121 protein-coding genes, 7 tRNA genes, 3 rRNA genes and 2 pseudogenes (1 of these 133 only partly in view) are annotated in these 114135 nt (G+C 46.2%); 18 read left to right on the top strand and 115 right to left on the bottom strand.

Going from position 1 to position 114135, the window contains the following annotated elements; genetic code table 11:
* A protein-coding gene (gene petA, locus AOC21_RS00660) for a ubiquinol-cytochrome c reductase iron-sulfur subunit (protein WP_215391907.1) crosses the window boundary here: on the bottom strand, positions 1-348 show its 5' portion. It extends 255 nt beyond the left edge of the window; only the first 348 of its 603 coding nucleotides appear in the window; the start codon lies at positions 346-348; the stop codon falls past the left edge of the window.
* Positions 349-485: 137 nt separating this feature from the next.
* Between petA and mscL the strand changes: the two genes are divergently transcribed.
* Positions 486-908: a large conductance mechanosensitive channel protein MscL gene (gene mscL / locus AOC21_RS00655; RefSeq protein WP_215391906.1), complete on the top strand. Its 423-nt coding sequence runs from the start codon at positions 486-488 to the stop codon at positions 906-908.
* A gap of 55 nt (positions 909-963) precedes the next feature.
* Positions 964-2151, top strand: a complete 1188-nt coding sequence (locus AOC21_RS00650; protein ID WP_215391905.1) for a Do family serine endopeptidase — start codon at positions 964-966, stop codon at positions 2149-2151.
* A 27-nt stretch (positions 2152-2178) separates the two neighbouring features.
* Here AOC21_RS00650 and AOC21_RS00645 read toward each other — a convergent pair whose 3' ends face one another.
* Positions 2179-3783, bottom strand: a complete 1605-nt coding sequence (locus AOC21_RS00645) for a tetratricopeptide repeat protein (protein ID WP_215391904.1) — start codon at positions 3781-3783, stop codon at positions 2179-2181.
* A 106-nt stretch (positions 3784-3889) separates the two neighbouring features.
* On the bottom strand, positions 3890-5143 hold the full coding sequence (locus tag AOC21_RS00640) for a porin (protein ID WP_215391903.1): 1254 nt from the start codon (positions 5141-5143) through the stop codon (positions 3890-3892).
* A gap of 208 nt (positions 5144-5351) precedes the next feature.
* Between AOC21_RS00640 and AOC21_RS00635 the strand changes: the two genes are divergently transcribed.
* Positions 5352-6812, top strand: coding sequence for a sel1 repeat family protein (locus tag AOC21_RS00635; RefSeq protein ID WP_215391902.1), 1461 nt, complete (start codon positions 5352-5354; stop codon positions 6810-6812).
* On the opposite strand, the gene tatC is transcribed toward AOC21_RS00635, so the two are convergent.
* From tatC to hisB, 10 genes are read right to left on the bottom strand one after another with little or no spacing between them, the layout of a single operon-like run.
* On the bottom strand, positions 6809-7591 hold the full coding sequence (tatC, locus tag AOC21_RS00630; RefSeq protein ID WP_215391901.1) for a twin-arginine translocase subunit TatC: 783 nt from the start codon (positions 7589-7591) through the stop codon (positions 6809-6811). The two genes, AOC21_RS00635 and tatC, sit on opposite strands and share 4 nt — an antisense overlap.
* 32 nt (positions 7592-7623) lie before the next feature.
* Complete coding sequence (gene tatB, locus AOC21_RS00625) at positions 7624-8100, bottom strand: Sec-independent protein translocase protein TatB (protein ID WP_215391900.1); 477 nt, start codon at positions 8098-8100, stop codon at positions 7624-7626.
* Between the two features lie 46 nt (positions 8101-8146).
* Positions 8147-8368, bottom strand: coding sequence for a Sec-independent protein translocase subunit TatA (tatA, locus tag AOC21_RS00620; RefSeq protein ID WP_215391899.1), 222 nt, complete (start codon positions 8366-8368; stop codon positions 8147-8149).
* Positions 8369-8384: 16 nt separating this feature from the next.
* Entirely contained in the window at positions 8385-8741 is a 357-nt protein-coding gene (locus tag AOC21_RS00615) for a histidine triad nucleotide-binding protein (RefSeq protein ID WP_215391898.1), read from the bottom strand.
* Between the two features lie 35 nt (positions 8742-8776).
* Positions 8777-9178 (bottom strand): phosphoribosyl-ATP diphosphatase, encoded by a 402-nt coding sequence (locus AOC21_RS00610; RefSeq protein ID WP_215391897.1) that lies wholly within the window; start codon positions 9176-9178, stop codon positions 8777-8779.
* Between the two features lie 39 nt (positions 9179-9217).
* Positions 9218-9631 (bottom strand): phosphoribosyl-AMP cyclohydrolase, encoded by a 414-nt coding sequence (hisI, locus tag AOC21_RS00605; protein ID WP_215391896.1) that lies wholly within the window; start codon positions 9629-9631, stop codon positions 9218-9220.
* 52 nt (positions 9632-9683) lie between these two features.
* Positions 9684-10442, bottom strand: coding sequence for an imidazole glycerol phosphate synthase subunit HisF (gene hisF / locus AOC21_RS00600; protein ID WP_215348215.1), 759 nt, complete (start codon positions 10440-10442; stop codon positions 9684-9686).
* Positions 10442-11203 (bottom strand): 1-(5-phosphoribosyl)-5-[(5-phosphoribosylamino)methylideneamino]imidazole-4-carboxamide isomerase, encoded by a 762-nt coding sequence (gene hisA / locus AOC21_RS00595; RefSeq protein WP_215391895.1) that lies wholly within the window; start codon positions 11201-11203, stop codon positions 10442-10444. The genes hisF and hisA overlap by 1 nt, the downstream gene beginning before the upstream one ends.
* Positions 11204-11221: 18 nt before the next feature.
* On the bottom strand, positions 11222-11878 hold the full coding sequence (gene hisH, locus AOC21_RS00590) for an imidazole glycerol phosphate synthase subunit HisH (RefSeq protein ID WP_215391894.1): 657 nt from the start codon (positions 11876-11878) through the stop codon (positions 11222-11224).
* 49 nt (positions 11879-11927) lie between these two features.
* Positions 11928-12515 (bottom strand): imidazoleglycerol-phosphate dehydratase HisB, encoded by a 588-nt coding sequence (gene hisB / locus AOC21_RS00585; protein WP_215323729.1) that lies wholly within the window; start codon positions 12513-12515, stop codon positions 11928-11930.
* Positions 12516-12631: 116 nt separating this feature from the next.
* Between hisB and hisC the strand changes: the two genes are divergently transcribed.
* Positions 12632-13699, top strand: a complete 1068-nt coding sequence (hisC, locus tag AOC21_RS00580) for a histidinol-phosphate transaminase (protein WP_215391893.1) — start codon at positions 12632-12634, stop codon at positions 13697-13699.
* An 11-nt stretch (positions 13700-13710) separates the two neighbouring features.
* Here hisC and hisD read toward each other — a convergent pair whose 3' ends face one another.
* From hisD to AOC21_RS00500, 16 genes and pseudogenes are all read right to left on the bottom strand, one after another.
* Entirely contained in the window at positions 13711-15033 is a 1323-nt protein-coding gene (gene hisD, locus AOC21_RS00575; RefSeq protein WP_215391892.1) for a histidinol dehydrogenase, read from the bottom strand.
* A 26-nt stretch (positions 15034-15059) separates the two neighbouring features.
* Complete coding sequence (gene hisG / locus AOC21_RS00570; RefSeq protein ID WP_215391891.1) at positions 15060-15686, bottom strand: ATP phosphoribosyltransferase; 627 nt, start codon at positions 15684-15686, stop codon at positions 15060-15062.
* Between the two features lie 20 nt (positions 15687-15706).
* Positions 15707-16981 (bottom strand): UDP-N-acetylglucosamine 1-carboxyvinyltransferase, encoded by a 1275-nt coding sequence (gene murA, locus AOC21_RS00565; RefSeq protein WP_215391890.1) that lies wholly within the window; start codon positions 16979-16981, stop codon positions 15707-15709.
* Positions 16982-17037: 56 nt separating this feature from the next.
* Complete coding sequence (locus AOC21_RS00560) at positions 17038-17286, bottom strand: BolA family protein (protein ID WP_068320176.1); 249 nt, start codon at positions 17284-17286, stop codon at positions 17038-17040.
* Between the two features lie 32 nt (positions 17287-17318).
* Positions 17319-18107: an ABC transporter permease gene (locus AOC21_RS00555; protein WP_215391889.1), complete on the bottom strand. Its 789-nt coding sequence runs from the start codon at positions 18105-18107 to the stop codon at positions 17319-17321.
* Between the two features lie 65 nt (positions 18108-18172).
* Positions 18173-18856 (bottom strand): annotated as a pseudogene (locus AOC21_RS00550) (ABC transporter ATP-binding protein); the annotation flags it as partial.
* A gap of 5 nt (positions 18857-18861) precedes the next feature.
* Positions 18862-19119: a lipid asymmetry maintenance protein MlaB gene (locus AOC21_RS00545; protein ID WP_215391888.1), complete on the bottom strand. Its 258-nt coding sequence runs from the start codon at positions 19117-19119 to the stop codon at positions 18862-18864.
* Between the two features lie 18 nt (positions 19120-19137).
* Positions 19138-19779: a phospholipid-binding protein MlaC gene (locus AOC21_RS00540; RefSeq protein WP_215391887.1), complete on the bottom strand. Its 642-nt coding sequence runs from the start codon at positions 19777-19779 to the stop codon at positions 19138-19140.
* A gap of 81 nt (positions 19780-19860) precedes the next feature.
* Positions 19861-20613, bottom strand: a complete 753-nt coding sequence (locus tag AOC21_RS00535) for a VacJ family lipoprotein (RefSeq protein ID WP_251371522.1) — start codon at positions 20611-20613, stop codon at positions 19861-19863.
* Positions 20610-21092 carry an outer membrane lipid asymmetry maintenance protein MlaD gene (gene mlaD / locus AOC21_RS00530; protein ID WP_215391886.1) on the bottom strand — a complete coding sequence of 161 codons (483 nt, stop codon included), beginning with the start codon at positions 21090-21092 and terminating at the stop codon, positions 20610-20612. Before mlaD ends, AOC21_RS00535 begins: the two co-directional genes overlap by 4 nt.
* A 21-nt stretch (positions 21093-21113) precedes the next feature.
* Positions 21114-21902 carry a lipid asymmetry maintenance ABC transporter permease subunit MlaE gene (gene mlaE / locus AOC21_RS00525; RefSeq protein WP_215391885.1) on the bottom strand — a complete coding sequence of 263 codons (789 nt, stop codon included), beginning with the start codon at positions 21900-21902 and terminating at the stop codon, positions 21114-21116.
* Positions 21899-22753 carry an ABC transporter ATP-binding protein gene (locus AOC21_RS00520; protein WP_215391884.1) on the bottom strand — a complete coding sequence of 285 codons (855 nt, stop codon included), beginning with the start codon at positions 22751-22753 and terminating at the stop codon, positions 21899-21901. Before AOC21_RS00520 ends, mlaE begins: the two co-directional genes overlap by 4 nt.
* 10 nt (positions 22754-22763) lie before the next feature.
* A complete protein-coding gene (locus AOC21_RS00515) occupies positions 22764-24227 on the bottom strand; it encodes a glutamate synthase subunit beta (RefSeq protein ID WP_215391883.1) in 1464 nt (487 codons plus the stop codon).
* 47 nt (positions 24228-24274) lie between these two features.
* Positions 24275-29020, bottom strand: a complete 4746-nt coding sequence (locus AOC21_RS00510; RefSeq protein ID WP_215391882.1) for a glutamate synthase-related protein — start codon at positions 29018-29020, stop codon at positions 24275-24277.
* A gap of 194 nt (positions 29021-29214) precedes the next feature.
* Positions 29215-29919: a transposase gene (locus tag AOC21_RS00505; protein ID WP_215391881.1), complete on the bottom strand. Its 705-nt coding sequence runs from the start codon at positions 29917-29919 to the stop codon at positions 29215-29217.
* Between the two features lie 12 nt (positions 29920-29931).
* A complete protein-coding gene (locus tag AOC21_RS00500; RefSeq protein ID WP_215391880.1) occupies positions 29932-32268 on the bottom strand; it encodes a penicillin-binding protein 1A in 2337 nt (778 codons plus the stop codon).
* A gap of 141 nt (positions 32269-32409) precedes the next feature.
* On the opposite strand from AOC21_RS00500, the gene AOC21_RS00495 reads away from it, so the two are divergent.
* From AOC21_RS00495 to aroB, 4 genes are all read left to right on the top strand, one after another.
* The gene (locus AOC21_RS00495; RefSeq protein WP_215391879.1) at positions 32410-33102 is read left to right on the top strand and encodes a hypothetical protein; all 693 of its coding nucleotides are present in this window, start codon (positions 32410-32412) and stop codon (positions 33100-33102) included.
* 173 nt (positions 33103-33275) lie between these two features.
* Positions 33276-34220 (top strand): secretin and TonB N-terminal domain-containing protein, encoded by a 945-nt coding sequence (locus tag AOC21_RS00490; RefSeq protein ID WP_251371520.1) that lies wholly within the window; start codon positions 33276-33278, stop codon positions 34218-34220.
* 12 nt (positions 34221-34232) lie between these two features.
* A complete protein-coding gene (locus AOC21_RS00485) occupies positions 34233-34757 on the top strand; it encodes a shikimate kinase (protein WP_215391878.1) in 525 nt (174 codons plus the stop codon).
* Between the two features lie 16 nt (positions 34758-34773).
* Positions 34774-35856 (top strand): 3-dehydroquinate synthase, encoded by a 1083-nt coding sequence (gene aroB / locus AOC21_RS00480; RefSeq protein ID WP_215392690.1) that lies wholly within the window; start codon positions 34774-34776, stop codon positions 35854-35856.
* Here aroB and cyaY read toward each other — a convergent pair.
* Positions 35853-36275 (bottom strand): iron donor protein CyaY, encoded by a 423-nt coding sequence (cyaY, locus tag AOC21_RS00475; protein ID WP_251371519.1) that lies wholly within the window; start codon positions 36273-36275, stop codon positions 35853-35855. The two genes, aroB and cyaY, sit on opposite strands and share 4 nt — an antisense overlap.
* Before the next feature lie 2 nt (positions 36276-36277).
* Between cyaY and AOC21_RS10185 the strand changes: the two genes are divergently transcribed.
* Both AOC21_RS10185 and lysA read left to right on the top strand, forming a co-directional pair.
* A complete protein-coding gene (locus AOC21_RS10185; protein ID WP_371817790.1) occupies positions 36278-36469 on the top strand; it encodes a lipoprotein in 192 nt (63 codons plus the stop codon).
* Positions 36469-37767 carry a diaminopimelate decarboxylase gene (gene lysA, locus AOC21_RS00470; protein ID WP_215391877.1) on the top strand — a complete coding sequence of 433 codons (1299 nt, stop codon included), beginning with the start codon at positions 36469-36471 and terminating at the stop codon, positions 37765-37767. The genes AOC21_RS10185 and lysA overlap by 1 nt, the downstream gene beginning before the upstream one ends.
* Positions 37768-37841: 74 nt before the next feature.
* Here the strand turns inward: lysA and AOC21_RS00465 are convergent, their stop codons facing one another.
* Positions 37842-38567, bottom strand: coding sequence for a cytochrome c (locus tag AOC21_RS00465; RefSeq protein WP_251371518.1), 726 nt, complete (start codon positions 38565-38567; stop codon positions 37842-37844).
* 114 nt (positions 38568-38681) lie between these two features.
* Between AOC21_RS00465 and yihA the strand changes: the two genes are divergently transcribed.
* The gene (gene yihA, locus AOC21_RS00460) at positions 38682-39347 is read left to right on the top strand and encodes a ribosome biogenesis GTP-binding protein YihA/YsxC (RefSeq protein WP_215391876.1); all 666 of its coding nucleotides are present in this window, start codon (positions 38682-38684) and stop codon (positions 39345-39347) included.
* Positions 39331-40359 carry a porphobilinogen synthase gene (hemB, locus tag AOC21_RS00455; RefSeq protein WP_215391875.1) on the top strand — a complete coding sequence of 343 codons (1029 nt, stop codon included), beginning with the start codon at positions 39331-39333 and terminating at the stop codon, positions 40357-40359. Before yihA ends, hemB begins: the two co-directional genes overlap by 17 nt.
* A 7-nt stretch (positions 40360-40366) precedes the next feature.
* Here hemB and dsbD read toward each other — a convergent pair whose 3' ends face one another.
* The 53 genes and pseudogenes from dsbD to AOC21_RS00190 all read right to left on the bottom strand — a co-directional run bounded on the left by dsbD (position 40367) and on the right by AOC21_RS00190 (position 80474).
* Entirely contained in the window at positions 40367-42055 is a 1689-nt protein-coding gene (dsbD, locus tag AOC21_RS00450; RefSeq protein WP_215391874.1) for a protein-disulfide reductase DsbD, read from the bottom strand.
* The gene (gene cutA / locus AOC21_RS00445; protein WP_215391873.1) at positions 42052-42402 is read right to left on the bottom strand and encodes a divalent-cation tolerance protein CutA; all 351 of its coding nucleotides are present in this window, start codon (positions 42400-42402) and stop codon (positions 42052-42054) included. The genes dsbD and cutA overlap by 4 nt, the downstream gene beginning before the upstream one ends.
* A gap of 69 nt (positions 42403-42471) precedes the next feature.
* Entirely contained in the window at positions 42472-42867 is a 396-nt protein-coding gene (rplQ, locus tag AOC21_RS00440; RefSeq protein WP_087908811.1) for a 50S ribosomal protein L17, read from the bottom strand.
* Positions 42868-42883: 16 nt separating this feature from the next.
* Positions 42884-43864: a DNA-directed RNA polymerase subunit alpha gene (gene rpoA / locus AOC21_RS00435; protein ID WP_215321281.1), complete on the bottom strand. Its 981-nt coding sequence runs from the start codon at positions 43862-43864 to the stop codon at positions 42884-42886.
* Positions 43865-43887: 23 nt separating this feature from the next.
* On the bottom strand, positions 43888-44511 hold the full coding sequence (gene rpsD / locus AOC21_RS00430) for a 30S ribosomal protein S4 (protein WP_011901924.1): 624 nt from the start codon (positions 44509-44511) through the stop codon (positions 43888-43890).
* A 118-nt stretch (positions 44512-44629) separates the two neighbouring features.
* Positions 44630-45037: a 30S ribosomal protein S11 gene (gene rpsK / locus AOC21_RS00425; RefSeq protein ID WP_011901923.1), complete on the bottom strand. Its 408-nt coding sequence runs from the start codon at positions 45035-45037 to the stop codon at positions 44630-44632.
* A gap of 18 nt (positions 45038-45055) precedes the next feature.
* Positions 45056-45421: a 30S ribosomal protein S13 gene (gene rpsM, locus AOC21_RS00420; RefSeq protein ID WP_015420253.1), complete on the bottom strand. Its 366-nt coding sequence runs from the start codon at positions 45419-45421 to the stop codon at positions 45056-45058.
* 24 nt (positions 45422-45445) lie between these two features.
* Positions 45446-45562, bottom strand: a complete 117-nt coding sequence (gene rpmJ / locus AOC21_RS00415; protein ID WP_012357167.1) for a 50S ribosomal protein L36 — start codon at positions 45560-45562, stop codon at positions 45446-45448.
* 35 nt (positions 45563-45597) lie between these two features.
* Complete coding sequence (gene infA / locus AOC21_RS00410) at positions 45598-45816, bottom strand: translation initiation factor IF-1 (RefSeq protein WP_068320132.1); 219 nt, start codon at positions 45814-45816, stop codon at positions 45598-45600.
* Positions 45817-45820: 4 nt separating this feature from the next.
* Positions 45821-47158: a preprotein translocase subunit SecY gene (gene secY, locus AOC21_RS00405; RefSeq protein ID WP_215391872.1), complete on the bottom strand. Its 1338-nt coding sequence runs from the start codon at positions 47156-47158 to the stop codon at positions 45821-45823.
* Between the two features lie 17 nt (positions 47159-47175).
* Positions 47176-47616, bottom strand: coding sequence for a 50S ribosomal protein L15 (gene rplO, locus AOC21_RS00400; RefSeq protein WP_071464448.1), 441 nt, complete (start codon positions 47614-47616; stop codon positions 47176-47178).
* 27 nt (positions 47617-47643) lie between these two features.
* Complete coding sequence (gene rpmD, locus AOC21_RS00395) at positions 47644-47832, bottom strand: 50S ribosomal protein L30 (protein WP_215391871.1); 189 nt, start codon at positions 47830-47832, stop codon at positions 47644-47646.
* A gap of 24 nt (positions 47833-47856) precedes the next feature.
* Complete coding sequence (rpsE, locus tag AOC21_RS00390; protein WP_011901917.1) at positions 47857-48375, bottom strand: 30S ribosomal protein S5; 519 nt, start codon at positions 48373-48375, stop codon at positions 47857-47859.
* 18 nt (positions 48376-48393) lie between these two features.
* Positions 48394-48747 carry a 50S ribosomal protein L18 gene (gene rplR / locus AOC21_RS00385; protein ID WP_215391870.1) on the bottom strand — a complete coding sequence of 118 codons (354 nt, stop codon included), beginning with the start codon at positions 48745-48747 and terminating at the stop codon, positions 48394-48396.
* 13 nt (positions 48748-48760) lie between these two features.
* Entirely contained in the window at positions 48761-49294 is a 534-nt protein-coding gene (rplF, locus tag AOC21_RS00380; RefSeq protein ID WP_215360614.1) for a 50S ribosomal protein L6, read from the bottom strand.
* A gap of 10 nt (positions 49295-49304) precedes the next feature.
* Positions 49305-49700, bottom strand: coding sequence for a 30S ribosomal protein S8 (rpsH, locus tag AOC21_RS00375; protein ID WP_011901914.1), 396 nt, complete (start codon positions 49698-49700; stop codon positions 49305-49307).
* Positions 49701-49724: 24 nt separating this feature from the next.
* Positions 49725-50030 carry a 30S ribosomal protein S14 gene (gene rpsN, locus AOC21_RS00370; RefSeq protein WP_011901913.1) on the bottom strand — a complete coding sequence of 102 codons (306 nt, stop codon included), beginning with the start codon at positions 50028-50030 and terminating at the stop codon, positions 49725-49727.
* Positions 50031-50039: 9 nt separating this feature from the next.
* Positions 50040-50582, bottom strand: a complete 543-nt coding sequence (gene rplE / locus AOC21_RS00365; RefSeq protein WP_046329383.1) for a 50S ribosomal protein L5 — start codon at positions 50580-50582, stop codon at positions 50040-50042.
* A 16-nt stretch (positions 50583-50598) separates the two neighbouring features.
* On the bottom strand, positions 50599-50907 hold the full coding sequence (rplX, locus tag AOC21_RS00360; RefSeq protein WP_011901911.1) for a 50S ribosomal protein L24: 309 nt from the start codon (positions 50905-50907) through the stop codon (positions 50599-50601).
* Positions 50908-50916: 9 nt separating this feature from the next.
* A complete protein-coding gene (gene rplN, locus AOC21_RS00355; RefSeq protein WP_015420241.1) occupies positions 50917-51285 on the bottom strand; it encodes a 50S ribosomal protein L14 in 369 nt (122 codons plus the stop codon).
* Positions 51286-51468: 183 nt separating this feature from the next.
* A complete protein-coding gene (gene rpsQ, locus AOC21_RS00350; protein ID WP_215391869.1) occupies positions 51469-51738 on the bottom strand; it encodes a 30S ribosomal protein S17 in 270 nt (89 codons plus the stop codon).
* 12 nt (positions 51739-51750) lie between these two features.
* Positions 51751-51945 carry a 50S ribosomal protein L29 gene (gene rpmC, locus AOC21_RS00345; protein ID WP_215362451.1) on the bottom strand — a complete coding sequence of 65 codons (195 nt, stop codon included), beginning with the start codon at positions 51943-51945 and terminating at the stop codon, positions 51751-51753.
* Between the two features lie 14 nt (positions 51946-51959).
* The gene (gene rplP, locus AOC21_RS00340) at positions 51960-52373 is read right to left on the bottom strand and encodes a 50S ribosomal protein L16 (protein WP_011901907.1); all 414 of its coding nucleotides are present in this window, start codon (positions 52371-52373) and stop codon (positions 51960-51962) included.
* Positions 52374-52375: 2 nt separating this feature from the next.
* The gene (gene rpsC / locus AOC21_RS00335; RefSeq protein WP_215391868.1) at positions 52376-53203 is read right to left on the bottom strand and encodes a 30S ribosomal protein S3; all 828 of its coding nucleotides are present in this window, start codon (positions 53201-53203) and stop codon (positions 52376-52378) included.
* Positions 53204-53211: 8 nt separating this feature from the next.
* Positions 53212-53544, bottom strand: coding sequence for a 50S ribosomal protein L22 (gene rplV / locus AOC21_RS00330; RefSeq protein WP_215392687.1), 333 nt, complete (start codon positions 53542-53544; stop codon positions 53212-53214).
* A 7-nt stretch (positions 53545-53551) separates the two neighbouring features.
* Positions 53552-53830 carry a 30S ribosomal protein S19 gene (rpsS, locus tag AOC21_RS00325; RefSeq protein ID WP_011901904.1) on the bottom strand — a complete coding sequence of 93 codons (279 nt, stop codon included), beginning with the start codon at positions 53828-53830 and terminating at the stop codon, positions 53552-53554.
* Positions 53831-53849: 19 nt separating this feature from the next.
* Entirely contained in the window at positions 53850-54680 is an 831-nt protein-coding gene (gene rplB / locus AOC21_RS00320) for a 50S ribosomal protein L2 (protein WP_215391867.1), read from the bottom strand.
* 2 nt (positions 54681-54682) lie between these two features.
* Positions 54683-54997, bottom strand: coding sequence for a 50S ribosomal protein L23 (rplW, locus tag AOC21_RS00315; RefSeq protein ID WP_072582065.1), 315 nt, complete (start codon positions 54995-54997; stop codon positions 54683-54685).
* Positions 54994-55614: a 50S ribosomal protein L4 gene (gene rplD / locus AOC21_RS00310; protein WP_011901901.1), complete on the bottom strand. Its 621-nt coding sequence runs from the start codon at positions 55612-55614 to the stop codon at positions 54994-54996. Before rplD ends, rplW begins: the two co-directional genes overlap by 4 nt.
* An 11-nt stretch (positions 55615-55625) precedes the next feature.
* Complete coding sequence (rplC, locus tag AOC21_RS00305; RefSeq protein ID WP_011901900.1) at positions 55626-56282, bottom strand: 50S ribosomal protein L3; 657 nt, start codon at positions 56280-56282, stop codon at positions 55626-55628.
* A 197-nt stretch (positions 56283-56479) separates the two neighbouring features.
* Positions 56480-56791 (bottom strand): 30S ribosomal protein S10, encoded by a 312-nt coding sequence (gene rpsJ / locus AOC21_RS00300; protein ID WP_011901899.1) that lies wholly within the window; start codon positions 56789-56791, stop codon positions 56480-56482.
* A gap of 123 nt (positions 56792-56914) precedes the next feature.
* On the bottom strand, positions 56915-58105 hold the full coding sequence (gene tuf / locus AOC21_RS00295) for an elongation factor Tu (protein WP_071464430.1): 1191 nt from the start codon (positions 58103-58105) through the stop codon (positions 56915-56917).
* A 50-nt stretch (positions 58106-58155) separates the two neighbouring features.
* The gene (gene fusA, locus AOC21_RS00290) at positions 58156-60258 is read right to left on the bottom strand and encodes an elongation factor G (protein ID WP_215391866.1); all 2103 of its coding nucleotides are present in this window, start codon (positions 60256-60258) and stop codon (positions 58156-58158) included.
* A gap of 27 nt (positions 60259-60285) precedes the next feature.
* Complete coding sequence (gene rpsG / locus AOC21_RS00285) at positions 60286-60756, bottom strand: 30S ribosomal protein S7 (RefSeq protein WP_011901897.1); 471 nt, start codon at positions 60754-60756, stop codon at positions 60286-60288.
* 161 nt (positions 60757-60917) lie between these two features.
* On the bottom strand, positions 60918-61298 hold the full coding sequence (rpsL, locus tag AOC21_RS00280) for a 30S ribosomal protein S12 (protein ID WP_072582063.1): 381 nt from the start codon (positions 61296-61298) through the stop codon (positions 60918-60920).
* Between the two features lie 177 nt (positions 61299-61475).
* Positions 61476-65738, bottom strand: coding sequence for a DNA-directed RNA polymerase subunit beta' (gene rpoC / locus AOC21_RS00275; RefSeq protein ID WP_215391865.1), 4263 nt, complete (start codon positions 65736-65738; stop codon positions 61476-61478).
* A 1-nt stretch (position 65739) separates the two neighbouring features.
* Complete coding sequence (rpoB, locus tag AOC21_RS00270) at positions 65740-69840, bottom strand: DNA-directed RNA polymerase subunit beta (protein ID WP_215391864.1); 4101 nt, start codon at positions 69838-69840, stop codon at positions 65740-65742.
* 226 nt (positions 69841-70066) lie between these two features.
* A complete protein-coding gene (gene rplL, locus AOC21_RS00265) occupies positions 70067-70444 on the bottom strand; it encodes a 50S ribosomal protein L7/L12 (protein WP_112202584.1) in 378 nt (125 codons plus the stop codon).
* A gap of 159 nt (positions 70445-70603) precedes the next feature.
* Positions 70604-71122: pseudogene (gene rplJ, locus AOC21_RS00260) on the bottom strand (50S ribosomal protein L10); the annotation flags it as partial.
* A 236-nt stretch (positions 71123-71358) separates the two neighbouring features.
* Entirely contained in the window at positions 71359-72060 is a 702-nt protein-coding gene (gene rplA, locus AOC21_RS00255) for a 50S ribosomal protein L1 (RefSeq protein WP_215348179.1), read from the bottom strand.
* Positions 72061-72062: 2 nt separating this feature from the next.
* Positions 72063-72494: a 50S ribosomal protein L11 gene (gene rplK / locus AOC21_RS00250; protein WP_068320088.1), complete on the bottom strand. Its 432-nt coding sequence runs from the start codon at positions 72492-72494 to the stop codon at positions 72063-72065.
* 147 nt (positions 72495-72641) lie between these two features.
* Positions 72642-73214 (bottom strand): transcription termination/antitermination protein NusG, encoded by a 573-nt coding sequence (nusG, locus tag AOC21_RS00245; protein WP_215391862.1) that lies wholly within the window; start codon positions 73212-73214, stop codon positions 72642-72644.
* Positions 73215-73221: 7 nt separating this feature from the next.
* Positions 73222-73599 (bottom strand): preprotein translocase subunit SecE, encoded by a 378-nt coding sequence (secE, locus tag AOC21_RS00240; RefSeq protein ID WP_215391861.1) that lies wholly within the window; start codon positions 73597-73599, stop codon positions 73222-73224.
* Between the two features lie 20 nt (positions 73600-73619).
* Positions 73620-73695 (bottom strand) — tRNA-Trp (locus AOC21_RS00235).
* A gap of 24 nt (positions 73696-73719) precedes the next feature.
* The gene (gene tuf / locus AOC21_RS00230) at positions 73720-74910 is read right to left on the bottom strand and encodes an elongation factor Tu (protein ID WP_071464430.1); all 1191 of its coding nucleotides are present in this window, start codon (positions 74908-74910) and stop codon (positions 73720-73722) included.
* Between the two features lie 64 nt (positions 74911-74974).
* A tRNA-Thr gene (locus AOC21_RS00225) sits at positions 74975-75049 on the bottom strand.
* A gap of 21 nt (positions 75050-75070) precedes the next feature.
* Positions 75071-75144 (bottom strand) — tRNA-Gly (locus tag AOC21_RS00220).
* 5 nt (positions 75145-75149) lie between these two features.
* Positions 75150-75234: transfer RNA gene (locus AOC21_RS00215), tRNA-Tyr, on the bottom strand.
* A gap of 104 nt (positions 75235-75338) precedes the next feature.
* Positions 75339-75452, bottom strand: a 5S ribosomal RNA gene (gene rrf, locus AOC21_RS00210).
* Between the two features lie 106 nt (positions 75453-75558).
* Positions 75559-78432: ribosomal RNA gene (locus tag AOC21_RS00205) — 23S ribosomal RNA — on the bottom strand.
* A gap of 268 nt (positions 78433-78700) precedes the next feature.
* Positions 78701-78776 (bottom strand) — tRNA-Ala (locus AOC21_RS00200).
* 30 nt (positions 78777-78806) lie between these two features.
* Positions 78807-78883, bottom strand: a tRNA-Ile gene (locus AOC21_RS00195).
* 58 nt (positions 78884-78941) lie between these two features.
* Positions 78942-80474: ribosomal RNA gene (locus AOC21_RS00190) — 16S ribosomal RNA — on the bottom strand.
* Together the 16S, 23S and 5S rRNA genes with 5 tRNA genes alongside form the textbook arrangement of a ribosomal RNA operon.
* A 482-nt stretch (positions 80475-80956) precedes the next feature.
* On the opposite strand from AOC21_RS00190, the gene AOC21_RS00185 reads away from it, so the two are divergent.
* Positions 80957-81613, top strand: a complete 657-nt coding sequence (locus AOC21_RS00185) for a GNAT family N-acetyltransferase (RefSeq protein ID WP_215391860.1) — start codon at positions 80957-80959, stop codon at positions 81611-81613.
* 21 nt (positions 81614-81634) lie between these two features.
* Here AOC21_RS00185 and AOC21_RS00180 read toward each other — a convergent pair whose 3' ends face one another.
* From AOC21_RS00180 to AOC21_RS00170, 3 genes are read right to left on the bottom strand one after another with little or no spacing between them, the layout of a single operon-like run.
* Positions 81635-81988, bottom strand: coding sequence for a c-type cytochrome (locus AOC21_RS00180; protein ID WP_215392686.1), 354 nt, complete (start codon positions 81986-81988; stop codon positions 81635-81637).
* An 18-nt stretch (positions 81989-82006) separates the two neighbouring features.
* Positions 82007-82657 (bottom strand): BON domain-containing protein, encoded by a 651-nt coding sequence (locus AOC21_RS00175; protein WP_215391859.1) that lies wholly within the window; start codon positions 82655-82657, stop codon positions 82007-82009.
* Between the two features lie 33 nt (positions 82658-82690).
* A complete protein-coding gene (locus tag AOC21_RS00170) occupies positions 82691-83293 on the bottom strand; it encodes a phosphoheptose isomerase (protein ID WP_215391858.1) in 603 nt (200 codons plus the stop codon).
* Between the two features lie 104 nt (positions 83294-83397).
* On the opposite strand from AOC21_RS00170, the gene rsmI reads away from it, so the two are divergent.
* Complete coding sequence (rsmI, locus tag AOC21_RS00165; protein ID WP_215391857.1) at positions 83398-84291, top strand: 16S rRNA (cytidine(1402)-2'-O)-methyltransferase; 894 nt, start codon at positions 83398-83400, stop codon at positions 84289-84291.
* Between the two features lie 64 nt (positions 84292-84355).
* On the opposite strand, the gene AOC21_RS00160 is transcribed toward rsmI, so the two are convergent.
* Complete coding sequence (locus AOC21_RS00160) at positions 84356-84589, bottom strand: hypothetical protein (RefSeq protein WP_251371517.1); 234 nt, start codon at positions 84587-84589, stop codon at positions 84356-84358.
* A 103-nt stretch (positions 84590-84692) separates the two neighbouring features.
* Here AOC21_RS00160 and AOC21_RS00155 point away from each other — a divergent pair.
* From AOC21_RS00155 to AOC21_RS00145, 3 genes are all read left to right on the top strand, one after another.
* Positions 84693-84768 (top strand) — tRNA-Arg (locus AOC21_RS00155).
* A gap of 73 nt (positions 84769-84841) precedes the next feature.
* The gene (locus AOC21_RS00150) at positions 84842-85993 is read left to right on the top strand and encodes a fatty acid desaturase (RefSeq protein ID WP_371817822.1); all 1152 of its coding nucleotides are present in this window, start codon (positions 84842-84844) and stop codon (positions 85991-85993) included.
* Positions 85994-86033: 40 nt separating this feature from the next.
* The gene (locus tag AOC21_RS00145; RefSeq protein WP_215391856.1) at positions 86034-86219 is read left to right on the top strand and encodes a hypothetical protein; all 186 of its coding nucleotides are present in this window, start codon (positions 86034-86036) and stop codon (positions 86217-86219) included.
* Positions 86220-86239: 20 nt separating this feature from the next.
* Here AOC21_RS00145 and AOC21_RS00140 read toward each other — a convergent pair whose 3' ends face one another.
* On the bottom strand, positions 86240-86884 hold the full coding sequence (locus AOC21_RS00140; RefSeq protein ID WP_371817789.1) for an MBL fold metallo-hydrolase: 645 nt from the start codon (positions 86882-86884) through the stop codon (positions 86240-86242).
* 79 nt (positions 86885-86963) lie between these two features.
* Between AOC21_RS00140 and gcvH the strand changes: the two genes are divergently transcribed.
* Complete coding sequence (gcvH, locus tag AOC21_RS00135; protein WP_251371515.1) at positions 86964-87356, top strand: glycine cleavage system protein GcvH; 393 nt, start codon at positions 86964-86966, stop codon at positions 87354-87356.
* Between the two features lie 12 nt (positions 87357-87368).
* Here gcvH and priA read toward each other — a convergent pair whose 3' ends face one another.
* From priA to dnaA, 26 genes are all read right to left on the bottom strand, one after another.
* On the bottom strand, positions 87369-89495 hold the full coding sequence (priA, locus tag AOC21_RS00130; RefSeq protein WP_215391854.1) for a primosomal protein N': 2127 nt from the start codon (positions 89493-89495) through the stop codon (positions 87369-87371).
* Between the two features lie 266 nt (positions 89496-89761).
* The gene (hemE, locus tag AOC21_RS00125; RefSeq protein WP_215392683.1) at positions 89762-90880 is read right to left on the bottom strand and encodes a uroporphyrinogen decarboxylase; all 1119 of its coding nucleotides are present in this window, start codon (positions 90878-90880) and stop codon (positions 89762-89764) included.
* 9 nt (positions 90881-90889) lie between these two features.
* The gene (locus tag AOC21_RS00120; RefSeq protein ID WP_215321259.1) at positions 90890-91306 is read right to left on the bottom strand and encodes a F0F1 ATP synthase subunit epsilon; all 417 of its coding nucleotides are present in this window, start codon (positions 91304-91306) and stop codon (positions 90890-90892) included.
* Positions 91307-91318: 12 nt separating this feature from the next.
* Complete coding sequence (gene atpD / locus AOC21_RS00115) at positions 91319-92734, bottom strand: F0F1 ATP synthase subunit beta (RefSeq protein WP_215391853.1); 1416 nt, start codon at positions 92732-92734, stop codon at positions 91319-91321.
* 55 nt (positions 92735-92789) lie between these two features.
* Complete coding sequence (gene atpG, locus AOC21_RS00110) at positions 92790-93659, bottom strand: F0F1 ATP synthase subunit gamma (protein WP_215391852.1); 870 nt, start codon at positions 93657-93659, stop codon at positions 92790-92792.
* 17 nt (positions 93660-93676) lie between these two features.
* A complete protein-coding gene (atpA, locus tag AOC21_RS00105) occupies positions 93677-95218 on the bottom strand; it encodes a F0F1 ATP synthase subunit alpha (RefSeq protein ID WP_072582050.1) in 1542 nt (513 codons plus the stop codon).
* Between the two features lie 45 nt (positions 95219-95263).
* Complete coding sequence (locus tag AOC21_RS00100; protein WP_215391851.1) at positions 95264-95800, bottom strand: F0F1 ATP synthase subunit delta; 537 nt, start codon at positions 95798-95800, stop codon at positions 95264-95266.
* Position 95801: 1 nt separating this feature from the next.
* Complete coding sequence (locus AOC21_RS00095; protein ID WP_215364694.1) at positions 95802-96272, bottom strand: F0F1 ATP synthase subunit B; 471 nt, start codon at positions 96270-96272, stop codon at positions 95802-95804.
* Between the two features lie 63 nt (positions 96273-96335).
* The gene (gene atpE / locus AOC21_RS00090) at positions 96336-96602 is read right to left on the bottom strand and encodes a F0F1 ATP synthase subunit C (protein ID WP_011901869.1); all 267 of its coding nucleotides are present in this window, start codon (positions 96600-96602) and stop codon (positions 96336-96338) included.
* Positions 96603-96647: 45 nt separating this feature from the next.
* Positions 96648-97523 carry a F0F1 ATP synthase subunit A gene (gene atpB / locus AOC21_RS00085; RefSeq protein WP_215391850.1) on the bottom strand — a complete coding sequence of 292 codons (876 nt, stop codon included), beginning with the start codon at positions 97521-97523 and terminating at the stop codon, positions 96648-96650.
* 40 nt (positions 97524-97563) lie between these two features.
* Positions 97564-98055 carry an ATP synthase subunit I gene (locus AOC21_RS00080; RefSeq protein ID WP_215391849.1) on the bottom strand — a complete coding sequence of 164 codons (492 nt, stop codon included), beginning with the start codon at positions 98053-98055 and terminating at the stop codon, positions 97564-97566.
* A gap of 69 nt (positions 98056-98124) precedes the next feature.
* On the bottom strand, positions 98125-99015 hold the full coding sequence (locus AOC21_RS00075) for a ParB/RepB/Spo0J family partition protein (RefSeq protein ID WP_215391848.1): 891 nt from the start codon (positions 99013-99015) through the stop codon (positions 98125-98127).
* Between the two features lie 21 nt (positions 99016-99036).
* Positions 99037-99807, bottom strand: a complete 771-nt coding sequence (locus tag AOC21_RS00070) for a ParA family protein (RefSeq protein ID WP_215391847.1) — start codon at positions 99805-99807, stop codon at positions 99037-99039.
* Between the two features lie 18 nt (positions 99808-99825).
* A complete protein-coding gene (gene rsmG, locus AOC21_RS00065; protein ID WP_215391846.1) occupies positions 99826-100494 on the bottom strand; it encodes a 16S rRNA (guanine(527)-N(7))-methyltransferase RsmG in 669 nt (222 codons plus the stop codon).
* On the bottom strand, positions 100487-102409 hold the full coding sequence (gene mnmG, locus AOC21_RS00060) for a tRNA uridine-5-carboxymethylaminomethyl(34) synthesis enzyme MnmG (protein ID WP_215391845.1): 1923 nt from the start codon (positions 102407-102409) through the stop codon (positions 100487-100489). The genes rsmG and mnmG overlap by 8 nt, the downstream gene beginning before the upstream one ends.
* Positions 102410-102514: 105 nt before the next feature.
* A complete protein-coding gene (locus AOC21_RS00055; protein WP_215391844.1) occupies positions 102515-103252 on the bottom strand; it encodes a TSUP family transporter in 738 nt (245 codons plus the stop codon).
* Positions 103253-103370: 118 nt separating this feature from the next.
* Positions 103371-104300: a branched-chain amino acid ABC transporter permease gene (locus AOC21_RS00050; protein ID WP_215391843.1), complete on the bottom strand. Its 930-nt coding sequence runs from the start codon at positions 104298-104300 to the stop codon at positions 103371-103373.
* Between the two features lie 2 nt (positions 104301-104302).
* Positions 104303-105223, bottom strand: coding sequence for a branched-chain amino acid ABC transporter permease (locus AOC21_RS00045; RefSeq protein WP_215391842.1), 921 nt, complete (start codon positions 105221-105223; stop codon positions 104303-104305).
* A gap of 16 nt (positions 105224-105239) precedes the next feature.
* Entirely contained in the window at positions 105240-106466 is a 1227-nt protein-coding gene (locus AOC21_RS00040; protein ID WP_215391841.1) for an ABC transporter substrate-binding protein, read from the bottom strand.
* A 22-nt stretch (positions 106467-106488) separates the two neighbouring features.
* The gene (locus tag AOC21_RS00035; RefSeq protein WP_215391840.1) at positions 106489-107193 is read right to left on the bottom strand and encodes an ABC transporter ATP-binding protein; all 705 of its coding nucleotides are present in this window, start codon (positions 107191-107193) and stop codon (positions 106489-106491) included.
* The gene (locus tag AOC21_RS00030; protein ID WP_215391839.1) at positions 107190-107957 is read right to left on the bottom strand and encodes an ABC transporter ATP-binding protein; all 768 of its coding nucleotides are present in this window, start codon (positions 107955-107957) and stop codon (positions 107190-107192) included. The genes AOC21_RS00035 and AOC21_RS00030 overlap by 4 nt, the downstream gene beginning before the upstream one ends.
* A gap of 101 nt (positions 107958-108058) precedes the next feature.
* A complete protein-coding gene (locus tag AOC21_RS00025; protein WP_215391838.1) occupies positions 108059-108277 on the bottom strand; it encodes a DUF3717 domain-containing protein in 219 nt (72 codons plus the stop codon).
* 12 nt (positions 108278-108289) lie between these two features.
* The gene (locus AOC21_RS00020; RefSeq protein WP_215391837.1) at positions 108290-108784 is read right to left on the bottom strand and encodes an SET domain-containing protein; all 495 of its coding nucleotides are present in this window, start codon (positions 108782-108784) and stop codon (positions 108290-108292) included.
* Positions 108785-108786: 2 nt separating this feature from the next.
* Positions 108787-111285, bottom strand: a complete 2499-nt coding sequence (gene gyrB, locus AOC21_RS00015) for a DNA topoisomerase (ATP-hydrolyzing) subunit B (protein WP_215391836.1) — start codon at positions 111283-111285, stop codon at positions 108787-108789.
* A gap of 11 nt (positions 111286-111296) precedes the next feature.
* A complete protein-coding gene (gene dnaN, locus AOC21_RS00010) occupies positions 111297-112412 on the bottom strand; it encodes a DNA polymerase III subunit beta (RefSeq protein WP_215391835.1) in 1116 nt (371 codons plus the stop codon).
* A 263-nt stretch (positions 112413-112675) separates the two neighbouring features.
* Positions 112676-114103, bottom strand: coding sequence for a chromosomal replication initiator protein DnaA (gene dnaA, locus AOC21_RS00005; RefSeq protein WP_251371514.1), 1428 nt, complete (start codon positions 114101-114103; stop codon positions 112676-112678).
* Positions 114104-114135 lie beyond the last annotated feature (32 nt).

Here is a 114135-nt window from a genome sequence, read left to right as displayed (position 1 = left end):
AATAGAGCGCCATTGATTCTGCGCATAAGGAGGCGTAAATTGAGCCGGGTCACGCAATGAATTTGGATCTGCTAACTCACTATCAATCTTTGATAGCTCAGCAACTTGCTCAGGAGTACGACGCACCACCCAAACTGGCTTGCCGCGCCACTCGACCATTCTCATCTCATCTGGCTGCATACCAGTGATATCGATTTCAACAGCGGCTCCGGCAGCTTTTGCACGCTCAGAAGGCTCAAAACTGTCCACAAAAGGGTATAGGGCTGCAGCGGCACCTACGCCACCAACTGCCGATGTGGCGATCAGCCAATTACGGCGATCCTTGTCCATACAGGGCTTGTCACTCATTTACAAAATTCCTAGAAAGGGTATTTATGGGTGGAAATTGCTTAAAGGTAGGATTTTAAAGTAAAAAGTGGGGTAAGCAAGAAAGTTATGGGGTTAATCTCCAGTTAAACGGAATCTACATTCAAAGGAAGGCATTTATGAGCGTTTTAAAGGAGTTTCGGGACTTTGCCGTAAAGGGCAATGTGATCGATTTAGCGGTTGGTGTCATTATTGGCGGGGCTTTCGGGAAAATCGTGGATTCCCTGGTAAATGACATCGTTATGCCCGTTATTTCGACCCTATTAGGGGGTCATATCGACTTTACAAACCTTTTTGTCGTTCTTGGCCATGTTCCAGAGGGTGTCCCCAGAACCTTTGATGCCCTCAAAAAGGCAGGTGTTCCCATTTTTGCCTATGGCAATTTCATCACCATCTCTATCAATTTCATCCTGTTGGCATTTGTGATTTTTCAAATGGTTAAAGTGGTCAATAAAGTTCGCTTGATGGATGCGCCCCCTCCTCCTCCAGCTCCAGAAGACGTAGTATTGCTTCGAGAGATTCGTGACAGCTTGAAAAAATAATTGGCGACCAAGAATTTCTGATCGCAATTAGACATATAAGTAAAACACCCCCTCGATGAATTCATCCATTCAAAAATATTGGCTCATCTTTGCGCAGGCTGTCACTGTGATGTTAGCGGCTGTGTTTATTGTGGCAACACTGAAGCCAGAATGGCTTTCGGAGTCGAGGGTTGGTTCTTTAGCAAGCACTACTTCATTCATGGAAAGTGCCTACGACGGTCAACTCAGTCCAGGCTCGTATCATGAAGCAGTAAAGCGCTCAATGCCTGCAGTAGTCAATATTTTTACTAGTAAGGCGAACTCCAAGCCCAAAGCCCGTAAGGGTTCTAGCCCGAACTCTATAGATCCTTTATTTAATTTTTTCTTTGGAGATCAAGCGCCAGAAAAAGAGCCTAGCTCAAGCTTAGGCTCTGGTGTTTTAGTCAGTCCTGAGGGTTACATACTTACCAATCACCATGTGATTAGTGATGCCGATGAAATTGATGTGGCTTTATCGGATGCTCGTAAAGTAAAAGCAAAAGTAATTGGTAGCGATCCTGAAACAGATATAGCAGTTTTAAAAATTGAAGCCAAACAACTACCAACTCCCATTACGCTAGGCAAAGTGGAGTCTGTACATGTAGGTGATGTTGTTCTTGCAATCGGCAATCCCTTTGGAGTTGGCCAAACTGTAACTTCTGGAATTGTTTCTGCATTGGGTCGCGATCATGTGGGCATCAATACATTCGAAAACTTTATACAAACGGATGCTGCAATTAACCCCGGAAATTCCGGAGGTGCCCTGATAGACACCCGCGGCAATCTCATCGGAATTAATACGGCCATTTACTCCAATAATGGCGGATCTATGGGCATTGGATTTGCAATCCCGGTCAACCTTGCTAAACAAGTAATGGAGTCGATTCTTGCCAATGGCAGTGTCACAAGAGGGTGGATTGGCGTAGAGCCCCAAAACCTCTCAAAAGAGCTCTCAGAGTCTCTTGGATTGCCTGGCAATACAGTGGGGGTCCTACTTTCTGGCGTCCTGGAGGGTGGGCCTGCGTCACGTGGGGGTGCATTGCCGGGGGATGTCCTGACCGCCCTTGATAACAAGCCCATCAAAGATGTGCGTGACCTACTAAACCAAGTCGCCCAGATCAACCCGGGCAATCAAGCTAAATTGACGATTTTGCGCAAAGGTAAACAGGTGGAGTTAACGGCGCAAATTGGGAAACGCCCCAAACCTAAACAACAGACAAATTAGAAAATGGAAATGGGATGGCTTTAAGCGCTACATCCCATTCTTTGCAATCTGAGTTAAATCGTTTTGAACTTGATGTATTGCCTTGTCCCAATTTTGATACTCGTGTTGCGTGTAAATTTTGGCTGTTGGGTACCAAGGACTGAGGCTGGTATTTTTTAACCATCTCCAGCAACTATCAAATCTATTCAGAATCCATACAGGCTTACCTAAGGCGCCCGTGAGGTGAGCCATAGAAGTATCCACCGTAATCACTAAATCCAAATTTTGAATTAGTGCGGCAGTATCGGAAAAAGTATTTAATAAATCGGTGTAATCATAAAAATTATCTTTTGCCCAATATCGATCTTTTTCTAGATATTCTGGGGAACGAAGACCGTCGCCTTTTTGCAGACAAAAGTAACTCACATTTTCGATTTCAGAGAAAGGGTAGTAATTTGAGAAGGGGATATTTCTTCTCTCATTCATAGCCCAAAGATTGGGATCTTTCTTGTATCCCCCGCTCCATACCAAGCCGACCTTTAGTCCAGAATGATGAGCAACCTTGTGCTTCCACCAGCCCACTTTCTGCTCATCGACTTGAATATAAGGGACATCAGCAGGAATGGTGTCTATATCCGTATGAAATAAATATGGCAATCTCATTAGTGCAGCTTGGTAGTCAAAGCCATCCGCTACCACTTCACCAATCTCAAGAACTGTGATGTTCAGCGGTTGAGCAACGAGTAATTCTTTAAGCTCGACCTGGACTGCCAGCGTGATGTGGCTATTAAATTTACTGAATTTTTCTAAGTACCTATAGAACTGAATAGTATCTCCAAGACCCTGCTCAGCCCATATCAATATTTTTTTATTATCAATATTTGCAAGCGACTCTAGTTTTGGAATATCTTTAAATGGATTGCCGATCCTTGAGCTGCAATAAAAACGGGATTCGTAATCTTTCCAACCTTCTGAAAAGTTGGCTTCTGCTAATTTCAAAACAGAGTAGTTCGATAAAGTATCGGCATCTCCAGGGAAGATGCTGAGCGCCTTTTGAAAAGAATCATGGGCCCGTGTTAAGAGCCCTAAACCAAGCTCAGCATTCCCTTTATTTGAATAGGCCTCTAAGTAGTCAGGATTAAGCGCTATCGCTTTTTCGTAACAAGGAATGGCATCCTTAAGGTTGCCCATTGAATCCAAGGTAACGCCTTTGTTTAACCAAACGGCTGGGTCATTTTTATCTAGCGCAATTGCTTTCTCTAGACGCTGTAAGGATTCTGTAAATTTTCCGGTATTGCGCAAAATTGCGCCCATATTGATTAGGGCCGGAACTAAATTGGGGTTTAACTCCAAAGACCTTTCAAAATACATTTCTGCATTTTCATATCTTTGAATATGCGAAAAAATCAGGCCTAACTGAAAGTTGGCCTCGTATGTCTGGTTAACCTGTAAAGCAGCCTCAAAAGACTGGGCTGCGTGTAATAAGTCATTTGCTGCTAAATATAGCTCGCCCAGCAAGTAAGCGGACTCATATTGAAGTTCTTTTGCTGGGGCCAACTGCAACACTTCTATGGCGGAATTGATCTGCCCTTGATTGAATAAATTCAGGGCTAAAGAGTACCTCACCTTTTCATCATGGAGATCGGTCTTCATGAATACATCCACATTCAATGCTTTCTAATGAAAAAACCCGCTGTGTTGCCACAGCGGGTTAATTTAATGCCTAACTAATGATTTACTAGCGTTAGCTAGCAATCAATTAGAAAGTGTGACGTAAGCCAAGTGCATAGCCGCTGATTGCAGAACCAGCTTGTGCACCAACTACAGAGCTACCGTTAACTGAGGAAGTTTGGCTGTGACCAAAAATACCGTACAAGTTTGTACGCTTGCTCAAGTAGTAGTTAGCGCCTAACTGGTATGCAGTAATGTTAGCTGTTGGCTCGCCTGTACCGAATGAGTTGTAACGGCCGATACCAGCAGAAGCCCAAGCTTCGATAGTTGGAGTAACGTAGCTACGAACACCGATCTGCTCAGCAGTACGCTTGAGGTACAAGTTTGATGCTGTAGAGCTAACAATCTTACGGTTTACATAGTTAGCGTATGCCTTCAAGATACCGAAGTCATAAGTTGCACCAGCATAGTACTGTGTATCACCAGTGTTAATTGTAGAACCAACTGTTACAGGACCTGATGGGAATGCATCAGTACCTTTGAATGTAGCAGCTGCACCCTGAACGCCTTGTTGCTTGAAGTTAGAGTAAGCAGCAGTTACCAACAATTTTTGCCATGTGTAGTCAGCAGAAAGACTTACGCCGCTGAATGTAGCAGGGCCACCAGTTGTAGTAGCAGCTGTTACAAGTGTTGTTCCGTCTGTCTTAGCAGCAACTGCTGGCAAGTTACGTTGAGTTGAATCAGAACCGTTCATTACATAGCTTGCGCCTAAACGGAAACCAGCAAAACGTTCTGTCTCAGCGTACAACGCGTTTGTTGTCAAAATAGTAACGGCTGTAGAAGCAGCACCTTGACCGTCAGTTGCACCAGAAAGACCAACTGGACGAATTACGTTACCAGCAACGTTGTTACCAGATCCAGGGTCAGTTGGGTTCAATGCATTCAACCACAATGCTGTGTACTGTGTACCAACAGAAGCCAAACCAACACCGTTTTTCTTCAAACCAACGAAAGTTTGACGGTTGTTAGGAGCCCATGATGTGTTCTCTGGCTGGAGACCGAATTCTGCAGTAAAGAATGCAGATGTACCGCCACCTAAATCTTCAGTACCTTTGAAACCGATACGGCTTGACTGCTCAGCAGATTGACCGAATTGATTTGTAGTAGTTTTTTGTGTTACAGAACCACCAGTGCCTTGTGCAGTTGTTGTAGCAACAGGACCGCGTGAAGAAACACCAACGTAACCAACGTCCAAGATACCGTAAACGGTTACTGAGGACTGAGCTTGAGCAGCAGATGCAAATGCACCGATAGCTGCAACTGCTAATAGCGATTTTTTCATTCTTTAAATCTCCAAAAATTAAAAGTAATGCCCAAATAAAACTGGGACCTACGAATTTTGCTTCTTTTGCCTCACCAGACTGGGGGTCAGGGTATTTAGGAGCTCTTTTTGCTTGTCAAAAGGTAGTTTTTTGGCTTTCTTCGTTGTATCTCGGCAACAAGCCCCCTGTTTTCTGTCTTTTATGCGCTCTAGATGACAAAATTGTCATATGGCAAGCCGCGAATTCTTAAAAATCCTGAGTTCCGCCCGATTGGGTGACGTTTCTGCGCAACAAAAACTCGCCTCCGCCTACCTAACGGGTGCATTTAAAACCCCTATCCAGCCCGCAAATGCGCTGATTTGGCTAGAGAAATCGTATTTTTCTATTACAAATCAAGCACTTGAGAGTCAGAACTCAACTAGTGCCGAAATTTTTGATCTTTTAAGCCAGATCGCCAACATTCCACTAGTCGAAACCTTTAACTCCCCTGCTTTTGGGTTTGGCTGGGACTCATTTTGGAAGCTAGCCGAAGCTAGCGATGCATCTGACTCCAATCTTGCTGCCAAATGGCAGCTTGTAAATCTATTAATCAATCCTGCCAATCAGGAAGTCCAAGCGCAACTTCTGGAGTGGCTCAAAAGGAATTCAGCAACCAGCCTGGAAAAAGTATCTTCCTTAGATTTTGTTGGCATTCAGAAAATCGCAAAGCAATATTTACAAGAGCTCGCAGAAGGCGATTCTTCTTTTGCTAGTAATGCAAAAGAATTATTGATTAAGTTGCAACCTAAAAACGAAGCCTTATCTTCATTATGGAAAGTTTGGTTAGATGAGCGTAATGAAGATGCGCTTACCCAAGCTGCCGAGCTTGGCTTAACTGTTGCAAGACTGACTCTAGGCCTACGACTGGCACAACTGGATGAGCGAGTTGAGATAGCGGAAACCAAATCGAATGCCTCGCTTAAGAAGGCGGCTTATTGGTTGGAGTTGGCCGCCAAAGATGGTGACCGAGATGCTTGGTATGCACTTGGTGAAATTTATCGACGTCCACAATTTTCTGGGTACAACGCTACAGAAAGTGATCGCTGCATCGATCGCGCTGCTGATCTTGGTCATGCACAAGCGCAACTGCGTAAAGGCGCCAACCTATGGCGTAAGCGCGAGAAGAGCGAAGAGAAGGTGCGTGGGCTTCAAGCTTCTTATTGGGTTTGGCAAGCGCACCAGCAAGGCGTATCTGAAGCAAAAGAATTGCTCAGTAAAATTTTAGAGAGTTGTCCCGACCCCAAAGAGAATGAGTGGCTTGAGCTAGCGCAATTTGCAGAGCAGGCACTAAATCATCACGCCGAACATAAACTTGATGCAGATTGGCTTTTGCTATGTCATCGCCTCATCATTGCAAATCAATTTAATTTCAGCAAAGCAGAATTATTGTTGTGTGAAGTTGGTCAGCTACAACATGAACATTGTGTAGTAGTCGATATTCGCTGGGAATTACCCAAAATACTGCCTAGATTGATTCAGATTGAAACCATTCAACAGCGTCGCGCGCTCTTGGCGGCTGGCAAAGCATTTGCTGGCTCTGAAATTGACCTTGAAGGCAATCTTCGTCAGAGACGCTATCGTTTTGACCGAGTTACCGAGTGGTTAAAGACGACCTTTGCAGGTCAGATAGTTGATCCAGAAACCGCCTAAACAGCTGAGCCCTCTGCCTGGGGATCATCCTCGGTAGGTTTCGGTACATAAAAGCGTGCAATGAGAAGCCCCAACTCGTAGAGGAGTGTCATGGGTACTGCCAGTAGCAATTGCGAGAGAACGTCAGGTGGCGTTACAACCGCTGAAATTACAAAAGCGCCCACGATGACATAAGGACGGATTTCTTTCAGCTTTGCCAGAGTCACCATGCCCATGCGCACCAAAACAACCACAACAACAGGCACTTCAAAGGTAATACCAAATGCCAAGAAGGTTGTCATAGCAAAACTTAAGTAGTTATCAATGTCAGTAGACATTTCCGCACCCAAGGGTGCGTTGTAACTTGCCATGAACTTAAATACTGTAGGAAAGACTAAGAAGTAAGCAAACGCCATGCCAATGATGAACAAGCTATAGCTACTAACCACTAAAGGCAGAATCAGTTTTCTTTCATGCAAATACAGGCCTGGTGCAATGAATGCCCAGAGCTGATACATCACTACAGGTAAGGCAATCAGAAACGCCACGAGCATGGTGACTTTCATGGGCACAAAGAATGAGCCTGTGACGTCCGTCACAATCATCTTGCCACCTGCAGGCAAAGCCTCTAACAAAGGCTGAGCAAACAAATGAAAAATATCAGGCGCCCAATAGACCAAACAAACAAAGACGGCAATGATTGCTAGCGCCGACTTAATTACGCGATCACGTAATTCAAATAAGTGGGACAGAAACGTTTCTTGTAATCCCGAGTCTTCTGTTGAATTATTTTCAGTCATGCGTAAATATTTTTATTCTTTTATTTTTACTGTTATTTGCTAGCGCTGTGATGAAAGCGCTTCATTCTGGCTGCCCCAGATTGCACGCGAGTACGAATACCTGCAGAACGCTTAAACCAGACTGGTCTTGCGGCACGGCGTACGCCCCAGCTGTTACGGCCCTGGCGCTTACTTTTGCGGAGCACTTCTTTTTCATCGAGAGGCGGCTTATCAAAGCTGGTCTCAAAAATATCGGCCTGATCACTTAAATTAGCGTTCGCTTCTTGAACCGTTGAGCCAATGCTATTTTCAACTTCCTTAAGCGTGGCAGAAGTTTCTTCGCGGAACTTTTTAAATTCTTCCACTTCCATCTGGCGACTGACTTCGGACTTCACATCGGCCATGTAACGCTGCGCACGCCCAAACAAATTGCCGGCCATGCGCGCCACTTTTGGCAAGCGCTCTGGCCCTACTACTACCAAAGCAACTACAGCAATCAGCGCAAGTTTTGAAACTCCGAGATCAATCATTTAACGCGACTATTTAAATGCAGCATGAGTTTCAATTGCGATTCAATTATTTGTTTACGTCTTTAGCATGCACATCAACAGTTTTTTCTGCTGTTGCAGAACTTTGTTGAAGTTGCTCTTTTGGTTCTTCAGAGGTTTTCATGCCGTCTTTAAAGCCTTTAACAGCACCGCCCAAATCTTGACCAATGTTACGTAATTTTTTGGTACCGAATACCAACATCACGATAACTAAAACAATTAACCAATGCCAAATGCTAAATGAACCCATTTTTAATCTCCTTGGACTATTTTTTCCAGGGGCGGGGACCGCCCATCACATGCAAGTGCAAGTGATAAACCTCCTGCCCACCATCCGCACCATTGTTCACCATTAATCTAAAGCCACCATCCTTACCGGGACGACAGCCCTGCTCTTTGGCAAGACGGGGTGCTAATGCCATCATTCTACCCAGCAAAGGGGTATCTACGCTTTCTGCAGACTCCAACATGGGTATATGTTTTTTGGGAATGATCAAAAAGTGGACTGGCGCGGCCGGGTTTATGTCCTTAAAAGCGTAGATCTCCTCGTCCTCATACACCTTTTGGGAAGGGATTAAGCCTTGAGAAATCTTGCAAAACAGGCAATTAGGGTCGTGTGACATGCTTATTCCGTGGTTATTCCGCAGTGAATTCGTAATTACTCTTTGCCAGCAGCTTTTCTAGCTGCCTTTTCTTCAATGCCTGAAGTTCCCAAACGGCGATCGAGCTCAGCAATCACATCTTCCGGACGCAGATTAAATTGGGACAGGGCAATTAAGCAATGAAACCATAAATCAGCCATCTCACCCACCAGCAGTTTTTGCTGATCGGCTGCCAAATTAGAATTACGCGCATCTTTTGCCGCCATGACAGCCTCAGTTGCTTCTTCCCCAATCTTTTTCAAGATTCCATCATCACCCTTCGAAAAGAGTAAAGCGGTATAGGAAGTTTTAGGATCTGCTTGTCCCGCCTTAAATGCATCGCGACGTTGATCAACCACATCAGCCAAATGCGCAAATGCAGAATCTAAATTGGGGGGTTTATTTGCAGAACTAGTCATCTTGTCATTTTATGTCTTTTGTAGATAAGACTGATGCTCTCATTTTTTCGAAATCGATTCATCAACCCAAGCAGCTTTTGCTGAGTCCCATTGTAAAAAGAAGCAGCTATGCTCGCCAGTATGGCAAGCGATACCATCTTTTTGCTCAACCAAGAGCAAGATAGTGTCGCCGTCACAATCCAAGCGAATTTCTTTTACTTTTTGCGTGTGACCAGACTCTTCACCCTTGTGCCACAGCTTTTGTCTGGAACGAGTCCAGTAGACCGCCTCGCCCAAGCGCAAAGTTTCCAACAAAGCACCGCGATTCATCCAGGCCATCATCAAGATATCTTTGCTACCGACCTCTTGGGCAATAACTGGAACCAAGCCTTGCTCATTCCAAGTCACAGCATCAAGCCATGAACCGACTTTTAGGGATTGAATGGGGCTGAAAGTGCTTTTAGATTCGCTCATACCTAAACTTTACAGGCAATAGCGTGAACTTACTAAAAAAGCCTGTGGCGACTTAAATCCGAACTGGGATTCCTTGGGCGGCCATATATTCTTTTGCCTGTCCGACGGTATATTCACCATAGTGAAAGATGCTGGCAGCCAATACTGCGTCTGCATGGCCTTTGGTGATGCCATCGACTAAATGCTGCAAATTACCAACACCGCCAGAAGCAATCACCGGGACAGAAACAGCATCACTGACTGCGGCAGTGAGCGCCAAATCAAAGCCATCTTTACTGCCATCGCGATTCATGCTGGTTAATAGGATTTCACCAGCACCGCGCTTGGCAACTTCCTTGGCCCATTCAACCACATCCATACCGGTAGCCGTTCTGCCGCCATGGGTAAATACTTCCCAATTACCCGCTTCTGTTTGCTTGGCATCAATCGCGACCACAATACATTGAGAGCCGTAATAGGCGGCTGCATCGGAAACTAAATCCGGATTCGCTACAGCGGAAGAATTCATGCTCACTTTATCTGCGCCAGCATTGAGCAGGCGTCGTACATCAGCAACAGCCCGGACACCACCGCCAACAGTCAGCGGGATAAATACTTGTGATGCAACATCCTCAATAATGTGCAAAATCAGATCGCGCCCATCAGAGGTCGCCGTGATATCTAAAAAGGTAAGCTCGTCGGCGCCTTGCGTGTCATATCGTTTTGCGATTTCAACGGGATCACCTGCATCACGTAGACCGACAAAGTTCACACCCTTAACTACGCGCCCTGCTGTGACATCAAGACAAGGAATAATTCGCTTGGTTAACACTAGATAATTTTCTTTTTATATTTGAGTGTTAATTCATCAGCGTATTTTTGGGCAGCCGCAAGATCAAGATCGCCAGCGTAAATAGAACGGCCCGCAATCACACCCATGACACCTTCTTCTTCTGCCATGCAGAGCGCATCAATATCTTGATTATTTGATAAGCCGCCACTAGCAATCACCGGAATACGAATCGCTTGAGCCAACTTGACCGTAGCGTCAATGTTCACACCTTTGAGCATGCCATCGCGCCCAATGTCGGTGTAGATAATTGCCTCTACACCCCAATCCTCGAATTTTTTGGCAAGGTCAATCACTTCATGACCAGTAATCTTGCTCCAGCCATCCGTTGCTACTTTGCCATCGCGCGCATCTAAGCCAACCATCACGTGACCCGGAAATGCGGTGCAGGCATCCTGCACAAAGCCTGGGTTCTTCACAGCAGCAGTACCGATGATGACTGTGCTGATGCCATCATCCAATAAACGCTCAATAGTCTCGAGATCACGAATACCGCCTCCGAGCTGCACAGGAATCTCATTGCCTACTGCCTTCAGGATCGATTTAATGGCAGATTCATTTTTGAGCTTGCCAGCAAAAGCACCATTGAGATCCACAAGATGCAAACGTCGCGCACCCTTGCTAATCCAATGCGCTGCCATCGCGCCTGGGTCTTCAGAAAAAACGGTGGCTTTATCCATATCACCTTGTTCGAGTCGAACGCAGTGGCCGTCTTTTAGATCAATTGCGGGAATCAGCAGCATAGCAAGTGTTTATAAATATTAAGGTTGCCAAGAAACAAAATTTTGATACAGCTTTAATCCGTATTCTGCACTTTTTTCTGGATGAAATTGTGTTGCGAAAATATTATCGCGTGCCACTGCAGAAGTAAACCAATCGCCATATTCAGTAGAGCCAGCAGCATCTTCCTTGCGCTGCGGTACAACATAATAGCTGTGCACAAAATAAAAGCTTGTCAAATCAGGGATGCCAGACCAAATAGGATGTTGTTGATCTTGACGCACCTGATTCCAGCCCATATGCGGCACTTTATAAGCCGATCCATCAGGCTGCTTCTTGCCGACCAAATCAAAGCGACGAACTTCCCCAGGAATCAAACCTAAGCATGGCGTCCATTGCTCAGTAGCGCGCACTTCTGCACTTTGATCAAACAGCATTTGCTCACCTACACAAACACCCAGGAGCGGTTTGGTTTTGGATGCCTCTAGCAAAGCCTCTAATAAACCTGATTCCTCAAGATGCTTCATGCAATCTGGCATTGCGCCTTGACCAGGTAAGACCACACGATCTGCAGAACGAATCTCTTCTGGTTGATGCGCAATCAATACATTGTCATTCGGGGCGACATGATGAAAAGCTTGATACACAGAACGGAGATTGCCCATTCCATAATCAACGATCGCAATGGTTTGCGCCAAAATTTAGCCTATCTTTGCTGTTATTAAACGGGCAACTAGAAGATCTAGATTAGAGGCTGCCTTTGGTTGAAGGAATAGAGCCAGACGCACGAGGATCGACTGCCAAGGCCATACGCAAAGCGCGACCAAAAGCCTTGAACACCGTTTCAATCTGGTGGTGCGCATTAATACCGCGCAAATTATCGATGTGCAAAGTCACTCCAGCGTGATTCACAAAACCACGGAAAAATTCGATACTGAGGTCCACATCAAAGTCTCCCACGCGAGCGCGAGTAAAAGGAACATTAAATTCCAAGCCTGGACGACCAGAGAAATCAATCACAACACGAGAGAGAGTCTCATCAAGAGGCACATAAGAGTGGCCATACCGAGTAATACCAGCCTTATCGCCTACCGCTTTGGCAAAAGCCTGCCCTAAAGTAATGCCCACATCCTCAACAGTGTGATGATCATCAATATGGGTATCGCCATTGGCAACCACCTTGAGGTCAATCATGCCGTGACGGGCAATCTGGTCCAACATATGATCGAGAAAAGGGACGCCGGAGGCTAGCTCAGCCTTACCGGTACCATCTAAATTGATGGAAATCTGAATTTTGGTTTCCGAAGTGTTTCGGGTAACGTCGGCTTGCCGCATGCTTCATTGCGCCGCGAGGCGAAGTGTTGATTGAAGCCTCATAATATCATTCCTAGAGAAGATTTAAATATCGATATTGCCGTACTTTCATCCTGATTTTTGACCTGAGAACCCCCATGAGCCGTTTTTGGAGCCCTGTTGTTCAAACCCTAACCCCTTACGTTCCAGGGGAGCAACCGCAAATGCAGCGGCTGGTCAAACTCAACACGAATGAGAGCCCTTATGGCCCATCGCCAAAAGCACTGGCTGCGATCGAAAGTCAGAATACCGCCGATTTGCGTCTTTACCCAGATCCAGAAGGCGCAGCCCTCAAACTAGCTATCGCCAAATTACATGGCCTAGACCCAAAACAAGTCTTTTTAGGTAATGGTTCAGATGAGGTGTTGGCCCATGTCTTTGCTGGCCTACTCAAACAAAGTAAGCCGGTACATTTTCCGGACATTACCTATAGCTTCTATCCGGTCTACTGCAAACTTTTTGGAATTGATTACCTAACAGTTCCATTGGGTGAAAAATTTGAGATCAACACTACTGATTACCAAACCCCAAATGGTGGAATTATTTTTCCCAACCCTAATGCACCAACAGGGCGATCCATTCCTCGTTCAGAAATCGAAGTCTTACTATCGCGCAACAAAGACTCAGTAGTAGTGATTGATGAAGCCTACGTTGATTACGGAACCGAATCTTGCATTCCGCTGTTACGCGGCAATACCTGCCCAGAAAATCTTCTGGTCGTGCATACACTTTCCAAATCACGCGCCCTAGCCGGCCTACGTGTTGGCTTTGCGGTTGGTCACCCTGATTTGATCGAAGGGTTAGAGCGTGTAAAAAATAGCTTTAACTCTTACCCGCTAGGCCGCCTTGCTCAATCTGGTGCCATTGCTGCGATTGAAGATCAAACGCACCTTGAAGAAACTTCTAACAAAGTAATTCAAACTCGTAGCAAGTTGGTCGAGCAACTAAACGCCTTGGGATTTGAGACGCTACCTTCAACTGCAAACTTTATTTTCACACGTCATCCAAAGCACGCTGGCGCCAAGCTCTACCAAGCCTTGAGGGATCGAGGCATCATCGTGCGTCACTTTAAATCTGCGCGTATAGAAGAATTCTTGCGCATTACGATTGGCACAGATGAACAAAGCAGCGAACTCGTCGCTGCTTTAAAAGATATTCTGAGTTAAGTTTTTTAGAATTACTTTTTTAAGCGCATCTCAGCCGCACGTGCATGGGCTTGCAAGCCTTCACCGTGAGCTAGAGTGCTCGCCACAGCACCCAAGGTTTGGGCGCCTGCCTCACTCACTTCAATCATGCTCGAGCGCTTGATGAAGTCGTAAACACCCAGCGGTGAAGAGAAGCGTGCAGTACGTGCAGTCGGTAAAACGTGATTAGGACCAGCGCAATAATCACCTAATGATTCGCTAGTGTAGTTCCCCATAAAAATGGCACCAGCATGACGAATTTGATCTGCCCATCTACGGGGATCAGCAGCGCAAATTTCCAGATGTTCAGCAGCAATCGCATTGGCAATTTCACAAGCCTCTGCCATATCCTTAACCTGAATCAACAAGGCGCGATTTGTGAGCGAAGCTTCAATGACTTTTGCCCTTGGCATTTCTGGTAAAAGCTTATTAATACTGGCCTGCACTTGTTCAATATATGCAGCATCTGGACAAAGCAAAATCGATTGCGCCTGCTCATCGTGCTCAGCCTGTGAGAACAAATCCATAGCAACCCAATCGGGGTTAGTAGATCCGTCACAGAGAACTAAAATCTCTGAAGGTCCGGCGATCATATCGATACCTACCGTACCAAATACTCTGCGCTTGGCTGCAGCCACATAAGCATTACCTGGTCCAACAATTTTATCGACCGAAGGAATCGTTTTAGTCCCGTAAGCCAATGCACCAACTGCCTGAGCGCCGCCAATCGTAAAGACACGATCTACACCTGCAAGATAAGCTGCCGCCAAGACCAATGGGTTGCGTGCACCATCTGGAGTGGGCACAACCATCATGACCTCAGCAACGCCGGCTACTTTGGCAGGAATCGCATTCATCAGAACTGAGGATGGATACGCCGCTTTACCGCCTGGCACATAAATGCCAACGCGATCTAAAGCCGTTACTTTTTGACCTAAGCGTGTTCCATCCTTCTCTTCATACTCCCAGGAATGGCAACCTGCCTCAATTTTTTGTTTCTCGTGATAAGCGCGCACTCTTTGCGCAGCAATATCTAAGGCATTTTTTTGTTCAGCAGATAATGACTGATAGGCCTGCTCTAAATCTTTGCGAGGAATCTCTAAATCAGAAACACTGTCGACATTTAAACGATCAAACTGCTTTGTAAATTCTAGAACTGCTTCATCACCTTTGTCTTTAACAGCCGCCAAAATCTTGACTACGGCAGCATCTATCGCCTCATCATCGGCTGTAGGCAAGGAAAGGCTAGACAACAGAATTTCTCTGAAACCTGCATCCTTGCTATTGAGGCGCTTAACGTTGATATTTGAAGACATGGATAAGGCTTCTCGTTGGCTACTGATTATTTCAGCAACTCAAAAATAGGCTGTAACTGCGCACGCTTGCGTTTATATGAAGCTTGGTTCACTACCAGACGTGCACTGATATCGGCAATTGGCTCTACTTCAACCAAGCCGTTCGCTTTCAGTGTATTGCCAGTAGAAACTAAATCCACAATCGCATCAGCTAAGCCCACTAAAGGCGCAAGCTCCATCGAACCATAGAGCTGAATGGTATCGATATGCACACCTTTATTAGCAAAGTGTTCACGCGCACAATTGACATACTTAGTGGCAACCTTTAAACGAGAGCCTTGCTTCACCGCAGCAGCGTAATCAAAGCCTTCGCGAACGGCAACAGACATGCGGCACTTAGCAATATTTAAGTCATAAGGCACATATAGTCCGTCGCTGCCTTTTTCCATTAATACATCTAAACCAGCAACTCCAAAATCAGCACCACCAAATTGCACATAGGTGGGCACATCTGAGGCACGAACAATGATTAAGCGAACATCCGGATTGGTAGTCTCAATAATCAGTTTGCGTGACTTCTCAGGATCTTCCAGCGGCACAATACCGACCTTGGATAAGATCTCGGCGGTTTCTTCGAAGATGCGCCCTTTGGAGAGCGCTAAAGTCAATTTCATGGACTAATTATCCATCAGCCTTACTTTACGCGCTCAATATTGGCGCCTAAGAGGGTCAACTTATGCTCCATGCGGTCATAGCCACGATCTAAATGGTAAATCCGGTCTACTTGGGTTTCGCCTTGGGCCGCCAATCCAGCAATCACTAAGCTGGCCGAAGCACGCAGGTCGGTAGCCATCACGATTGCACCCGAGAGCTTTTCGACTCCCTGGGCGATCGCAGTATTTCCTTCGATAGCGATATCAGCCCCTAAACGATTGAGCTCTTGAACGTGCATAAAGCGATTCTCGAAAATCGTTTCGGTAATGGTTGAGCTGCCTGATGCGATTGCGTTGACGGTCATCAACTGCGCCTGCATATCTGTTGGGAAAGCTGGGTACTCAGAGGTGCGGAAATTAACTGCTTTAGGACGTCCTTGCATGGATGCCTTAATCCAATCAGGACCAATTTCCATTTGTAGGCCTGCTTCCTTTAGCTTCACGATCACTGCATCCAGAGTATCAGGGCGGCAATGCTTTACTGTAATCTCACCACCAGTGGCAGCAACCGCACACAAGAATGTGCCAGCCTCAATACGATCTGCAATAACCGAATGATCGGCGCCGTGAAGTTTTTCAACACCTTCAATCACCAGGCGATCGCTTCCAATGCCCGAAATCTTTGCGCCCATCTTTACCAGCAACTCAGCTAAGTCACCAACCTCAGGCTCGCGTGCAGCATTTTCTAAAACGGTAGTACCAGACGCCAAAGTAGCGGCCATTAATAAATTCTCGGTACCGGTCACAGTAATCATATCGGTCAAGATGGAAGCACCCTTCAATCGATCAGATTGAGGCTTAGTTTCTGCTTGGATATAACCACTCTTAATCTTGATGCTCGCGCCCATCGCCTTTAGACCCTTGATGTGCTGATCAACTGGACGCGCACCAATGGCACAACCACCAGGCAAAGAAACTTTTGCACTGTGCATTCTGGCCAAGAGCGGGCCCAGCACCAAAATAGAGGCGCGCATGGTTTTTACCATTTCATAGGTCGCTTCAGAGCTCTTAATCACCGCGGCGCTCAGCACCATATGACTACGATCGCTCGCATCGGGAAAATCGACTGTTACACCGATCTCTTGCAAAAGCTTGAGCATGGTGCGTACATCTTGTAAATCAGGGACGTTGCGCAAAACTACTGGCTGATCAGTTAGCAGACAAGCACACAGGATTGGCAATGCGGCATTTTTAGCGCCAGCAATAATCACCTCTCCCTTGAGGGGTGTTCCGCCAACCATTCGTAATTTATCCATGAAACGATTCCAGTAAAAACTTAGTTATTAATATGCAATGTGTAATGAGGTAATTCTTATGCTGCTGAATTCTGCGCAAACTCTTCAGGTGTAAATGCCTTGATTGATAAAGCATGTACTTCTGCTTTCATGCGATCGCCCATGGCGCCATAAACCAATTGATGACGCTGCACTAAACGCTTGCCTTCAAACTCAGGACTCACAATGGTTGCAAAAAAATGCTGGCCATCACCCTCAACCTGTATATGAGTGCACTGAATACCTTGCTTGATATAGCCTTCAATTTGTTCTGGGGTGGGTAACATTTCTTCTCCTAATAAAACCAGGGTGTAAACAATTAATAGCGGAGCTTATAGCCCTTTTGTAGCAGACGCAGGGCAATCACTGACACCACTATCAAGAAGCTGAACACAATCGCTAAGCTGCTCCAAGGGGAGTTATCGGAGACGCCGAAGAACCCATAGCGGAAACCATCAATCATGTAAAAGAAAGGATTGAAGTGCGAGACTACCTGCCATGCCGGTGGTAATGAGTGGATCGAGTAGAAGACGCCCGACAACATGGTCGCTGGCATGATGATGAAGTTCTGAAACGCTGCTAACTGGTCATATTTGTCAGCCCAAATACCGGCTATTAGGCCAAGACTACCTAAAATTGCCGCGCCCAAAAAGGCAAACACCAAAATCCACAATGGATATTCCAAGGTGGGTGTAGCGAACCAAATGGTAATCAATAGGACACCTAAGCCGACAACGATTCCACGAAATACCGCGGCCAAGATATAGGCAGCATAGAACTCAAAGTGACTCAAAGGCGCCAATAAAACAAATACCAGGTTGCCGGTGACCTTTGACTGGATTAAAGAAGAGGAGGTATTTGCAAAGGCATTTTGCAAAACACTCATCATCACAAGACCGGGAATTAAAAAAGCGGTATAGCTCAAGCGGCCATACACTTCTCTACCCTCAAGAACATGCCCGAAGATCATGAGATACAAGACGGCAGTAAGTACTGGCGCCGCTACTGTCTGAAAGGCTACTTTATAAAAGCGCTTTACTTCCTTGAACAATAAAGTCGGGAAACCGCTACCGTACTCTAAGGCAGGTCGATTGAGGCCGTGCTTCATTGGGCACCCCCTGACATGATGTTAACAAACACCTCTTCTAAATCCGTCTTACCTTCGCCATCTTTTTTGACGGATCCATAACGACTTAATAAATTAGCGGTGGTATCAAGTGCCACTATCTTGCCTTGCTTAAGCATGGCAATACGCTGACATAAGGCTTCAGCTTCTTCTAAATAATGTGTAGTCAATACAATCGTATGACCATCTTGGTTCAGTCTGCTAATGAATTGCCATAAGGATTGACGTAATTCAACGTCCACTCCTGCCGTAGGCTCATCCAAAATAATGACTGGGGGTCTGTGAACTAAAGCCTGGGCAACAAGTACTCGACGCTTCATACCACCAGACAAAGAGCGCATATTGCTATCGGCCTTAGAGGTGAGATCCAGATTGGCCATGATCTCGTCTATCCACGCATCGTTATTACGAATGCCAAAGTATCCTGATTGAAAACGTAAAGTCTCGCGCACGGTAAAGAAGGGATCAAAAACGAGTTCTTGAGGAACCACGCCCAGCATGCGGCGCGCCTCACGAAACCCCTTCTGAACATCGGCACCCATAATGGCTGCATGACCATGACTAGGTGTTACTAAGCCAGCCAAAATAGAAATTAAGGTTGTCTTACCAGCGCCATTAGGCCCCAGTAATCCAAAAAATTCTCCGGGCTCAATAGTCAAGGAAACATCATCTAGCGCTTGAAGCGCTCCGTACTGCTTAGATATATTTTGAATAGAAATTGCAGAATGCATCGCCATTACAAGCCCAGCAATACATTTACGCCGTAAACACCAGCAAGGACTTTTAGCTTTTCTGGTGCATGTTCAATCTTAATGACCCTACCTTCAGCGGTGAGCTTTTTTTGCCACGCTAATAAAACCGTCAATACGGTGGAATCAAAATCCTTAAGCGCCGAGCAATCAATGGATTTCAAATTGGGGCTATTCAATAAGCCTTCTTTTTGCAACTGCAAGGCAGTTTCTTGCGTCACTTTTTTAGGCAAAAGAAAAGGCATGATCTCTGTGCTTAACAATTAATTGGCTGGTTTAGCGCTAGCCAACTGTTTATTGCGATCTTGTAAAAATTTCACTAGACCTTCAATACCATTTTGACTAATCTGGTTGGAGAACTGATTACGATAAGCCTCAACCAACCAAACGCCCATGATGTTCATGTCGTATACCTTCCAACCGCTAGCTGTTTTCTCAAGACGGTAATCTAGGGGCACTGGATCGCCACGGCCGAGCACTACCGTCTTCACAACGACTTCTTTATCGTCTGGAGCTGCGCGTAAGGCCTTAAATTGAACAGTCTGATCACGCAATTGGCTCAAGGCACCTGAATAGGTACGAATGAGCAGATTCTTAAACTCGGAAGTTAATTGAGCCTGTTGCTCAGGCGTTGCCTTTTTCCAATTAGGGCCCATCGCCATTTCTGTAGTGCGACGCATATCGGTATACGGAACAATTTTCTTTTCAACCAAATCCACAATCTTAGGAATATTGCCCTTTTGAATATCTGGATCAGCCTTAACTGTAGCCATCACTTCGGTAACTACCATTTTAATTAAAGCATCTGGTGGGGTTGCTTGGTCGGGTGTTTGAGCAAGAACAGCGCTGGATGCAAGCAACAGACCTGCAAAAAGCAAGTGGTAGATTTTTTTAAATGTTTTCATATTCCCTGCATGCTATCTTTATCTAAATTGAGGATCATTTTAGCTGCATCAAACTATATTACTGACTACCTATTTTTCGGCTTATTGGTATGGATTCTCATAAACCGGCATAGGAGGCTCTTCATCGTCTCGCCCCTCGTTAATTTGATACGCCCGTCTCTGGATATAGGCATCACGCATAAAGCTGTACTTATCAATTGCAGCGCCATCCAATAAATCGCCAGCTTCATAGTAAGTGTTTCGAGCATTGACCACGCGCAAACCAGTAATACTGTTCCGTAGACCAATGTCCTTAACAAAACTAAATAAATAGTCTGACTCCAAGTCGGCAACAGTACCAAAAGTATCGCGTACGTTACTTGGACCAAAGAAAGGAAGAACGACATAGGGACCTGAGGGCACACCCCAAACGCCTAAAGTTTGCCCCCAGTCTTCTTTGTGCTTTTCAAGACCGCCAGGAGTTGCCAAATCGATAAGTCCACCTAACCCCATCGTTGTATTGACTACTACCCGCATGAAATCATTAAAGGCATAACCTGGCTTGCCTTGTAACAAGTTGTAGAGCGCAGTGTAGATATCGCTGTAGTTACTAAAGAAGTTGTAAATTCCGTCGCGTACAAATTCAGGCAACACAAAACGATAGCCTGCAACAACCGGCTTCAGAACGTAAGCGTCTAAGCCCTCATTGAATTCAAATACCGAGCGGTTAAATGGCTCCCAAGGGTCCTGAGGGGAGCGCTCTACGCCAGCAGGAGTGGATGCACAACCAACAGTGGCGGCAATCAAACCAAGCACGATGGCTGACTTGATTTTGCGCAGAACAAACAACATCATTTTGCTGCGCCCTTTTCTTGGCCGCTATCTGCTGCTTTGTTATAGAGGAATTGACTAATCAGGTTTTCTAAAACAATCGCTGATTGAGTTTGAGAAATCTTCTCGCCATTCGTCAACGTATCATCTGAACCACCAGCCTCAAGACCAATATATTGCTCACCTAGTAAGCCCGATGTCAAAATCTTTGCGGAAGAATCTTTTGGAAACTTATAAGAGTCTTCAATGGTCATTACTACGGTTGCTTGATAGGTCTTGTCATCAAAAGAGATATTGGCAATCCGCCCAACTACTACGCCAGCACTTTTCACTGGTGCGCGAGGTTTCAGGCCGCCGATGTTGTCAAAGCGTGCAGAAATTTTGTATGTTGGCGCAAATGACACTGCGTTCATATTGCCAACTTTCAGCGCGAGAAATAGGGCTGCCAGTAAACCAATGGCAACAAAGATTCCTACCCAGACATCAATTGCACTTTTTCTCATAAGAGCCCCAGTTTATTCTTTCTAATTTGAGAACATCATCGCGGTTAGCAAGAAATCCAATGCTAAAACCGATAAGGAAGAGATCACCACCGTACGGGTAGTCGCTTGCGAAACGCCTTCGGGAGTCGGCTTTGATTCATATCCCTGATAGAGGGCAATAAATGTCACCGCTACACCGAACACCATGCTTTTAATTAAGCCATTGCCGATATCAGAGAATAAGTCGACTCCGCCCTGCATTTGAGACCAAAAGGCACCTGAATCGACTCCAATGAGAGGAACGCCCACAAGATAGCCGCCCAATACACCTACTGCAGTAAAGATAGTCGCCAAAATTGGCATAGAAATAATGCCCGCCCAAAGCCTTGGTGCAATCACACGGCCCAAAGGATCTACTGCCATCATCTCCATAGCAGTCAATTGTTCTCCAGCCTTCATGAGGCCAATCTCAGCAGTCAATGAAGTGCCTGCTCTACCTGCAAACAGTAAAGCGGTAATCACTGGACCCAATTCACGAGTTAAGGAGAGGGCGACCAATAGGCCAAGCGCCTGTTCTGATCCGTAACGATTTAAGGTGTAGTAACCCTGCAAACCTAATACGAAGCCAACGAATAATCCTGAAACTGCAATGATGATGAAAGAGTGATTGCCGACAAACAAGATTTGATCAATTACCAAGCGCGGCCTTTTTAGCAAGAATGCTGAGCGTGCAATGACTGCTACAAACATGCGTGCAGCTAAGCCAAGACTACTTAAGTTGCGACGAACAAAAAATCCAAGATCGCCAAATAAATTTAGGAGCGCAGTCATAGTGTCTTCACTCCAAAATCCTCTTCCAAACTTGCACCTGGATAGTGGAAAGGTACCGGACCATCTGGAGCAGCATCTAAAAATTGTCTGACAAAAGGATCGGTTGAGCGACTTAACTCTGCAGGAGTGCCTTCTGCACCAATGCGACCATTCGCAATGAAATAGACATAATCGGCGATCGCGAAGGTCTCTTCAACATCGTGAGTAACCAATAAACTCGTGGCTCCCAGGGCATTATTCAGATCACGGATTAAGCGCGCAGTAATACCAAGTGAGATAGGATCCAAGCCAGCAAACGGCTCGTCATACATGATGAGCGGGGGATCTAGAGCAATTGCTCTAGCGAGTGCAACACGTCTTGCCATACCACCAGAAATTTGTGAAGGCATTAAGTCGCGTGCGCCACGCAAACCCACTGCATTCAGTTTCATCAGTACTAGTGAACGTAATAATTCCTCACTGAGGTCTGTATGCTCGCGTAATGGAAAAGCAACGTTTTCGAAAACACTCAGGTCGGTAAATAAGGCGCCAAACTGAAATAGCATCCCCATACGACGACGAGCGGTCATCAATTGATCGCCATTCATTTTGCCGATATCTTGACCTTCGAAAAAAACTTGTCCTGACTGCGCGGTAAATTGACCGCCTATCAAACGAAGAATAGTGGTCTTGCCGCAGCCCGAGCCACCCATTACAGCAACTACTTGGCCACGTCGAAACTCCATATTGAGTCCCGACAAAATTTGCCTTTCACCTGGAGCATAGGAAAAGTTGACGTCTTTAATAGAGACGACAACTTCACCTGCAGCTTGCTTGCTTACATCCAAGGAGTTTGGCTGACCACTGTTCATATCCTCGATATTATCGAGGTAAAACAGAAGACCCCATTAAATACTCATCTACTGAACGGGCGCATTGACGACCTTCACGAATCGCCCAAACCACCAAAGACTGTCCGCGGCGCATATCACCTGCAGCAAAGACCTTTGGAATGTTCGTTTGATAGGCATTTTGACCATCCACAGTGGCTTTAGCATTGCCGCGCGCATCTTTATCCACGCCAAAAGCATTGAGGACTTGCTGAACTGGAGATACAAAGCCCATTGCCAAAAGCACTAAATCTGCCTTGATCTCAAATTCAGAATTTGGCACTTCTGCCATCTTGCCGTCTTTCCACTCCAGACGGACACCAATCAATTTCTCAACTTTGCCGTTTTTACCTTCAAAACGCTTAGTTCCTACTGACCAGTCGCGATCGCAACCCTCTTCATGGGAGGAGGAGGTGCGCAACTTTGTTGGCCAATATGGCCATACCAATGGCTTGTTTTCTTCTTCTGGTGGCTGTGGGAGCAATTCAAATTGAGTGATCTTTGTTGCACCGTGACGATTTGAGGTGCCCACACAATCAGAGCCTGTATCACCACCACCGATAACGACTACATGCTTATCCGTTGCGCGAATCTCATTTTTAAAGTCGCCAGCATTTTCTTTGTTTTGCGGGATCAAGAATTCCAATGCATAGTGCACGCCTGCTAACTCACGTCCCGGTACTGGTAAATCACGTGGCTGCTCTGCACCACCAGTAATCACTACTGCATCAAAATCTTTCATCAACTGCTCAGGAGAAACTGTCTTGGTGGAGTAATTTTTTACTTCAGCACCCATAGCTTCTTTTCCAACGAAAACGCCGGTCTCAAATTTGACGCCTTCAGCTTGCATCTGCTCAACGCGACGATCAATCAACCACTTTTCCATTTTGAAATCAGGAATGCCGTAACGCAGTAATCCACCAACACGATCATTCTTTTCAAACACGGTGACATCATGGCCAACGCGCGCTAATTGCTGCGCAGCTGCCATACCTGCTGGGCCACCACCAACTACCGCTACTTTTTTGCCAGTCTTGGTTTTAGGCGGTTGCGGTTTAACCCAACCACTTTCCCAGCCTTTATCAATAATCGCGTGCTCAATAGATTTGATACCCACCGCAGTGCTATTGATTCCCAGAGTGCATGCAGCTTCGCATGGGGCTGGGCAAATACGGCCAGTAAATTCCGGGAAGTTATTAGTGGACTGCAAAACATCTAATGCATTCTTCCAATCATTCTGAAATACCAAGTCGTTGAAGTCAGGAATGATGTTATTTACTGGGCAGCCGTTATTACAGAACGGGATGCCGCAATCCATACAACGCGCACCTTGAACCTTAGCTTCTTCATCAGTTAATGCAGCTACAAACTCTTTGTAATGATGGAGGCGTTTAACTGGCGCTTCGTACGTCTCACCGACACGCTCAAACTCCATAAATCCAGTGACCTTACCCATATCGAATCCTTAGTATCTTTTCTTAGTGTCTTTATTGATTAAGTGGCTTATGCCGCAACTGTTTTGTTTTGAGCCTTTTCCCACAACTCACCTAGAGCACGTTTGTACTCAGTTGGGAGAACTTTCACAAAACGTCCGCGGGCATTGTCCCAATCAGCCAAGAGTGCTTTAGCGCGCTCAGAGCCAGTGTGACGGAAGTGACGCTCAATCAAGCCCTTCAAAATTTGCTCGTCAGTTAAACGCTCGCCACCGTCTTTAACATCGACAGGAGCATGCCATTCAGACTTCGGCATCTTGGCAATCTGCTCAGCAGAAGGCAATACTTTTTCCAAAGTCGCCATGCTGGTGTTGCAGCGCTTATGAAACAAACCATCTTCGTCGTAAACATAAGCAATACCACCGCTCATACCCGCAGCAAAGTTACGGCCTGTTGCACCTAGCACTACTACTGTGCCACCAGTCATGTATTCACAACCATGGTCGCCAGTACCTTCAACAACCGTTGTAGCGCCAGAGTTACGCACAGCAAAACGCTCGCCAGCCACGCCATTGAAGAACGCTTCACCAGCAATTGCGCCGTAGAGAACGGTATTACCAACAATGATGTTCTTCGCTGTATCACCACGGAACTCGTGAGGAGCACGAACAATCACACGACCACCAGATAAGCCTTTGCCAACATAGTCATTGCCGTCACCAACTAAATCTAGAGTGATGCCGCGCGCCAAGAAGGCTGCGAAGCTTTGACCAGCAGTGCCATTCAATTGAATATGAATGGTGTCATCCGGCAGACCCGCATGCCCATAACGCTGGGCAACTTCGCCTGAGAGCATCGCCCCAACAGTACGGTTCACGTTCTTCACTGGAACAATGAAGGAAACCTTCTCACCACGCTCTAATGCAGGCTCGCTCTTCTCGATCAAGATATTGTCGAGTGCGCTAGCCAAGCCATGGTCCTGTGTCAGCACTTGATAGCGTGGAACTTCAGCGGCAACCTGTGGTTCAGCAAAAATCTTACTGAAATCCAAACCATGCACCTTCCAGTTCTCAATGCCCTTACGGGTATCTAACAAGTCAACGCGACCAATTAAGTCATCAAACTTACGAATACCTAACTGCGCCATGATTTCACGCGCTTCTTCAGCAATAAAGAAGAAGAAATTCACAACGTGCTCTGGTTTGCCAGAAAACTTCTTACGCAATTCTGGATCTTGTGTTGCCACGCCCACTGGGCAGGTATTCAAATGACACTTACGCATCATGATGCAACCTTCAACCACCAATGGTGCTGTCGCAAAACCGAACTCGTCCGCGCCCAACAAAGCACCGATCACTACGTCGCGACCAGTCTTCATTTGGCCATCAGCCTGAACACGAATACGACTACGCAAACCATTGAGAACTAATGTTTGCTGCGTTTCAGCCAAACCGAGCTCCCATGGAGAGCCAGCGTGCTTGATTGAAGATAGCGGAGATGCGCCAGTACCGCCATCATGACCAGCGATCACAACGTGGTCTGCTTTAGCCTTAGCTACACCAGCAGCAACAGTACCAACACCTACTTCAGATACCAGCTTCACAGAAACGTCTGCTTTTGGATTAACGTTCTTCAAGTCGTGAATCAACTGTGCGATATCTTCAATGGAGTAAATATCGTGGTGCGGAGGAGGAGAAATCAAACCTACGCCAGGCACTGAGAAACGCAACTTACCGATGTAGTCAGAAACTTTGCCACCGGGTAATTGACCGCCTTCACCAGGCTTAGCCCCTTGCGCCATCTTGATCTGAATCTGATCAGCAGAACGCAAATATTCAGTAGTAACGCCGAAACGACCAGAAGCAACCTGCTTAATCTTGGAGCGTAATGAATCGCCATCCAACAGAGGAATATTCGCTTCCACTACATCGTCACCCAAGATGCTGGCTAAAGTCTCGCCCTTCTTGATTGGAATGCCTTTGAGCTCATTCACATAACGGTTTGGATCTTCGCCGCCCTCGCCGGTATTGGACTTACCGCCAATACGGTTCATTGCGATTGCTAAGGTAGCATGCGCTTCGGTAGAAATTGAGCCTAACGACATCGCGCCCGTTGCAAAACGTTTGACGATTTCTTTGGCAGACTCTACTTCATCCAATGGAATCGCCTTAGCCGGATCAATCTTAAATTCAAACAAACCACGCAAAGTCATTTGACGCTTAGTTTGATCATTAATGATGTTGGCGTACTCTTTATAAGTCTGGTAGCCCTTCTCAGCGCCAATACGTGTGGAGTGCTGCAACTTCGCAATCGTGTCAGGAGTCCACATATGGTTCTCGCCACGGATACGGAAAGCATATTCACCACCAGCATCGAGCATATTGGTTAAGACCGGGTCATTACCAAACGCAGATGTATGCATACGCAATGCTTCTTCAGCCACTTCAAACACGCCAATACCACCAACATTGGAAGGTGTGCCTTTGAAGTATTGATCAATGATGTCGTGATTTAAACCAATCGCTTCAAAAATCTGTGAGCCGGTGTAAGACATGTAAGTAGAGATACCCATTTTGGACATCACTTTTTGCAAGCCCTTACCAATTGCTTTCACAAAGTTTTTCACTGCTTTTTCTGCAGACAAATCACCGGACAACCCTTTAGCCATTTCAGCCAAGGTTTCCATTGCGAGGTACGGGTGAACGGCTTCAGCACCATATCCAGCAAGGAGTGCAAAGTGATGGGTCTCACGGGCGCTGCCAGTCTCCACTACCAAGCCAACGCTAGTGCGCAAACCTTTTTGCACTAAATGTTGATGAATTGCAGAGGTTGCTAACAAAGCAGGAATAGCTACGTGCTTCTCGTCAACCTGACGATCGCTCACGATCAAAATGTTGTAACCAGAACGCACCGCATCGGCAGCTTCAGCACATAAAGATGCCAAGCGCGCCTCAATGCCAGCCTTGCCCCATGAAGCTGGGTAGCAAATATCTAACTCATATGAGCGGAACTTGCCATTGGTGTAGTGGCCAATATGACGAATCTTAGTGATGTCATCAAAATCCAAAATTGGCTGACTGACTTCCAAACGCATTGGGGGGTTAATGTTGTTGGTGTCTAACAAGTTCGGCTTAGGCCCAATGAAAGAAACCAGTGACATCACCATGTTCTCGCGAATCGGATCGATTGGAGGATTGGTAACTTGTGCAAATAATTGCTTGAAGTAGTTATAGAGTGGCTTGTTCTTATTAGAGAGAACTGCCAATGGGCTGTCATTGCCCATTGAACCAATAGCCTCTTCACCATTGGTGGCCATTGGAGCCATCAAGAATTTAATGTCTTCCTGCGTGTAACCAAATGCCTGCTGGCGATCTAATAATTTAGCCGCTGGACGAATGGTTGTTTTCTCGTCAATCAGATCTGCCTTGCTGGCATCAACTTCATCCAATTTGACACGAACTGCATCAATCCAACTCTTGTATGGCTTAGCCTTGGAAACGGCGTTCTTGAGCTCAACGTCATCAATGATGCGACCTTGTTCCATGTCGATCATGAACATCTTGCCTGGTTGCAGACGCCATTTTTGAACGATCTTGCTCTCAGGAATTGGCAAAACACCAGCCTCAGAGCCCATGATGACTAAATCATCATCAGTCACGTAATAACGTGCTGGACGCAAACCATTGCGATCCAAGGTTGCGCCGATTTGACGACCATCTGTAAATGCCATTGCTGCAGGGCCATCCCATGGCTCCATCATTGCTGCATGGTATTCATAGAAAGCGCGACGATTGTCATCCATCAATGCGTGTTGTTCCCATGCCTCAGGAATCATCATCATCATGGCTTGAGCCAATGGATATCCAGACATTACCAATAACTCTAAGCAGTTATCAAAACAGGCAGTGTCTGACTGACCCGGGTAGATTAATGGCCAGAGTTTTTGTAAGTCGTCACCAAGCACTGGGGAGCTAATCGCGCCCTCACGTGCATTAACCCAGTTAACGTTACCCTTAACAGTGTTGATCTCACCGTTGTGCGCAATCATGCGATACGGATGTGCCAATTCCCAAGCGGGGAAAGTATTAGTAGAAAAACGTTGATGCACTAAAGCAAGTGCCGATACGGTACGCTTGTCTTGCAAGTCTTCGTAATAAGCGCCTACTTGATTAGCTAACAACAAACCCTTATAAACAATGGTTCTCGCTGACATTGAAGCAACGAAATATTCTTTGCCATGCTTGAGGTGCAAATCTTGAATGGCATGGCTTGCTGTCTTGCGAATCACATACAACTTACGCTCAAGAGCATCGGTTGTCATGATGTCGCGACCGCGACCAATAAAAATTTGACGGATAAATGGCTCGGTCATTTGCACTGTTGGTGACATCGGTAATTTCACATCTACCGGAACATCTCTCCAGCCCAAAACAACTTGACCTTCTAAGCGCACAGTACGCTCTAATTCTTGTTCACAAGCTAAACGTGAAGCATGCTCTTTCGGCAAGAAAATCATGCCAACGCCATACTCGCCCAAAGGTGGCAAGGTCACGCCTTGCTTCGCCATTTCTTCGCGATACAAAGTATCGGGAATCTGAATCAAGATACCGGCGCCATCACCCATTAACGGATCAGCACCAACAGCTCCCCGGTGGTCTAGATTTTCAAGAATCTGCAAACCCTGAGAAACGATCTCATGAGATTTCTTGCCTTTGATGTGTGCCACGAATCCTACGCCGCAAGCGTCATGCTCATTTCTTGGGTCATATAAACCTTGAGCGATTGGGCGAAGATCTGAATTTAATTTTGTAGTCATAGTATTTCCGATGGGCCATAAAGGCCTGATTACTTTTGGAGGATCAAATATAGGTGAATACCCACACCGATGCAATAGAAATAAAATGAGTCTGTCCCATTTATTTAGATGTCGCACCAATATGAATTCTATATATGGGGACAGAGTCGTAATATTCAATGCCTATCTTGAATATCAGAACAAGGGGGATGTCTCTAAGCTATTGAATTTAAAGTATTTATTTTTCTAGGTCGGCCACGATGTCGAATAAGCGTCAACTCCGGGGTATCTTTAAACAGCTTTTTCGCATAAATATCACTTACCCAGGGCTTGGAACGAATGAGTGACTCTGTAATTTGTCGGTCTTCCCAGTGGGGTGCGCCCTCTTTTACAAAATTAGCCCAATTCATCTGCCGCTCAAATGGCGTATTACCCAACTGCCAAAAATGCTGATGATCAACAAGCCAAGGCTCGGCTTTACCCCCAATATGGGTTGCAAAACTAGTCCAAGTAGAGCTTTGGGGGTTGGATTCATATCCCGCCCTAACTGGATTGAGTTCTATATAGCGCTGGCAGCGCAAAAAATAGTCTGGGTCAATTAAGGATGACCTATAGCGCCCCTCCCAAATTGTTCCAGAGCGATGATGTTGTTGATTAAAGTATTGCGCATAACGACGTCCTAATGACTGCATCGTCTTAGCAAGCGAATCTTCATTTTGAGGCGTCATCAGTAGATGCAAATGATTTGGCATTAATGCAAAGGCATGCACAGCACATCCGAATTGCCTTGCCGCTTCGCGCAACCACTCGAGGTATGTCCGGCGATCATTGTCGTTGAAGAAAATCGTTTCACGATTATTCCCACGGACCATCACATGCATTGCTTGGCCTGGTATTACTGTACGCGCTTGCCGTGCCATGTTAAAAACGAACTATTGCAGTTCGCGTACACCACCATTGTTTGAGAATTCCGGAATAAACCAGTCGCCATCAACTTGAGTGACACCGCTTGGTACTTCACGTGAGATCTGTGGACTATCTCTTAATGCGGTCGACATGTAAGAAATCCACATCGGCAAAGCAAGCCCACCACCAGTTTCACGGTCACCCAAGCTTGCCGGCTTATCAAAACCAATCCAGGCAATGGCCACTACCTTAGGGTTGTAACCAGCAAACCAGGCATCATGGGAGTCATTGGTAGTGCCCGTCTTGCCAGCAATATCAGTGCGACCCAACTTACCGCGCGCTGAAGCTGCAGTACCGGTCTTCGTTACCTCTTGCAACATACTATCCATGACAAATGCAGTTCGGGCATCCAGCACGCGAGGCGCATCATCACCTGCACGAGTTGGTTTTGCTTCAAACATCACGACTCCTTTGGAGTCCACCATCTTGTCAATTAAGAACGGGTCTACGCGATAACCACCGTTGGCAAATACGCTATAAGCAGATGCCATTTGTAGTGGTGTTACCGAACCTGCGCCCAAAGCCATTGTTAAATAAGGTGGATGCTTTTCTGGCTCAAAGCCAAAACGCTGAATATATTCTTGCGCATACGAAGGGCCGATAGCGCGAATAATACGAACGGAAACTAAGTTCTTCGATTTTGCCAAGGCATTGCGCAAGCGCATCATGCCGTCATATTTACCATCGTAATTCTTTGGCTCCCAAGCTTGACTACCTGTTTCCATGCTGCCTATTGATAAAGGGGCATCGTTCACCATCGTGCTGGGCGTAAAACCTTTTTCAATCGCAGCTGCGTAGATAAATGGTTTAAATGAAGAGCCTGGTTGACGCAAGGCTTGCGTAACGTGGTTGAATTGATTGCGACGGAAATCAAAGCCGCCTACCAAGGAAAGGATCGCGCCCGTCTCTGCATTCATGGAAACAAAGGCAGCTTCTACTTGTGGCAATTGGGCCAGCTTCCAAACCCCTCCATCTGACAGGAGTCGAACTACAGCACCAGGGCGCAAGCGTTTTTTAGGTTGGGTACTGTCGGTAATAGATGCCGATGCCAACTTCATGCCTTCGCCTTTGATAACGATGGTATCGCCCGTGGCTATCATGACCTGCATTTCCTTTGGCTTCACATCGAGCACAACACCAGATTGCAAGTCATCTAACTGTGGATAAGCGAGCAGGGCCTCGTCAATTGCGCGTTGACGCTTCACAGTGTCTTCTGGAAGATCGATAAAACCCTCTGGACCGCGATAGGCGTGTCGTAAGTCGTATTCAAAAATTCCTTTACGCACCGCCTTATAAGCCGCATCTTGATCTGCCTTCAGAATCGTTGTGTAAACATCGATTCCCTGCGAATAAATTGCCTCACCATACTGAGTAAAGAGCAGTTGACGAACCATCTCAGCTGGGAAGTCAGCGCGCACTGCAAATTCGTTACCAAGACCGCGAATATGCAATTCCTCAATCATCGCCTTTTGATATTCCTCTGGCGTGATGTAACCCAGATCGCGCATACGTTGAAGAATGTACTCTTGGCGAATCTTGGCACGACGGAAATTGCTAACTGGGTTATAGGCTGATGGTGCCTTCGGTAGACCAGCAAGCATTGCTGACTCAGCAATCGTGATGTCTTTCAACTCTTTACCAAAATAGATCTGTGCCGCACTAGAAAATCCATAGGCCCGCTGTCCTAAGAAAATCTGGTTCATATAGATTTCTAGAATCTTGTCTTTAGTTAGCTGCGACTCAATTTCCCAAGCAAGCAGTACTTCATAGATTTTTCGGCTGAACGTTTTTTCGTTACTAAGGAAAAAATTACGCGCCACCTGCATGGTGATGGTCGATGCACCTTGCGAAAGATGTCCACGCAAATTGGTTGCTGCTGCCCGCAATATGCCCACATAGTCCACGCCACCATGAGAATAGAAGCGATCATCCTCAATCGCTAAAACGGCATTACGCATACTTTGCGGAATTTCATTTAACGGAATGACTTTGCGACGCTCTTCGCCAAACTCTCCGATTAAGACTTTGTCAGCCGTATAAATACGCAGGGGCGTTTTAGGGTTGTAATCTGTTAAAGCAGAAATCTTGGGAAGGTTCGGCTTAGCAACCAAGAAGGCATAACCCATCAGCAAGGTAATCATTAAGGCGAAAACTACGCCAATGATCAACAAAGCCTTTACTAGTGGATTGCTTGAATTCTTACGTGGCAAGCCAGGCTCAACTCGTGTTTGCCGAGGACGTCTATCGGATGGACGAATGGGACGCTGGTTCAGCGGCGGCTTGTCTTTTGGAGGTAAGGCCATATGCCCAAATTATAGGGTGCTTAGACAATTTCCCTAAAAGCTCCAAAACCCTTGTTTTATACATAGTGAATGCTTCATTTCTGACATAGGCATCAATCCAAGCCGATGGATTTTCTGAGCCCAAAACTAAAGAATGTGAGCATGCCAGCACGCCATATCTCCAGCCAATCCTTTGATGAAATTCTGAGCGATCTTGGCGATGATCTCGCTATTCCTGACCCCCATGGAATTCGTAAGCCCCCTCCCCAACAAAACGCAACGACTAGAGGTCAAAGCCAGGCCAAAAGCAATCTTTTTGCGGACTCCTTAAATCGTATCCAAATCAAAAATTCGCTTCAAGGAATTGCACTTCCCATCCTCCTTCTTGGAATCCTCATAGCAGCTGCTGTCGCCTTTTTTATAGCCAATAACTCCCTGAATAATGAATCTCAAAGCGCCCTAGAGGAATCTCAAAATCAGCTCACCGAACTGAAGAAACAAATGACCGTTTTGCGCGATGAAATTCATCAAGAACAAGATGAGCTATATCAGATAATAGATGAAATAGAAGTGAGCATTCACTCATTAAAAGAGAAAAAGCCTGAAATGCGGATTTCCAGCAGGCCGCAAGCGCCTCCTCATGAGGCTGAACTCCGCCGCTGGCGTTACCTCGGCAGCTCCCAGATGGGAGTTGCTCATCAGGCCTATTTTCATACCGGAAAAAACCATCTTGTCTTTGACAAGGGCGCCCAGGTTTTAGGGGATTGGCGTCTGAGCAATATCGAAAAAGAGCAGGCCATCATCACACACCCTCAAGGTAAATCACTGGTTCTAAAGACCGCTAAAAGCGAATGAAAATCTGCACAAAATATATTCAAAATTACTTGCGACAGCTCTGCATTTGCTTTGCCACACTGATCCTTTTTTTAAGCAATACAGCCGTGGGAAATTCACCGCCACAAAATCATTTTTCGAGTCCCATTAGCCTGCAATTTACCGACATTGAAATAAGGGATCTTTTGCAGGCAATGGCTAAGTTAGGTAATACCAATTTTTTATTAAGCGAGTCAATTAAAGGGCAGGTTTCTATAGACCTAAGAAATACTCCTTGGCAAACTGCCCTCCACTCCATTCTTGCGAGTCGCGGCTTAAGACTTGTGCGTAATGGCGATATCTATTGGATTGGACCTCATGCTGAAATCCAAGCCTTTCAGAAATTCCGGCGCGAGGATGCTGCCCTTCCTTTTGGTGGAGACCATATTAATAGCCCAAGACAAATTCTGATAGAGGCCCGTATTGTGGAGGCTGATGAGCGCTTTGCCCGAGAGCTGGGAGTCAAGCTGGGGTACCAAGCCAGTGGTATTCGAGGGAATGCAGATCAAAAAGTAGTAGGCAATATTGATTTAGGTGGCTCAGGCTTGAGTGGCTTTAATCCCGCAACCGTAGCTGCCACCTTAGTCTCCAAAAGTGGGAGTGGCATTCTTCAAGCCGAGCTTTCTGCACTCGAATCAGAGGGTCAAGGAAAAATCCTTTCTAACCCCCGCATCATGACTGGCGACCAAGTGAAGGCTACGATAGAACAGGGCACTGAACTTCCCTATCAGACATCAAACCAAAATGGTAGTAAGTTGCAGTTTCGGAAGGCTAACTTACGCCTGGAGGTTCTTCCCAAAATTCATCCGGATGGAAAGGTATCTATGCTCGTAGGTATCAATAAAGACACTGTAGGCATGAAAACTGAGCAAGGCTATGCCATCGATACAAAAAGTCTTAGTTCGGAGGTGACCGTTGAAAATGGCGGCACAGCCATCATTGGGGGCATATTCCAAACAACTGAACGCGAGGATGAAGTCAAAATCCCCTTATTGGGAGATATCCCCCTCATTGGTCATCTTTTTCGCCATAAATCCAAATTACAAGATAAAACCGAACTACTTGTCTTTTTAACTCCGACCGTTCTCGACAAACCCTAATAAAATCGAAGGGTGAACTCTTCGACAAACAATATCTTTCTGATCGGCCTCATGGGCGCCGGAAAGTCGACCGTCGGTAAAGTCTTGGCAAAAAAATTAGGGCGTCGCTTTTTAGATGCCGATCATGTCATTGAAGAACGTTGTGGCGTAAAAATCCCTGTCATTTTTGAGATGGAAGGTGAAGAGGGTTTTCGCAAACGCGAGGCTCAAGCCATTCGTGAAATTACTGCCGAGCAAGATATTATTTTGGCAACTGGTGGAGGCGCTATTCTTTTGCCAGAAAATCGCCAGGCATTAAGCGAACATGGCACAGTCATTTATCTTCATGCAAACCCAATGGAGCTTTGGCATCGTACTAAAGGCGGCGAAGGACGTCCTCTTCTTAGAAATGGTGATGCCAAAAAAATCCTAGAGAATTTATACGCTATTCGTGATCCACTCTATCGCGAAATCGCCGACTATGTGATTGAGACTGGAAAGCCCAGCGTTAATCAACTAGTCAACACCTTAATCATGCAGCTTGAACTTTCCGCTTAAATACATTGGCACTATGATGAAAACACTCGAAGTTGATCTTGGTAATCGCAGTTATCCAATTTATATTGGTACGGATCTGATTGATCAAGCAAACCTCTTTAGCGCCTGTGAAAAAGCGACCTCTATATATATCGTTAGCAACACAACGGTTGCGCCGCTCTATGCTGAGCGCTTAACTAAAACGCTAAATACCTTTGGCAAGCCTGTTAGAACCATCGTACTACCTGATGGTGAGTCTTATAAAGACTGGAAAAATCTTCAGCTCATTTTTGATGATCTTTTGAAATTTGGAGCTGATCGTCAAACCATGCTGGTTGCCTTGGGTGGTGGAGTAATCGGAGATATGACTGGCTTTGCAGCAGCCAGTTTCATGCGCGGTATCCGCTTCATTCAAGTTCCAACTACATTGCTAGCGCAAGTCGATTCTTCAGTTGGCGGTAAGACTGGCATCAATCATCCATTAGGTAAAAATATGATTGGCGCCTTTCATCAACCAGCAGCTGTGATTGCCGATCTCAACACTTTAAAAACTCTACCTCCAAGAGAGCTTTCAGCAGGTCTCGCTGAGGTGGTAAAGCATGGCGCGATTGCTGATGCATCATTCTTGGACTGGATTGAAGCCAATGCGACGCCTTTACTTGCTTGCGACACAGAAGCAATGGGTCATGCAGTTTTACGTTCATGCGAAATTAAATCCGCAGTAGTTTCGGCCGATGAAAGAGAGGGTGGCATTCGTGCAACCCTCAATTTTGGCCATACATTTGGTCACGCAATCGAAGCTGGAATGGGCTATGGCGAATGGCTACACGGCGAGGCTGTTGGTTGCGGCATGGTTCTGGGGGCGGATTTATCGCGCCGCCTCAATTACATTAGCGAGGCGGATGTGCAACGCCTCACCAAAATTATCCAATCCATGAATTTACCGATTACGCCGCCAAAATTTGGCGCAGAACGCTATATGGAACTAATGCAGGTAGATAAGAAAACTGAGGGTGGGCAAATCCGCTACGTTCTTTTAGAAAAAATTGGTAAAGCTCAGATTCAAAGCGTAGCTGATGCTCAAGTCATTGAAACATTGAGCGCTACTGGAGCAGCTTAAATCAAGCCAATTTTGACGGCTTGCCCTGCCTGAGCACTCGCGAACTCAGTTAGGTCACTCAAGAGCTCTTTGCCGGTTTTCGTATCGAGCCACAGCGGTTTTGCCACTGTACCTGCCCAGCGATAGTGATACCCACCAGACTTGGCTGCAACCCAAATCTCATGCAGAGGTGGCTGAGTGTTCACCACAATGACGCTTTTGTCCTTAAAACGAATGTTGATGACATTACCTCCTTGGCGCTCGACATCTAAATCGAGATCCAATGCATCGTCGGCAGCCTCTAATGCTACCTCGATAGACTGTAATAAATTGCTTCCCAGTTGGTAAAACTGCTTGTCATCAATGGTTTCTACGCCTGGGTTGTTTGGATTCATACTGGAGTCCTGCATGCTATATTCAATCATTCGTTTTAGAGACATTCATGATAGCGATTCTTAATAGAACCCTCTGCTTAAGCTTTTTAATATCCCTTGCTGGATGTGGGGTAAGAGGCCCGCTAATCATGCCTACCGTGCCGCCGGCTCCACCCGCTCCTATAGAGCCAGAGCCCAAAGGTAAGCTATACCCGCCCCAAACCCCCGCTAGCCCAAGCAATTCCTCATCTGCCAAGTAATGACAAGTAAAACACTTCCACTCCCTAAGTTATCGGGCTTTTCCGAACGTGATGGCAACTGGTATGCCGAAGAAATTCCACTCGCTGATCTAGCGAAAGAATTCGGGACGCCACTCTACATTTATAGCAAGAAGGCATTGACTGAGGCCTACCAAGCCTACGATAAGGCATGTGTTGATGGCAATGGCAAACGTCGCGCACGTGTGCACTATGCAATGAAAGCCAATAGCAATTTAGCGGTGATCGATTGCTTCAAAAGATTGGGCGCAGGATTTGATTTAGTAAGCGGCGGTGAATTGGCACGCGCGTTGGCGGTTGGCGCCGACCCAAAAAGTTTAGTATTTGCCGGTGTTGGTAAGTCTGCCGCTGAAATCGCTATTGCCCTCAAGACTGGCGTTAAATGCATCAACGTTGAGTCCATCGCTGAGCTACACAAGATCAATAAGGTCGCAATTGAATTAAACTGCCGCGCCCCAATCTCTTTACGCGTCAATCCTGATGTGGATGCGCAAACACATCCGTATATTTCTACCGGATTAAAAGGTAATAAATTTGGAATTGCATATCACGAGGTTTTAAAAACCTATCGCGAAGCATCACAACTTTCTCAAATTGATGTTGTAGGCATCGATTGTCATATTGGCTCCCAGATCACCACTACTGCACCCTACTTAGATGCACTGGACAAAGTTTTAGATCTTGTTGCGCAGCTGAAAAAAGAGGGCATTGTTATTCACCATCTTGATCTGGGTGGTGGCCTTGGAATCTCTTATAGCGATGAAACTCCGCCAGACATTACTGACTTTACAAACACCTTATTGAATCGAGTGGCCGAACGTGGTTTTGGTCACTTAGATGTTGTTCTCGAGCCTGGCAGATCTCTTGTTGGCAATGCTGGTGTTCTACTAACAACCGTCGAATATTTAAAGCCCGGCGCCGAGAAAAACTTTTGCATCGTTGATGCTGCAATGACAGAGCTCATGCGACCTGCCCTTTATGAAGCACATCACGGCATCGTGCCAGTACAAAATAAAGCAGCAAAAGCCCTAACTTACGACATCGTTGGCCCGGTTTGCGAATCTGGTGACTGGCTTGGCAGAGATCGTCATTTAGCGGTAGAAGAAGGTGACCTACTCGCCATTCTGTCTACCGGTGCTTATGGTTTTGTAATGGCCTCCAACTACAACACGCGGCCTAAACCAGCAGAGGTTATGGTTGATGGAAAAAATGTTTACGTTATTCGTGCTCGTGAAAAAACTGCTGACTTGTTTGCGAGTGAAAGTATTTTGCCAAAATAATTTTTTAGCAAAACCATTTCGGTAATAAAAAACCCCGCTACATAAGCGGGGTTTTGTTTTGATGCTTTAGCTAATTAACGCAAACCAGCCATGTAATCAGAAACCGCTTTCATTTCTTGATCTGAAAGCTTGGTGGCAATCGTAGTCATTTGACTGCTGTTTTTGCGAACACCTTCACGGAATGCGAGCAACTGTGCATTGGTGTATTCAGCCCATTGACCACCTAAACGTGGGTACTGTGAAGGAATGCCGGCGCCTGTCGGGCTATGGCATCCGGCGCAGGCTGGAACGCCTTTAGCAGCAATACCACCACGGTAAATACTTTGACCTAATGCAATAGTTTCTTTATCTTGTGCAACACCCAAAGAAGCAGGTTGCTTTACTAAGTAAGCAGCAATGTTTTGCATATCTTGCTCGGTTAAGGTTGCAGACATGCCCATCATGATTGGGTTGGCACGAGTACCTTCTTTAAAGTTTTTCAATTGCTTCGCTGTATAAGCTGCATGTTGAGCAGATAACTTTGGCCATGTACCAATTGCGCTCTGGCCCTTAGGACCGTGGCAGGTTATGCAAGCAGTAACGCCACGCGTTGCATCCCCATTTGAATAGAGAGCTTCACCAGCTGCAGCATCGACTTTTGGCTTGCCTGGAACTGCAGCCTTAGCTTCTGCAGCAGGAGCCATCGGAGCAGCATCAGCAGCAAAAACTGCACCTGATACGCCGATCAGAGCGAAAATAGAGAGAGCCGCAAAACCAGCACGTAAGCTAGTTAATTTGGAGATTTGGGAGGTTTGACGCATTATGTTTACCTTGGCAAAAATTCCTAAAAGTGTTTGGGCCCTGCATTTACAACTTTTTACCCAACACCATGAGATATTTCATGATTTTGCGTGATTTTACAATAGCTTCTGGACATGTCTAAACTCTTTCAAGCCCGATTCGCCACCACAGTCAATGACACCCATTGCCTGCCTGCCACCCCGCTCCGAGAGGTGGCCTTTGCCGGTCGCTCAAATGCGGGTAAATCTAGCGCTCTGAATGTACTTTGCAACCAAAAAAGGCTCGCTTTTGCCAGTAAAACCCCTGGACGCACCCAACATATCAACTATTTTGGGATTTTTGCAAAAGATGACCTATTGGCTTATTTGGTTGACTTACCCGGATATGGCTATGCGGCGGTAAACCATGAGACTAAATACCACTGGAATGCCCTCCTAAGCGACTATTTACAGGAGCGAGAGCAGTTGGTAGGCATGATCCTGATCGTGGACTCTAGGCGCGGTATCACGGAGCTAGACGAGCAAATGATTCAGTGGTTTGTGCCCACTGGAAAACCCATTCATGTTTTACTCAGCAAATGCGACAAACTCAACAAAAGTGAATGTAAGCATGTGCTGGAGGCGGTACGTAAGCAATTACAACAATATGACCCAGCCCTGCCTGATGGCAATGGTGAGTCCAAGCAACTTACGGCACAATTATTTTCAAGCACCAAACGGATTGGTCTAGAAGAGGCCGACAATATTGTTATTAAATGGTTATTTGAAGCAGAGACTAAAGAAGATGAAATCACCAGCTAATTCATTGCTTAATTTTCCAGGACATCGTCCACGCCGTATGCGTCGTGATGATTGGTCGCGCCGCCTCATGCAAGAAAATAATGTTTCTGCAAATGACTTAATCTACCCAGTCTTTTTACTTGAAGGCCAGGGCAAATCGGAAGCGGTTGCCTCTATGCCTGGTGTCAATCGCATGTCTTTAGATCTACTCATTCCGGTTGCACAAGAGTGTGTAGATTTGGGCATTCCGGTTCTAGCGCTCTTTCCAGTAATTGATTCAGCGTTAAAAACACCTGATGGCAAAGAAGCCTTTAATCCAAAGGGTCTCATCCCCTCAGCAGTGCGCGAACTTAAACAACGTTTCCCCAATTTAGGCATCATGACCGATGTCGCACTCGACCCTTACACAAGTCATGGTCAAGATGGCGTGCTTGACGAGCAAGGTCGCATTCTTAATGACGAGACAACAGCAATCTTGGTACAGCAAGCCATTGCACAAGCAGAAGCTGGTGTAGATATCGTTGCGCCATCAGACATGATGGATGGCCGCATCGGAAAAATTCGTGACACACTTGAACAAAAGAAATTGATACACACTCGCATCATGGCTTACTCCGCCAAATACGCCTCTGCTTTTTATGGTCCATTTAGAGACGCAGTTGGCTCTGCAAAAAATCTTGGTAAGGCTGATAAAAAGACATATCAAATGGATTGCGCCAATGGCGACGAGGCTTTGCGGGAGGTTGCGCTCGATATCAGCGAAGGTGCCGATATGGTGATGGTCAAGCCTGGCATGCCTTATTTGGATATCGTGCGTCGCGTAAGAGAAGAGTTTGATTACCCAACCTATGCATACCAAGTGAGCGGTGAATATGCCATGCTCAAAGCTGCGGCACAAAATGGCTGGCTAGATCATGATGCTGTCATGATGGAATCTCTACTCGCCTTTAAGCGTGCTGGTGCAGATGGAGTTCTAACTTACTTCGCGCTTGAAGCCGCGCGCCTACTTAAAGCAAACGCAGCAGGCAAATAAATCAGAATTACTTCTGAACCGTTGCCTGCTTTAAGCGCTCAATAAAACGCTGAGGCGGCATATAACCAATCACGCGTTGATTTTTTAGCTCCTCAGAATTTTGGTTAAAAATCAAAATTCCTGGCGGTCCAAATAATCCAAAACGCTTAAGCAATGCCTGGTTCTCAGGGCTATTTGCAGTCACGTCTGCTTGTAATAAAACAAATTGCTTGAGCTCTTTACTCACTTCTAGATTAGTAAAAGTATTCACTTCCATCTCTTTACAGCTGATGCACCAATCGGCATAAAAATCGAGGAGGACTAATTTCTTTTCTTCTCGCGCTTTGCCAAGTTGCGCATCTAACTCTGCAGGTGAATGAATCACTACAAAAGATAGCTCGCCAACTTTATGAATGCTCTGGCCATTAATTATTTTTACTGATCCCGCCGGCTCATTTTTCTGAATTAAAGGTGAGGCAATCCAAGCGGCAGTAGCCACGAGCAATACACCCAAAGTGCGCTGTAACCAAACCATCCAAATGCCAGTAGATGGGATCAAAATTCGAGCTTCAATGGCAATAAAGAGTAGGGGTAGACCCATTCCTAAAGCCATCACAAAGAGTAAGCCCGCACCCAGACTCATAGAACCTGTCTGGGCAATAAAGGCTAGGACGCCAGCTAAAGGAGCTGTGATGCATGGGCTGGCCACCAAGGTAGAGATGCCTCCCAATGCAAAAGCACCAAATAGACTGCCCCCCTTTTGGCGCCCTGCCAGCTTATCGATATGGTGGTGCCAAGATGAGGGCAAACGTAGGTCATATAAGCCAAACAAGCTGCCCGAAAGAGCCAAGAGCAATAAAGCAAAAGTAGCCAGCGCAACGGGGCTTTGTAAAGCACGCTGAACACTGCCGCCTAAGGCCGCCATCAGCACTCCAGCCAATGCATATACCAAGGCCATACCAAAGACATAGGCTAGCGCTAGAGCGCTGGCACGGCCCTTAGATATCGCTTTGCCGCCCTGGGTGCCGAAGATGACACTCGATAGGATTGGCAACATGGGGAGTACGCAAGGTGTAAATGCCAGAGCAAGCCCCAAGACAAAGAAAGCTAAAAATAAATAGGCGGTTGAAGTGCTTTCTAAAAAACGGCCAATAGCATTCACATCATCGCGTTCACGCCATAAATCCGCCAAGCTGAATTGACCACCCTCACCACTTGCTTGAGTATTCACTGCAGTGGCACCATCCAAAATATCTGGAATTGGGGCTGCCTTAACTCCTGGAGCAGCTAACAAAAACTTGAGGGTCATCGGTGGATAGCAAATACCCGCCTCCGCACAACCTTGAAGCGTTACTTCAAGATGGAGTGGCTCCCCAGTAACCGGTTTTGTATCCAATAAAACTAGGAACGGCTCTTTATATACCTGCAGCTTTTTCTGGAAAGTTTCATCAAACTTTTCAAAGCCAGTTGGTAATGAAGGCCTTATATTACTTAGCCTCCCAGCCTGATTACCTGCTTGAAATTTGAGGGATTCTTGGTAGATGTAATAACCCTTAGCAGGCAAAAATTCCAGCTCCACTTGGTTAGAGTTATCCAGCCAAGTAGCCTCCACTCGAAATGCTTTCTCTGGTGGCAAGAAATCTTGCGCAGCAAATACTTGCGCAGAGAGAAGCAACAAGAGCGCAAAAATTCTCACGAAGAAAGAAGGTAATTTCATAACTTCGAATTTACCTCAGACTCTACCCACTTGCCGTATTGCTCTTCATATTGCTCAGGACGAAAGGCCAATATCTCGGGAAGGTCGTATGGATGTGCATTTTTAATAAAGGCGGATATCTCAAGCCACCTTGTTTTGGTAGTCTTTGCTGAAAGCAATACTTCGTGCTCTTCGCAAACCTTGCCCTCCCAACGATAAATTGAATGGACTCCTTCAGTGATTTGCACACAAGCGGCTAAATTCTGCTCTATCAAGGACCTTGCCAAGCCCTTAGCGGTCTCCATATTAGGAAGGCTGGTAAGCACCACTAAAAGCTTGCTGGAGTTGGCTGGGAAGTTTTCAGACATTCTGTATTTATAACCTGATAAATGAAAAAAGCCAGACCGAAGCCTGGCTTTTTACCGTAACCGGGAGACTTACGCCTCTTCAGCTACAACTGCTGTTTCTTCAACTTCTGGGCGGTCTACCAACTCAACCAAAGCCATTGGTGCATTGTCGCCATGACGGAAGCCAAACTTCAAAATACGAAGGTAGCCACCTGGACGTGTTGCGTAACGTGGGCCGAGCTCTGTGAAGAGTTTGGCTACGATATCGCGATCACGTGTGCGATTGAATGCTAAGCGGCGGTTTGCTAAGTTGTCTTTTTTACCCAAGGTAATCAAAGGCTCAACAACCATGCGCAATTCTTTTGCTTTTGGCAAAGTCGTTTTAATGACTTCGTGCTCCAAAAGTGAATTGGACATGTTGCGCAGCATCGCTAGGCGATGTGATGAAGTTCTGTTTAGTTTGCGTAAGCCGTTTCCGTGACGCATGATGCTTCCTTTCTAATTATTTCTCGAGGTTAGCTGGAGGCCAGCTTTCGAGTTTCATGCCAAGACTTAAGCCACGAGCCGCTAAAACATCTTTAATTTCATTCAAAGATTTGCGACCTAGATTAGGCGTCTTCAACAATTCATTCTCTGTACGTTGAATCAAGTCACCGATGTAGTAAATGTTCTCAGCCTTCAAGCAGTTTGCAGAGCGAACTGTGAGCTCGAGATCATCAACCGGACGCATCAACATTGGATCAACCATTGATGAGCGGCTTGGTGCTAAATCACCAGAAACTTCGCTGCTTTCGAGGGCCGCGAATACAACTAATTGATCAACCAAAATGCTAGCTGCTTGACGAATAGCTTCTTCAGGAGACAACACACCGTTTGTTTCGATGGTCATTACTAAACGATCGAGGTCGGTACGCTGCTCAACACGAGCAGACTCAACAGCATAGCTAACACGGCTTACAGGGCTGAATGAAGCATCCAACACGATACGGCCGATGATCTTGGTAGCTTCATCGCTGTACTGACGTACGTTACCTGGTACATAACCACGGCCTTTTTCGACCTTGATCTGCATGTCCAACTTACCACCAGCTGACAAGTGAGCGATCACGTGATCAGGGTTCATGATTTCTACATCATGTGGCAAATCGATATCTTTTGCTGTAACAACGCCTGGGCCTTCTTTACGCAAATTGATAGTAACTTCGTCGCGTGACTGCAACTTAAATACAATACCTTTGAGGTTCAACAAGAGGTTTACTACGTCCTCTTGAACTCCATCCAATGTGGAGTACTCATGAACAACACCAGCAATAGCTACTTCAGTTGGCGCATAACCAACCATCGAGGACAACAGTACACGACGTAATGCATTTCCGAGTGTGTGGCCATAGCCACGCTCGAACGGCTCCATAACAACCTTAGCTTGGTTGGCGGTAAGCGCTTCAACAGAAATAATCTTTGGCTTGAGCAAATTTGTTTGCATATTTTTTCCTTGAGAGTGCCTAATTAGCGTGAATACAATTCAACGATCAAACTTTCATTAATTTCACCGCTAATATCTTCACGGTCAGGCACTTGCTTAAATGTTCCCTCGAGCTTAGCTGCGTCAACTGAAACCCAAGTAACAGCTGCCATTTGTCCAACTAAATTGAGTGATTCTGTAATACGCGCTTGCTTCTTCGCTTTTTCACGAATTGCAACTACATCACCAGGCTTAACCTGAATAGATGGAATATTTACAGGGCTTCCATTGAGCAAAATTGCGCAATGGGAAACCAACTGACGTGCTTCAGCGCGTGTTGAACCAAAGCCCATGCGATAAACCACGTTGTCTAAACGTGACTCAAGCAACTGGAGCAATGTTTCGCCAGTATTGCCCTTACGACGCTCAGCTTCTGCGAAGTAACGACGGAATTGACGCTCTAATACGCCATAGATACGCTTAACCTTTTGCTTTTCACGCAATTGATTACCGTAATCAGATGTTCTTGAGCCAGATGTACGGCCATGTTGACCAGGCTTAGTATCTAACTTGCACTTGTCTGACAGGGCGCGACGTGCGCTCTTTAAAAATAAGTCGGTACCTTCCCGACGTGCTAATTTGGCCTTAGGCCCTAAGTAACGTGCCACGATGCTTTCCTTTCTTTGCCGCAGTCTTACGACCGACGGTGAGTTCGCCCTTTAAATCAGGCGAACAGTGGGCTTTAATAAAAAACTACTAAAACTTTTGTACTGCCAACTTCCTAGCTTAAATACGACGACGCTTAGGAGGACGGCAACCGTTGTGTGGAACTGGAGTTACGTCTTGAATCTCAGTGATCTTGATGCCCAATGAGTTCAATGCACGAACTGCTGATTCACGACCTGGGCCTGGGCCTTTGATCTGAACTTCCAAGTTCTTGATGCCGCATTCAACAGCAGCTTTACCAGCAACTTCAGCAGCTACCTGAGCAGCAAAAGGTGTTGATTTACGTGAACCTTTAAAACCCTGTCCACCAGATGTTGCCCATGAGAGCGCATTACCTTGGCGATCAGTGATCGTAATAATGGTGTTGTTAAAAGAAGCGTGAACGTGCGCAATACCGTCAGCAACGTTCTTCTTAACCTTCTTGCGTGCGCGCTGTGAAGCTGCAGAAGCGGATTGTTGTTTTGCCATGTCAATAAACTTTCTTGATTATTTCTTGAGTTGCACACCAGACTTACGTGGGCCCTTGCGGGTACGCGCATTAGTCTTAGTACGTTGACCACGTACAGGCAAGCCCTTACGATGACGAACACCGCGGTAGCAACCTAAGTCCATCAAACGCTTGATGCTCATAGTTACTTCACGACGAAGGTCACCTTCGGTAATGAATTTACCAACCTCATCACGCAACTTTTCCAAGTCACCGTCAGTAAGGTCTTTAACTTTTTTGTCGATTGCAACACCTGTGGTTTCACAAATTTTGCGAGCACGAGTTGTGCCAATGCCAAAAATTGCTGTTAAACCGATAACAGTATGTTGATGATTTGGGATGTTTACCCCAGCGATACGTGCCATGAGATTTCCTCTTAATTAACCAGATCAGCCTTGACGCTGCTTATGACGTGCGTCTGAAGAACAGATCACGCGAACAACGCGTTTGCGCTTAATGATCTTGCAATTTCTGCAAATACACTTAACGGATGCTAAAACTTTCATAACTCACCTCTAAAAAAATATGTACTACTTAATCTTTACTTCGCGCGGAAAATGATCCTGGCACGCGTTAGGTCGTATGGAGTCATCTCCACTGTTACCTTATCTCCCGGCAAAATACGGATATAGTGCATCCGCATCTTTCCGGAAATGTGCCCTAGAACCACATGTCCGTTTTCCAGCTTCACGCGAAACATCGCGTTCGGCAAATTCTCTACTACTTCTCCCGCCATCTGAATTACATCGTCTTTAGACATTCAGTTAAGCGCCCATCTTAAAGTTGGCTTTCTTCATCAAAGAGCCATACTGCTGTTGCATCACAAATGACTGAACTTGAGCCATGAAATCCATTGCAACAACAACAATAATTAACAGTGAAGTACCGCCGAAATAGAACGGCACGTTGTACTTCAATACCAAGAATTCTGGCAACAAGCAAACCAAAACCATATAAATAGAGCCGGCCAGAGTCAAACGCACCAAGATCTTATCGATGTAACGCGCTGTCTGGTCGCCTGGACGAATGCCGGGAACAAATGCACCACTCTTCTTCAAGTTCTCAGCAGTCTCACGGCTATTAAATACCAATGCGGTATAGAAGAAACAGAAGAAAATAATCGCTGCTGCATACAAAATCGTATACACAGGCTGTCCTGGAGCCAAAGTAGCTGCCAAGTCTTTAATAATTCTGCTGAACATATTGGTTGGCTCGCCTGAAGTAAACCAGCCAGCAATCGTTGCAGGGAACAAAATGATTGAAGAAGCAAAAATTGGAGGAATAACGCCTGCCATATTTAACTTCAACGGGAAGTAGGAAGATTGGCCGCCATAAATCTTGTTACCAACTTGACGCTTAGCGTAGTTCACCAAAATACGGCGCTGACCACGCTCTACAAACACTACAAAATAAGTCACTGCTACGCAAATTACTACGATGAGCAATGCAGAAATAATATTCATTGAGCCAGTGCGAACCAACTCTAATAAGCTTGCTAATGCATTCGGCAGACCAGAAACAATGCCGCCGAAAATAATGATAGAAATACCATTACCAAGACCACGCTCAGTAATTTGCTCGCCAAGCCACATCAAGAACATCGTGCCGGTAACCAAAGTCACTACAGTATTGAGTTCAAACATCAAGCCTGGGTTAATAACCAAACCTGGTTGAGCTTGTAAGGCAACAGAAATGCCTAATGCTTGGAATGTTGCCAAAAATACTGTCCCGTAGCGAGTGTATTGGGTAATCTTGCGTTGACCTGCTTGGCCTTCTTTTTTCAAAGACTCCAATGAAGGAACAACAATCGTCATTAACTGCATGATGATCGATGCAGAAATGTAAGGCATGATTCCCAAAGCAAATACGGTGAAGCGTGATAAGGCGCCACCTGAGAACAGGTTAAACATTCCCAAGATGCCGTCTTTTTGGCCAGAGAACAACTGCGCCAATTGGTCCGGATCAATTCCAGGAACTGGAATATGAGCACCCAAACGGAACACGAGCAAAGCCAGCACCAGGAAAATCAAGCGTTGGCGTAATTCGCCAAACTTGCCGCCTGTTGCTGCAGTGTTTGCGTTATTGGTAGGTGCTAATGCCATATCTACTAAAAGGCCTATTAAACCAATTCAACCAATTTGCCGCCAGCCGCTTCAATAGCTGCTTTTGCGCCGGCAGTTGCTGTGATGCCCTTGAGGGTTACAGCAATCTTGAGTTCGCCAGTCTTGATAACCTTAACTGCATTGATTTGCTCACCAGCAAAGCCATGAGCCTTCAATACCAATAAGTCTACTTCTGGCAAATTGATTTTTGCTAAGTCGTTCAATGTAATTTGGCCAACGTGACGACGAGTCAAAGATACGAAACCGCGTTTTGGCAAACGACGATACATAGGCATCTGACCGCCTTCAAATCCAACCTTGTGGAAACCACCAGAACGGGATTTTTGACCTTTGTGACCACGGCCAGCAGTTTTACCAAGACCAGAACCAATGCCGCGACCAACGCGACGACGGTTTTTCTTGGAGCCTTCTGCAGGTTTAATTGTGTTGAGTTGCATATTCTTCGCCTATTTACTTGCTAGTTATTAGCCAACGACTTTAACTAGATAAGAAACTTTATTAATCATGCCGCGAACAGCTGGAGTGTCTTCCAATTCAGAAACTGAATTGATACGACGAAGGCCTAAGCCTCGAACAGTTGCACGGTGGCTTTCACGGGTACCGATCAAACTGCGTACTAATTGCAGTTTGAGTTTGGAGTTAGATGTTGTCATTTGTAGATTCCTAATCTTTTGGTCTTAGCCGAGAATCTCTTCAACTGACTTACCGCGTTTAGCAGCAATCTCAGCAGGAGTACTCATTTTGCTCAAACCATCAATGGTTGCACGAACCAAGTTGTATGGGTTTGTAGAGCCAAGTGACTTAGCAACCACGTTAGTTACACCCATTACGTCGAAAATTGCACGCATTGGGCCGCCAGCAATAATTCCAGTACCGTCTTTAGCTGGAGAAATCAAAACGCGTGACGCGCCATGTTGACCAGTAACAGTGTGCTGCAAAGTACCTTTACGCAAAGTTACTTTGATCATCTTGCGACGCGCTTCGTCCATTGCCTTTTGAACGGCAACTGGAACTTCTTTTGATTTGCCTTTACCCATGCCGATGCGGCCATCGCCATCGCCAACTACAGTGAGTGCAGCGAAGCCGAGAATACGACCACCCTTAACCACTTTAGTTACACGATTAACAGCGATCATCTTCTCGCGAAGACCATCATCACGCTCTTCGTTTTGCATCTTAGTTTGCATTTTTGCCATGTTTTTTCCTAAACCCTATTAGAACTTCAGGCCGGCTTCACGCGCAGCTTCAGCTAAGGCCTTAATACGGCCGTGGTAACGATGACCGGAACGATCAAATGCAACATCAACAATGCCTGCTTTAACAGCACGCTCAGCAACTAATTTGCCGATTTGTTTTGCAGCGTCAGCGTTGCCGCCGTTTTTGATCGCTTGGCGAAAATCTTTTTCCATAGTTGAAGCAGCTGCTACAACTTTGGTTCCGCATGGGCTATAAACCTGTGCAGAAATATGTGTATTGCTACGGATAACTGTTAAGCGATTTGCCAAAGCTTCGGCAATGCGAATACGAGTCTGCCTAGCGCGTCTTTGTCTGGATTCGTCTTTATTCATTTTCTAATCTCGCTTACTTCTTCTTAGTTTCTTTCAGATGCACAACCTCATCCACATAGCGAACACCTTTGCCTTTGTATGGCTCTGGTGAACGGTAAGCGCGAACTTCAGCTGCGACCTGGCCAACTTGCTGCTTGTTGGAACCTTTGATAATGATTTCAGTTTGAGTTGGGGTCTCAGCCTTTACACCCTTTGGCAGGTTGTAAATAATGTCGTGTGAGAAACCTAACTGCAATTTCAGTGTTTCGCCTTGAGCAGCAGCACGGTAACCAACGCCTACCAAGCTGAGCTTGCGCTCAAAGCCAGCAGTTACGCCAACAACCATGTTGTTAACCAAAGCACGGGCTGTACCTGACTGTGCACCAGCTTCTGGTGAGTCGTTATTTAAAACAACTGTCAATACGCCATCTTCTTGTTTCAAACCAACAGAAGGATGCAAGTTATGTGTCAAAGTGCCCAAAGGACCTTTAACAGTAATGTTTGCACCGTTGATGCTGATTTCAGCGCCCTTAGGGACTGTAATTGGTGATTTACCTACGCGGGACATATTTCGCTCCTTAAGCTACGTAGCAAATAACTTCGCCGCCCACGCCTGTTGCACGTGCTTTACGGTCTGTCATTACGCCTTGAGGGGTTGAAATAATTGCAATGCCCAAGCCATTCATTACCTCTGGAATGTCATGGCGGCCTTTATAGATACGCAGACTTGGTGTAGATACACGGTCAATACGCTCAATAACAGGACGGCCTGCATAGTATTTGAGATCGATGTGTAGCACTGGCTTAGCTGCTTCACCTTTGATTTCAAAACTTTCGATATAGCCTTCATCTTGCAAAACTTTTGCGATGGCTACTTTTACTTTTGACGACGGCATCAAGACTACGGGTTTCTGCACTGCTTGCGCATTGCGGATCCTTGTCAACATGTCGGCGATTGGATCGCTGATACTCATGAGTTCTCCTAATTCTTTCGCCGCTTACCAGCTGGCCTTGGTTAAACCGGGGATTTCGCCACGGAAGGCGATTTCACGAATCTTGCTACGAGCCAAACCGAATTTACGGAATGTGCCACGTGGGCGACCGGTTAATGAACAACGATTTCTTTGACGAATCGGGCTTGCGTTACGTGGAAGTGCCTGTAGCTTCAAGCGAGCTTCATAGCGCTCTTCATCGCTGCGTGATTGATCAGCAATGATCGCTTTGAGTTCGGCACGCTTTACAGCGTACTTCTCTACAGTTTTTGCGCGCTTATTCTCGCGCTCAATTAGGGATAGTTTTGCCACGTTAGCCTCTTAATTGCGGAAAGGGAATTTGAATGCTGCCAACAAAGCTTTTGCTTCTTCGTCAGTTTTAGCAGTCGTCGTAATACTGATATTGAGACCACGGAGGGCATCAATTTTGTCGTATTCGATTTCAGGGAAAATGATCTGTTCTTTAACGCCGATGTTGTAGTTACCGCGGCCGTCAAATGCTTTACCGGAAATTCCACGGAAGTCACGTACGCGTGGCAATGCAACAGTTACGAAACGGTCCAAGAATTCGTACATGCGTGCACCACGCAATGTCACCATGGCACCGATTGGGTAACCTTGACGAATTTTGAAACCTGCAATCGCTTTTTTAGCTTTAGTTACAACGGGCTTTTGGCCAGCAACTTTAGTTAAATCACCAACTGCATTTTCGATAATTTTCTTGTCGTTCACTGCGTCGCCTAAGCCCATGTTCAGGGTTACCTTAGTGATACGCGGAACTTCCATTACAGATTTGTAACCAAATTTGGCGATCAAATCAGCAACGACTTTAGCTTGATAGTGTTCTTGAAAACGTGTGCTCATAATTTCTCCGTGCCCCTTATGCGCTTAAAGTTGCGCCAGTGGTTTTGAGGAAACGTTGCTTTTTACCGTCCACGAGTTTGATACCAACACGTGATGGTTTGCCGTTACCGTCAACCACAGCCACATTAGAAATGTGAACAGGCATCGTCTTGTCAATCATGCCGCCAGTAACACCGGCTGCTGGATTTGGCTTAACGCTCTTTTTATAAATGTTTACGCCTTCGATTACTAACTTGTTCTCGAGAACGGCCGTAACAGTTCCTTGCTTGCCCTTATCGCGGCCAGTCAACAGAACTACTGAATCACCTTTACGAATCTTTTTCATATCAGCCTCTTAAATAACTTCGGGGGCGAGAGAAACGATCTTCATGAACTTTTCAGTACGCAACTCGCGCGTAACTGGTCCAAAGATACGTGTGCCAATTGGCTCTAACTTAGCGTTGAGCAATACCGCAGCGTTGCCATCGAACTTAATCAATGAACCATCTGGACGGCGAACACCCTTAGCAGTTCTCACTACTACGGCGTTATAAATGTCACCTTTTTTTACACGGCCACGTGGAGCAGCGGACTTTACAGTCACTTTAATGACATCACCGATACTGGCGTAACGACGCTTAGAGCCGCCCAATACCTTGATGCACAAAACTTCACTGGCGCCTGTGTTATCGGCAACCTGTAATCTACTTTCGGTTTGTATCATTTCTAATCCCCAACTTATTGGCCAAAGGCAAACAGTCTTGGTTCCGTCTATGGGTTTTAACGAAAGCTAAAACCCGGAATTAATGAAAAACACTGCTTCTCCAATAAAACCAGAGAAGCCTTCTATTCTACTACGTAAAACAGGGATTTGGGAAGAATCTTCGCCAAAATCCCTAATATTTCTTTAAATACCCTTTGAAGCTTCAACTAAACGGGTCACAACCCAAGATTTAGTGCGTGAAATTGGCTTGGATTCAGCAATTTCAACGGTATCACCCATCTTGTATGTGCCAGCTTCGTCATGAGCATGGTATTTTTTGGACTGGCCAACGTACTTACCAATCACTGGATGCTTAACTTGACGCTCAACCAACACCGTCACAGTTTTTTGCATTTTGTCGCTAACAACACGGCCCACGAGGGTGCGGCGCAAGGGTTTAGGTAATTCTGTCATATCCCTTTTTCCTTATTTCTGTGCAGTCTTTTGGGCGATAAAAGTCTTCACACGAGCGATGTCGCGCTTATTTTTACCCAATTGGCTGGTATTTGTGAGTTGCTGAGTGCCTTTTTGCATGCGGAGCTTGAAACCGGTCTTAAGCAACTCGGTTAACTCTGCATTTAAAGCTGTCAGATCTTTTGAAGCTAATTCTGTATTTTTCATAATCTCTATCCCGATCAACCTAAGTGGCGAATCACGAAAGTGGTCTGTAAAGGCAACTTAGCAGCAGCAAGCTTGAAAGCTTCGCGCGCCAATTGCTCGTCAACACCGTCCATCTCGTAAAGCACTTTGCCTGGTTGAATTTCAGCTACGTAGTACTCTGGATTACCTTTACCGTTACCCATACGTACTTCAGCAGGTTTTTGTGAAATTGGCTTATCTGGGAAAATACGAATCCAAATACGGCCACCACGTTTAATGTGACGAGTCATTGCACGACGTGCTGACTCGATTTGGCGAGCAGTCAAACGACCACGGCCAACGGCCTTCAATCCAAAGTCACCAAAGGCTACAGAACTACCGCGTGTTGCCACGCCAGTGTTACGGCCTTTTTGTTCCTTACGATACTTGCGACGCTTTGGTTGTAGCATGCTTACTCTCCTGACTTCTGCGCATCTGCGGCAGGTGTTTCAACCTTACGCACACGCTTTACTGCTGGCTTAGCAGCAACTAATGGCTTGTCTGTGCCAGCAGCTGGTTTACGAGCAGCTGTCTTGCTTGGGGCACGACGAGTTTTCTTTTCTTCGGCAGCTGGTTCAGCAGATGGAGCAGCTACTTGAGCTTCTGCACCACGACCCAATGTATCGCCCTTATATACCCAAACTTTTACACCGATGATGCCGTATGTTGTCTCAGCTTCTGATGTTGCGTAATCAATGTCAGCCTTCAATGTATGAAGTGGAACGCGACCTTCGCGATACCATTCGCGACGAGCAATCTCAGCACCATTCAAACGACCTGATGACATGATCTTGATGCCTTGTGCGCCAAGGCGCATTGCGTTTTGCATTGCACGCTTCATTGCACGGCGGAACATAATGCGCTTCTCTAACTGTTGAGTAATAGAGTCAGCGATCAATTGTGCGTCAACTTCAGGCTTACGAATTTCTTCGATATTCACGTGAACTGGAACACCCATGCGCTTTTGTAATTCGCGGCGGAGTACTTCAATATCTTCGCCTTTTTTACCGATTACAACGCCTGGACGTGAGCTATAGATAGTGATGCGTGCATTCTTTGCAGGACGCTCGATAACTACTTTACTTACGGATGCGTTCTTTAACTTCTTCTTCAGATAGATGCGGACATCTACGTCCTCTTTCAACATCTTTGCGAAGTCAGTATTGTTTGCATACCACTTTGATGTCCAATTCTTCGTTACCGCGAGTCGGAATCCGGTTGGGTTTATCTTTTGTCCCATATCTTTCCTTAGTTACTCAAGGTCACGGTAATGTGACATGTTTGTTTTTCAATTTGATTGCCACGACCCTTAGCGCGCGCTGTAAAGCGCTTCAAGGAAGTACCCTTATCAACAATAATTGTTGATACCTTGAGCTCATCAATATCAGCACCTTTATTGTGTTCAGCGTTGGCCACTGCAGACTCAACCACTTTTTTCACAATGAAGGCAGCTTTCTTGGGGCTGAAGTTCAAAATGTTTAATGCGCGAGCAATTGGCAAACCACGAATTTGGTCTGCGACCAAACGTGTCTTTTGCGCAGAAATGCGGGCACCCTTGTGAATAGCTTTAACTTCCATCATCATCCCCTTACTTCTTCGTTACTTTCTTGTCAGCAGCGTGACCTTTGAAAGTACGGGTCAAGGCAAATTCGCCTAACTTATGACCCACCATGTTTTCTGATACATATACCGGAACGTGTTGACGACCGTTATGCACAGCAATCGTCAGACCAATAAAGTCTGGGAGGATTGTTGAACGGCGTGACCAAGTCTTGATCGGCTTTTTGTCTTTGTTGGCCTGTGCAACTTCAACTTTTTTTACTAAGCTGGCGTCGCAGAATGGACCTTTTTTAGCTGAACGTGTCATATCTATTTATCCTTATCGCTTAACGTTTTTGACGACGTTGAACGATCATCGAAGTTGTACGCTTATTGCGACGTGTACGATAACCTTTGGTTGGAGTGCCCCATGGGGATACAGGTACACGGCCTTCGCCAGTTCTACCTTCACCACCACCGTGTGGGTGATCTACTGGGTTCATTGCCACACCGCGAACGGTTGGGCGAATACCACGCCAGCGATTTGCACCAGCTTTACCAATAACACGCAAACTATGCTCTTCGTTACCAACTTCACCAATAGTGGCGCGGCACTCAATCAGAACACGGCGAACTTCACCTGAGCGCAAACGCACTTGAGCGTATACGCCTTCACGAGCCAACAATACTGCTGAACCACCGGCAGAACGTGCAACTTGAGCACCTTTGCCTGGCATGATTTCTACACAGTGAATCGTGCTACCAACTGGAATATTGCGAATTGGCAAGTTGTTACCAGACTTGATTGGGGCTTCTGAGCCGCTCATCAATGCCTGACCAACAGTCATGCCTTTTGCAGCAAGAATATAGCGACGCTCACCATCAGCAAACACGATCAATGCAATATTTGCACTGCGGTTTGGATCGTATTCCAAGCGTTCTACTTTTGCTGGAATACCATCTTTGTCGTTGCGTTTGAAATCAACAACACGATAGTGATGCTTATGACCACCACCCTTATGACGGGTAGTGATGTGACCATTATTGTTGCGACCCGCTTTTTGGAACTGTGGCTCTACCAACGCTGCAAAAGGTTTACCTTTATGCAGGTCAGGATTTACCACCTTGACCATTGAACGACGACCTGGTGAGGTCGGTTTTGTCTTCATCAAAGGCATGATTAATTCGCCTCCGCTTCAAAGTTAATTTCTTGACCTGGCTTCAAGCTTACATAGGCCTTCTTAGTGTGGTCACGACGACCTTCAAAACGGCCATAGCGCTTAGGCTTACCCTTTTGATTCACGATTTGAACTGAGTCAACTTGCACTTTAAAGAGCAATTCAACTGCTTGTTTTACATCGAGCTTATTTGCGTCGCGAGCTACTTGGAAAACTACTTGTTCGTTTTTCTCTGCAACCATAGTGGCTTTTTCAGAGATCACCGGTCCAAGCAGAACCCTCATCAGGTTGTGATCATTTTTACGGACTTGGCTCATTTCAGCAACTCCTCAATTTTTGCGATCGCAGCTTTGCTTACCAATACTTTTTTGTATTGAACCAAAGCCAATGGATCAGCGTGCTGTGGCTCACATACAGCAACTTTGTGCAAGTTACGTGATGCCAAGTACAAATTCTCGCTAACCTGATCAACAATAATCAAGACTGAATCCAAGCCCATTGCTTTAACTTTGTCAGCTAAAACTTTAGTCTTTGGAGCGTCAAGAGAAAATTGATCAACTACATTCAAACGACCTTCGCGAGCTAACTGAGACAAAATTGATCTCATACCTGCGCGGTACATTTTCTTGTTTACTTTTTGGCTGAAATTCTCTTCTGGAGAATTCGGGAATATACGACCACCTCCACGCCACAGCGGGGAAGAGCTCATACCAGCACGTGCACGACCAGTACCTTTTTGACGCCAAGGTTTCTTAGTTGTGTGCTTAACTTGCTCGCGGTCTTTTTGTGCACGGTTACCGCTACGTGCATTTGCTTGGTAAGCCACTACAACTTGGTGTACCAATGCTTCGTTATATTCACGTTCGAATACTTCTGGTGAAGCTTGTACGCCTGCACCTAAAGTACCGTTGTCTTGGAGAAGCTTAAGTTCCATATTCGCTCTCCTTATTTCTTCTTCAACGGTGTCTTCACCGCTGGAGTAACAATAACTTTACCGCCTGGGGCACCTGGAATAGCGCCTTTAACCATGATGAGATTACGTTCTGCATCAATGCGTGCGATGACTAAATTTTGAACTGTACGTGTAACGTCACCCAAGTGACCGGTCATACGCTTACCAGGGAAAACACGACCTGGATCTTGCGCCATACCGATAGAGCCTGGTACGTTATGTGAACGTGAGTTACCGTGGGATGCACGACCAGAAGCGAAGTGATAACGCTTGATGGTACCGGCGTAGCCCTTACCGATAGACACGCCCTGTACGTCCACTTTTTGACCAGCAGTGAATGCAGTGTCAGCAGGAATTACTTGGCCTGGTGTCATTTCTGCAATTTTTGCTGCATCCAATTGGAATTCGTTGAGACCGTTACCAGCCATCACACCAGCTTTGGCGAAGTGACCAGCCATTGCTTTAGTAACGCGAGTAGCTCTACGTGTGCCATGTGCCAACTGGATAGCATCATAGCCATCAGTTGCCTGGGTCTTGATTTGAGCGATTCTGTTGTCGCTCACGTCAATTACGGTTACAGGGATAGAATCCCCTTCGTCCGTAAATAGACGGGTCATGCCGACCTTGCGGCCGATTAAGCCTAAGCTCATATTCATGCTCCACGCCGACTTCGATTGGTCGGCAAAATTAATTTAAGTGATTTACAAGTAAAAGTACTTCTAAATCAATAACTTACAACGTTTTTAATGCTGATAAAACTAAGATTTTCGCTCAAATAATTGAGCGAAGCCTTAGATTCTATCCCGAAAACCCAGTCTTGACAAGCAAAAAGACCGGAAAATACAAATTACTGCAACTTAATTTCGACATCCACACCTGCTGGGAGGTCTAATTTCATCAAAGCATCTACAGTTTTCTCTGTAGGATCAACGATATCCATCAAACGGAGATGGGTACGGATCTCTAACTGATCACGAGATGTCTTGTTCACGTGTGGTGAACGCAAGATATCAAAACGCTCAATACGAGTTGGCAAAGGTACTGGACCCTTAACAACTGCACCAGTACGCTTAGCTGTATCAACGATTTCAGCTGCAGACTGGTCGATTAAACGGTAATCAAATGCTTTAAGGCGAATACGAATTTTTTGGTTTTGCATATTAATTCCAAAGAGCGTTGTGGTGCTGCCACGTTATACATCTAAAGAGCTCGGTGACATCAGCAGCACTGATGTCACCGGTTAGCAAACCGCTAAATATTTTTACTAATTAAAACGTACTACTTAAGCCAAAATCTTTGCAACCACGCCGGCGCCAACAGTACGGCCACCTTCACGGATCGCAAAACGTAAACCTTCTTCCATCGCGATTGGAGCGATGAGTTTTACGGTAATAGTGACGTTATCGCCAGGCATTACCATTTCTTTGTCTTTTGGCAACTCGATTGAACCAGTTACGTCCGTTGTACGGAAGTAAAACTGTGGACGATAGTTGTTAAAGAACGGAGTATGACGACCACCTTCGTCTTTACCCAAGATGTAAACCTCGGCTGTAAAGTGAGTATGTGGAGTGATTGAACCTGGCTTAGCCAATACTTGGCCGCGCTCAACTTCTTCACGTTTTGTACCGCGTAACAAGATACCAACGTTATCGCCTGCTTGACCTTGGTCGAGCAATTTGCGGAACATTTCAACACCAGTACAAGTTGTCTTGAGGGTTGGCTTGATACCGATGATTTCAATCTCTTCGCCCACTTTAACGATACCGCGCTCGATACGGCCTGTAACAACAGTACCGCGACCGGAGATAGAGAACACGTCTTCTACTGGCATCAAGAACGCGCCGTCAACAGCACGCTCTGGAGTTGGGATGTATGTGTCAAGTGCTTCAGCCAATTTCATGATGGCTTCTTTACCCAATGGGCCTTCGTCGCCTTCAAGCGCTAACTTAGCAGAACCTTGAATGATTGGTGTGTCATCGCCAGGGAAGTTGTACTTAGATAGAAGCTCACGAACTTCCATTTCAACTAACTCGAGCAATTCAGCGTCATCAACCATGTCGCACTTGTTCAAGAAAACGACGATGTAAGGAACACCAACTTGGCGTGCCAAGAGGATGTGCTCACGAGTTTGTGGCATTGGGCCGTCAGCAGCAGAACAAACCAAAATAGCGCCGTCCATCTGAGCAGCACCAGTAATCATGTTCTTAACGTAGTCAGCATGCCCTGGGCAGTCAACGTGAGCGTAGTGACGGTTAGCTGTCTCATACTCAACGTGCGCAGTATTAATCGTAATACCACGTGCTTTTTCTTCTGGAGCAGCATCGATCTGATCGTATGCTTTAGCTTCGCCGCCGAATGCTTTAGAGAGCACGGTTGCGATTGCTGCTGTCAATGTAGTTTTACCGTGGTCAACGTGACCGATAGTGCCTACGTTTACGTGCGGTTTTGTCCGCTCGAATTTTTCTTTTGCCATTTTTGTCTGCCTTCTTTAGCTAGTCAATATTCAAAATTAATGTGGATAAATTACTTCGCTTTAGCAGCCATAACTGCTTCAGCAACGTTCTTCGGTGCTTCGGAATAATGCTTAAATTCCATGGTGTAGGTAGCGCGACCTTGGGTCAACGAGCGCAAGCCAGTTGAGTAACCAAACATCTCTGCCAACGGCACTTCAGCGCGAACAATCTTACCGCCGCCTGGAATGTCATCCATACCTTGCAAAATACCGCGACGGGATGAAAGATCGCCCATTACGTTACCCATGAAATCTTCTGGTGTTTCAACTTCAACAGCCATCATCGGCTCAAGCAACACTGGCGCTGCTTTACGCATACCATCTTTGAACGCCATAGAACCCGCCATCTTAAATGCGTTTTCATTGGAGTCAACGTCATGGTATGAACCGAAGAACAATGTAGCTTTGATATCTACAACTGGATAGCCAGCCAAAATACCGGAATTCAATGTCTCGCGAATTCCTTTTTCTACTGCAGGGATGTATTCGCGTGGAACCACACCGCCCTTAATAGCGTCAATGAATTCAAAACCTTTGCCTGGTTCTTGTGGCTCAAGCTTCAATACCACGTGACCGTATTGACCACGACCACCAGACTGCTTAACAAACTTACCTTCGATTTCTTCGCAAACCTTGCGAATCGTTTCGCGATAGGCAACTTGTGGCTTACCAACAGTTGCTTCAACACCAAACTCACGACGCATACGGTCAACCAAAATTTCCAAGTGGAGCTCGCCCATTCCAGAAATAATAGTTTGGCCAGATTCTTCATCAGTCTTAACGCGGAATGATGGATCTTCTTGTGCCAAACGATTCAAAGCAAGACCCATTTTTTCTTGGTCTGGTTTTGTCTTAGGCTCAACAGCTTGAGAGATCACTGGCTCTGGGAATACCATGCGCTCCAAAATCACGATGCTATCTGGATCACACAATGTTTCGCCAGTAGTTGCGTCTTTTAGACCAACTGCAGCAGCGATATCACCTGCATAAACTTCTTTAATTTCTTCACGTTGGTTTGCATGCATCTGCAACAAACGTCCAACACGCTCTTTCTTGCCCTTGATTGGGTTGTAGATTGTGTCGCCTGATTTCATTACGCCTGAGTAAACACGGAAGAAGATGAGCTGACCAACAAACGGGTCGGTCATGATCTTAAATGCCAATGCAGAGAATTTCTCAGCATCATCGGCTTTACGTGTTGTAGGTGTGCCATCTTCCAATTCACATGGAACCGGTGGAACATCCAACGGGGATGGCAGCAGCTCGACCACTGCATCCAACATCGCTTGAACGCCTTTGTTTTTGAAAGCAGTTCCGCACATCATTGGAATGATTTCATTGGCAATCGTACGTTGACGCAATGCTTTTTTGATTTCTTCTTCGGTCAACTCTTCGCCACCGAGGTACTTCTCCATCAATTCTTCTGAACTTTCAGCAGCGGCTTCAACCATCTTTTCGCGCCACTCATCTGCAGACGCCTTTAATTCAGCAGGAATCTCTTCATAGGTAAATTTAGTACCTTGTGAAGCCTCATCCCAATAGATGGCCTTCATTTTTACCAAGTCCACAACGCCCTTGAAATTCTCTTCAGCGCCGATAGGAATCTGGATCAAGATAGGGTTTGCTTTGAGGCGTAACTTCATCTGGTCATAAACCTTGAAGAAGTTCGCACCAGTACGGTCCATCTTGTTTACAAATGCTAAACGTGGAACTTGATACTTATTAGCCTGACGCCAAACAGTTTCAGATTGTGGCTGAACGCCACCTACTGCACAGTAAACCATGCAAGCACCATCTAACACGCGCATTGAACGCTCAACTTCAATAGTGAAGTCTACGTGTCCTGGGGTATCAATAATATTGATACGGTGCTCTGGGAAATTACCAGCCATGCCCTTCCAGAAAGTGGTAGTAGCAGCAGAAGTAATCGTGATACCACGCTCTTGCTCTTGCTCCATCCAGTCCATGGTTGCAGCGCCATCATGCACTTCACCGATCTTGTGGTTAACACCGGTGTAGAACAAAACGCGTTCTGTAGTTGTTGTCTTACCTGCGTCAATGTGCGCAGAAATACCGATATTGCGGTATTTGTCGATAGGGGTTTTACGTGCCACTGTTGGTACCTTTTCTTTGCTGTGCGATTAGAAGCGGAAATGTGAGAAAGCTTTGTTAGCTTCTGCCATACGGTGAACTTCTTCACGCTTCTTCATTGCTCCGCCGCGACCTTCAGCAGCTTCTAATAATTCATTGGCCAAACGTTGAGCCATGGATTTCTCGCCACGCTTTTTAGCGGCTTCGCGCACCCAGCGCATTGCCAAAGCAGAACGACGTGATGGACGAACTTCAACAGGAACCTGATAGTTAGCACCACCAACACGACGGCTCTTCACCTCAACCATTGGCTTAACGTTGCCCATAGCTGTTGAGAAAATTTCGAGTGGTTCTTTATTTGCTTTTTTCTCGATGTGATCAAAGGCACCGTAAACGATACGCTCTGCAACCGATTTCTTGCCGTCCAACATGAGGACGTTCATGAATTTAGCTACTTCTACATTTCCGAATTTTGGATCCGGCAAAATTTCCCGTTTGGGAACTTCACGACGACGTGGCATAACTACTCCTTCAGTTCAGTTAGGGGCGACCCACATGGATCACCCGCTCCGGTTGCCCTACTATCTAAGAAGATTCCTAGACGGAACAACCACTTACTTGTCTTTTAAGTCTGACAAACGAAGACTTACTACAAATACTTCAGCAAAAATCTAATGAAAGATTAGGCAGATTTCTTAGCGCGCTTAGCACCGTACTTGGAACGTGATTGCTTACGGTCTTTAACACCTTGCAAGTCAAGCGAGCCACGAACGATGTGGTAACGAACACCTGGCAAATCCTTTACACGACCACCACGGATTAACACTACTGAGTGTTCCTGGAGGTTATGGCCTTCACCACCAATGTATGAAATAACTTCAAAACCATTGGTTAAGCGAACTTTGGCTACTTTACGAAGCGCAGAGTTAGGCTTTTTAGGAGTAGTGGTGTACACACGTGTACAAACACCACGGCGCTGCGGACTGTTTTCCAATGCAGGGCTCTTGCTTTTAACGATAAGCCTGGATCTTGGCTTGCGTATTAATTGATTAATTGTTGGCATAAAATAGCTCGGTTAGTACTTCTTTGTTGCTTTCTTCAAGAAAATCAATGACTTAGAGAATTTCTAGGTCAAAAAGACCCTCTTCTGAATCAGTAGAACTCAGCATTCTAGCTTGGCCAGCCTTTTCCGTCAACCTAATGGGGAAAAAACTGGCCATTTCTGGCCAGAATTACCAAATTAGCTCGGATCAGCCTCCCCAGCAGGAGCAACGACTTCAGCCTCGATTTCTACAGGCATATTGGCCATTGCTTCCTCTTCGGCGGCAATCATTTGAGCGCGATCACGCTCGAATTGCTCTCTGACCTTGCGCGCACGGCGATAAGACAAGCCGGTACCAGCAGGAATCAGACGACCAATAATGACGTTTTCCTTGAGGCCACGGAGTGTATCGGTCTTGCCCATAATTGCGGCTTCGGTCAATACACGGGTGGTTTCTTGGAAAGAAGCCGCTGAAATGAAGCTGTCTGTCGACAAGGATGCTTTAGTAATACCCAACAGTACGTTTTCGAACTGGGCTGGGCGCTTACCTGCAGCAATCACCAAATCATTAGCGTCATACAGTTTTGAACGCTCAACTTGCTCACCAGTGATGTAGGCAGTATCCCCACCATCAGTGATTTGCACGCGACGCAACATTTGACGCACGATCACTTCAATGTGCTTGTCATTGATCTTCACGCCTTGCAAACGGTAAACGTCTTGAACTTCATCAACAATGTAGATCGCCAACTCTTCAATACCGCGGAGAGTCAAGATGTCATGTGGATCAGCAGGACCTTCCACAATCATCTCGCCCTTGTTCACAACTTGACCGTCATGAACAAGAACTTGCTTCTCTTTAGGAATCAAGAATTCATTGGCTTCGCCGTCCATATCGGTAATCACCAAACGTTGCTTACCTTTGGTTTCTTTACCGAAGGAAACTGTTCCAGTAACTTTCGCCAAGACAGCTGCATCTTTAGGTGAACGTGCTTCGAATAATTCTGCAACGCGTGGCAAACCACCGGTAATGTCGCGAGTCTTCTGTGATTCGATTGGAATACGAGCCAATACTTCACCAACTTCGACTTTTTGACCATCTTTAACAGTAATCAAAGCGCCCACTTGGAGGCCGATGTTTACTGGATGATCAGTGCCGGCGATCATGACTTCGTTACCCTTGTCATCAACTAAGTTGATCATTGGGCGAACGCCTTTGCTTGCAGCAGAACGACGCTTACCGTCAATCACCACCAAAGTGGAGAGACCAGTAACTTCGTCAACCTGCTTAGCAACAGTTACACCCTCTTCGACGTTGTCAAAGCGAGCGATACCAGCGTACTCAGAAATAATCGGACGTGTTAATGGATCCCAAGTCGCCAAGCTTGCGCCAGCCTTAACAGCTGCATCTTCTTTCAACAAGAGAGTTGCACCGTAAGGTACTTTATGACGCTCGCGCTCACGACCATTCTCATCAACGATCAAGGCTTCGCCAGAACGTGAAATCACGATCTGCTCACCCTTTGCGTTCTTCACAACACGCATCGTGCCAGAGAACTTCAAAGCGCCGTTAGATTTGGCTTCAATATTGCTTGCAACCAAAGCACGTGATGCTGCACCGCCGATGTGGAAGGTACGCATAGTCAACTGTGTGCCTGGTTCACCGATGGACTGAGCAGCGATAACACCGACTGCTTCACCAACGTTCACCAAACCACCGCGACCTAAATCGCGTCCGTAGCACTTAGCGCACAAGCCAAAGCGGGTTAAGCAAGACAATACTGTGCGGACTTTAACTTCGTCGATACCCAGTGCCACGATTTGATCAACATGATCTTCGTCGAGCAATGTGTCGTTAGGAACGATGACTTCTTGTGTGTCAGGGTGAACGATGTCACCGATACATACACGACCCAGAATACGGTCACGTAATGCCTCGATAATTTCGCCGCCCTCAACAAGCGCCTTCATAGTTACACCATTCGTTGCGCCGCAATCATCTTCGATCACCACGAGATCTTGAGTAACGTCGCATAAACGACGTGTCAAGTAACCCGAGTTCGCTGTCTTCAACGCTGTATCGGCCAGACCCTTACGAGCACCGTGGGTTGAAATGAAGTACTGCAATACGTTCAAGCCTTCACGGAAGTTCGCAGTAATTGGGGTTTCAATGATGGAGCCATCAGGCTTGGCCATCAAACCACGCATACCAGCTAACTGACGAATCTGCGCTGCAGATCCACGCGCACCAGAATCCGCCATCATGTAGATAGAGTTAAAGGATTCTTGACGCACAGTCTTGCCGTTACGGTCGAGTACGTCAACGTGTGACAACTCGTCCATCATCGCCTTACCAACTTGGTCGCCTGCGGCACCCCAAATATCAACCACGTTGTTATAACGCTCTTGATTGGTTACGAGACCGGACATGAACTGCTTGTCATACTCTTTAACCTTGGCAGAAGCCTCAGTGATGATGCGCTCTTTAGATGTTGGGATCAACATATCGTCAATCGCAACAGAGATACCAGCATTGGTCGCCAAACGGAAACCAGACTGCAAGAGACGGTCAGCAAAAATAACTGTTTCACGCAAACCGCACTTACGGAATGATGTGTTGATCAAGCGTGAGATTTCTTTTTTCTTCAAAGGCTTGTTAATTTCCTCGAAAGACATGCCTTTAGGCAAAATCTCAGACAAGATTGCACGGCCAACTGATGTTTGGTAGATCTTGGTCTTTTCAGCAAAACGAGCGTCGCCCTCTGCCTTCTTGTCCACAATCTCAAACTCGGTAATACGGACAGCAACACGAGAAGCCAACTCAACTTGACCTGCTTCGTATGCACGTACTACTTCAGTAATGTTGGCGAAAACCATGCCTTCGCCTTTACCGTTGATCTTGTCACGTGTAGCGTAGTACAGACCCAACACAACGTCCTGTGAAGGGACGATTGATGGCTCGCCGTTAGCTGGGAACAATACGTTGTTCGAAGCCAACATCAATGTACGTGCTTCCATTTGTGCTTCGAGCGACAAAGGAACGTGAACCGCCATTTGGTCACCGTCAAAGTCGGCGTTAAATGCCGCGCAGACTAATGGGTGCAATTGGATTGCTTTACCTTCAATCAGCATTGGCTCGAAAGCCTGAATACCAAGACGGTGCAATGTAGGCGCACGGTTCAACATGATTGGATGTTCACGAATCACTTCTTCGAGAATGTCCCAAACGATTGGAGTCTGGCTCTCAACTTCTTTCTTCGCAGCCTTGATGGTGGTTGCAATTCCTAAAGTCTCAAGCTTGTTGAAAATGAATGGCTTGAACAACTCCAAAGCCATTAATTTTGGTAAGCCGCACTGATGCAATTTCAATGTAGGGCCAACCACGATGACTGAACGACCAGAGTAGTCAACGCGTTTACCCAACAAGTTTTGACGGAAACGACCGCTCTTACCTTTAATCATCTCAGCCAAGGACTTGAGAGGACGTTTGTTAGCGCCAGTCATAGCCTTACCGCGACGACCGTTGTCGAGCAATGAGTCAACCGCTTCTTGCAACATCCGTTTTTCGTTACGAACGATGATCTCTGGAGCGCGCAACTCTAACAAACGCTTTAAACGGTTGTTACGGTTAATTACGCGACGATAGAGGTCGTTCAAATCGGAGGTAGCAAAGCGACCGCCATCCAATGGCACCAATGGGCGCAATTCCGGCGGCAATACTGGCAATACTTCCATGATCATCCAGTCAGGCTTAATGCCTGAAGTCTGGAACGCCTCGAGCACTTTTAAGCGCTTAGCGTATTTCTTGATCTTGGCATCGCTACCAGTAGCTTTTAAATCAGCACGAATTGTTTCTACTTCGCGATCGATATCAATCGAACGCAAGAGATCACGAATACCTTCCGCGCCCATGATGGCAGTAAACGCACCGTCACCATACTCTTCAGTTTTAGCAATGTATTCGTCTTCAGACATGATCTGACCACGCTTCATCGCGCCTTCAGGAGTCATGCCAGCATCAACCACTACATATGCTTCAAAGTAGAGAACGCGCTCGATATCACGCAATGTCATATCGAGAACCATACCCAAACGGGATGGCAATGACTTCAAGAACCAAATGTGCGCTACAGGAGCCGCCAACTCAATGTGGCCCATACGCTCACGACGTACCTTAGCGAGAGTAACTTCAACGCCGCACTTCTCGCAGATTACGCCACGGAACTTTAATCGCTTGTACTTACCGCATAAGCACTCGTAGTCTTTGGTTGGTCCAAAAATCTTGGCACAGAACAAACCATCACGCTCGGGCTTAAAAGTCCGGTAGTTGATGGTTTCTGGTTTGCGTACTTCACCAAAAGACCATGAGCGAATTTTCTCAGGAGATGCGAGACCAATTTTGATGACATCAAACTGCTCTTCGCCCTGCGTTTGCTTAAATAAATCGAGCAATGCTTTCATATCAGTTGCGCTCCATGTCAATGTCAATACCCAACGAACGGATTTCTTTTACCAGCACGTTGAAGGATTCGGGCATGCCAGCATCAATCGTGTGCTCGCCCTTGACGATGTTTTCGTAAACCTTGGTACGGCCTGCGACGTCATCGGACTTCACTGTCAGCATTTCCTGCAAGACATATGAAGCACCGTATGCTTCGAGGGCCCAGACTTCCATCTCACCAAAGCGCTGACCACCGAACTGAGCTTTACCGCCCAATGGCTGTTGCGTTACTAAAGAGTAAGGTCCGGTTGAACGTGCGTGCATCTTGTCATCGACCAAATGGTGAAGTTTCAAGACGTGCATTACGCCAACAGTTACTGGACGCTCAAATTGATCGCCAGTACGGCCGTCGCACAAAATCATTTGCTGACGTGAAGGAGTCATCTTCAAAGATTTAGCAACATCTTCTGGATACGCCAACTCGAGCATGCGTCCGATTTCAGCTTCAGTAGCACCGTCAAACACTGGAGTAGCAAATGGCAAGCCTTGGCGTAGATTCTCAGCCAAAACATTAATCTGCTCATCAGTGAAGTTGTCGATGTCTTCAATGCGGCCTGTTTCGTTATAAAGCTGCTTGAAGAACTTACGCAATTCAGCTTGCTTAGCATGTTCACGAACCATCTCATCGATACGCTTACCAATACCTTGAGCCGCCCAACCTAAGTGGGTTTCCAAGATCTGACCAACGTTCATACGGGAAGGAACGCCCAATGGGTTCAAGACGATGTCTACAGGGCGTCCGTCAGCCATAAATGGCATGTCTTCTGCTGGGGCGATTTTAGAAACCACACCTTTGTTACCGTGACGACCAGCCATCTTGTCACCAGGCTGCAAGCGACGCTTAACAGCCAAGTAAACCTTAACCATCTTGGTTACGCCAGGTTGTAAATCATCGCCCTGGGTAAGTTTGGTGCGCTTCTCTTCAAAAGCTTCGTCAAACTGTTTGCGTTTCGCTTCGATAGAAGACTTGATTGCTTCAACTTGTGAGGCAACTTCGTCGTCTGCCGGGCGAACATCGAACCAATGGTATTTGTCCAAATCAGCAAGGTATTCCTTGTCGATCTTAGTGCCTTTAGCTAATTTCTTAGGGCCGCCGTTGGCAACTTTGCCAATCAACAACTTTTCTAAACGCATGAAGGCATCGCCTTCAACAATACGCAACTGGTCGTTCAAGTCCAAACGATAGCGCTGTAATTCTTCTTGAATAATTGCTTGTGCACGGGCATCACGCTCAATACCTTCACGGGTGAAGACTTGAACATCGATCACGGTACCAATCATTCCTGATGGAACGCGCAAAGAGGTATCTTTAACGTCAGATGCTTTTTCACCGAAGATCGCACGGAGGAGCTTCTCTTCCGGAGTGAGTGTAGTCTCGCCCTTTGGAGTTACCTTACCAACCAATACGTCACCAGCTTCAACTTCAGCACCGATGTAAACAATACCGCTCTCATCCAAACGGGAGAGTTGTGACTCTGCCAAATTGGAAATATCGCGAGTAATTTCTTCTGAACCAAGCTTGGTATCACGCGCAACCACTGACAACTCTTCAATATGAATAGAGGTGTAGCGGTCATCAGCAACAACTTTTTCAGAGATCAAGATTGAATCTTCGAAGTTGTAACCGTTCCATGGCATAAATGCCACAGTCATGTTTTGACCCAAAGCCAATTCACCCAAATCGGTAGATGCGCCGTCAGCAACAACGTCGCCGCGGACAACACGATCACCAGCTTGAACGATTGGACGTTGGTTAATGTTGGTATTTTGGTTTGAACGGGTGTACTTGATGAGGTTATAAATATCCACACCAACTTCACCAGCAGCAGTCTCATCATCGTTTACACGAATCACAACACGGTTAGCATCAACATAGTCAACGATACCGCCACGGGACGCCAAAATAACTGTACCGGAGTCGACCGCAACAATGCGCTCTAAACCTGTACCAACCAATGGCTTGTCTGGACGCAAGCAAGGAACTGCTTGACGCTGCATGTTCGCACCCATCAACGCACGGTTCGCATCATCGTGCTCTAAGAATGGAACGAGTGAAGCAGCGGCAGAAACGATCTGGCTAGGAGCAACGTCGATGAAATCGATGCGCTCTGGGCTAACCATCATGGTTTCACCAGCTTGACGAGCAGAAACGAGTTCGTCGGCTAACTTACCACTCTTATCGATTGTTGCGTTCGCCTGAGCAATCACATACTTCGCCTCTTCAATCGCAGAGAGGTAAACCACTTCATCGCTTACCTTGCTATTGGAAACTTTACGGTATGGAGTCTCAAGGAAACCATGCTCATTCAGACGCGCAAATAACGCGAGTGAGTTGATCAAACCAATGTTTGGTCCTTCTGGAGTTTCGATTGGGCAAACACGTCCGTAGTGGGTTGGATGCACGTCGCGCACTTCAAAGCCTGCGCGCTCGCGTGTCAAACCACCAGGTCCCAATGCAGAAATACGACGCTTGTGCGTGATCTCTGAAAGTGGGTTGGTTTGGTCCATAAACTGGGACAACTGTGAAGAACCGAAGAACTCACGAATCGCAGAAGAGATTGGCTTGCTGTTAATCAAGTCATGCGGCATGAGGTTTTCTGTTTCGGCTTGGCCGAGACGTTCTTTAACCGCACGCTCAACACGTGACAAACCAGCACGGAATTGGTTTTCAGCCAATTCACCAACGCAACGTACACGACGATTACCTAAGTGATCGATATCGTCTACTTCGCCTTTGCCATTACGCAAATCTACGAGGGACTTAATCGTGTCGAGAATATCTTCGTTCGACAGAACCATTGGACCTTCCATTTCTGGACGGTTCAAACGGCTGTTGACCTTCATACGGCCAACGCGTGACAAATCGTAAGTATCTTCGTTGTAGAACAAGCGCTGGAACAAGGCTTCAACAGCATCTTCTGTTGGAGGCTCGCCAGGACGCATCATGCGGTAAATGGCGATACGAGCGGCCATTTGGTCCGCAGTTTCATCAGTACGCAATGTCTGTGAAATATATGCGCCAGAATCCAAATCATTGGTGTAGATGGTTTCTAATTGCTTGATGCCTGCATCGCGCAATGTAGCCAATACTTCTTCAGTGATCTCATCATTAGCGTAAGCCAAGATTTCACCAGAGTCTGGATCAACAATATTGCGTGCAACTACACGACCAATTAAATAGTCATCTGGTACAGCGATCGTTTTTGTCTTAGCAGCTTCGAGTTCGCGAATATGCTTTGCATTGATACGCTTGTCTTTTTGAATGACTACTACGCCATTCTTGTCGAGCACATCAAAACTAGCCAACTGACCACGCAAACGCTCTGGTACAAATTCCATTGAGCCGCCGTTAGCAGTCAATGAGAAATGGTCAAAGTTAAAGAAGTTAGCAAGAATCTGTTCGTTGTTTAAACCAATTGCTTTGAGCAAAATGGTGACAGGCATCTTACGACGACGGTCAACGCGGAAATAGAGAATGTCTTTTGGATCAAACTCAAAATCGAGCCATGAACCACGGTAAGGAATGATGCGTGCTGAGAACAGCAACTTACCCGAGCTATGTGTCTTGCCCTTGTCGTGCTCAAAGAACACGCCTGGGGAACGGTGCAACTGAGAAACGATCACGCGCTCAGTACCGTTAATCACAAAAGAGCCGTTTTCTGTCATGAGTGGAATTTCACCCATGTAGACTTCGCTCTCTTTTACCTCTTTAACCTTAGTAGGCGCTTCGCGATCATAAATAATCAAGCGAACTTTTGCGCGTAAGGCAGAGTGGTATGTGTAACCACGTTGTTGACATTCTTTAACGTCAAACGGTGGCTGTGATAACTGGTAAGACACGTATTCCATACGTGCATAGCCGTTGTTAGACACAATTGGGAATGCTGATGTAAAGGCAGCTTGAAGTCCCTCAGTAAGACGAGACATTGCTGGCTTTTCAGCCTGTAAAAATTTAGCGTAGGATTCCAGCTGCGTTGCGATCAGGTACGGAACCTGGTGGTTGTTTACTCGCTTAGCAAAGCTTTTACGGACTCGCTTGCGTTCGGTGAAGCTATAGTTCATTTCATCTCCGAATTCAGCGACTGTACAAAGATTTGGCGATTGGCCACTACCAATCACTGGCGGACAACACTAAATCGAAAGATCTAGTGTCCGACCAAACTTGCATTCTGCAGTCGTATCAGAAGGCAAACCCGATTTCAATCAGAAATGAAATCGGGTTTGACCTCTAGAGGTCAAACCCAACATGGCTAACGCCTCTTTGTGAGAGGCGCCAGCATTGTGTGTATTACTTGAGTTCTGCTTTAGCGCCAGCTTCTTCAAGCTTCTTCTTAGCTTCTTCAGCAGTTTTCTTGTCAACGCCTTCTTTGATTGGCTTCGGTGCACCGTCAACCAAGTCCTTAGCTTCTTTCAAGCCAAGACCAGTAATTTCGCGAACTGCCTTAATTACTGAAACCTTGTTTGCGCCAGCTTCGAGCAAGTTAACAGTGAATTCTGTTTGCTCTTCAGCAGCAGCACCGCCACCGCCTGCACCAGCAGGACCAGCAACAGCCATAGCTGCAGCTGAAACGCCAAACTTCTCTTCGAACGCCTTAACCAAGTCGTTCAAATCCATAACGGACATGCTACCTACTGCATCAATGATTTCTTCTTTAGTAATCGCCATTTTTAGCTCCTAATACTTAAATAGTTAATCTGTCGCTTATTCAGCGGCAGGGGTTTCGTTTGCTTCTGTTCCAGCTTCTGGGGCTGCGGCTGCAGGCTCAGCACTTGCTTCTGGAGCGGCGGCTTCAGCAACTACTTCTGCTGGGGCTGCTGCTACTTCTGCTACCGGTGCTGCAACAGGAGCAGGTGCTCCTTCTGCCTTTTGTGCTGCTACTGCGCCCAATACGCGAGCCATCGCAGAGACAGGCGCCAACATCACACCTAACAACTGAGATAACAACTCGTCGCGGCTTGGAATTGTTGCAAGGGCTTTAACGCCTGCAACATCTAACAACTTGCCGTTATATAAGCCAGCAGTAATGACTAGCTTGTCTTGAGTCTTAGCAAAGGCCTGCAATACTTTTGCCGAAGCAATCGGATCAGCAGAAATGCCATAGATCAAGGGGCCAACCATCGAATCAGCAAGAGGCTCAAACTGTGTGCCTTGTGCAGCACGGCGTGCCAATGTGTTCTTCAAAACGCGAAGATATACACCTTGGTCACGTGCGCTAGCACGTAGCTTTGTCAACTGCTCTACTGGAATACCACGGTATTCAGCGAGCACGACTGTTTGAGCTCCAGCCAATTGAGCGCCGACATCAGCAACAATCGCTTTTTTGTCTTGTACATTCAAAGGCACGGTTTAACTCCATAAAAACCAACTGTTGCCAGTTGGGGTTACACACCAGCGTCTGATCATTTGTTCACAAAGTTCTTGTGAAAATCTTTTCAGGGTCGCCATCTGCGCTGGCTATTACTTTCGTAACGATTAAGAATTAACTCTGTATTAGCAACTAATCCACCAACGGTCTTTGATGTTCGACTCTCACTGCAAGAATGGGAGTCGACCCAAAGTTCTTTTTTGTTACAAGCTAATTAAGCTGCAGCCTGTAACGATGCTTGGTCTACGCGTACGCCTGCACCCATGGTGCTGCTTACGGCAACCTTCTTTAAATAAATACCCTTTGATGCAGGTGGCTTTGCTTTATTCAAAGCCTCGAGCAATGCGAGCAAGTTAGATTTCAATGCAGTTGGCTCGAATGAACGACGGCCAATGCTTGCGTGCACGATACCGGCTTTGTCCACACGGAACTGAACTTGACCAGCTTTTGCATTCTTAACTGCAGTAGCAACGTCAGGAGTAACTGTTCCAACTTTTGGATTCGGCATCAAACCACGTGGGCCCAATACTTGACCTAAAGTACCAACAATTTTCATTGTGTCTGGAGATGCGATCAAAATATCAAAATCAATTTTGCCGCCTTTAATTTGTTCAGCAAGATCTTCCATGCCAACAATTTCTGCACCAGCAGCTTTAGCTTGTTCAGCCTTCTCGCCTTGTGCAAAAACAGCAACACGAACATGCTTACCTGTACCAGCTGGGAGCACTACTGCGCCACGCACAACTTGGTCAGATTTCTTAGCATCAATACCTAACTGAACAGCAACGTCGATAGACTCATCAAACTTAGCAGTTGCACACTCTTTAACGAGGTTCAATGCATCATCTAATGAATAGAATTTGTTGCGATCAACTTTAGATTGAATTGCTTTAACGCGTTTAGATAATTTAGTCATGATTAGAGACCTTCCACAGTGATGCCCATGGAACGGGCGCTACCAGCGATTGTTCTAACAGCTGCATCCATATCGGCTGCTGTCAAATCTGGCATTTTTGCTTTAGCGATTTCTTCCGCTTGAGCACGAGTAATTGAACCCACTTTATCGGTATGAGGACGTGGTGATCCTTTTTCAATCTTCGCAGCCTTCTTAATCATGATGGTTGCTGGAGGAGTCTTCATGATGAATGTGAAGCTCTTATCAGCAAACGCTGTAATCACGACTGGAATTGGTAGGCCAGGTTCCATGCTCTGAGTTTGAGCATTAAACGCCTTACAGAATTCCATAATGTTAAGACCGCGTTGACCCAATGCTGGACCTACGGGTGGTGATGGATTTGCTTTACCTGCAGGGATCTGCAGCTTAATAAAGCCAATAATCTTCTTTGCCATGTGTGCTCCTTAAAGCGCGCCTAACCTCATTAGGAAAGACCGCTGTTGAGTAAACGCTTCGCTAGTTTTTGGCTTTCTAGCTCCGCTCCTCGGTTATTGCTAACCACTTAACTGCCAACTACTAAAACCAGGACTAAGTCCTTGTTTTTACATCTTTTCTACCTGGCCGAACTCCAACTCAACTGGGGTACCGCGGCCAAAAATTGTAACAGAAACGCGCAATCTTGACTTCTCATAATTGACTTCTTCGATATTTCCGTTGAAATCAACAAATGGACCTTCTTTGACACGTACGATCTCGCCAACCTCAAATAGGGTCTTAGGCTTAGGTTTATCCACCCCAGCCTGCATTTGATCCATGATTTTGGCTACTTCAGCCGTAGAAATAGGGCTTGGACGGTTACGAACACCGCCTACGAAACCAGTCACTTTTGGCGTGTTTTTCACTAAATGCCAGCTCTCGTCGGTCATTTCCATCTCGATCAGGACATATCCTGGGAAGAAACGACGCTCAGAAACTGATTTAGCACCGGATTTGATCTCCACAACCTCTTCGGAAGGGACCAAAATTCGGCCAAATTTTTCAGGCATGCCAGAGCGCGCAATACGCTCTTCAAGGCCTTTTTTCACGCTTTTTTCCATGCCAGAATAAGCATGAATAACATACCAGCGCATATTGCCGGTAGCCTGGGGATTTGTAGCTACTTCAGTATCAGTCATTTTTTACTCACTTCCAGCCCAAAAAGACTGAAAAAACTAGCCATTCAATCAATTTGTCTGCCATCCATAAAAACAGGGACATGATCAGAACAAAGCCAAATACGACTAGAGTCATTTGGGTGGTCTCTTTACGAGTTGGCCAAACAACCTTTTTTACTTCGTACCAAGAATCTTTTGCGTAGGCAATAAAACGACGCCCATCTGGTGAAATCGCCACGATGACAACTGCAGCTGCAATACCGCCAAACAAAACAGCCAAACGAACCAACATGGATTGATCCGCCAGCGTGTAGTAAAGAACTAACGCCGCAACAACGATTAAAGCAGCGAGTCCAGAGACCCAGCCGCTTTTTTCTTCAGTATGACTTGCTGTTTGATGAGACATTTTGCTTTCAGTTCAAATCGTGGCAGGGGCGGAGGGCATCGAACCCCCAACCTTTGGTTTTGGAGACCAACGCTCTGCCAATTGAGCTACACCCCTTTATAAAAACTAATTACTTACTACTTAAGCCAAAATCTTTGCAACCACGCCGGCGCCAACAGTACGGCCACCTTCACGGATCGCAAAACGTAAACCTTCTTCCATCGCGATTGGAGCGATGAGTTTTACGGTAATAGTGACGTTATCGCCAGGCATTACCATTTCTTTGTCTTTTGGCAACTCGATTGAACCAGTTACGTCCGTTGTACGGAAGTAAAACTGTGGACGATAGTTGTTAAAGAACGGAGTATGACGACCACCTTCGTCTTTACCCAAGATGTAAACCTCGGCTGTAAAGTGAGTATGTGGAGTGATTGAACCTGGCTTAGCCAATACTTGGCCGCGCTCAACTTCTTCACGTTTTGTACCGCGTAACAAGATACCAACGTTATCGCCTGCTTGACCTTGGTCGAGCAATTTGCGGAACATTTCAACACCAGTACAAGTTGTCTTGAGGGTTGGCTTGATACCGATGATTTCAATCTCTTCGCCCACTTTAACGATACCGCGCTCGATACGGCCTGTAACAACAGTACCGCGACCGGAGATAGAGAACACGTCTTCTACTGGCATCAAGAACGCGCCGTCAACAGCACGCTCTGGAGTTGGGATGTATGTGTCAAGTGCTTCAGCCAATTTCATGATGGCTTCTTTACCCAATGGGCCTTCGTCGCCTTCAAGCGCTAACTTAGCAGAACCTTGAATGATTGGTGTGTCATCGCCAGGGAAGTTGTACTTAGATAGAAGCTCACGAACTTCCATTTCAACTAACTCGAGCAATTCAGCGTCATCAACCATGTCGCACTTGTTCAAGAAAACGACGATGTAAGGAACACCAACTTGGCGTGCCAAGAGGATGTGCTCACGAGTTTGTGGCATTGGGCCGTCAGCAGCAGAACAAACCAAAATAGCGCCGTCCATCTGAGCAGCACCAGTAATCATGTTCTTAACGTAGTCAGCATGTCCTGGGCAGTCAACGTGAGCGTAGTGACGATTTGCAGTCTCATACTCAACGTGCGCAGTATTAATCGTAATACCACGTGCTTTTTCTTCTGGAGCAGCATCGATCTGATCGTATGCTTTAGCTTCGCCGCCGAATGCTTTAGAGAGCACGGTTGCGATTGCTGCTGTCAATGTAGTTTTACCGTGGTCAACGTGACCGATAGTGCCTACGTTTACGTGCGGTTTTGTCCGCTCGAATTTTTCTTTTGCCATTTTTAATCTGCCTTTAGTTAACTCTTAAACCAAACACGAAATACACAATTAATAAAATCAAACATGGTGCCCATGGGCAGGATCGAACTGCCGACCTCTCCCTTACCAAGGGAGTGCTCTACCACTGAGCCACATGGGCGAAATCTAATGCAACAAATTCTGGAGCGGGATAAGAGAATCGAACTCTTGACCGAAGATTGGAAATCTGCTGTTTTACCATTAAACTAATCCCGCACATCTGGTGGAGGGGGTAGGATTCGAACCTACGTAGGCATAGCCAACAGATTTACAGTCTGCCTCCTTTAGCCGCTCGGACACCCCTCCGCGAACCCAATATTCTGACTCCAAATGGAGTTTCTGTCAATATCTCTAAACGCTTTGCACAAGTAAAAACGCCCAGACCTAAAGGGTCTGGGCGTCGCATTGGTGCCCGGCAGTTACCTACTTTCACACGGGTAATCCGCACTATCATCGGCGTAAAGTCGTTTCACTGTCCTGTTCGGGATGGGAAGGAGTGGTTCCAACTTGCTATGGTCACCGGGCGTAGAGGGTCGAGTTGCTGATTAAATCAACAACTCTATTTGAGTAAGCATGTAATAAGGATGCAGATTAAATCTGGCAAACATCCAACACAATAGTGCTGGTTATAGGATCAAGCCTAACGGGCAATTAGTATCGGTTAGCTTAATGCATTACTGCACTTCCACACCCGACCTATCAACGTTGTGGTCTTCAACGACCCTTTATGTAGGTTAAACCTACGGGAGATCTCATCTTCAGGCAAGTTTCCCGCTTAGATGCTTTCAGCGGTTATCTCTTCCATTCATAGCTACCCTGCGATGCTTCTGGCGAAACAACAGGTACACCAGCGGAATGTCCACTCCGGTCCTCTCGTACTAGGAGCAGCCCCCGTCAAATCTCCAACGCCCATGGCAGATAGGGACCAAACTGTCTCACGACGTTTTAAACCCAGCTCACGTACCTCTTTAAATGGCGAACAGCCATACCCTTGGGACCGGCTACAGCCCCAGGATGAGATGAGCCGACATCGAGGTGCCAAACACCGCCGTCGATATGAACTCTTGGGCGGTATCAGCCTGTTATCCCCAGAGTACCTTTTATCCGTTGAGCGATGGCCCTTCCATACAGAACCACCGGATCACTATGACCTGCTTTCGCACCTGCTCGACTTGTCGGTCTCGCAGTTAAGCACGCTTTTGCCATTGCACTTTAGGTACGATGTCCGACCGTACCAAGCGTACCTTCGTACTCCTCCGTTACACTTTGGGAGGAGACCGCCCCAGTCAAACTGCCTACCATGCACTGTTCCCGACCCGGATAACGGGCCAAGGTTAGAACCTCAAATAAATCAGGGTGGTATTTCAAGGTTGGCTCCAACAGAACTAGCATCCTGTTATCAACGCCTCCCACCTATCCTACACAGACCGATTCAAAGTCCAATGCAAAGCTACAGTAAAGGTTCATGGGGTCTTTCCGTCTAGCCACGGGTAGATTGCATCATCACAAACATTTCAACTTCGCTGAGTCTCAGGAGGAGACAGTGTGGCCATCGTTACGCCATTCGTGCAGGTCGGAACTTACCCGACAAGGAATTTCGCTACCTTAGGACCGTTATAGTTACGGCCGCCGTTTACTGGGACTTCAATCAAGAGCTTGCACCCCATCATTTAATCTTCCAGCACCGGGCAGGCGTCACACCCTATACGTCCACTTTCGTGTTTGCAGAGTGCTGTGTTTTTATTAAACAGTCGCAGCCACCTTTTTATTGCAACCCTTTCGTCCTCCCCTTGTACAGGGTCAAACTACCAGGGCGTACCTTATCCCGAAGTTACGGTACAAATTTGCCGAGTTCCTTCTCCTGAGTTCTCTCAAGCGCCTTAGAATACTCATCTCGCCCACCTGTGTCGGTTTGCGGTACGGTCTTGTTAGACTGAAGCTTAGAGGCTTTTCTTGGAACCACTTCCAATTGCTTCGCGAATAAATTCGCTCGTCTCACGCCCTTGAATTACGCTACCGGATTTACCTAATAGCCATCTCCAACGCAAGAACCGGGACTTCCAACACCCGGACAACTTTCCGCGATCCGTCCCCCCATCGCATCTAACAATGGTCAAGGAATATTAACCTTGTTCCCATCAGCTACGCATCTCTGCCTCGCCTTAGGGGCCGACTCACCCTGTTCCGATGAACGTTGAACAGGAAACCTTGGGCTTACGGCGAGGGGGCTTTTCACCCCCTTTATCGCTACTCATGTCAGCATTCGCACTTCTGATACCTCCAGCATCCTTTACAAGACACCTTCACAGGCTTACAGAACGCTCTCCTACCATCACATTGCTGTGATCCGCAGCTTCGGTTATATGCTTAGCCCCGTTACATCTTCCGCGCAGGACGACTCGATCAGTGAGCTATTACGCTTTCTTTAAAGGATGGCTGCTTCTAAGCCAACCTCCTGACTGTTTTAGCCTTCCCACTTCGTTTCCCACTTAGCATATATTAGGGACCTTAGCTGGCGGTCTGGGTTGTTTCCCTCTTGACACCGGACGTTAGCACCCGATGTCTGTCTCCCGTGCTTGCACTTGTAGGTATTCGGAGTTTGCTATGGCGCAGTAATCCGCAATGGACCCCACTACCATGACAGTGCTCTACCCCCTACAGTGATACACGAGGCACTACCTAAATAGTTTTCGGAGAGAACCAGCTATTTCCAGTTTTGTTTAGCCTTTCACCCCTATCCACAGCTCATCCCCTAACTTTTCAACGTTAGTGGGTTCGGTCCTCCAGTACGTGTTACCGCACCTTCAACCTGGCCATGGATAGATCAACTGGTTTCGGGTCTACACCCAGCAACTAGCGCCCTATTCGGACTCGCTTTCGCTACGCCTTCCCTATTCGGTTAAGCTTGCTACTGAATGTAAGTCGCTGACCCATTATACAAAAGGTACGCAGTCACCCCTTACGAGGCTCCTACTGTTTGTATGCACACAATTTCAGGATCTATTTCACTCCCCTCCCGGGGTTCTTTTCGCCTTTCCCTCACGGTACTTGTTCACTATCGGTCGATTACGAGTATTTAGCCTTGGAGGATGGTCCCCCCATATTCAGACAGGATTTCACGTGTCCCGCCCTACTTGTCTCTAGCCTAGTACCACCCAATAATTTTCACATACGGGACTATCACCCTTTATTGTTGGACTTTCCATTCCATTCTGTTAATTACTGAGCTATCACTAGAAGGCTGTTCCCATTTCGCTCGCCACTACTCTGGGAATCTCGGTTGATGTCTTTTCCTCTTGCTACTTAGATGTTTCAGTTCACAAGGTTCGCTTCTCATACCCTATGTATTCAGGTATGGATACCACAAAAGTGGTGGGTTTCCCCATTCAGAAATCCCCGGATCAAAGCTTATTTACCAGCTCCCCGGGGCTTATCGCAGGTTATAACGTCTTTCGTCGCCTGTAATCGCCAAGGCATCCATCATGTGCACTTATTCACTTGATCCTATAACGAGCACCATTGCTAGTAACCGTTATAGGTTTTACTTCTACTTCTGACATGTTTGCCGTAATCCAAACTGTAAGTACTTTGTTAAGAACTTGGTAAAACTCGTTTGTATTACTGATTGATGATTCAATCTTTACCCTTATTACATTGTCAAATGTCCTCTCAAAGAAACATTTGACACTTTGCTTACTCAAATTTTTAAAGAACAGCCATAAATGGCAAAACTAAATAATCGTTAGATCACTTAGTTTTGACATTTAGATGATGGTGGAGGATGACGGGATCGAACCGACGACCCCCTGCTTGCAAAGCAGGTGCTCTCCCAGCTGAGCTAATCCCCCAACGTCCCACTAAGTCTTGTTTCTGGCTGGTGGTGGGTCTGGTAGGACTTGAACCTACGACCCCTGCGTTATCAACACAGTGCTCTAACCAGCTGAGCTACAGACCCGTGGCTTTTATTGTCAACCGATAAGTGTGGGCACTAGGATTCAGCATCTTTTCTCTAGAAAGGAGGTGATCCAGCCGCACCTTCCGATACGGCTACCTTGTTACGACTTTACCCCAGTCATGAACCCTGCCGTGGCAGTCGCCCTCCTTGCGGTTAGGCTAACGGCTTCTGGCAAAACCCACTCCCATGGTATGACGGGCGGTGTGTACAAGACCCGGGAACGTATTCACCGCGACATTCTGATCCGCGATTACTAGCGATTCCAGCTTCACGTAGTCGAGTTGCAGACTACGATCCGGACTACGATGCATTTTCTGAGATTAGCTCCCCCTCGCGGGTTGGCAACCCTCTGTATGCACCATTGTATGACGTGTGAAGCCCTACCCATAAGGGCCATGAGGACTTGACGTCATCCCCACCTTCCTCCGGTTTGTCACCGGCAGTCTCTTTAGAGTGCTCTTGCGTAGCAACTAAAGACAAGGGTTGCGCTCGTTGCGGGACTTAACCCAACATCTCACGACACGAGCTGACGACAGCCATGCAGCACCTGTGTTCACTTTCTCTTACGAGCACCTAATGTATCTCTACTTCGTTAGTGACATGTCAAGGGTAGGTAAGGTTTTTCGCGTTGCATCGAATTAATCCACATCATCCACCGCTTGTGCGGGTCCCCGTCAATTCCTTTGAGTTTTAATCTTGCGACCGTACTCCCCAGGCGGCTGACTTCACGCGTTAGCTACGTTACTCAGGATGTAAATCCCGAACAACTAGTCAGCATCGTTTAGGGCGTGGACTACCAGGGTATCTAATCCTGTTTGCTCCCCACGCTTTCGTGCATGAGCGTCAGTGTTATCCCAGGGGGCTGCCTTCGCCATTGGTATTCCTCCACATATCTACGCATTTCACTGCTACACGTGGAATTCTACCCCCCTCTGACACACTCTAGCTATACAGTCACAGGCGCCATTCCCAGGTTAAGCCCGGGGATTTCACGCCTGTCTTGTATAACCGCCTGCGCACGCTTTACGCCCAGTAATTCCGATTAACGCTCGCACCCTACGTATTACCGCGGCTGCTGGCACGTAGTTAGCCGGTGCTTATTCTTCAGGTACCGTCATTCCCGGACTGTGTTAGAGCCGGTGTTTCTTCCCTGACAAAAGAGCTTTACAACCCGAAGGCCTTCTTCACTCACGCGGCATTGCTGGATCAGGGTTTCCCCCATTGTCCAAAATTCCCCACTGCTGCCTCCCGTAGGAGTCTGGGCCGTGTCTCAGTCCCAGTGTGGCTGATCGTCCTCTCAGACCAGCTACTGATCGTCGCCTTGGTGGGCTTTTACCCCACCAACAAGCTAATCAGGCATCGGCCGCTCTAATCGCGCGAGGTCTTTCGATCCCCCGCTTTCCCCCTCAGGGCGTATGCGGTATTAGCACAGCTTTCGCTGCGTTATCCCCCACGATAAGGTACGTTCCGATGTATTACTCACCCGTTCGCCACTCGCCACCAGGTGCAAGCACCCGTGCTGCCGTTCGACTTGCATGTGTAAGGCATGCCGCCAGCGTTCAATCTGAGCCAGGATCAAACTCTTCAGTTCAATTCCTGTGATCCTTGCGGATCGTCGCACTCATTCAAGAAATTGACTTGGTAATAAAACCAAATCTTTTTACTGTCTATGAGTACTATTTATTTACATCTGTCCCGAAGGACTGGATGCTTTCACTTAGTACCCACAATTATCGGTTGACTAATTTTTAAAGAGGGCTGACTTGTTTCTCGTTTCAAAAAACATTCAGCAGAGAGGTGAGACTATATCCCACTTTTTTAGGGTCGTCAACACCTTTCGTACTCTTTTACTTAAAAAATGGTAAGTTTTTTCTTAGTTATGGAATAAACCCAATAGAAACAAGGCTCTAGATTTTAAAAAAAATTTAACTTTTTTTAATAAATTTTCATTTTTTTAGGGTTTTGACTCATTCAGACAAAAAATAGTGCCGTTTTTTGCTGTTTATTTGGCCTATTTCCAACAAACTAAGGGAAAACCCTGAAATTTCCCACCATTACTGCTAAGATGAACTGATGAACACCAAATTAGCGAATAGTCACTTACCCTCAAGCCTTTATACGGCTGGGCAGGCTGTACCTGTTCGCGAGCTTCATGCCGAATATAGACAAGAAATTTTGAATCATTTATTGCAACTAAATGATGAAGATAGGCGCTTACGCTTTGGCACACAGACCCCTGATGAGGTTATTTGCCATTATGTAGAACGCCTTAATTTCAATAAAGACGTTATCTTTGGCGTGTTCGATTTGGACCTGAAGCTTATTGGCATGGCGCATTTGGCCTATTTACCCGAGCATAAAGGTCAAGCGCGAGCAGCTGAATTTGGGGTCTCTGTACTGCCAGAAGGGCGCTCGCAGGGCCTGGGCACGGCTCTTCTAGAACGCTCAGCAGTGCATTCACGTAATACCCGCATAGAGACTCTATATGTACATTGCCTTGCCAATAACAAGGCGATGATGCACTTGGCGCAAAAGGCTGGAATGACTGTTGAATACGCCTATGGTGATGCTGATGCTTGCCTCAAGCTCCCGCCAGCGAGTCCTGCGACCATTGTGGCAGAGGCTGCCAATGTGCAGTGGGCCGATATGGATTACGCCTTAAAAGAAAATCTCAAGCGCTCCAACCAGGCATGGTGGTGGTTCTTGGGAAGGCCTGATCTCGCGCGCTAATCAACTAATTCGTTTCCAGTATTAATTTTTGCCCGGTGCGCCACGCAATATCCAGCTAGTTAACACAGACAAATCTGCATCACTTAGTTTTGCGTTCGCCGGCATGGGCACAACACCCCAAGAGCCCGATCCACCCTTAGCAATTTTATTTTTCAAAAATGTTTGTGCGTTTGAATCGCTTTTATATTTTTGCGCGACTGATTCAAAGCTTGGCCCAACAATTTTTTTATTAATCGCATGACAACCTAAGCAGGCATTTTGCTTTGCGATTGCGTATGCATTTTCATCTTCAATAGTCGCTTGTGCAGTCGGCATAAAAAAAGCGAGCGTCGTAAAAAGGAAAATCATTTTTACAGTTGCTCGCTTTACTTGCATCACAAACCTACAAAAAGTTTATTGAAATTTTGGCGGTGTAGTTGGTTGTGTTTGATCGGCTTTACCTTGTTTTTCCAAACGCATCTTTTCATCTTCAGAAATAATGTCAAAGTAAACGTAAACATCTTTTACGCCATTGGTATTGCTTGTAACTTTCTTTGCAAGATCTGCTTCGTTTTGCGTCAAGATGCCCATCAGATATACGCTGCTTCCTTCGGCAACTATGGCCATAGAATTTGAGGGCAGCTGATCAGTAAAGATCATTTGTGTTTTGATCTTGGACTCAAGATAGGAATCATTTGCACGAGATGTGTAGCTACTGTTGGGCCCAATAACCAACTCATTAAAGACGGAGCGGGCATTCTTCATCGCTTTTACGTATGCAGCTGCCTCGCCCTTGATATCTGCGTCCTTAACCTCTCCGGTCAGCAATACTTTTTGATTGAAGGAGGTTACATTTATGTGTGCGTTATCACCGAATCGTTTTGCTAGTGCATTTTCTGCCTCTAGCTCAATCCCTTTATCAATAGCCTGCACTGCTGGCGAGCGACGATCTGCCATGATGGTTGCACCAGCCGTCACCCCACCAATAGCAACCACTGCGCATGCTGAAAGTTGTGAAGCAATAAAAGTAGCGAGCAATAATGTTCTGAAGAATGCAGTTTTCATTTAAATGATTTCTTTATTGAAGTAACACTATTTTTAGTCGAGCAGTACATGGTCTACGCCATCACATAAAGCATGAAGCAAAACCAAATGCGTTTCTTGAATACGCGCCGTTCGTGTAGATGGCGCACACAGGTGAATATCATCTTTATCCAATAACTGAGCAATCTTTCCACCACCGTTGCCAGTAAATGCAATAATTTTCATTCCCAGTTTTTTCGCGGCCTCTATTGCCTTAATCACATTCTTCGAATTTCCTGAAGTAGAAATTCCCAATAGAATGTCGCCTTTTTTTCCTAGTCCGCGAACCTGCTTGCTAAAAATTTCATCGTAGCTATAGTCGTTTCCAATGGCCGTCAGAATTGAAGAGTCTGTTGTCAAAGCAATTGCAGCCAACTCCTGGCGCTCTCTCTCAAATCGACCAACAAGCTCTGCTGCGAAATGCTGAGCATCCGCCGCAGATCCGCCATTGCCACAGGCCATTACCTTGCCGCCAGAACGCAAACAATCCACCATGGCCAAGACGCCCTTGGCAACAGACTCTGGCAGCACTTTCTCAGCTTCTTGCTTAACTGCAATACTGTCCAAAAAATGCTGGGAAGCGCGTTGACGTAAACGTTCGTTAATCTCTTTATCCATAACAATATTATGCGCCAAAGATCTCTTAATTTCAGTAGCAATCAGCATATCTCAAAAGCAACGTATTCTCTTACTAATTACTTAACCTTTCTCAGGCAACCCCTATGGAACTTAGCTCGTTCGATTTTTTAAAGCAGCAGGATTTACCTGCTGGGGCTCTATATATGGTTGCGACACCCATAGGTAATTTAGGTGACATTACTTTGCGCGCCCTGCATGTTTTAAATGCAGTTGATGGCATTGCTTGTGAAGACACTAGACATAGCGCTGCATTACTTCAGCAATTCGGCATACACAAAAAATGTTTAGCCCTTCATGAGCACAATGAGATTGCCGGGGCGCAGACTGTCATTGGGCATCTGTCTAATAACGAGCGCTGGGCCTATATTTCAGATGCAGGCACCCCAGGAGTCTCAGACCCTGGCGCAAGATTGGTCAATGAGGTTCAAAAGGCAGGGCTAAGAGTCATTCCCATTCCCGGAGCAAGCGCCGTATCAGGCGCAATCTCAGTCGCAGGCTCGGTGATGCACCACTCAGATGGACGCTTTCAATTTTTAGGTTTCTGGCCCAATAAAGCAAAAGAGCGCGATGCCCTGATGCAAGATATTTCCAGAAGCACAAAAACGAGTCTCTTTTTTGAATCTCCACACCACATTAAAGAAACGCTTACCCTGCTTGCAAAAAATTTAGAGCTCGATCGTCAGATTCTGATTTGCCGTGAGTTAACTAAAAAATTTGAGCAAGTTGTATCACTTAAAGCGCAAGATGTAGCCAACTGGCTTGATGTGGCAGAGAGCCTTAAAGGCGAGTTTGTCATTGTGGTAGCAGGGCGCCTATCCAGCAGCAATGAGACTCCGGAGCATTCATCTCTATTGTTATGGGCAAATGCGTTGAGCCCTTATTTGGGCAGCAAAGAAATCGCTGCCGTGCTCTCACAAACATTAGGTCTCACTAAAAAAGAGGCCTACCAAGTTGCATTAGATGCGAAGAGTGAATAAGGGGACATAAAACGGAAATAAAAAAGCCGGCATATAGCCAGCTTTTTTAATGTGGGCCGAAGACTTATTTGGCTGTAGCAGCTGGAGCCGGAACTGCTGGCTCAGTAGCATCTTTAAAATTTAGCTGCCCCACTGGCTTAATGATTTGATCGGAAGAAGCGGCTGAATCTACTCGCTTGCCATTGTTCACAAATACCATCAGCAACAAAATAATGATGAGTGGCACAAAAAAGCTTGCAAACACCATAATGATGAGTTGTTTTGGGGACTTAATTAGACTTCCGTGCTCGTTGCTCATAAGAATTTATCGTTTGACGGGTTTTAGGGTTGTTTTGCCAAGATTATAACTAGAGACTAGGCTTGTAGGCACTTACAATGGAGGGGTAGCTAGTTTTTCACTAGCGCCCGTAGCTCAGTGGATAGAGTATTGGCCTCCGAAGCCAAGGGTCGCAGGTTCGATTCCTGCCGGGCGCGCCAAAACTAGAGGGGTTTTTGACATACATCATGCGACAAATCACGAAAACCGCTATCATTTGCACCTAACTTATTGATTCTTATCGTGTCTACACATCTAAATTCAGCCCTTTCAGAGCCTTCCCTAACTAATCCTTTGCCACCAGAGGCCCCATTACCGCATCGAAAAATCATTCGAAGCTGGCTAATTCCCATGGCACAGGGCGAAACTGGGCGCGCAATCATGCTCCTGGCAATCGATGCTTTCCTGTGGCTGGGCTGCATCGCAGGAACAATCTTCGTAGAAAGCGTCTTACTGAAAATTGTTTTTGGTCTAATTGCCGGCTTTGTAACAGGCCGCATCTTTATTTTGGGTCATGATGCTTGCCATCAAAGCTACACCCCCAATCGTGAATTGAATAAAGTGTTAGGTCGCATTGCCTTCTTGCCATCGCTTACGCCATATAGCCTCTGGGATGTTGGCCATAACGTTGTGCACCATGGTCAAACAAACCTTAAGGGTTTTGACTTCGTTTGGGCGCCGTTATCAAAATCAGAATACGACGCGCTTCCCGCATGGCGTAAGGCTCTAGAGCGCCTTTACCGTAGCGGCTGGGGCCCTGTTTTTTATTACCTCATTGAAATTTGGTGGAGACGTGAGTATTTCCCGAACGCCAAGAACAAACCTGGCGATCGTCCCATCTTCTTAAAAGACAATTTACTGGTTACTGCCTTTGCAATCGTTTGGATTGGCTGCCTAATTGCCGGAGCCATTGCTACTGGCCAATCGATTTGGCTTGGCTTAATCACTGGTTTTGCAGTTCCATTTTTATTCTGGAACGGCATGATTGGATTTGTCGTCTACGTACATCACACACATCCAAAGGTTTCTTGGTATGACAAGAAATCAGAGTGGTTGCGCGCCCAGCCATTTGTATCCACAACCGTCCACCTGACATTTAATTGGATTTGGGGCAAGTTGATGCACCACATCATGGAGCACACCGCGCACCACGTGGACATGAGCGTACCGCTTTATCGCTTGCCAGAAGCCCAGCAAACCCTAGAAACCATCCTTCCTGAGCGCATTTTCATTCAAAAGTTCTCTTGGGGCTGGTATTTCGATACTGCTCGTAAGTGCAAGCTTTACGACTTTGAAAACAAGGCCTGGCTAGATTTCGATGGCAACAAAACGGCTGATTCAGTACGAGTTGTGCTCAGTCCAGCCCCAGCGGGACAAAACGGGTAAAATAGATCTCTGTATAAGATTTGCCTTACCCGGATTGCCCATGACTACCTCGACTCCAGCAGCTACCCAAGAATCTTCCCAGAGCCTGAAATTTTGCTCTTCTTGCAGCCGTGAAAAACGACTCGAGGGTGGCACATGGATTCCGACAAGTAATCGCAAGCAGCGCTGGATCTGCGCTAGCTGTTTATACAACCGTACGCATCGTACCGGTTCAGCAAAAACCTAAATTCATCTGAAGTAAAAAATTTAAGTGCCATCCCCAACATAGGGATTGGTTCTGCGTTCTTTTCCGAACGTAGACATTGGGCCATGTCCCGGCACAAACTGTACGTCGTCGCCTAGGGGCCACAGTTTCGTTTTAATTGCATTGATTAAATCTGCATGATTGCCGCGAGGAAAATCCGTTCTACCAATTGAGCCAGCGAACAAAACATCACCAACTATTGCAAGACGATCTTCTTTATCAAAAAATACAACATGGCCCGGCGTATGGCCTGGACAATGAAGTACCTCGAGATCAACATTACCAACACTTACATGATCACCATGATTTAGCCAGCGATCAGGTTCAAAAACTTTTGCATGTCCAAAACCAAAACGCACCGTTTGTTCTGGTAACTGATCAATCCAAAAACGTTCATCCTCTTGTGGCCCCTCAATAGGCACGCCAAGCTGATCGGCCAAGTCTTTCGCGGCAGCGCAGTGATCTAAATGTCCATGCGTGAGTAGTATCTTTTTGACCTTGCCGCCCATCTGCTTAACGCCCTCAAGGATCTTTTCTATGTCGCCACCGGGATCAACCACCGCGGCATCGCCGGTCTCCTGACAAACCAAGATAGAGCAGTTTTGCTCAAAGGGTGTTACAGGAACAATTCCTAATTTAATTGGCATACATACAAGACAGTTAAGTTGCACATTGGGTAGGCTAGTTTATGGGAGTCGGCATAAAATGCACCTAAAGGATAAAACAATGAAAAGCCAAGATACATTTAAATTTGCAGAAACACATGAATGGGCCACTCAGGAAGATGATGGCTTAGTGTGGGTTGGCATTAGCAATCATGCGCAAGAGGCGCTGGGTGATGTCATGTTTTTTCAGGCGCCCAAAGTTGGGCAACAAGTGAAGCAGGGCGAAGCTATTGCTGCGATTGAATCTGTTAAGGCGGCTAGCGATATTCATGCACCAGTGAGCGGGGAAATTGTTGCGCTCAATGAAGAGGTGGACGCATCGCCCGAGCTTGTGAATCAGAAGCCATATGAAGTTTGGCTATTCAAAATTAAACCCGCTTCAGATGAGGCCCTTGCTTCCGAGTTAGACCAACTCTTAAGCCTAGAAAAATATAACTCGGGCCCTGGTGCCTAATAAATCAATCGACTAGATGGAAGTAGGGTCCCGCTCAATTAGCCATCGAATCCGGCCTTCTTTGCTGATGCGCCCTTGAGAGTTTTCTCGCAAATATCGATCGATTACTTCCAAGATGTCTTGTAGATTTTTGCGGTCGTCAGACTCCACTAAAAGCTGGGCTCGCTCCGATCCCGCTACTCGCATTACAGCTTTTGGTACTGGGTCATAGATCCTTAAGCCTTTAGTTATATAGCCTTGGGCTTTTAAATGCCCCTTCAGGCCGCTCAAAAATTGAATTGCCTTGTCCAAATTTTTTGCCTCCGCATGGATGAGGGCCTGATAGGCAAAGGGCGGCAAACCTGCCTCTTTTCTTTCATTGGCTGTAAAGCTTAAAAAACCATCTACATCGTGGCGGAGCAAAAACTGAAAGACGGCCGCCTCGGGAAACTGGGTTTCAATGTAAATTACACCCCCCATTTCTCCGTCCTTATTGGAGCGACCAGCGCGTCCTGCAACTTGAACCAGCTGCGCAAATAATCTTTCAGCTGCCCTAAAGTCGTGGGAGAAAAGCCTGCTGTCAGCGTCTAGTACTGCAACTAGGCCAATATTCTGATAATCATGGCCCTTAGCAATCATCTGGGTGCCAACAACGATATCAACATTGCCTTCATGGATTTCCTGAAAGAGTTCTTCTGCGCCCTTACTCTTTCTGCTGGAGTCTGTATCAACCCGAAGCACTCTAGCGCCTGGCCACATCTCCTCCATAGAGTCTTCGATCTTTTGAGTGCCCTGACCAAGAGTGGTTAGATCAGCATTACCGCAATCAGGGCAACCGCTTGGGATCGCCTTAACTAAACCACAGTGGTGGCAGCTCAAGACTGACTTCCTACCCAAAGCTCCAGCCTTGTGTAGGACCATATAAGAAGTACATTGCGCGCATTTAGAAAGCCATGAACAGGCGCTGCAACTGAGGACTGGCGCATAACCGCGACGATTGATCAGTACTAGGCTTTGTTGTTTACTTTCTAAATTTTGACTCACTGCATTAGCTAGCGTCTTGGTAATCAGGCTTTTTGCTTTGGGCTTTTCAACATCACCAGGGCTAAATTGAGTTTGTGGATCTCGAGTATTGATCAAACGTACTAGCGGCAAGCTTGCGCCTTGCGCGCGCTGATCCAAACGAACATATTCATATCGTCCCGCCTTAGCTGCCATCCAGGTTTCCAATGATGGCGTAGCAGATGCCAAGAGGATGGGTATCTTTAAATCATGGGCGCGCCAAACAGCAAGGTCACGCGCTGAGTAACGAATACCGTCTTGTTGCTTATAGGATGGATCATGCTCTTCATCTACAACGATAGCGCGCAAATTAGGTAGCGGTGTTAAAGCAGCTAAACGCGTTCCTAAAATAATTTGGGCTTTACCAGTCATTGCCTCATACCAAGCAATGCCTCGTACTTTTTCACTCACACCACTGTGAAGTACAACCATTTTTTTATCTGGAAAATAGGCGCGCACCCTGCGCTCTAATTGTGGCGTTAAATTGATTTCTGGAACCAAGAGCAGCACTTGTGCACTTGTATCCTCCAAGATGCCGCTTAACCAATTTAGAAATACGGCGGTTTTTCCACTGCCAGTTTGACCTTGCAAAAGAATAGCTTTGAATTCATCTGCTGGAAAATTTCGCAATTGTTCGAGCGCTAATTTTTGCCCATTATTTAAGAGGCTTTCTTCAATAAACCCCTCGCTCACTTCTGGCAGAATTTTTTTCTTTTTCTTTTCTTCATCCACTGCCAATTTCTTGGGAATCTTTTCCCAGTGATCGGATTTTTTCCACATCTGGGGAATGGTGGGAATGATGGTCTCGCCAAGCGCATGAATGTAATACTGGCTTGCAAAATTCATTAGGCGTAAGGCGGCAGGGTCTAAAGGGGGCAGTGGAGCTACCCTAGTTACACCCTTTAATTTATAAATTTCATAATCAGAGTGAGCACTTACTTTTATTACTACTCCCACGAGCGCGCCACGCCCAAAAGGCACCTCAACTATTGAGCCCACCTCTGGAAGACCTCCCAATAAATCTTCGCTCCACAAGTAGTCAAAGCCCTGAGCAAGGGGCTTATCAACAACAACTTGAACTACGATTGGAGGGGGCATTATTTACTTCAAATCTCTATTTTGCTTGTGGATAAGTCTGTGGATATCATCCGAAGAATCTAATTTATAAGCTAATTTATCAGCTTTTGGTTTTTGCACCCTTTTAAAGCTTTTTATTAAAATTAGTTATAAATCATGGACTTATATTGGTATTCGAAAGTGAATTTTCATCTTTATTCGCAATCTCACTGAATTTCGAATATTCCCGCTATCTGTGCATAACTTTTGCTAAAAAATTCCAGCAGTAAGTTAGCGATCACTCAGTTTTATGACTTTACCCTGAGTGCCCTAGAGCAATTAATGACAGCTTCTGAAAGTGCGGTAACGCTCTCAGGGGGTGTGAACTGAGAAATACCATGACCCAAATTAAATACGTGGCCATCCAGCGGATGTAACCCGGATTTAAGTGCTGGAGCGCTCGCCAAATCCTCCAGGAGAAGGTTCGCTTGCTCTGCAATTTGTTTTGGCTCTGAGAACAGAATAAGAGGGTCTAAATTGCCTTGAAGTGCCAAGGGCTTGTTCAAAGCGAGCAATTGTTTTCTTGCGCGACTGAGTGACATTGTCCAATCAATAGCAATCACATCGGCGCCAACTTGTGCCATGTCATTTAGCCAAATTGCACCACCTTTAGTAAACATGATGACTGGAATTTTTCGCCCCTCATGCTCGCGTGGCAACAAAGCAATTACTTTTTGCATTGATGCCAAAGACATCTTTTGATACCAACCATCTGGAAGCATTCCGCCCCAGGTATCAAAAATCATCAGAGCTTGCGCCCCCGCTTTTACTTGCTCGATCAAATAAGCGGCAACGGATTGCGCATTGATTTCTAAGATATGCTGCATCAAATCAGGACGACTAAACATCATGGTTTTAGCATGACGAAAATCATCTGCACTTGAGCCATCAATCATGTAGCAAGCCAGCGTCCATGGACTGCCTGAGAAACCAATCAATGGAACGCGTTGCTTGCCATCCTGAATCAATGCTTTACGAATTTCTGAAACCGCATCAAAAACATACTTGAGCTGATCCATATCAGCTACACGCAATTTCTTAACCGCTTCTTCAGTGCGAAGAGGGTGCTCAAAGCTTGGGCCTTCGCCTGCGGTAAATTTAAGACCCAAACCCATTGCATCTGGAATGGTCAAAATATCAGAAAACAAAATCGCCGCGTCCAAAGGATAACGATCCAAGGGCTGGAGTGTTACTTCTGTGGCGTATGCGGGATTTTTTGCGAGCCCTAAGAAACTTCCAGCTCTAGCGCGAGTAGCGTTGTACTCAGGGAGATATCTGCCGGCTTGTCGCATGAGCCAAAGCGGTGTTTGATCAACCGCTTCGCCCAGGCAGGCCTTTAAAAACCGATCATTTAACAGCAAGGAGATGACCGGCTATTACTTTTTACGACGGAAACGAGCAATTGCAGCCAATTGCGCGGCTGCCATTGCAAACTCTGATTGGGCTAATGCCAAATCAAAGTCTGTGCCACGGTTTTGCATGGCCTCTTCGGCACGCTTCTTGGCTTCAATAGCTTTGGCTTCATCAAGATCATGTCCACGAATGGCGGTATCGGCTAAAACGGTAACGCGATCTGGCTGAACTTCTAAATAGCCACCTGCTACGAAAACAAACTCTTCATCGCCATCAGCCTTTTCAATGCGGACTGAGCCTGGACGAATACGTGTAATCAGAGGAGTGTGGCCGCGCAAAATGCCGAGCTCACCACTTTCGCCAGGAAGCGCAACAAACTTGGCTTCCCCGCTGAAAATAGACTGCTCAGCACTTACTACATCGACGCGTATGGTTGACATAATTTCCCTAGATTAAAGCTTCTTGGCCTTCTCGATGGCTTCATCAATTGAACCCACCATGTAGAACGCTTGCTCAGGCAAGTGATCCAATTCGCCGCTGCAGATCATTTTGAAACCACGGATAGTTTCTTTCAATGGAACGTATTTACCTGGTGAACCAGTAAACACTTCAGCAACGTGGAAAGGCTGGGACAAGAAACGCTGAATCTTACGAGCACGTGATACAGACAGCTTATCTTCTGGTGATAATTCGTCCATACCCAAAATTGCAATAATGTCGCGCAACTCTTTATAACGCTGCAATGTCATCTGTACTTCACGAGCTACTTCGTAGTGCTCTTGACCAACTACTTGTGGGTCGAGCTGACGGCTAGTGGAGTCCAATGGATCAACCGCTGGGTAAATACCTAATGCAGCAATATCACGTGACAACACAACTGTGGAGTCAAGGTGCAAGAAGGTTGTAGCTGGTGACGGATCGGTCAAGTCATCCGCAGGAACGTAAACGGCCTGAATGGAGGTAACAGAACCAGTCTTTGTAGAGGTAATACGCTCTTGCAATTTACCCATCTCTTCAGCCAATGTAGGCTGATAACCCACAGCAGAAGGCATACGACCGAGCAACGCAGAAACTTCAGTACCGGCCAGTGTGTAACGGTAGATATTGTCAACGAAGAACAAAATGTCACGGCCTTCGTCACGGAATGCTTCAGCCATTGTCAAACCAGTCAACGCAACGCGCAAACGGTTGCCAGGAGGCTCATTCATCTGACCAAACACCATCGCCACTTTGTCGATAACGTTAGATTCTTTCATCTCGTGGTAGAAGTCATTACCTTCACGAGTACGCTCACCAACGCCGGCAAACACTGACAAACCGGAGTGCTGCTTAGCGATGTTGTTAATCAATTCCATCATGTTCACGGTCTTACCAACACCGGCACCACCGAACAAGCCAACCTTACCGCCCTTAGCAAACGGGCAAACTAAGTCAATAACCTTAATGCCGGTTTCTAACAAGTCCACAGAAGGTGAGAGCTCATCAAACTTAGGTGCTGGCTGGTGAATAGCGCGACGCTCTTCAGTTGCAATCGGACCTGCGTCATCGATTGGGCGACCTAGAACGTCCATGATGCGACCTAAAGTTGCTGGGCCAACAGGCACAGAAATTGGGCCGCCAGTAGATTTCACTTCCATGCCACGGCGCAAACCATCACTTGCACCCATAGCAATCGCGCGAACTACGCCGTCACCAATTTGTTGCTGCACTTCAAAGGTCAAACCTTTTTCGGCAAATGATTTTTCGGCAAATGATTTTTCGCCGCTATCAACTAATGTCAACGCATCATAAATGTTTGGCATTTTGTCGCGTGGGAACTGAATGTCCACCACTGGACCAATACACTGCACGATATTTCCGTTACTCATCGCATTTCTCCGCTTTTAATTCCTGAATTCTTTCGTATTCTTAAACGCTGACCGCTTAAACCGCAGCCGCTCCGCCAACAATTTCTGACAACTCTTTAGTAATAGCAGCCTGTCGTGTTTTGTTGTATTCCAATTGCAATTCGCCAATTACATTCTTCGCATTATCTGAAGCGGCCTTCATTGAGACCATACGTGCAGATTGTTCTGAAGCCATATTTTCAGCAACAGCTTGATAAATCATTGCCTCTACATAACGCTTTAACAAACCATTCAAAATGGACTCTGCGTCAGGTTCGTAGATGTAATCCCAAGAATTGCCTGTTTTCTCTTGTGGAGTCAAAGCTTCTGGCTCCAAAGGTAAGAGTTTTTCTAAAACAGGTTCTTGTTTCATTGCATTTACAAAGCGGGTATATGCCAAATAAACAGCATCAATCTCGCCACGCTCAAACGCTTCTAATTGGGCAACAATTGCACCAATCAAAACATCCATATGTGGTGTATCACCAATTTGGATTGTTTGAGAAATCAATTTTGCTTTTGAGCGATTCAAAAACTGCAGGCCCTTTGAACCAATTGCGGTGTACGCAATCTCAACATTTTTGTCTTGCAAATCGCGCACTTGGTTAGCAATCAAACGCAAGACGTTGGTGTTTAAACCGCCGCACAAGCCTTTGTCTGTTGTAACCAAAATCGTGCCAACTTTCTTCACTTCGCGAGTCGCCATGTAAGCAGGGCGGAACTCAGGATTTGCTTTAGAAAGGTTGGCAACAATCTCACGAATTTTTTCAGCATATGGGCGCGCATTACGCATGCGCTCCTGGGCGCGACGCATCTTAGATGCGGCGACCATTTCCATTGCCTTCGTGATCTTGCGCGTGTTTTGCACGCTCTTGATCTTAGATCGTATCTCTTTTGTGCTTGCCATGATTTATGCGAGCCCTCTTAGAAAGAGGCAGAACGCTTGTAATCCTCAATAGCAGCGCGCAATGCAGCTTCGTCATCTTTGCTCAAATCTTTGGTTTCTTCAATGCGCGCAACTAAGTCAGCGAATTTAGATTTCAAATGATCTTGCAAACCTTTTTCGAATGGCAATACGTTCTTCACTTCGAGATCATCGAAGTAGCCGTTATTCACAGCATAAAGTGAAGCGGCCATTTCCCAAACTTGGAGTGGCTTGTATTGAGCTTGCTTACATAATTCAGTAACGCGACGACCACGCTCGAGTTGCTTGCGGGTTGCTTCGTCAAGATCAGATGCAAACTGAGCAAACGCTGCCAATTCACGATACTGCGCTAAGTCGGTACGAATACCGCCAGACAATTTCTTAATCACTTTAGTTTGTGCAGCACCACCAACGCGGGAAACAGAAATACCGGCGTTAATCGCAGGACGTACACCAGCGTTAAACAAGTCAGTTTCCAAGAAGATTTGACCGTCAGTAATCGAAATTACGTTAGTTGGAACGAACGCAGAAACGTCGCCAGCTTGAGTTTCAATGATTGGCAATGCAGTCAATGAACCAGTTTTACCTTTAACTGCGCCATTAGTGAACTTCTCAACATACTCAGCATTTACACGAGCAGCGCGCTCGAGCAAGCGTGAGTGGAGGTAGAACACGTCGCCAGGATAAGCTTCGCGGCCTGGTGGGCGGCGGAGCAACAAGGAGATTTGACGATAAGCAACTGCTTGCTTGGTTAAGTCATCGTAAACAATCAAAGCGTCTTCGCCACGGTCGCGGAAGTATTCACCCATGGTGCAACCTGCGTATGCAGAGAGGTACTGCATCGCTGCAGACTCAGAGGCACTCGCTGCAACAACAACGGTGTACTCCATCGCGCCTAATTCTGTGAGCTTGCGAACCACGTTAGCAATAGTGGAAGCTTTTTGACCAATCGCCACGTAAACGCAATAAACGCCTTTACCTTTTTGGTTAATGATCGCATCAACCGCAACAGCAGTCTTACCAGTTTGGCGGTCGCCAATGATCAACTCGCGCTGACCACGGCCAATTGGAACCATCGCATCAATCGCCTTCAAACCAGTTTGTACTGGCTGGCTAACGGATTGACGTGCGATAACGCCTGGAGCAACTTTTTCAATAAAGTCAGTTAACTTGGTGTTGATTGGGCCTTTGCCATCAATCGGTTGACCAAGTGCGTTAACAACGCGACCAAGCAACTCAGGGCCAACTGGCACTTCCAAAATGCGGCCAGTACATTTCACTGGGTCGCCTTCTTTAATGTGGGTGTATTCACCCAACACTACGGCACCAACAGAATCACGCTCAAGGTTTAACGCGAGGCCGATTGTGTTGTTTGGAAACTCCAACATTTCGCCCTGCATAACGCCTGACAAGCCATGTACGCGGCAAATACCGTCGGTCACTGAAATAACAGTGCCTTCGTTGCGAACTTGGGAGTCAACGCCCAATTCGCTAATTCGGCTTTTGATCAGCTCGCTGATCTCGGAAGGGTTGAGTTGCATTACTTACTCCTGGGTCTTATTTCGTATGTTCTTAATAGGGATCACTTATGCGCCAAGACTTGCTTGCATTTGAGCTAACTGGGCCTTAACAGAACTATCCATTACTTCATCGCCAACTTGAATGCGAACTCCGCCAATCAACGTTGGGTCGATTTGAATAGTTGGGCGCAATTCTTTACCCCCAAAGCGCTTCTTCAAACTTGACAACAAATCGTTTAACGCAGACCCCTCTAAAGGGAATGCGCTAGTAATATTTACTTCTGCCGCACCTTCGCTCTTGTTCTTCATTGCTTCAAATTGATGGGCAATTTCAGGAACAGCTGCTAAGCGGTGGTTTTGATTCACAAGATTCAAAAAGCTAGCAACCTTAGGATCTAGCTTGGTTTTCACCATGCCAGAAAGTAACTTGCTTAAATCATCAGCAGATACTTTTGGGTTGTTTGAAAGAGCAGCAACTTCCGGCAAAGCAGCAAGCTGTGCCAATTCGTTTAGCTGCTCTAAACATCCAGCGAGCTCAGCTGACTTGGCGCTTTGAAAAAGCGCTTCAGCATAAGGACGTGCAATAGTGGCTAATTCAGCCATATCAAAGTTCTGCCTTTAGTTGGTCAAGCAACTGGCCATGAGCTTTTGCATCAACTTCGCGACGCAAAATTTGCTCAGCGCCTTTAACAGCAAGAACAGCAACTTCAGCGCGCAACACTTCACGTGCACGAGTTACTTGTTGGTCTGCATCTTGCTTAGCTTGAGAAATGATTCGAGCAGCTTCAGCTTGTGCGTTAGCGCGAATTTCTTCGGCTGACATTTGTGCACGTTTTTCAGCTTCGGCAACGCGTTGAACACCTTCTTGGCGTGCTTTAGTTAATTCTTGCTCAGCTTCATTGCTGGCTAATGCGAGTGCTTCTTTGCCGCGCTCGGCAGCAGCTAAACCATCAGCAATTTTGCTTGAACGCTCATCTAACGCCTTAACTAGCGGTGGCCACACAAAGCGTGCAACAACCCACCATAAGACGAAGAAAACGATCATTTGCGCGAATAGGGTCGCGTTCAGATTCACGATATTCCTTTCAGTATTGTTGAGAACAGTTGGATGACCTCTTGGTCATCCACGCCAAAACAATTACTTAATAACTGCGAGCAGTGGGTTTGCGAAAGCAAACAACATTGCAACACCAACGCCGATCAAGAACGCAGCGTCGATCAAACCAGCCAAAAGGAACATCTTAGTTTGGAGTGGCTCCATCAATTCTGGTTGACGTGCACATGCTTCGATGTACTTGCCGCCCATCAATGCGATACCCAAACATGCACCGATCGCGCCGAGGCCGATGATGATGCCGATACAGATAGCTGTTGAACCTTGAATAGTTGCTAAAAATGCTTGCATGTTGCTGACTCCTGAAGTTAAAAGAGGTAAGTTAAAAATAAAATCTTAGTGATGGCTATGCGCCTGCCCGATGTAAACCAAAGTCAACATCATGAAAATAAAGGCCTGCAACAAAATAACCAAAATGTGGAAGATGGCCCAAGCTGATCCAGCAATAACATGGCCCACCAATCCGAACAGGGATAAATCTAAATTAAAGGTCCATACGCTACCGAGCAGGGCAATCAATAAGAAAACCAATTCGCCAGCGTACATATTGCCAAAAAGTCGCATTCCCAAGGAAACGCCTTTTGCCAAATATTCAATGATGTTCAATGCAAGATTGAATGGGGCCAAATACCATTTCGCGCCGAATGGAGCAGAAATAAGCTCATGCAAGAAGCCGCCAAAACCTTTTACTTTGAAGCTGTAAAAGAACACCAAAACCAATACTGAAAGAGACATGCCCATAGTGGCATTTAAATCGGTTGTAGGAACCAATCTATGGTGCGGCACATGCACGCCAAAACTTTCGATGAAATGATTCACGCCCAAAACCCAATCCACCGGAATTAAGTCGAGGGTATTTAAAAGAATGATCCAGAAAAACACGAAGAGGGCGAGAGGCGCAATAAAAGTACGGTCGCCATGAACGATGCTCTTAGCTTGCGTGTCAACCATCTCCACAATCATTTCCACCAAACACTGGAAGCGGCCAGGGACACCAGGCGTTGCGCGGCGCGCAGCAATCAATAGAATAAATACTGTGATGAGGCCCATTAAAGAGGCCCAAAAAATAGTGTCTAAATTGATAACGCTGAAATCAATAATGGATGACTGTGGCCCACCAGAATTGGTGAGGTTTTGTAAGTGCTCAGAAATGTACGCTGTTGGCGTCATTTGTTCTGCTGCCCCGTGGGCTTGGTTTACTTCGCTAGACATCTCTTAACTAGTCCTTTGTTTCAATCACAATTTTCACTACTTAGCGCCACAACCACGCCAGCCATACGCACTTCAAAGCAAGCAGGTAAGTCACCAACAAAGGGACCCAAAGCACGCCAGGGACGTAATACGCGATCCCTATAAACAACATTAGCGTCACAGCGATTTTGATAAATTCGCCAGAAACTAATGCAGCTAAAAATCTTCCTGGATTTAATCTTTGCGATTTTTTTGCCAACTCCAACCTTATTAAAAATAAAGCTGTAGGCAAGACGCTGATTAAACCACCTAAAAACGCCGACTGAGTATAAAGGCTTACCCCTACCGGCTCCCCAAAAATTGACCAAAACACCATGCTGATAGCCGTAATCAACACTTGGGCCAAAATAATTTTCCACGGCGAAAGGGCTCGGTACTTTGTCGCATCACTTTGCTGCAGTGCAACAATTTCCTCTTTACTGTAAACCCGGATAACTTCTTCAGGCTCATCCCACTCATCCACCTCGGAAAATTGATTTTTTTGAGGAATCAATTTAGCCCCGAAAGTGTAATGTGTGCAGTGCAATATGTCAAAGGATTTGGGGACATTTTTCGACCTAATTTATGACTCAACACCCAACTTTTTTAACAAAGAATCCAACTCATCGAATTGACTAAAGCGAATTCTGAGTTCTCCACCCTTGCCTTTGAGCTTAAATTCTGTGCTCAAACCTATTAAATCTGCTATTTCCTGAGTTAAACGCTGCATATCAGGGTCGCTGCTTGGGGAAGAGGCTCCTGGCTTACTTTTGGCTTTTTTGTCGCCAATTTGACCGCCCGCAATCACCAAAGCAGCGGTCATGCGCTCCGCCTCACGAACAGATAGGCCTTGAGCCGAGATTCTTTGGGCCAAAGCCACCTGGCTAGATCCTGGCAGGGGGAGTAGCGCACGAGCATGGCCCATATCGATATCACCAGCCAACAGCATTGCCTGTACAGGCTTTGCCAGCTGGGCAAGGCGTAATAAGTTGGTAATGGCGCTACGAGATTTACCAACCGCCTTTGCTGCCTGCTCATGTGTAAAACCAAACTCTTCAATCAATCTAGCCAAGCCCTGTGATTCTTCGAGGGGATTTAAATCCTCGCGCTGCATGTTTTCTACCAAAGCCATTGCAGCAGCAGCCTGGTCATCCGCACCAGAAACTAAAACTGGAACCTCTTTTAAACCTGCAATGGTTGCTGCGCGAAAGCGTCGCTCGCCCGCAATAATTTCGTACTTGCCCGGCGCAACTAAGCGCACTAGCAATGGTTGCATCACACCTTGCTCACGAATACTTTCTGCTAATTCTTGTAGCGCACCCGCTTCCATTTTTTGACGTGGTTGATATTTACCCGCTTGCAACGCTGTTAGCGGTAAACGATTGATATCGGTGGAAGGACTTGCTGCTTGAGTCTTTTCTCCAAGCAACGCTTCGAGGCCTCTACCCAATCCTTTTTTCTTAATGGCAACCATGATCTTTTTTCTTTCTACAAATTACATGTGTTTGATGCGCTCAACCATCTCTGCACCAAACTCTAAATAGGCTTTTGCCCCACGCGATGATTTATCAAAGGCAACTCCAGGAAGCCCATAAGAAGGCGCTTCGGCTAAGCGAACGTTGCGCGGAATAATGGTCTTAAATACTTTATCGCCGAAGTGTTCAAGCAGCTGATCAGAAACCTGTTGTTGCAAAGTCATGCGTGCGTCAAACATCACGCGCAACAAACCAATAATGACCAGATCAGGATTTAAATTCGCATGAACTTGTTTGATGGTATTTACCAAATCAGATAAACCCTCTAGTGCAAAGTACTCACACTGCATTGGAACAATCACACCGTTAGCCGCACACAATCCGTTCAGTGTGAGCAATGACAGTGCGGGCGGACAATCAATCAAAATAAAATCGTAATCATTGGCATCTTGTGCGAGCGCATCTTTCAAGCGGGATTCGCGTGCATCGATGTCAACCAGTTCAATTTCTGCACCAGCCAAATCTCTATTTGCAGGTAAAACATCGTAGCCAGAGCTCTCGCAACGCTGCACACAATCTTTCACGGATGCCAAACCAATGAGAACTTGATAAACACTATTGTTCAGATCTGCTTTTTCTACTCCGGAGCCCATAGTGGCATTGCCTTGTGGGTCTAAATCAACCAATAAGACACGCTGCATGAGGCCGGCCAAACCCGCCGCCAAGTTAACAGCAGTCGTGGTCTTGCCAACGCCGCCTTTTTGATTTGCAATGCAGAAAATTTTTGCCATAGCTACTTTTTGATTTGCTTAAGAGGTGAGGGGTGATTTTCTCACGGGGGTCAGCACCAAAAGGCGTCGCTCCACCGCTAAATTCGGGATATGTAGTGGCTCGTCGGCCACTAGCCGCCAGTCTTCCATGCAAACATCTTGCATTTCTTCGTCGGCCCGCTTCGCTTTCATGGCAAAGACTAGGCCATCATGCTTTAAAAAGGGCAATGAAAGCTCTAAAAAACGCGCAAGGTTTGTAAATGCGCGAGAAATCACTGCATCAAATTGTGCTGGTTGTTGCACCGCAGCATCTTCAACTCGCTCGCAGAGTACTTCAATGTTTTTTAGCTTTAACTTCCCACGCACATGCTGTAGAAACGCCGTCTTCTTGCGGATGGCCTCAATCAGCGAAATTTGCCACTCCGGCTGAACAATGGCAATGGGGATCGCGGGCAGCCCACCCCCAGAACCAAGATCAGCAATCTTGGGTGAGGGGCCTTTTAAAAACCGCCTTAATACCGGTAAAACTGCAATGGAATCAATAAGATGCAGTCGAATGGAATCTTTCTCGCCCTCAATTGCTGTGAGATTATGAACCTGATTCCAGCGTCCCATTTCCTGCAAAAACAACTCTAGATCAGCAATATTGGTCGAGCTTAATTCGAGACCAAGTTCCTCAATGCCTAAGGCGAGCAACCCCTCACTCATGAGTTTCTTGGGTACGTCCCAAACCTTTTTTCAGGTGCACCAACAAAAGGGAGAGGGCGGCAGGAGTAACCCCGGAAATGCGTCCAGCCTGACCCAATGTTTCGGGTTTATGCAAATTGAGCTTTTGTTGAACCTCTTTGGAAAGGCCGATAACCTGCGAATAGTCCAGCGACTCTGGCAGCGGAAATGTCTCGTTATGCTCTTGACGAGCAATTTCAGTCGCCTGACGCTCAATATAGCCCTGGTATTTAATTGAGATTTCTACCTGATCACTAATTTGAGCTGCCAAACCAAGATCATCATCCAGGGTTTCTGGGGCCCACATTCCATCACCCAAGGCAGTGATTGCCTCATAAGTAACGCCAGGACGCCTCAACAACTCAGTTAGACTGCACTCATGGGATAGATCTTGGCCTAGCAACTGCGAAACTAAAGGTGCCGCCTCGTGCTTTGGACCAATCCAAATATCTTGCAAACGAGATGTTTCACGTGAAACAGCCTCCTGTTTTCTGCAAAAGACCTCCCAACGATGATCATCCACTAAACCAAGTTCACGCCCAATCGTAGTTAGACGCATATCTGCGTTATCTTCACGCAAGCTTAGGCGATACTCGGCGCGGCTAGTAAACATGCGATACGGCTCCTGAACACCGCGGGTTATCAGATCATCTACTAGAACCCCAATATAAGACTCGCTGCGCTTCGGCAACCAAGGCTCTTTGCCCTTGGAGGCTAAACCCGCGTTTATTCCAGCAAGCATGCCCTGTGCCGCAGCCTCTTCATACCCTGTAGTGCCATTAATCTGACCAGCAAAATAAAGGCCGGCAATTACCCTCGTCTCAAGACTGTGGCGCAATTGGCGCGGATCAAAGAAGTCATACTCGATTGCATAACCAGGGCGGACAATAACTGCGGATTCCATGCCTCGGATGCTGCGAACCAAGTCCCACTGAACATCAAAAGGCAGGCTAGTAGATATTCCATTGGGGTAAAACTCATTAGTTGTTAGACCCTCTGGCTCCAAAAAGATCTGGTGACTATTTCTAGAAGCAAAGCGATGAATCTTGTCTTCTATGGATGGGCAGTAACGGGGACCAACACCCTCAATCACGCCCGTATACATTGGCGAACGGTCTAAGCCACCACGAATAATGTCGTGAGTACGCTCATTTGTATGAGAAATCCAGCAGGGGACCTGTTTAGGGTGCTGCTCAGGACGACCCAAATATGAGAATACTGGCACCGGGTCTAAATCTCCCGGCTGCTCCAGCATGACAGAAAAGTCGATAGTGCGACCATCAATGCGAGGTGGGGTACCAGTCTTGAGCCTTCCCTGGGGGAGTTTCAATTCTTTTAATCTAGCCGATAAAGAAACTGCAGCAGGATCGCCAGCGCGACCGCCCGCATGATTGTTTAGACCCACATGAATCTTGCCATCTAAAAAGGTGCCTGCCGTTAGGACCACCTTTTTAGCCATGAACTCCAGGCCCATTTGGGTAACCACACCCTGAACCTCATCACCCTTTACCAATAGATCATCAACCGCCGCTTGGAAAAGGGTCAAATTTGGTTGATTTTCGAGGCGGCGACGAATGGCCGCCTTATATAGAACTCGGTCCCCTTGAGCGCGGGTAGCCCGAACAGCAGGGCCCTTGCTTGAGTTGAGGATTCTAAATTGAATGCCAGCCTCATCGGTAGCGGCGGCCATTGCACCGCCCATGGCATCAATTTCTTTAACTAAGTGTCCTTTGCCAATCCCGCCAATAGACGGATTACAACTCATGGCGCCTAGACTTTCAATGCTATGAGTAATTAATAGTGTGTCACAACCCATGCGGGCAGATGCAAGGGCAGCCTCAGTCCCGGCGTGACCGCCGCCAACCACGATGACATCGAAACTTTTGGAATAACGCATGATTTGCCTCAGATAGGGCGATGATCATAGCATTTTGTTTGTTTCACGTGAAACAAAAATGAGCAAAACCCTCAGAAAAAAATACTTATTTTCTAAGCTATTGATTTAATTGATGAAATAGGCGTTCCAGGCGGACTTTAATATCAGCACACTCACAATCACTAGAAAGGCCTTTCTCACAAAGGCGCTACCATGCTGAATTGCAAGCCGACTACCGAACTGGCTTCCGGCGATATTAGCAACCATCATAGCCAAACCAAGCGGCCAGTTAATTTGTCCAAGACTGGCTAACATCAAAATTGCAGCTAGATTTGTCGCAACATTCACCAACTTAGTAGCGGCTGAGGCATGCAGAAAATCAAAGCCAAAAAAGCGGACAAAACCAAACAGTAAAAAGCTACCAGTGCCGGGCCCAAAAAAGCCATCATAAAAACCAATGGTTAAACCAAGAACTACACCCTTAACCTGCTGAAGGCGCCCAATAATTTTTGGTGTGTGCGCCTCTCCAAGTGAGGGCTGAAACCAGGTGTATAGCAGGAGAAACAACAAAACAAATGGCAACGCTTTTCGCAAAGGCTCTGCAGGAAAATTACTAACCGCATTCGCACCCATAAGGGAGCCAACAAAACCCGCAATAATTGCCGGCAAAACAATTGCCCACGGCAATGACACATGACGTAAATATTTTCTTGCGGCATTTAATGTTCCACCAACCGCAGAAACTTTATTGGTTGAGAGTAGTGTTGCTGGTGGAGCCTCAGGGTAAGCGGCAAACAAAGCTGGCACCTGAATCAAGCCTCCGCCGCCAGCCACAGCGTCCACTAAGCCCGCAAAGAAAGCCATTGCCAAAAGCAATGGCCAAATGAAAATTGAAAATTCGATAAGAGTCTCTTTTAATTAAATGAGGGTGGCGCTTTTCGCGCCACCCTAAAAATCAAATAATAAAAGGAAAAACAAAACCTTAGTTTTTGTTTTTATAGTGCGCAGCAATTTCACCTACAACGCCACGACGGAACGCTAAAACACAAATCACAAAAATGAATCCCGTTGCAATCGTGCTCCAAGAACCAATGTTTGCTAAATAGTTTTGTAGCCCAACAACAATACCGGCGCCAACTACAGGTCCAAGGATGGTTCCCATGCCACCAAGCAAAGTCATCAACACAACCTCACCTGACATATGCCAATGAACATCGGTCAAGGTTGCCAATTGGAATACCAGAGATTTCATGGATCCAGCCAAGCCTGAAAGGGCGGCAGAAATGACAAAAGACATTAACTTGAATCGATCAACATCGTATCCCAAAGAAATGGCACGGGGCTCATTCTCACGAATTGCCTTAAGAACCTGACCAAATGGGGAATGCACTGCGCGCATGATTACAGCAAAGCCGAAGAGGAAGACAGCTAAAACAAAGTAATACATGGCAACGTCATTTTTTAAGTCGATTAGACCAAACAACATGCCGCGTGGCACACCTTGAATTCCATCTTCACCGCCAGTGAACGGAAGTTGGACCGCTAAGAAGTAAACCATTTGCGAAAGGGCTAAAGTCACCATCGCAAAATAAATACCCTGTCTGCGTATAGCCAACGAGCCTATTAAGAACCCAAGAACGCCGGAGCCAAGAACACCAAGCACAATGCCCAACTCAGGGGAAAGGCCCGCCTCTTTACAAAGATAGGCGGTAATGTAAGCGGCGGTTCCAAAAAAAGCCGCATGCCCAAAAGACAGTAGGCCAGTAAAGCCGAGTAACAAATTAAATGCGCAAGCAAAAAGGGCGAAACACAACACCTTCATTGCAAATACTAGATAGATGAAGTCCTGGAACGGCAATAGCAAAGCAATCAGAACCAGGATGCCGTAAAGCAATTTTGTTTTTGGGTTCATGTTTATTTCTCCCGCCCAAACAGTCCAGCAGGACGAATCAATAAAACAATTGCCATGATCACAAAAATCACAACACCAGAAGCCTCTGGGTAAAAGACTTTAGTAAGGCCCTCAACAAGGCCTAAACCTAAACCAGTCAGAATGGCGCCCATGATAGAGCCCATACCGCCAATCACCACTACAGCAAAAACAACGATGATGAGGTTAGAACCCATCAGTGGATTTACTTGGAAAATTGGGGCCGCCAACACACCAGCAAAACCCGCTAGACCAACGCCATAAGCGTAGGCCAAGGAAATCATCAAAGGAACATTAATACCAAAAGCTTGCAGCAATTTTGGGTTTTCAGTTCCAGCGCGCAGATAAGCGCCTAATTTTGTTCTCTCAATGACATACCAAGTGGAGAAGCAAACCACCAGGGAAATCACCACAACCCATACACGATACTTTGGCAAGATGATGCCAAGAGACTCAAGAGGAATCGCACCCTGCAAAATCTCTGGAGCCGGGTAGCTCTCACCTGAAATTCCATACCAATGACGGAACATACCTTCAATAATTAAAGCCAAACCAAACGTTAACAACAAGCCATATAAATGGTCGAGGTGATAGAGGCGACGAAGCATCGTCCGCTCAAGAATAAGTCCAAATCCCGCCAGCACCAGCGGGACAACAATAAGGGCAAACCAATAATTGATAGACAACTCTGGGAAGCCGAGCCATTGGCTAATCTGAGTTAAGCCAATCCAGGCAACAAATGCACCCATGGTGTATTGAGCACCATGTGCAAAATTAATGATGTTGAGAAGGCCAAAAATGATGGCCAATCCCAAGCTCAATATGGCGTAAAACGAGCCATTAATAAGCCCCACCAAGAGCTGGGCGACCAGCCCTTGAGGGGTAATTCCAAGAAGTTCAAACATACTAGATAGAGATCAATTACTTGTTAGTAACCAGCTTGCATCGTGACAATGAAAGTGGTTGTGTTGCTTCGGCAGCAGGAATCACAGCCTTAACGTTGTAATAGTCCCATGGGCTTGTAGACTCTGAGGGCTTCTTAACTTCTAACAAATACATGTCGTGCTCAAACTTACCGTCGGCACGAATCTTGCCTTTGAAGAGGCCGTCATCAATGTTGGTAGATTTCAAAGCCTTCATTACAGCCTGCGTGTCGTCAGTTCCAGCTTTTTGCACAGCGCTTAAGTACGCCAAAACGGATGAATAAACACCAGCCTGAACGCTGGTTGGCATACGCTTATGTTGCAAAATAAAACGCTTAGCAAAGGCGCGAGTCTTGTCATCTTTATCCCAATAGAAACCCTCTGTGAGGTACATACCTTGTGCCGCAGGCAGACCCAAAGAGTGCACGTCGGAGATAAACATTAGCAAAGGAACAACGGTTTGCTTTTTGTTAATTCCAAACTCAGATGCTTGCTTGACGCTGTTGATTGTGTCTTGTCCAGCATTTGCTAAAGCAACCACATCCGCTCCGCTAGCCTGGGCCTTTAGGAGGTAAGAAGAAAAGTCGCTGTTTGGGAATGGGTGTTTACTGGTGCCCAACACCTTGCCACCGTTAGCAGTCACAACGTTGGTTGAATCCTTCTCCAATGCCGCGCCGAAAGCATAGTCAGCGGTAATAAAGTACCAATTCTTTTTGCCCTGCTTTACAACAGCCTTAGCTGTACCGTTTGAAAGCGCATAAGTGTCATAGGTCCAATGGACGTTATTAGCAGTACATTTCTCATTGGTAATTGGTAAAGAGGCTGCGCCAGAAACCAAAGTAATTTTGTTCTTTTGTTCGGCAACTTCCATCACAGCCAAGGCTACGTTGGTTGAAACCAACTCAACAATCACATCCACACCGTCTTTGTCGTACCATTCGCGCGCCTTGTTTGCAGCGATGTCCGCCTTGTTTTGGTGGTCGGCGCTTACAAGCTCAATCTTCTTTCCAATAACTGTTCCGTCTTTGGAAAAGTCGGCAATTGCCATCTTTGCTGCAATGACTGCACCGGGACCAGCCAAATCAGAGTATGTTGAAGAAAGGTCGGTTAACACACCAATCTTTACAACATCACCACTTACTTTTGATCCACTTTGCGCAAAGGCTGGGTTTGAACCAAACATGGTGGCCGCAACCAGACATGCGGTTATTTGCTTTAACTTCATTACCGTCTCCTATAGAAATCCACTAAACACCAAGATACTCATTTAATAAAGTTGCTTTTTCAGCAAGCTCACTTTGATTTACAACCTCAACCACATTTCCATGCTCAACAACATAATGGCGATCGGCCAAGGGTGCTGCAAAACGGAAATTCTGCTCGACCAACACAATCGTGAAACCTTTATTGCGCAAGCTGGTAACTACCTCACCGAGCTTCTGGACAATCACTGGGGCCAAGCCCTCAGTAATCTCATCCAACAACAGCAGCTTGGCGCCAGTTCTTAAGATCCGCGCCATTGCAAGCATTTGCTGCTCACCTCCCGATAAGCGTGTGCCAGGGCTATTTCTTCTCTCGTAAAGGTTTGGGAACATTTCATAAATCTCATCCAATCCCATGCCGCCAGGAGCAATTTCCGGCAAAAGCAATAAGTTTTCTTCAGCGCTTAGGCTTGCAAAAATTCCACGCTCTTCAGGACAAAAACCGACACCCAAGCGAGCAATCTTGTAGGTAGGTGTAGAGATGGTCTCCGTACCATAAACCTCTACAGACCCTGTTCTCTTGCTAGTTAAGCCCAAGATGGTTTTTAGAATGGTGCTTCGCCCGGCGCCATTTCTACCCAACAAAGTAACAACCTCGCCATCACGCACGGCAAAATTCACACCATGCAAAATATGGGACTCACCATACCAAGACTCTAAATTTTTAACCTCTAGCGCCATAGTGCTCATAGGTTGTCTCCCCCATGGCTTCCCATATACGCCTCAACAACCAACGGGTTGTTTGAAACCTCGTGATACGAACCCTCTGCCAGAACTGAGCCTCGCTGCAAAACCGTAATTCGATCGGCAATCGAAGAAACCACCTTCATATTGTGCTCAACCATCAAAATGGTGCGGCCCTTGGCTACCCGATCAATCAACTCCGTTACACGCTCTACATCCTCGTGGCCCATACCTTGTGTTGGCTCATCCAAAAGCATCAATTCAGGCTCCATAGCCAAGGTAGTGGCGATCTCGAGCGCCCTTTTTCGACCATAAGCAAGATTCAGGGTTTCCTCGTTGGCGAAGTCCTCTAAACCAACCTCATGGAGAAGCTCTAAAGCGCGCTCATTAAGCACATTGAGTGAGTCACCGGATTTCCAGAAATGAAACTCGGTGCCCAAACCTCGTTGCAGTGCAACACGAACATTTTCGATAACCGTTAAATGTGGGAACACCGCAGAAATTTGGAAAGAGCGAATCACGCCCCGACGGGCAATTTGTGCGGGAGCCTCATTTGTAATGTCTAAACCATTAAACAGGATTTGACCGCTACTGGGCTCCAAGAACTTCGTTAGCAAATTGAAGCAGGTAGTCTTGCCCGCCCCATTGGGACCAATCAAAGCATGAATAGTTCCACGAGTGACATCTAGATTCACATCGGTAACCGCAGAAAACCCCTTAAATGATTTTCCCAGTCCAATTGTTTTTAATATTGTTTCTTGCAATCTCATACCCTCTACCCCCTACTTGGGAGCAAGAATATGAGAATACCCCAAGATAGCTGGGCTATATATAGCAATTACCCTAAAAAATGCAGGGTGACCAAAGAAAACTATTGAGAGATTTTTTGAAATTGTTGAATCGCTGATCGTGCCAGCTCATCCAAAACATCCACAGGCACCCGCTGAGCGCCCTGCACAATCATGAGTGCGTATGGCTTGGCTAGAGCTGACGCCTCCGGACAGATTCGCAATTCATCGCCCTCTGATGGAGACTGACTGCGCCAGTAATTGATGGCAGCCTCTAACTCTTGGATTGTTACAAACAACATGAAAATTATTTTTTACTTATCTTTGGTTGCAAGCATGGTACCGCGGCATTTTTTCGCCCCACAACGACACTCGTAGTCTTTTTTCATTTGCTTGGTGATCCTGCCTTCAATATCAAGTGAATAGTCGTAAAACAACTCTTCCCCAACCTTAAGGGCGCGTTTTGCATAAATAAAAACTCTTGGCTCGCCATTAAAGCTGTCTTCACGAGTTTCGCAAATGGGTTTGCAGGAATGATTAATCCAGCGGGCTGCATTGCCGCCGTACTTTGCATCAATTACACGGCCATCTTCCAATGAAAAATAGAAGGTGTGGTTTGGGTCCTTGGGATCGTGTGGGTGGCGCTTTTCTGCCAACTTCCAACTAATGCGCTCACCCTTGTACTCAATGATTGCCTGGCCTTTTTTAATTGGCTTTGCAACAAAGACGCCCTTGCCGTGAATGGGCGAAGATTTAACAACGATAGAAGATCGATCCACCTTTGGTGGTTTTAACTTTTTGTTTGCCATTTTTAAACGTCTAAGTTTCGAGCAATAAGAGCGTTCTTTTCAATAAACGCACGACGAGGCTCAACCTCATCTCCCATGAGTGTTGTAAATACTTGATCAGCAGCAATCGCGTCTTCAATCTTGACTTGTAACAGCGTTCTAGAACTTGCATCCATGGTGGTTTCCCATAACTGGGATGGGTTCATCTCACCAAGACCTTTGTAACGCTGACGACTTAATACGCGCTCTGCCTCGGACAACAACCATGCAAAGGCAGCCCTAAAGTCGCCAATTGTTTGTTCTTTTTGGTTTTTGTCTGGATCGCCGCGACGTACTTTAGAGCCAGGCACCACTTTGCCAGACAAAACTGCAGCTGCATTTGCAAGGCTTTGATAATCATCACCCTGAACAAAATCAGAGTTAATAGAAGACAGTTTTAGGTTTCCATGAATTCGGCGCGAGAGCAACAAACGGAAGCGCTCAGTGCGATCTTCTTTTTGCACAATAATTTCTGGTGGCACAGCCAGCGGGTTCAATGAATCTGCAAGCGCTTGTCGCAGACGATCGGCTGACTCGTTTGCGGACTTTTCTGTATCAAGGTTCAGTGAGGTGCCAGAGGCAATAGCACGCAGAGCGTCCTCATCGATAGTGCGCGACAAGCGATCCACAATCGATTGAATTACTTGGTAGTGCTTGGCTAGCTCATTTAGTGCGTCGCCTTCAATAACTTCGCCGGCAGGCGTTACCAGTGACGCGGACTCTAAGGCGATTTTTAATAACAACTGATTAAGCTCGTTGTCATCTTTAATGTATTGTTCGTTTTTACCAAACTTCACTTTATAAAGTGGTGGTTGAGCGATATAGATGTGGCCACGCTCAATCAACTCTGGCATCTGTCTGTAGAAGAACGTTAATAACAACGTACGAATGTGGCTGCCGTCTACGTCCGCGTCAGTCATGATGATGATGCGGTGATAGCGAAGTTTGTCGGCCTTATATTCTTCGATGCCAATACCAGTTCCGAGAACAGTGATTAAGGTAACCACCTCTTGGCTAGCAAGCATTTTGTCAAAACGTGCTTTTTCTACGTTCAGAATTTTTCCCTTTAAAGGGAGAATCGCTTGGAAGCGACGATCACGACCTTGTTTGGCAGATCCGCCCGCGGAGTCACCCTCAACAATAAAGAGTTCGGACTTGGTTGGATCCTTCTCTTGGCAGTCAGCCAATTTACCAGGCAACCCAAGGCCATCCAATACACCCTTGCGTCTCGTCATATCACGAGCTTTACGCGCCGCCTCACGTGCACGAGCCGCGTCAACAATTTTTCCGCACAAAATCTTTGCATCTGCTGGGCGCTCTTGCAAATAGGCACTCAAAGCTTCGGCAACAATTTCTTCTACAGGTCCACGAACCTCACTAGAAACCAACTTGTCTTTAGTTTGGCTGGAGAATTTTGGTTCCGGTACTTTTACAGACAAAACGCAGGCCAAACCTTCGCGCATGTCATCACCAGAAATTTCTACTTTTGCTTTTTTGGCAACTTCATTCTCATCAATATATTTGTTGATGACACGTGTCATTGCTGCGCGCAAACCTGTTAAGTGTGTACCGCCATCCCTTTGGGGAATATTGTTGGTAAAACAAAGAACTTGTTCACTAAAGCTGTCGTTCCACTGCATAGATACTTCAGCAGTAATTTGACCACCAAGATCGGATGGACGAACACCTTCAGCATAAAAAATATTAGGGTGCAATACATTTTTAGTTTGGTTGATATATTCAACAAAACCTTTAACGCCGCCAGAGAAAGCAAAATCTTCTTCTTGACCAGTGCGTTGATCAATCAACTTAATGTGAACACCGTTATTTAAGAAGGAGAGTTCACGAATACGTTTAACTAAAATCTCGTAATGGAACTCTACATTTCCAAAAATGGTCTCATCAGCTAAAAAGTGAACTTCTGTTCCCGAGAGTTCGGTATCACCGGTAACTGTAATCGGAGAAACTGCAACACCATTCTCTTCAACAACATTACGATTTTGAATAACACCGCGTGCAAACTCCATATAGTGCGCCTTGCCATCACGACGAATGGTCAACTTCAACCATTTAGATAGCGCGTTTACGCAACTAACACCTACACCATGTAAACCACCGGATACTTTATAGCTGTTTTGGTCGAACTTACCACCAGCATGCAACTCAGTCATTACGATTTCAGCGGCACTACGTTTTGGTTCATGCTTATCGTCGTATTTAATACCTGTTGGAACACCGCGGCCATTATCAACAATAGAAATAGAGTTATCAGTTTGAATAACCACCGTAATTTCAGAGCAATATCCTGCTAAAGCTTCATCAATTGAGTTATCCAATACCTCGAACACAAGGTGGTGCAAGCCTGTACCGTCGGAGGTATCTCCGATGTACATACCAGGACGTTTACGAACAGCCTCAAGACCCTCTAGGATTTGAATCGATGCAGCGCCGTACTGCTCTACTACTTTTTTTTCTTCAGTCATTTTTTTCTAAGTTAAATACGCATTGGCATCACAACATACTTAAAGCTCTCTGAGCCAGGCAGAGTAATCACAGCACTACTGTTTGCATCACCCAAACTAATTTGAATTTTTTCATTCTTTAGGTTTGATAAAACGTCCAGCAAATAGCTGACGTTAAAACCAATCTCTACAGCGTCACCAGCATAATCAGTTTCAATTTCCTCTTGAGCCTCTTCTTGCTCAGCATTGGTGGATTGGATGGTGATTCGATTTGGAGATAAAGAAAAACGGACACCTTTAAATTTATCTGTCGTCAAAATAGCCGCACGTTGCAAAGCAGATTGCAGAGCATCACGCCCAACTACTAATGAGTTTTTCTGCCCCTTTGGGATAACTCTTTGGAAGTCCGGGAATTTACCTTCAACCAGTTTTGAAATTAACTCAATGTCACCAAAAGAAAACTTCACTTGATTTGCGGTCAAACTGATATCTAAAGACTCGTCAGAATCTTCCAATAAATGCTGGCACTCTAAAATAGTTTTGCGAGGAATAATGATTTCCTGTTTTTGACCAGAACCAGATGGTGCTTCAGCTAATTCAACTTGCGAATAAGCAAGGCGATGACCATCTGTTGCAACAGCGACCACTTCCTTGCCTTCAATAACCAACAACATACCGTTAAGGTAATAGCGAATATCTTGTTGAGCCATTGAAAAATGAACTTGGCTAATGAGTTGGCGAAAGCTTTTCTGCGACATCTTCCATGCAGCAGTCACCTCACCAACACTTTGCATTACTGGGAACTCAGTCGCAGACAAGGTTTGCAAAGAGAAACGACTCTTGCCGCTTTGAACCACCATCTTATTGTCTTTGAGATTTAAAGATACTGGGCCCTCTGGAAGAGCTCGCAAAATATCTAATAACTTTCTTGCAGCAACAGTGGTGGTGACATCTTCAGTACCAACACCGAAGTTGGCATTGGTTGTAATTTGGATTTCAATATCTGTAGAGATAAATGAAACTTTCTCACCTATTTTTTTAAACAATAGGTTTGCCAAAATTGGCAGCGTGTGTCTACGTTCAACAATTCCACTAACAACCTGAAGTGGTTTTAGTAGGCTATCGCGAGAAGTGTTAACGAGTTGCATTGCTTTTAAATCCTTGTATATATCTTAGTAGTAATAGTAATAAGGGTTTGAAATTCCGTGGATAAGTCAAAAACCCTTTTTAAAACAACACATTGAAGACTAAAAAACCTGTGGAAAACTCTTGTATAAACGCTGCATAAAAAGGGGATAACTTTTAAACGACACCCTATTTTTGCATGAAGCTGAGTCTTTCCACAATTTATCCACACCCAATCCCCAAACTTATCCCTAGGGTTGTCCACAAACTTATCCACAGGCAAAAATTACGCCTTCAAGGTTTGTTCAATAACGTGAATCTCATGGTTTAGTTGTCCGTCATGTGCCCGCTCATCCGCAATCTTCCGAACGGCGTGTAAAACGGTTGTATGGTCTCTGCCGCCAAACAACTCACCTATCTCAGGAAGGCTCTTTTGGGTGAGCTCTTTAGCCATAAACATCGCGATTTGGCGCGGCCTAGCAATATTGGCCGGACGCTTTTTAGAATACATGTCAGCCACCTTAATGCTATAAAAATCAGCAACCGCCTTTTGAATGTTTTCGACAGAGATTTGACGGTTTTGAATAGAGAGCAAGTCTTTCAGTGCTGTTCTGGCAACCTCAATAGTTACCTCGCGACCATGAAAGCGCACGTAAGCCAAAATCTTCCTTAAAGCCCCCTCTAGCTCACGAACATTGGAACGTAGGTGTTTAGCCACAAAGAAGGCAACATCTTCACTCATGGGGATGCCCTCGCTTATCGCTTTTTTCATCAAAATAGCGACGCGCATTTCAAGTTCGGGCGGCTCTATTGCAACCGTTAGGCCTGAGTCAAAACGAGAAATAAGGCGATCATCAATACCCGCCATTTCCTTGGGGTAGGTGTCGCTGGTGATGATGACCTGTGCTTTATTGCTTAATAAGGCCTCAAAGGCATAGAAAAACTCTTCTTGAGTTCTGGATTTGCCACTAAAAAATTGAATATCGTCAATTAACAAGAGATCTAAAGAGTGGTAGTAGCGCTTAAAGCGGTCAAAAGCCTTTTGTTGGTAAGCGCGAACCACATCAGAAACATATTGTTCCGCGTGGATATAGCGAATTCTGGCATTTGGCTTCTCTTTTAAGAGGTGGTTACCAATGGCGTGAATTAAATGGGTCTTTCCCAAGCCCACCCCACCATATAAAAACATGGGGTTGTAGGATGTTCCGGGGTTGTGTGCAACCTGAATTGATGCTGCTCGGGCCAATTGGTTGGCCTTACCGGTTACAAATGTGTCAAAAGTAAGGTTTGGGTTTAACTTCGAGTGGTCCTCAATCTCAAAAGCGCTTTCTTCAACCGAGATACTGGGTTCTACAACCTCAACTGAGGCGGCTTTTTGTATGGGCTCATCAATGATCGTTGGTGTTGCCACATTTGTAGCGCCACCTTCCACCGCCAATGTAAAACCGACATTAATGGGGCGACCAAAATATTGGGAGGCCAACTCTTGGAATCGGTCAGCGAAGGTCTTTTTAATCCAATCTAACTTAAAACGATTGGGTGCGCCTATTGTTAGTAAGTCATCACTCTCAATAAAGGACAATAAAGTAAGGGGTTGAATCCATGTTTTAAACTGTTGGGGTGACAGTTCGCGGGATAAAATGCCAATAGCATCATCCCAAAATCCCAGTGGGCTAATTGAATTCAAGGCGGGGGGATTGTGTAGGTTGCTCATATTTTTGGAGGATCCATTGTAGCGATGCTCCA

It is taken from the genome of Polynucleobacter sp. VK25 (genome assembly GCF_018687355.1).
Taxonomy (GTDB): Bacteria; Pseudomonadota; Gammaproteobacteria; order Burkholderiales; family Burkholderiaceae; genus Polynucleobacter.
Note: the sequence above shows the minus strand (reverse complement) of the source record. Positions and strands in the feature narration are given on the sequence as shown.

Excerpts from the sequence above, each read along its gene's own strand:
- mscL (WP_215391906.1), top strand. The coding sequence starts at position 486 with ATGAGCGTTTTAAAGGAGTTTCGGGACTTTGCCGTAAAGGGCAATGTG.
- AOC21_RS00650 (WP_215391905.1), top strand. The coding sequence starts at position 964 with ATGAATTCATCCATTCAAAAATATTGGCTCATCTTTGCGCAGGCTGTC.
- AOC21_RS00645 (WP_215391904.1), bottom strand. The coding sequence starts at position 3,783 with ATGAAGACCGATCTCCATGATGAAAAGGTGAGGTACTCTTTAGCCCTG.
- AOC21_RS00640 (WP_215391903.1), bottom strand. The coding sequence starts at position 5,143 with ATGAAAAAATCGCTATTAGCAGTTGCAGCTATCGGTGCATTTGCATCT.
- AOC21_RS00635 (WP_215391902.1), top strand. The coding sequence starts at position 5,352 with ATGGCAAGCCGCGAATTCTTAAAAATCCTGAGTTCCGCCCGATTGGGT.
- tatC (WP_215391901.1), bottom strand. The coding sequence starts at position 7,591 with ATGACTGAAAATAATTCAACAGAAGACTCGGGATTACAAGAAACGTTT.
- tatB (WP_215391900.1), bottom strand. The coding sequence starts at position 8,100 with ATGATTGATCTCGGAGTTTCAAAACTTGCGCTGATTGCTGTAGTTGCT.
- tatA (WP_215391899.1), bottom strand. The coding sequence starts at position 8,368 with ATGGGTTCATTTAGCATTTGGCATTGGTTAATTGTTTTAGTTATCGTG.
- AOC21_RS00615 (WP_215391898.1), bottom strand. The coding sequence starts at position 8,741 with ATGTCACACGACCCTAATTGCCTGTTTTGCAAGATTTCTCAAGGCTTA.
- AOC21_RS00610 (WP_215391897.1), bottom strand. The coding sequence starts at position 9,178 with ATGACTAGTTCTGCAAATAAACCCCCCAATTTAGATTCTGCATTTGCG.
- hisI (WP_215391896.1), bottom strand. The coding sequence starts at position 9,631 with ATGAGCGAATCTAAAAGCACTTTCAGCCCCATTCAATCCCTAAAAGTC.
- hisA (WP_215391895.1), bottom strand. The coding sequence starts at position 11,203 with ATGCTGCTGATTCCCGCAATTGATCTAAAAGACGGCCACTGCGTTCGA.
- hisB (WP_215323729.1), bottom strand. The coding sequence starts at position 12,515 with ATGCGGCAAGCCGACGTTACCCGAAACACTTCGGAAACCAAAATTCAG.
- hisC (WP_215391893.1), top strand. The coding sequence starts at position 12,632 with ATGAGCCGTTTTTGGAGCCCTGTTGTTCAAACCCTAACCCCTTACGTT.
- hisD (WP_215391892.1), bottom strand. The coding sequence starts at position 15,033 with ATGTCTTCAAATATCAACGTTAAGCGCCTCAATAGCAAGGATGCAGGT.
- hisG (WP_215391891.1), bottom strand. The coding sequence starts at position 15,686 with ATGAAATTGACTTTAGCGCTCTCCAAAGGGCGCATCTTCGAAGAAACC.
- murA (WP_215391890.1), bottom strand. The coding sequence starts at position 16,981 with ATGGATAAATTACGAATGGTTGGCGGAACACCCCTCAAGGGAGAGGTG.
- AOC21_RS00560 (WP_068320176.1), bottom strand. The coding sequence starts at position 17,286 with ATGTTACCCACCCCAGAACAAATTGAAGGCTATATCAAGCAAGGTATT.
- AOC21_RS00555 (WP_215391889.1), bottom strand. The coding sequence starts at position 18,107 with ATGAAGCACGGCCTCAATCGACCTGCCTTAGAGTACGGTAGCGGTTTC.
- AOC21_RS00545 (WP_215391888.1), bottom strand. The coding sequence starts at position 19,119 with ATGCCTTTTCTTTTGCCTAAAAAAGTGACGCAAGAAACTGCCTTGCAG.
- AOC21_RS00540 (WP_215391887.1), bottom strand. The coding sequence starts at position 19,779 with ATGAAAACATTTAAAAAAATCTACCACTTGCTTTTTGCAGGTCTGTTG.
- AOC21_RS00535 (WP_251371522.1), bottom strand. The coding sequence starts at position 20,613 with ATGATGTTGTTTGTTCTGCGCAAAATCAAGTCAGCCATCGTGCTTGGT.
- mlaD (WP_215391886.1), bottom strand. The coding sequence starts at position 21,092 with ATGAGAAAAAGTGCAATTGATGTCTGGGTAGGAATCTTTGTTGCCATT.
- mlaE (WP_215391885.1), bottom strand. The coding sequence starts at position 21,902 with ATGACTGCGCTCCTAAATTTATTTGGCGATCTTGGATTTTTTGTTCGT.
- AOC21_RS00520 (WP_215391884.1), bottom strand. The coding sequence starts at position 22,753 with ATGAACAGTGGTCAGCCAAACTCCTTGGATGTAAGCAAGCAAGCTGCA.
- AOC21_RS00515 (WP_215391883.1), bottom strand. The coding sequence starts at position 24,227 with ATGGGTAAGGTCACTGGATTTATGGAGTTTGAGCGTGTCGGTGAGACG.
- AOC21_RS00510 (WP_215391882.1), bottom strand. The coding sequence starts at position 29,020 with ATGACTACAAAATTAAATTCAGATCTTCGCCCAATCGCTCAAGGTTTA.
- AOC21_RS00505 (WP_215391881.1), bottom strand. The coding sequence starts at position 29,919 with ATGGCACGGCAAGCGCGTACAGTAATACCAGGCCAAGCAATGCATGTG.
- AOC21_RS00500 (WP_215391880.1), bottom strand. The coding sequence starts at position 32,268 with ATGGCCTTACCTCCAAAAGACAAGCCGCCGCTGAACCAGCGTCCCATT.
- AOC21_RS00495 (WP_215391879.1), top strand. The coding sequence starts at position 32,410 with ATGCCAGCACGCCATATCTCCAGCCAATCCTTTGATGAAATTCTGAGC.
- AOC21_RS00490 (WP_251371520.1), top strand. The coding sequence starts at position 33,276 with ATGGCTAAGTTAGGTAATACCAATTTTTTATTAAGCGAGTCAATTAAA.
- aroB (WP_215392690.1), top strand. The coding sequence starts at position 34,774 with ATGAAAACACTCGAAGTTGATCTTGGTAATCGCAGTTATCCAATTTAT.
- cyaY (WP_251371519.1), bottom strand. The coding sequence starts at position 36,275 with ATGTCTCTAAAACGAATGATTGAATATAGCATGCAGGACTCCAGTATG.
- AOC21_RS10185 (WP_371817790.1), top strand. The coding sequence starts at position 36,278 with ATGATAGCGATTCTTAATAGAACCCTCTGCTTAAGCTTTTTAATATCC.
- lysA (WP_215391877.1), top strand. The coding sequence starts at position 36,469 with ATGACAAGTAAAACACTTCCACTCCCTAAGTTATCGGGCTTTTCCGAA.
- AOC21_RS00465 (WP_251371518.1), bottom strand. The coding sequence starts at position 38,567 with ATGCGTCAAACCTCCCAAATCTCCAAATTAACTAGCTTACGTGCTGGT.
- yihA (WP_215391876.1), top strand. The coding sequence starts at position 38,682 with ATGTCTAAACTCTTTCAAGCCCGATTCGCCACCACAGTCAATGACACC.
- hemB (WP_215391875.1), top strand. The coding sequence starts at position 39,331 with ATGAAATCACCAGCTAATTCATTGCTTAATTTTCCAGGACATCGTCCA.
- dsbD (WP_215391874.1), bottom strand. The coding sequence starts at position 42,055 with ATGAAATTACCTTCTTTCTTCGTGAGAATTTTTGCGCTCTTGTTGCTT.
- cutA (WP_215391873.1), bottom strand. The coding sequence starts at position 42,402 with ATGTCTGAAAACTTCCCAGCCAACTCCAGCAAGCTTTTAGTGGTGCTT.
- rplQ (WP_087908811.1), bottom strand. The coding sequence starts at position 42,867 with ATGCGTCACGGAAACGGCTTACGCAAACTAAACAGAACTTCATCACAT.
- rpoA (WP_215321281.1), bottom strand. The coding sequence starts at position 43,864 with ATGCAAACAAATTTGCTCAAGCCAAAGATTATTTCTGTTGAAGCGCTT.
- rpsK (WP_011901923.1), bottom strand. The coding sequence starts at position 45,037 with ATGGCAAAACAACAATCCGCTTCTGCAGCTTCACAGCGCGCACGCAAG.
- rpsM (WP_015420253.1), bottom strand. The coding sequence starts at position 45,421 with ATGGCACGTATCGCTGGGGTAAACATCCCAAATCATCAACATACTGTT.
- rpmJ (WP_012357167.1), bottom strand. The coding sequence starts at position 45,562 with ATGAAAGTTTTAGCATCCGTTAAGTGTATTTGCAGAAATTGCAAGATC.
- infA (WP_068320132.1), bottom strand. The coding sequence starts at position 45,816 with ATGTCTAAAGACGATGTAATTCAGATGGCGGGAGAAGTAGTAGAGAAT.
- secY (WP_215391872.1), bottom strand. The coding sequence starts at position 47,158 with ATGGCATTAGCACCTACCAATAACGCAAACACTGCAGCAACAGGCGGC.
- rplO (WP_071464448.1), bottom strand. The coding sequence starts at position 47,616 with ATGCAACTCAACACAATTAAACCTGCAGAAGGCTCCAAGAAAAACCGT.
- rpmD (WP_215391871.1), bottom strand. The coding sequence starts at position 47,832 with ATGACAACATCTAACTCCAAACTCAAACTGCAATTAGTACGCAGTTTG.
- rpsE (WP_011901917.1), bottom strand. The coding sequence starts at position 48,375 with ATGGCAAAAATGCAAACTAAGATGCAAAACGAAGAGCGTGATGATGGT.
- rplR (WP_215391870.1), bottom strand. The coding sequence starts at position 48,747 with ATGAATAAAGACGAATCCAGACAAAGACGCGCTAGGCAGACTCGTATT.
- rplF (WP_215360614.1), bottom strand. The coding sequence starts at position 49,294 with ATGTCCCGCGTAGGTAAATCACCAATTACAGTCCCTAAGGGCGCTGAA.
- rpsH (WP_011901914.1), bottom strand. The coding sequence starts at position 49,700 with ATGAGTATCAGCGATCCAATCGCCGACATGTTGACAAGGATCCGCAAT.
- rplE (WP_046329383.1), bottom strand. The coding sequence starts at position 50,582 with ATGAGCACACGTTTTCAAGAACACTATCAAGCTAAAGTCGTTGCTGAT.
- rplX (WP_011901911.1), bottom strand. The coding sequence starts at position 50,907 with ATGAAAAAGATTCGTAAAGGTGATTCAGTAGTTCTGTTGACTGGCCGC.
- rplN (WP_015420241.1), bottom strand. The coding sequence starts at position 51,285 with ATGATACAAACCGAAAGTAGATTACAGGTTGCCGATAACACAGGCGCC.
- rpsQ (WP_215391869.1), bottom strand. The coding sequence starts at position 51,738 with ATGACAGAATTACCTAAACCCTTGCGCCGCACCCTCGTGGGCCGTGTT.
- rpmC (WP_215362451.1), bottom strand. The coding sequence starts at position 51,945 with ATGAAAAATACAGAATTAGCTTCAAAAGATCTGACAGCTTTAAATGCA.
- rplP (WP_011901907.1), bottom strand. The coding sequence starts at position 52,373 with ATGCTACAACCAAAGCGTCGCAAGTATCGTAAGGAACAAAAAGGCCGT.
- rpsC (WP_215391868.1), bottom strand. The coding sequence starts at position 53,203 with ATGGGACAAAAGATAAACCCAACCGGATTCCGACTCGCGGTAACGAAG.
- rplV (WP_215392687.1), bottom strand. The coding sequence starts at position 53,544 with ATGATGGAAGTTAAAGCTATTCACAAGGGTGCCCGCATTTCTGCGCAA.
- rpsS (WP_011901904.1), bottom strand. The coding sequence starts at position 53,830 with ATGACACGTTCAGCTAAAAAAGGTCCATTCTGCGACGCCAGCTTAGTA.
- rplB (WP_215391867.1), bottom strand. The coding sequence starts at position 54,680 with ATGCCTTTGATGAAGACAAAACCGACCTCACCAGGTCGTCGTTCAATG.
- rplW (WP_072582065.1), bottom strand. The coding sequence starts at position 54,997 with ATGAGCCAAGTCCGTAAAAATGATCACAACCTGATGAGGGTTCTGCTT.
- rplD (WP_011901901.1), bottom strand. The coding sequence starts at position 55,614 with ATGGAACTTAAGCTTCTCCAAGACAACGGTACTTTAGGTGCAGGCGTA.
- rplC (WP_011901900.1), bottom strand. The coding sequence starts at position 56,282 with ATGAGCTTAGGCTTAATCGGCCGCAAGGTCGGCATGACCCGTCTATTT.
- rpsJ (WP_011901899.1), bottom strand. The coding sequence starts at position 56,791 with ATGCAAAACCAAAAAATTCGTATTCGCCTTAAAGCATTTGATTACCGT.
- tuf (WP_071464430.1), bottom strand. The coding sequence starts at position 58,105 with ATGGCAAAAGAAAAATTCGAGCGGACAAAACCGCACGTAAACGTAGGC.
- rpsG (WP_011901897.1), bottom strand. The coding sequence starts at position 60,756 with ATGCCACGTCGTCGTGAAGTTCCCAAACGGGAAATTTTGCCGGATCCA.
- rpsL (WP_072582063.1), bottom strand. The coding sequence starts at position 61,298 with ATGCCAACAATTAATCAATTAATACGCAAGCCAAGATCCAGGCTTATC.
- rpoC (WP_215391865.1), bottom strand. The coding sequence starts at position 65,738 with ATGAAAGCATTGCTCGATTTATTTAAGCAAACGCAGGGCGAAGAGCAG.
- rpoB (WP_215391864.1), bottom strand. The coding sequence starts at position 69,840 with ATGAACTATAGCTTCACCGAACGCAAGCGAGTCCGTAAAAGCTTTGCT.
- rplL (WP_112202584.1), bottom strand. The coding sequence starts at position 70,444 with ATGGCGATTACTAAAGAAGAAATCATTGATGCAGTAGGTAGCATGTCC.
- rplA (WP_215348179.1), bottom strand. The coding sequence starts at position 72,060 with ATGACTAAATTATCTAAACGCGTTAAAGCAATTCAATCTAAAGTTGAT.
- rplK (WP_068320088.1), bottom strand. The coding sequence starts at position 72,494 with ATGGCAAAGAAGATTATTGGCTTTATTAAGCTGCAGATCCCTGCAGGT.
- nusG (WP_215391862.1), bottom strand. The coding sequence starts at position 73,214 with ATGACTGATACTGAAGTAGCTACAAATCCCCAGGCTACCGGCAATATG.
- secE (WP_215391861.1), bottom strand. The coding sequence starts at position 73,599 with ATGTCTCATCAAACAGCAAGTCATACTGAAGAAAAAAGCGGCTGGGTC.
- tuf (WP_071464430.1), bottom strand. The coding sequence starts at position 74,910 with ATGGCAAAAGAAAAATTCGAGCGGACAAAACCGCACGTAAACGTAGGC.
- AOC21_RS00185 (WP_215391860.1), top strand. The coding sequence starts at position 80,957 with ATGAACACCAAATTAGCGAATAGTCACTTACCCTCAAGCCTTTATACG.
- AOC21_RS00180 (WP_215392686.1), bottom strand. The coding sequence starts at position 81,988 with ATGCAAGTAAAGCGAGCAACTGTAAAAATGATTTTCCTTTTTACGACG.
- AOC21_RS00175 (WP_215391859.1), bottom strand. The coding sequence starts at position 82,657 with ATGAAAACTGCATTCTTCAGAACATTATTGCTCGCTACTTTTATTGCT.
- AOC21_RS00170 (WP_215391858.1), bottom strand. The coding sequence starts at position 83,293 with ATGGATAAAGAGATTAACGAACGTTTACGTCAACGCGCTTCCCAGCAT.
- rsmI (WP_215391857.1), top strand. The coding sequence starts at position 83,398 with ATGGAACTTAGCTCGTTCGATTTTTTAAAGCAGCAGGATTTACCTGCT.
- AOC21_RS00160 (WP_251371517.1), bottom strand. The coding sequence starts at position 84,589 with ATGAGCAACGAGCACGGAAGTCTAATTAAGTCCCCAAAACAACTCATC.
- AOC21_RS00145 (WP_215391856.1), top strand. The coding sequence starts at position 86,034 with ATGACTACCTCGACTCCAGCAGCTACCCAAGAATCTTCCCAGAGCCTG.
- AOC21_RS00140 (WP_371817789.1), bottom strand. The coding sequence starts at position 86,884 with ATGCCAATTAAATTAGGAATTGTTCCTGTAACACCCTTTGAGCAAAAC.
- gcvH (WP_251371515.1), top strand. The coding sequence starts at position 86,964 with ATGAAAAGCCAAGATACATTTAAATTTGCAGAAACACATGAATGGGCC.
- priA (WP_215391854.1), bottom strand. The coding sequence starts at position 89,495 with ATGCCCCCTCCAATCGTAGTTCAAGTTGTTGTTGATAAGCCCCTTGCT.
- AOC21_RS00120 (WP_215321259.1), bottom strand. The coding sequence starts at position 91,306 with ATGTCAACCATACGCGTCGATGTAGTAAGTGCTGAGCAGTCTATTTTC.
- atpD (WP_215391853.1), bottom strand. The coding sequence starts at position 92,734 with ATGAGTAACGGAAATATCGTGCAGTGTATTGGTCCAGTGGTGGACATT.
- atpG (WP_215391852.1), bottom strand. The coding sequence starts at position 93,659 with ATGGCAAGCACAAAAGAGATACGATCTAAGATCAAGAGCGTGCAAAAC.
- atpA (WP_072582050.1), bottom strand. The coding sequence starts at position 95,218 with ATGCAACTCAACCCTTCCGAGATCAGCGAGCTGATCAAAAGCCGAATT.
- AOC21_RS00100 (WP_215391851.1), bottom strand. The coding sequence starts at position 95,800 with ATGGCTGAATTAGCCACTATTGCACGTCCTTATGCTGAAGCGCTTTTT.
- atpE (WP_011901869.1), bottom strand. The coding sequence starts at position 96,602 with ATGCAAGCATTTTTAGCAACTATTCAAGGTTCAACAGCTATCTGTATC.
- atpB (WP_215391850.1), bottom strand. The coding sequence starts at position 97,523 with ATGTCTAGCGAAGTAAACCAAGCCCACGGGGCAGCAGAACAAATGACG.
- AOC21_RS00075 (WP_215391848.1), bottom strand. The coding sequence starts at position 99,015 with ATGGTTGCCATTAAGAAAAAAGGATTGGGTAGAGGCCTCGAAGCGTTG.
- AOC21_RS00070 (WP_215391847.1), bottom strand. The coding sequence starts at position 99,807 with ATGGCAAAAATTTTCTGCATTGCAAATCAAAAAGGCGGCGTTGGCAAG.
- rsmG (WP_215391846.1), bottom strand. The coding sequence starts at position 100,494 with ATGAGTGAGGGGTTGCTCGCCTTAGGCATTGAGGAACTTGGTCTCGAA.
- mnmG (WP_215391845.1), bottom strand. The coding sequence starts at position 102,409 with ATGCGTTATTCCAAAAGTTTCGATGTCATCGTGGTTGGCGGCGGTCAC.
- AOC21_RS00055 (WP_215391844.1), bottom strand. The coding sequence starts at position 103,252 with ATGGCTTTCTTTGCGGGCTTAGTGGACGCTGTGGCTGGCGGCGGAGGC.
- AOC21_RS00050 (WP_215391843.1), bottom strand. The coding sequence starts at position 104,300 with ATGAACCCAAAAACAAAATTGCTTTACGGCATCCTGGTTCTGATTGCT.
- AOC21_RS00045 (WP_215391842.1), bottom strand. The coding sequence starts at position 105,223 with ATGTTTGAACTTCTTGGAATTACCCCTCAAGGGCTGGTCGCCCAGCTC.
- AOC21_RS00040 (WP_215391841.1), bottom strand. The coding sequence starts at position 106,466 with ATGAAGTTAAAGCAAATAACCGCATGTCTGGTTGCGGCCACCATGTTT.
- AOC21_RS00035 (WP_215391840.1), bottom strand. The coding sequence starts at position 107,193 with ATGAGCACTATGGCGCTAGAGGTTAAAAATTTAGAGTCTTGGTATGGT.
- AOC21_RS00030 (WP_215391839.1), bottom strand. The coding sequence starts at position 107,957 with ATGAGATTGCAAGAAACAATATTAAAAACAATTGGACTGGGAAAATCA.
- AOC21_RS00025 (WP_215391838.1), bottom strand. The coding sequence starts at position 108,277 with ATGTTGTTTGTAACAATCCAAGAGTTAGAGGCTGCCATCAATTACTGG.
- AOC21_RS00020 (WP_215391837.1), bottom strand. The coding sequence starts at position 108,784 with ATGGCAAACAAAAAGTTAAAACCACCAAAGGTGGATCGATCTTCTATC.
- gyrB (WP_215391836.1), bottom strand. The coding sequence starts at position 111,285 with ATGACTGAAGAAAAAAAAGTAGTAGAGCAGTACGGCGCTGCATCGATT.
- dnaN (WP_215391835.1), bottom strand. The coding sequence starts at position 112,412 with ATGCAACTCGTTAACACTTCTCGCGATAGCCTACTAAAACCACTTCAG.
- dnaA (WP_251371514.1), bottom strand. The coding sequence starts at position 114,103 with ATGAGCAACCTACACAATCCCCCCGCCTTGAATTCAATTAGCCCACTG.